Annotated in this window: 104 protein-coding genes and 1 pseudogene (1 of these 105 running past the window's edge); 64 read left to right on the top strand and 41 right to left on the bottom strand. The window is 64.7% G+C overall.

Annotated elements, in window-relative coordinates; all coding sequences use genetic code 11:
* A protein-coding gene (locus LY284_RS25245; protein ID WP_233388598.1) for a class I adenylate-forming enzyme family protein crosses the window boundary here: on the top strand, positions 1–1008 show its 3' portion. Its footprint begins 516 nt before the window's first position; 1008 of the gene's 1524 nt are visible here — the last part of the coding sequence; the start codon falls outside the window, past its left edge; it ends in the stop codon at positions 1006–1008.
* 13 nt (positions 1009–1021) lie between these two features.
* Here LY284_RS25245 and LY284_RS25240 read toward each other — a convergent pair whose 3' ends face one another.
* From LY284_RS25240 to LY284_RS25225, 4 genes are all read right to left on the bottom strand, one after another.
* The gene (locus LY284_RS25240) at positions 1022–1954 is read right to left on the bottom strand and encodes a 3-hydroxyacyl-CoA dehydrogenase NAD-binding domain-containing protein (RefSeq protein ID WP_233388596.1); all 933 of its coding nucleotides are present in this window, start codon (positions 1952–1954) and stop codon (positions 1022–1024) included.
* Positions 1951–2877, bottom strand: coding sequence for a 3-keto-5-aminohexanoate cleavage protein (locus LY284_RS25235; RefSeq protein ID WP_233388594.1), 927 nt, complete (start codon positions 2875–2877; stop codon positions 1951–1953). The genes LY284_RS25240 and LY284_RS25235 overlap by 4 nt, the downstream gene beginning before the upstream one ends.
* A gap of 26 nt (positions 2878–2903) precedes the next feature.
* Entirely contained in the window at positions 2904–4262 is a 1359-nt protein-coding gene (locus LY284_RS25230) for an MFS transporter (protein ID WP_233388592.1), read from the bottom strand.
* Positions 4263–4361: 99 nt separating this feature from the next.
* Complete coding sequence (locus LY284_RS25225; RefSeq protein ID WP_233388590.1) at positions 4362–5066, bottom strand: Crp/Fnr family transcriptional regulator; 705 nt, start codon at positions 5064–5066, stop codon at positions 4362–4364.
* 89 nt (positions 5067–5155) lie between these two features.
* Between LY284_RS25225 and LY284_RS25220 the strand changes: the two genes are divergently transcribed.
* Positions 5156–5569, top strand: a complete 414-nt coding sequence (locus LY284_RS25220) for a thioesterase family protein (RefSeq protein ID WP_233388589.1) — start codon at positions 5156–5158, stop codon at positions 5567–5569.
* Positions 5570–5580: 11 nt separating this feature from the next.
* Positions 5581–6354 (top strand): SDR family oxidoreductase, encoded by a 774-nt coding sequence (locus LY284_RS25215; protein ID WP_233388587.1) that lies wholly within the window; start codon positions 5581–5583, stop codon positions 6352–6354.
* Between the two features lie 6 nt (positions 6355–6360).
* Here LY284_RS25215 and LY284_RS25210 read toward each other — a convergent pair whose 3' ends face one another.
* The 4 genes from LY284_RS25210 to LY284_RS25195 all read right to left on the bottom strand — a co-directional run bounded on the left by LY284_RS25210 (position 6361) and on the right by LY284_RS25195 (position 10023).
* Positions 6361–7524: a benzoate/H(+) symporter BenE family transporter gene (locus LY284_RS25210; protein WP_233388585.1), complete on the bottom strand. Its 1164-nt coding sequence runs from the start codon at positions 7522–7524 to the stop codon at positions 6361–6363.
* Positions 7525–7571: 47 nt separating this feature from the next.
* Positions 7572–7850, bottom strand: coding sequence for a muconolactone Delta-isomerase (catC, locus tag LY284_RS25205; protein WP_014251989.1), 279 nt, complete (start codon positions 7848–7850; stop codon positions 7572–7574).
* Between the two features lie 18 nt (positions 7851–7868).
* Complete coding sequence (locus tag LY284_RS25200; protein WP_233388583.1) at positions 7869–8996, bottom strand: muconate/chloromuconate family cycloisomerase; 1128 nt, start codon at positions 8994–8996, stop codon at positions 7869–7871.
* A gap of 103 nt (positions 8997–9099) precedes the next feature.
* Positions 9100–10023, bottom strand: a complete 924-nt coding sequence (locus LY284_RS25195; RefSeq protein WP_014251991.1) for a LysR family transcriptional regulator — start codon at positions 10021–10023, stop codon at positions 9100–9102.
* Between the two features lie 176 nt (positions 10024–10199).
* Here LY284_RS25195 and catA point away from each other — a divergent pair, with 176 nt between their 5' ends.
* The 8 genes from catA (at position 10200) to LY284_RS25155 (ending at position 18105) form a co-directional block, all read left to right on the top strand.
* Entirely contained in the window at positions 10200–11135 is a 936-nt protein-coding gene (gene catA, locus LY284_RS25190) for a catechol 1,2-dioxygenase (RefSeq protein WP_045459949.1), read from the top strand.
* 103 nt (positions 11136–11238) lie between these two features.
* The gene (locus LY284_RS25185) at positions 11239–12597 is read left to right on the top strand and encodes a Rieske 2Fe-2S domain-containing protein (RefSeq protein ID WP_014251993.1); all 1359 of its coding nucleotides are present in this window, start codon (positions 11239–11241) and stop codon (positions 12595–12597) included.
* Positions 12594–13082, top strand: a complete 489-nt coding sequence (gene benB, locus LY284_RS25180) for a benzoate 1,2-dioxygenase small subunit (RefSeq protein WP_014251994.1) — start codon at positions 12594–12596, stop codon at positions 13080–13082. The genes LY284_RS25185 and benB overlap by 4 nt, the downstream gene beginning before the upstream one ends.
* Before the next feature lie 50 nt (positions 13083–13132).
* Positions 13133–14161, top strand: a complete 1029-nt coding sequence (gene benC, locus LY284_RS25175) for a benzoate 1,2-dioxygenase electron transfer component BenC (protein ID WP_045459953.1) — start codon at positions 13133–13135, stop codon at positions 14159–14161.
* The gene (benD, locus tag LY284_RS25170; RefSeq protein WP_233388581.1) at positions 14158–14934 is read left to right on the top strand and encodes a benzoate diol dehydrogenase BenD; all 777 of its coding nucleotides are present in this window, start codon (positions 14158–14160) and stop codon (positions 14932–14934) included. Before benC ends, benD begins: the two co-directional genes overlap by 4 nt.
* A gap of 20 nt (positions 14935–14954) precedes the next feature.
* Complete coding sequence (locus LY284_RS25165) at positions 14955–15362, top strand: RidA family protein (protein WP_233388579.1); 408 nt, start codon at positions 14955–14957, stop codon at positions 15360–15362.
* Positions 15359–16597, top strand: a complete 1239-nt coding sequence (locus LY284_RS25160; protein ID WP_233388576.1) for a GTPase — start codon at positions 15359–15361, stop codon at positions 16595–16597. Before LY284_RS25165 ends, LY284_RS25160 begins: the two co-directional genes overlap by 4 nt.
* Positions 16594–18105 carry a dynamin family protein gene (locus tag LY284_RS25155; RefSeq protein WP_233388574.1) on the top strand — a complete coding sequence of 504 codons (1512 nt, stop codon included), beginning with the start codon at positions 16594–16596 and terminating at the stop codon, positions 18103–18105. The genes LY284_RS25160 and LY284_RS25155 overlap by 4 nt, the downstream gene beginning before the upstream one ends.
* 6 nt (positions 18106–18111) lie before the next feature.
* Here the strand turns inward: LY284_RS25155 and LY284_RS25150 are convergent, their stop codons facing one another.
* The 5 genes from LY284_RS25150 to mdlC form a co-directional block, all read right to left on the bottom strand.
* Complete coding sequence (locus LY284_RS25150; protein WP_233388572.1) at positions 18112–19575, bottom strand: benzaldehyde dehydrogenase; 1464 nt, start codon at positions 19573–19575, stop codon at positions 18112–18114.
* 22 nt (positions 19576–19597) lie between these two features.
* Positions 19598–20950 (bottom strand): aromatic acid/H+ symport family MFS transporter, encoded by a 1353-nt coding sequence (locus tag LY284_RS25145; protein WP_233388570.1) that lies wholly within the window; start codon positions 20948–20950, stop codon positions 19598–19600.
* A gap of 100 nt (positions 20951–21050) precedes the next feature.
* Positions 21051–22130 carry an enolase C-terminal domain-like protein gene (locus LY284_RS25140; RefSeq protein WP_233388568.1) on the bottom strand — a complete coding sequence of 360 codons (1080 nt, stop codon included), beginning with the start codon at positions 22128–22130 and terminating at the stop codon, positions 21051–21053.
* A 13-nt stretch (positions 22131–22143) separates the two neighbouring features.
* Positions 22144–23316 (bottom strand): alpha-hydroxy-acid oxidizing protein, encoded by a 1173-nt coding sequence (locus LY284_RS25135; RefSeq protein ID WP_233388566.1) that lies wholly within the window; start codon positions 23314–23316, stop codon positions 22144–22146.
* Positions 23317–23322: 6 nt separating this feature from the next.
* On the bottom strand, positions 23323–24900 hold the full coding sequence (mdlC, locus tag LY284_RS25130; protein ID WP_233388564.1) for a benzoylformate decarboxylase: 1578 nt from the start codon (positions 24898–24900) through the stop codon (positions 23323–23325).
* Positions 24901–25005: 105 nt separating this feature from the next.
* Here mdlC and LY284_RS25125 point away from each other — a divergent pair, with 105 nt between their 5' ends.
* Positions 25006–25899, top strand: coding sequence for a LysR family transcriptional regulator (locus LY284_RS25125; protein WP_233388562.1), 894 nt, complete (start codon positions 25006–25008; stop codon positions 25897–25899).
* A 278-nt stretch (positions 25900–26177) separates the two neighbouring features.
* The gene (locus LY284_RS25120; protein ID WP_233388560.1) at positions 26178–27536 is read left to right on the top strand and encodes an MFS transporter; all 1359 of its coding nucleotides are present in this window, start codon (positions 26178–26180) and stop codon (positions 27534–27536) included.
* 1 nt (position 27537) lies between these two features.
* On the opposite strand, the gene LY284_RS25115 is transcribed toward LY284_RS25120, so the two are convergent.
* Positions 27538–27732, bottom strand: a complete 195-nt coding sequence (locus tag LY284_RS25115; protein ID WP_053571105.1) for a hypothetical protein — start codon at positions 27730–27732, stop codon at positions 27538–27540.
* Between the two features lie 174 nt (positions 27733–27906).
* On the opposite strand from LY284_RS25115, the gene LY284_RS25110 reads away from it, so the two are divergent.
* Positions 27907–28212, top strand: coding sequence for a DUF1488 domain-containing protein (locus tag LY284_RS25110; RefSeq protein ID WP_077160655.1), 306 nt, complete (start codon positions 27907–27909; stop codon positions 28210–28212).
* Positions 28213–28225: 13 nt separating this feature from the next.
* Here the strand turns inward: LY284_RS25110 and LY284_RS25105 are convergent, their stop codons facing one another.
* The 3 genes from LY284_RS25105 to LY284_RS25095 all read right to left on the bottom strand — a co-directional run bounded on the left by LY284_RS25105 (position 28226) and on the right by LY284_RS25095 (position 29155).
* Positions 28226–28483, bottom strand: a complete 258-nt coding sequence (locus LY284_RS25105; protein ID WP_045459980.1) for a hypothetical protein — start codon at positions 28481–28483, stop codon at positions 28226–28228.
* An 89-nt stretch (positions 28484–28572) separates the two neighbouring features.
* On the bottom strand, positions 28573–28806 hold the full coding sequence (locus tag LY284_RS25100) for a hypothetical protein (RefSeq protein WP_045459982.1): 234 nt from the start codon (positions 28804–28806) through the stop codon (positions 28573–28575).
* A gap of 178 nt (positions 28807–28984) precedes the next feature.
* Positions 28985–29155, bottom strand: a complete 171-nt coding sequence (locus tag LY284_RS25095) for a hypothetical protein (RefSeq protein WP_156903254.1) — start codon at positions 29153–29155, stop codon at positions 28985–28987.
* Positions 29156–29490: 335 nt separating this feature from the next.
* Between LY284_RS25095 and LY284_RS25090 the strand changes: the two genes are divergently transcribed.
* Both LY284_RS25090 and LY284_RS25085 read left to right on the top strand, forming a co-directional pair.
* Entirely contained in the window at positions 29491–31260 is a 1770-nt protein-coding gene (locus LY284_RS25090; RefSeq protein WP_233388559.1) for a pyrrolo-quinoline quinone, read from the top strand.
* Positions 31261–31333: 73 nt separating this feature from the next.
* Positions 31334–31912, top strand: coding sequence for a DUF1993 family protein (locus LY284_RS25085; RefSeq protein WP_233388557.1), 579 nt, complete (start codon positions 31334–31336; stop codon positions 31910–31912).
* Positions 31913–31916: 4 nt separating this feature from the next.
* Here the strand turns inward: LY284_RS25085 and LY284_RS25080 are convergent, their stop codons facing one another.
* The 4 genes from LY284_RS25080 to LY284_RS25065 form a co-directional block, all read right to left on the bottom strand.
* Positions 31917–33191 (bottom strand): MFS transporter, encoded by a 1275-nt coding sequence (locus tag LY284_RS25080; protein WP_231928025.1) that lies wholly within the window; start codon positions 33189–33191, stop codon positions 31917–31919.
* A gap of 134 nt (positions 33192–33325) precedes the next feature.
* Positions 33326–34258 (bottom strand): 3-keto-5-aminohexanoate cleavage protein, encoded by a 933-nt coding sequence (locus LY284_RS25075; RefSeq protein WP_045459993.1) that lies wholly within the window; start codon positions 34256–34258, stop codon positions 33326–33328.
* A 14-nt stretch (positions 34259–34272) separates the two neighbouring features.
* Complete coding sequence (locus LY284_RS25070) at positions 34273–35064, bottom strand: SDR family oxidoreductase (protein ID WP_045459995.1); 792 nt, start codon at positions 35062–35064, stop codon at positions 34273–34275.
* A gap of 111 nt (positions 35065–35175) precedes the next feature.
* A complete protein-coding gene (locus LY284_RS25065; protein ID WP_045459998.1) occupies positions 35176–35835 on the bottom strand; it encodes a GntR family transcriptional regulator in 660 nt (219 codons plus the stop codon).
* A gap of 225 nt (positions 35836–36060) precedes the next feature.
* Between LY284_RS25065 and LY284_RS25060 the strand changes: the two genes are divergently transcribed.
* From LY284_RS25060 to LY284_RS25045, 4 genes are all read left to right on the top strand, one after another.
* A complete protein-coding gene (locus LY284_RS25060; protein ID WP_233390925.1) occupies positions 36061–36750 on the top strand; it encodes an ABC transporter ATP-binding protein in 690 nt (229 codons plus the stop codon).
* Positions 36747–39290, top strand: a complete 2544-nt coding sequence (locus LY284_RS25055; RefSeq protein ID WP_233388555.1) for an FtsX-like permease family protein — start codon at positions 36747–36749, stop codon at positions 39288–39290. The genes LY284_RS25060 and LY284_RS25055 overlap by 4 nt, the downstream gene beginning before the upstream one ends.
* Positions 39290–40363 carry a carotenoid 1,2-hydratase gene (locus LY284_RS25050; RefSeq protein ID WP_233388552.1) on the top strand — a complete coding sequence of 358 codons (1074 nt, stop codon included), beginning with the start codon at positions 39290–39292 and terminating at the stop codon, positions 40361–40363. Before LY284_RS25055 ends, LY284_RS25050 begins: the two co-directional genes overlap by 1 nt.
* A 301-nt stretch (positions 40364–40664) precedes the next feature.
* Positions 40665–41639: a M23 family metallopeptidase gene (locus LY284_RS25045; RefSeq protein WP_233388550.1), complete on the top strand. Its 975-nt coding sequence runs from the start codon at positions 40665–40667 to the stop codon at positions 41637–41639.
* 22 nt (positions 41640–41661) lie between these two features.
* Here the strand turns inward: LY284_RS25045 and LY284_RS25040 are convergent, their stop codons facing one another.
* Complete coding sequence (locus LY284_RS25040; RefSeq protein ID WP_233388549.1) at positions 41662–42807, bottom strand: GGDEF domain-containing protein; 1146 nt, start codon at positions 42805–42807, stop codon at positions 41662–41664.
* Positions 42808–43131: 324 nt separating this feature from the next.
* Between LY284_RS25040 and LY284_RS25035 the strand changes: the two genes are divergently transcribed.
* The 8 genes from LY284_RS25035 to LY284_RS25000 all read left to right on the top strand — a co-directional run bounded on the left by LY284_RS25035 (position 43132) and on the right by LY284_RS25000 (position 51075).
* Positions 43132–43809: an RNA polymerase factor sigma-70 gene (locus LY284_RS25035; protein WP_233388546.1), complete on the top strand. Its 678-nt coding sequence runs from the start codon at positions 43132–43134 to the stop codon at positions 43807–43809.
* 60 nt (positions 43810–43869) lie between these two features.
* Positions 43870–44115, top strand: coding sequence for an MbtH family NRPS accessory protein (locus LY284_RS25030; protein WP_053571111.1), 246 nt, complete (start codon positions 43870–43872; stop codon positions 44113–44115).
* The gene (locus LY284_RS25025; protein ID WP_233388544.1) at positions 44115–45119 is read left to right on the top strand and encodes a TauD/TfdA family dioxygenase; all 1005 of its coding nucleotides are present in this window, start codon (positions 44115–44117) and stop codon (positions 45117–45119) included. Before LY284_RS25030 ends, LY284_RS25025 begins: the two co-directional genes overlap by 1 nt.
* A complete protein-coding gene (locus LY284_RS25020; protein ID WP_014252023.1) occupies positions 45116–45931 on the top strand; it encodes an ABC transporter ATP-binding protein in 816 nt (271 codons plus the stop codon). The genes LY284_RS25025 and LY284_RS25020 overlap by 4 nt, the downstream gene beginning before the upstream one ends.
* A 94-nt stretch (positions 45932–46025) precedes the next feature.
* A complete protein-coding gene (gene fhuB / locus LY284_RS25015; protein WP_233388542.1) occupies positions 46026–48104 on the top strand; it encodes a Fe(3+)-hydroxamate ABC transporter permease FhuB in 2079 nt (692 codons plus the stop codon).
* Positions 48101–48856 (top strand): siderophore-iron reductase FhuF, encoded by a 756-nt coding sequence (fhuF, locus tag LY284_RS25010; protein WP_233388540.1) that lies wholly within the window; start codon positions 48101–48103, stop codon positions 48854–48856. The genes fhuB and fhuF overlap by 4 nt, the downstream gene beginning before the upstream one ends.
* A complete protein-coding gene (locus LY284_RS25005) occupies positions 48796–49806 on the top strand; it encodes an ABC transporter substrate-binding protein (RefSeq protein ID WP_375294312.1) in 1011 nt (336 codons plus the stop codon). The genes fhuF and LY284_RS25005 overlap by 61 nt, the downstream gene beginning before the upstream one ends.
* Before the next feature lie 60 nt (positions 49807–49866).
* A complete protein-coding gene (locus tag LY284_RS25000; protein WP_233388538.1) occupies positions 49867–51075 on the top strand; it encodes an MFS transporter in 1209 nt (402 codons plus the stop codon).
* 11 nt (positions 51076–51086) lie between these two features.
* Here LY284_RS25000 and LY284_RS24995 read toward each other — a convergent pair whose 3' ends face one another.
* The 3 genes from LY284_RS24995 to LY284_RS24985 all read right to left on the bottom strand — a co-directional run bounded on the left by LY284_RS24995 (position 51087) and on the right by LY284_RS24985 (position 53694).
* On the bottom strand, positions 51087–51395 hold the full coding sequence (locus LY284_RS24995) for a cyclic-phosphate processing receiver domain-containing protein (protein WP_233388536.1): 309 nt from the start codon (positions 51393–51395) through the stop codon (positions 51087–51089).
* Positions 51376–52773, bottom strand: coding sequence for a PD-(D/E)XK nuclease family protein (locus tag LY284_RS24990; RefSeq protein ID WP_233388534.1), 1398 nt, complete (start codon positions 52771–52773; stop codon positions 51376–51378). Before LY284_RS24990 ends, LY284_RS24995 begins: the two co-directional genes overlap by 20 nt.
* A 126-nt stretch (positions 52774–52899) precedes the next feature.
* Positions 52900–53694, bottom strand: a complete 795-nt coding sequence (locus LY284_RS24985; protein WP_233388531.1) for an SDR family oxidoreductase — start codon at positions 53692–53694, stop codon at positions 52900–52902.
* A gap of 120 nt (positions 53695–53814) precedes the next feature.
* Here LY284_RS24985 and LY284_RS24980 point away from each other — a divergent pair, with 120 nt between their 5' ends.
* The 4 genes from LY284_RS24980 (at position 53815) to LY284_RS24965 (ending at position 58470) form a co-directional block, all read left to right on the top strand.
* Complete coding sequence (locus LY284_RS24980; RefSeq protein ID WP_233388529.1) at positions 53815–54798, top strand: GlxA family transcriptional regulator; 984 nt, start codon at positions 53815–53817, stop codon at positions 54796–54798.
* A 286-nt stretch (positions 54799–55084) separates the two neighbouring features.
* Positions 55085–55939 (top strand): ThiF family adenylyltransferase, encoded by an 855-nt coding sequence (locus LY284_RS24975; RefSeq protein ID WP_233388527.1) that lies wholly within the window; start codon positions 55085–55087, stop codon positions 55937–55939.
* A gap of 15 nt (positions 55940–55954) precedes the next feature.
* Positions 55955–57145: an MFS transporter gene (locus tag LY284_RS24970; protein ID WP_233388525.1), complete on the top strand. Its 1191-nt coding sequence runs from the start codon at positions 55955–55957 to the stop codon at positions 57143–57145.
* Positions 57146–57237: 92 nt separating this feature from the next.
* Entirely contained in the window at positions 57238–58470 is a 1233-nt protein-coding gene (locus tag LY284_RS24965) for a Zn-dependent hydrolase (protein ID WP_233388523.1), read from the top strand.
* Here the strand turns inward: LY284_RS24965 and LY284_RS24960 are convergent.
* Genes LY284_RS24960 through LY284_RS24945 form a run of 4 tightly spaced genes read right to left on the bottom strand, consistent with a single transcriptional unit; the run spans position 58459 to position 61626 of the window.
* On the bottom strand, positions 58459–59019 hold the full coding sequence (locus LY284_RS24960) for an alpha/beta hydrolase (RefSeq protein WP_233388521.1): 561 nt from the start codon (positions 59017–59019) through the stop codon (positions 58459–58461). The two genes, LY284_RS24965 and LY284_RS24960, sit on opposite strands and share 12 nt — an antisense overlap.
* A 14-nt stretch (positions 59020–59033) precedes the next feature.
* Positions 59034–59882 carry a TauD/TfdA family dioxygenase gene (locus LY284_RS24955; RefSeq protein WP_053571120.1) on the bottom strand — a complete coding sequence of 283 codons (849 nt, stop codon included), beginning with the start codon at positions 59880–59882 and terminating at the stop codon, positions 59034–59036.
* 9 nt (positions 59883–59891) lie between these two features.
* Positions 59892–60872 carry a quinone oxidoreductase gene (locus tag LY284_RS24950; RefSeq protein WP_045460027.1) on the bottom strand — a complete coding sequence of 327 codons (981 nt, stop codon included), beginning with the start codon at positions 60870–60872 and terminating at the stop codon, positions 59892–59894.
* Positions 60873–60900: 28 nt separating this feature from the next.
* Positions 60901–61626 (bottom strand): universal stress protein, encoded by a 726-nt coding sequence (locus tag LY284_RS24945; protein ID WP_233388519.1) that lies wholly within the window; start codon positions 61624–61626, stop codon positions 60901–60903.
* 136 nt (positions 61627–61762) lie between these two features.
* On the opposite strand from LY284_RS24945, the gene LY284_RS24940 reads away from it, so the two are divergent.
* The 9 genes from LY284_RS24940 (at position 61763) to LY284_RS24900 (ending at position 72348) form a co-directional block, all read left to right on the top strand.
* The gene (locus LY284_RS24940; RefSeq protein ID WP_233388517.1) at positions 61763–64444 is read left to right on the top strand and encodes a LuxR C-terminal-related transcriptional regulator; all 2682 of its coding nucleotides are present in this window, start codon (positions 61763–61765) and stop codon (positions 64442–64444) included.
* A 69-nt stretch (positions 64445–64513) separates the two neighbouring features.
* Entirely contained in the window at positions 64514–66607 is a 2094-nt protein-coding gene (gene glgX, locus LY284_RS24935) for a glycogen debranching protein GlgX (RefSeq protein ID WP_233388515.1), read from the top strand.
* Positions 66608–66699: 92 nt separating this feature from the next.
* Entirely contained in the window at positions 66700–68289 is a 1590-nt protein-coding gene (locus LY284_RS24930; protein WP_233388513.1) for an aspartate:alanine exchanger family transporter, read from the top strand.
* Between the two features lie 37 nt (positions 68290–68326).
* Positions 68327–69322: a 2-hydroxyacid dehydrogenase gene (locus LY284_RS24925; RefSeq protein ID WP_014252040.1), complete on the top strand. Its 996-nt coding sequence runs from the start codon at positions 68327–68329 to the stop codon at positions 69320–69322.
* A 12-nt stretch (positions 69323–69334) separates the two neighbouring features.
* Positions 69335–70006, top strand: a complete 672-nt coding sequence (locus LY284_RS24920) for a VIT1/CCC1 transporter family protein (protein WP_233388511.1) — start codon at positions 69335–69337, stop codon at positions 70004–70006.
* A 296-nt stretch (positions 70007–70302) separates the two neighbouring features.
* Positions 70303–70776: a glycine zipper family protein gene (locus LY284_RS24915; RefSeq protein ID WP_014252042.1), complete on the top strand. Its 474-nt coding sequence runs from the start codon at positions 70303–70305 to the stop codon at positions 70774–70776.
* Between the two features lie 60 nt (positions 70777–70836).
* Entirely contained in the window at positions 70837–71424 is a 588-nt protein-coding gene (locus tag LY284_RS24910; RefSeq protein WP_233388509.1) for a hypothetical protein, read from the top strand.
* Between the two features lie 36 nt (positions 71425–71460).
* Entirely contained in the window at positions 71461–71952 is a 492-nt protein-coding gene (locus LY284_RS24905) for a hypothetical protein (protein ID WP_052485863.1), read from the top strand.
* 12 nt (positions 71953–71964) lie between these two features.
* The gene (locus LY284_RS24900) at positions 71965–72348 is read left to right on the top strand and encodes an RT0821/Lpp0805 family surface protein (protein WP_233388508.1); all 384 of its coding nucleotides are present in this window, start codon (positions 71965–71967) and stop codon (positions 72346–72348) included.
* 23 nt (positions 72349–72371) lie between these two features.
* On the opposite strand, the gene LY284_RS24895 is transcribed toward LY284_RS24900, so the two are convergent.
* Complete coding sequence (locus LY284_RS24895) at positions 72372–73325, bottom strand: hypothetical protein (RefSeq protein WP_233388506.1); 954 nt, start codon at positions 73323–73325, stop codon at positions 72372–72374.
* A gap of 240 nt (positions 73326–73565) precedes the next feature.
* Here LY284_RS24895 and LY284_RS24890 point away from each other — a divergent pair, with 240 nt between their 5' ends.
* The 9 genes and pseudogenes from LY284_RS24890 to LY284_RS24850 all read left to right on the top strand — a co-directional run bounded on the left by LY284_RS24890 (position 73566) and on the right by LY284_RS24850 (position 83143).
* Positions 73566–73778, top strand: a complete 213-nt coding sequence (locus LY284_RS24890; RefSeq protein ID WP_041733277.1) for a DUF2964 family protein — start codon at positions 73566–73568, stop codon at positions 73776–73778.
* 60 nt (positions 73779–73838) lie between these two features.
* On the top strand, positions 73839–74096 hold the full coding sequence (locus tag LY284_RS24885) for an RNA-binding protein (RefSeq protein WP_041733279.1): 258 nt from the start codon (positions 73839–73841) through the stop codon (positions 74094–74096).
* A gap of 100 nt (positions 74097–74196) precedes the next feature.
* Positions 74197–75024 (top strand): polyphosphate kinase 2, encoded by an 828-nt coding sequence (gene ppk2, locus LY284_RS24880; protein WP_233388505.1) that lies wholly within the window; start codon positions 74197–74199, stop codon positions 75022–75024.
* 6 nt (positions 75025–75030) lie between these two features.
* Positions 75031–76725: a SulP family inorganic anion transporter gene (locus tag LY284_RS24875; RefSeq protein ID WP_233388502.1), complete on the top strand. Its 1695-nt coding sequence runs from the start codon at positions 75031–75033 to the stop codon at positions 76723–76725.
* A 119-nt stretch (positions 76726–76844) separates the two neighbouring features.
* Positions 76845–79175 carry a DUF3141 domain-containing protein gene (locus LY284_RS24870; protein WP_233388500.1) on the top strand — a complete coding sequence of 777 codons (2331 nt, stop codon included), beginning with the start codon at positions 76845–76847 and terminating at the stop codon, positions 79173–79175.
* 36 nt (positions 79176–79211) lie between these two features.
* Positions 79212–80153, top strand: a pseudogene (locus tag LY284_RS24865) (phosphate acetyltransferase); the annotation flags it as partial.
* A gap of 4 nt (positions 80154–80157) precedes the next feature.
* Entirely contained in the window at positions 80158–81360 is a 1203-nt protein-coding gene (locus LY284_RS24860; protein ID WP_233388499.1) for an acetate/propionate family kinase, read from the top strand.
* Positions 81357–82139 carry an enoyl-ACP reductase FabI gene (gene fabI / locus LY284_RS24855; RefSeq protein ID WP_077160682.1) on the top strand — a complete coding sequence of 261 codons (783 nt, stop codon included), beginning with the start codon at positions 81357–81359 and terminating at the stop codon, positions 82137–82139. The genes LY284_RS24860 and fabI overlap by 4 nt, the downstream gene beginning before the upstream one ends.
* A gap of 2 nt (positions 82140–82141) precedes the next feature.
* The gene (locus tag LY284_RS24850; RefSeq protein ID WP_233388497.1) at positions 82142–83143 is read left to right on the top strand and encodes a hypothetical protein; all 1002 of its coding nucleotides are present in this window, start codon (positions 82142–82144) and stop codon (positions 83141–83143) included.
* Positions 83144–83146: 3 nt separating this feature from the next.
* Here the strand turns inward: LY284_RS24850 and LY284_RS24845 are convergent, their stop codons facing one another.
* From LY284_RS24845 to LY284_RS24815, 7 genes are all read right to left on the bottom strand, one after another.
* Positions 83147–83725, bottom strand: coding sequence for a membrane integrity-associated transporter subunit PqiC (locus LY284_RS24845; RefSeq protein WP_045460062.1), 579 nt, complete (start codon positions 83723–83725; stop codon positions 83147–83149).
* Positions 83725–85326, bottom strand: coding sequence for an intermembrane transport protein PqiB (locus tag LY284_RS24840; protein WP_045460065.1), 1602 nt, complete (start codon positions 85324–85326; stop codon positions 83725–83727). The genes LY284_RS24845 and LY284_RS24840 overlap by 1 nt, the downstream gene beginning before the upstream one ends.
* Positions 85323–86630, bottom strand: a complete 1308-nt coding sequence (locus LY284_RS24835; RefSeq protein WP_233388495.1) for a paraquat-inducible protein A — start codon at positions 86628–86630, stop codon at positions 85323–85325. The genes LY284_RS24840 and LY284_RS24835 overlap by 4 nt, the downstream gene beginning before the upstream one ends.
* Entirely contained in the window at positions 86627–88090 is a 1464-nt protein-coding gene (locus LY284_RS24830) for an efflux transporter outer membrane subunit (RefSeq protein ID WP_045460071.1), read from the bottom strand. The genes LY284_RS24835 and LY284_RS24830 overlap by 4 nt, the downstream gene beginning before the upstream one ends.
* Position 88091: 1 nt before the next feature.
* Positions 88092–91307: an efflux RND transporter permease subunit gene (locus LY284_RS24825; RefSeq protein WP_233388493.1), complete on the bottom strand. Its 3216-nt coding sequence runs from the start codon at positions 91305–91307 to the stop codon at positions 88092–88094.
* Positions 91308–91351: 44 nt separating this feature from the next.
* Positions 91352–92596, bottom strand: a complete 1245-nt coding sequence (locus LY284_RS24820) for an efflux RND transporter periplasmic adaptor subunit (RefSeq protein ID WP_060854063.1) — start codon at positions 92594–92596, stop codon at positions 91352–91354.
* A gap of 440 nt (positions 92597–93036) precedes the next feature.
* A complete protein-coding gene (locus LY284_RS24815) occupies positions 93037–94443 on the bottom strand; it encodes a PLP-dependent aminotransferase family protein (protein WP_233388491.1) in 1407 nt (468 codons plus the stop codon).
* Between the two features lie 298 nt (positions 94444–94741).
* On the opposite strand from LY284_RS24815, the gene LY284_RS24810 reads away from it, so the two are divergent.
* The 9 genes from LY284_RS24810 (at position 94742) to LY284_RS24770 (ending at position 105896) form a co-directional block, all read left to right on the top strand.
* Positions 94742–96190: an amino acid permease gene (locus tag LY284_RS24810; protein WP_233388489.1), complete on the top strand. Its 1449-nt coding sequence runs from the start codon at positions 94742–94744 to the stop codon at positions 96188–96190.
* Positions 96190–97422, top strand: a complete 1233-nt coding sequence (locus tag LY284_RS24805; protein WP_233388488.1) for an FAD-binding oxidoreductase — start codon at positions 96190–96192, stop codon at positions 97420–97422. Before LY284_RS24810 ends, LY284_RS24805 begins: the two co-directional genes overlap by 1 nt.
* An 11-nt stretch (positions 97423–97433) precedes the next feature.
* On the top strand, positions 97434–98585 hold the full coding sequence (locus tag LY284_RS24800) for a branched-chain amino acid ABC transporter substrate-binding protein (protein ID WP_045462136.1): 1152 nt from the start codon (positions 97434–97436) through the stop codon (positions 98583–98585).
* Positions 98582–99961 carry an ethanolamine ammonia-lyase subunit EutB gene (locus tag LY284_RS24795; RefSeq protein ID WP_233388486.1) on the top strand — a complete coding sequence of 460 codons (1380 nt, stop codon included), beginning with the start codon at positions 98582–98584 and terminating at the stop codon, positions 99959–99961. Before LY284_RS24800 ends, LY284_RS24795 begins: the two co-directional genes overlap by 4 nt.
* Positions 99961–100728, top strand: a complete 768-nt coding sequence (gene eutC, locus LY284_RS24790; protein WP_233388484.1) for an ethanolamine ammonia-lyase subunit EutC — start codon at positions 99961–99963, stop codon at positions 100726–100728. Before LY284_RS24795 ends, eutC begins: the two co-directional genes overlap by 1 nt.
* 251 nt (positions 100729–100979) lie before the next feature.
* The gene (locus LY284_RS24785) at positions 100980–101285 is read left to right on the top strand and encodes a DUF485 domain-containing protein (RefSeq protein ID WP_014252068.1); all 306 of its coding nucleotides are present in this window, start codon (positions 100980–100982) and stop codon (positions 101283–101285) included.
* On the top strand, positions 101282–102943 hold the full coding sequence (locus LY284_RS24780; RefSeq protein ID WP_233388483.1) for a cation acetate symporter: 1662 nt from the start codon (positions 101282–101284) through the stop codon (positions 102941–102943). Before LY284_RS24785 ends, LY284_RS24780 begins: the two co-directional genes overlap by 4 nt.
* A 163-nt stretch (positions 102944–103106) precedes the next feature.
* Positions 103107–104564: an NAD-dependent succinate-semialdehyde dehydrogenase gene (locus tag LY284_RS24775; RefSeq protein WP_233388481.1), complete on the top strand. Its 1458-nt coding sequence runs from the start codon at positions 103107–103109 to the stop codon at positions 104562–104564.
* Between the two features lie 342 nt (positions 104565–104906).
* A complete protein-coding gene (locus LY284_RS24770; RefSeq protein WP_233388480.1) occupies positions 104907–105896 on the top strand; it encodes a hypothetical protein in 990 nt (329 codons plus the stop codon).
* 35 nt (positions 105897–105931) lie between these two features.
* Here the strand turns inward: LY284_RS24770 and LY284_RS24765 are convergent, their stop codons facing one another.
* Positions 105932–106378 carry a universal stress protein gene (locus LY284_RS24765; RefSeq protein ID WP_014252071.1) on the bottom strand — a complete coding sequence of 149 codons (447 nt, stop codon included), beginning with the start codon at positions 106376–106378 and terminating at the stop codon, positions 105932–105934.
* Positions 106379–106458: 80 nt separating this feature from the next.
* The gene (locus LY284_RS24760) at positions 106459–109200 is read right to left on the bottom strand and encodes a glucosidase (protein ID WP_233388478.1); all 2742 of its coding nucleotides are present in this window, start codon (positions 109198–109200) and stop codon (positions 106459–106461) included.
* 143 nt (positions 109201–109343) lie between these two features.
* Between LY284_RS24760 and LY284_RS24755 the strand changes: the two genes are divergently transcribed.
* From LY284_RS24755 to LY284_RS24735, 5 genes are all read left to right on the top strand, one after another.
* The gene (locus LY284_RS24755) at positions 109344–109877 is read left to right on the top strand and encodes a DUF4142 domain-containing protein (RefSeq protein WP_233388476.1); all 534 of its coding nucleotides are present in this window, start codon (positions 109344–109346) and stop codon (positions 109875–109877) included.
* A complete protein-coding gene (locus LY284_RS24750; protein WP_309243213.1) occupies positions 109870–110184 on the top strand; it encodes a cupredoxin family copper-binding protein in 315 nt (104 codons plus the stop codon). The genes LY284_RS24755 and LY284_RS24750 overlap by 8 nt, the downstream gene beginning before the upstream one ends.
* A gap of 7 nt (positions 110185–110191) precedes the next feature.
* Complete coding sequence (locus LY284_RS24745; protein WP_233388474.1) at positions 110192–110881, top strand: RNA polymerase sigma factor; 690 nt, start codon at positions 110192–110194, stop codon at positions 110879–110881.
* Positions 110878–111231, top strand: a complete 354-nt coding sequence (locus LY284_RS24740; RefSeq protein WP_233388473.1) for a hypothetical protein — start codon at positions 110878–110880, stop codon at positions 111229–111231. Before LY284_RS24745 ends, LY284_RS24740 begins: the two co-directional genes overlap by 4 nt.
* Before the next feature lie 136 nt (positions 111232–111367).
* Positions 111368–112228, top strand: coding sequence for an NmrA family NAD(P)-binding protein (locus tag LY284_RS24735; RefSeq protein ID WP_233388471.1), 861 nt, complete (start codon positions 111368–111370; stop codon positions 112226–112228).
* On the opposite strand, the gene LY284_RS24730 is transcribed toward LY284_RS24735, so the two are convergent.
* Both LY284_RS24730 and LY284_RS24725 read right to left on the bottom strand, forming a co-directional pair.
* Positions 112225–112686 carry an MEKHLA domain-containing protein gene (locus LY284_RS24730; RefSeq protein WP_233388469.1) on the bottom strand — a complete coding sequence of 154 codons (462 nt, stop codon included), beginning with the start codon at positions 112684–112686 and terminating at the stop codon, positions 112225–112227. The two genes, LY284_RS24735 and LY284_RS24730, sit on opposite strands and share 4 nt — an antisense overlap.
* A gap of 2 nt (positions 112687–112688) precedes the next feature.
* A partial coding sequence (locus LY284_RS24725) for an IclR family transcriptional regulator (RefSeq protein ID WP_233388467.1) occupies positions 112689–113399 on the bottom strand: 711 nt, incomplete at its 5' end.

Raw genomic sequence — 113399 nt, 5'->3', positions numbered from 1 at the left:
AGCTTCGCCACCTACTCGGCGATGGTCAGCGCGCCGAGCCCGGCGGACCGGCGTCAGCTCGTCAATGGCGCGCTGGCTTATCTCTCGCAGGTGCTCGTCGACAACACGCTGATGGGCGGCGGCACGGTCGTGCTCGAACCGCACTACGACGCCGCCGGAACGCTCGCGGCCATCGAAGCCGAACGCATCACCGATGTCCTGCTCGTCGAGCCGCAGCTCTTCGAGACGATGGATCACGCGGACGTCCGGCATCGCGATCTGTCTTCGCTGCGCTCGATCGCGCATATCGGCGGGTCGGCGCCCGCCATCCTGCGGCGGCGCGCGATTGCCCGGCTCGGCCCGGTGCTCACGCACATGTACGGCGCGAGCGAAGCGGGGCTCGTGAGCGTGCTGTCGCCCGCGGACTATCTGTCCGATCCGGGCCTGCTGGACAGCGCCGGGCGCATCCGGCCCGGCGTCGACGTGCGCCTGCGCCGCGCCGATGGCACGTTCGCGCGCACGGGGCAGCACGGCCTCATCGAAGTGAGGTCGGCGGCGATGGCGCAGGGCTACTATCGCCAGCCGGTCGAATCGGCGCAGAAATTCCGCGACGGCTGGTGCCTCACGGGCGATGTCGGCTTCATCGACGCGAAGCTCAATCTGCATGTGCTCGGGCGCGCGGCGGATGTCGCCGAGATCGATGGCCGCGCCATCGGCCCGGCGCAGATCGAAGCGCCGCTATGCGCCTTGCCCGACGTGCGTTACGCGCGCGCCGTATCGAGCGGCGACGCGACCTGCGGCTATGTGTGGAACGTGGTGGCCGTGCCGTGGCCGGGCAGGCACATCGATATCTACGATTGCCTGCGCGTGCTCGAAACGGCGTGCGGCGCGAGAGTCGCGCAGGCCGTGCGGATGATCGCCGTGCCGCGCGTGCCGCTGACCGAGCAGGGCAAGGTGGACCGCGCGCGGATCGGGCGGATGTTCCGCGATGCGTCGAAGCGGCCTGTCGAGGAGCAATACGCGGCTTGAAGCACGGGCGGCGCTATAGGTCGCGCCGCGCCTTCAGCAGTTCCAGCATGACGCGGTCGCGCTCCGTTTCCATCGACTCCCGCGAGCGGCCGTCGAGCGCCGCGTTCATCCCGTCGACGACTTTGCGCTGAAGCTCGGGCGTCAGTTCGGGGGCGCCGAGATCGTCCCACCAGCTTTGCATCGGCGGGCCGAGATGGTCGAGCGTATGTTGCAGGCCGCCTTCTCCGCCCGACAGATGCAGATTCGCGAACGGTCCAAGCACCGCCCATCGCAGGCCGGGACCGTAGGCGATGGCGTCGTCGATATCCGCGACGCTGGCCGCGCCGATCGACACGAGATGAAACGCCTCGCGCCACAGCGCCGCCTGCAGGCGGTTGGCAATGTGACCTTTCAGCTCCTTGCGCGGATGGATGGGCCGCTTGCCGATCGCGCGGTAGAAGGCCATCGCGCGTTCGAGCGAAACCGCGGAGGTCGCTTCGCCGCCGATCACTTCGACGAGCGGAATCAGATGCGGCGGATTGAACGGATGCCCGAGCACGACGCGCGACGGATGACGGCATGCACGCTGCACGCGGCTCATCAGAAGACCGGACGTGCTCGATGCGATCACGACGTCCTCGGGCAACGCCGCATCCATTCTGCGCAGCAGATCGAGCTTGAGGTCTTCGCGTTCCGGCCCGTTCTCCTGCACGAACTGCGCGCCGGACAGCGCGCTTTCCAGATCTTCGTGAAAGGTCAGATTCGACTGCGACGCGCCGTTCGACAAGCCGATCCGTTCGAGCGCCGGCCAGTGCCGCGCGACGGCTGCCGTGAGCCGTTCACGCGCGCCGGGCGCGGGGTCCGTCGCCGATACCTGAAGCCCGCGCGCCAGAAAATACGCGGCCCAGCTCGCGCCGATCACGCCCGTGCCGACTACCGCGACGCGTTCGATTGTTGGGTCCGTCATTTGCATGTCTCCAGCGACTCGGCGGCGGCTTCGTCGCGCAATGGCGCAAGGCCGATGATCTCGCGTGCTTCGGCGGGCGTGGCTGGCTCGTAGCCCATCTCGCGCACCAGCCGCACGAGCCGTTCGACCAGTTGCACGTTGGTCGCCAGTTGCCCCTGCCGATAGTACAGGTTGTCCTCCAGCCCGACGCGCACGTGTCCGCCCAGCAGGAGCGAGTTCATCGCGGCCGGCAACTGCGCCGCGCCGATCGCGCTGACATTGAACACGGTGTTCGCCGGCAGATGATCGACCATCGTCTGCAAGAGGCGCGGCGTATAGGGCAGCGCGCCCTGAAACGCATTCGCGCCGATGACGATGTTGATGAAATGCGGCGCGTCGTCGAGGCCTTCGTTCAGCGCGCGCTGAACGTCCTGAACGATGTCCGCGAGGCCGAACACTTCCCATTCGGGCTTGATGCCGCGTTCCTTCATCATGCCCGCGATCTGCCGGATGCGCGACGGCGGCGTGGCCACCAGAATTTCCTTGCCTTCGAAGCTCGCGATCACGGTCTGCGCATCGAGCGTGCACATTTCGACGCCTTCGGCCTGCATGCCCTTCAGGCGCTCTTCCCACATGATTTCCCACAGGCCGTTGTCGAGCGCGCGCACCATGTCGCCGTTGATGCCGCCGCCGGTCGAATTGTTCAGGATGATGTCGCACTTGCCACGGATGAGGCTGTTGATCTCGCTGTAGATCGCGGGGTTGCAGGTCGCCTGATCGTCCGGACGGCGCGCATGCACGGCGACGACGCTCGCCCCGGCGTTGTAGCAGCGGTAGGTATCGTCGGCGATTTCGCGCGGCTGCGTCGGCAGGTTCGGGTTCATCTTCTTGGTCGCCATGCCGCCCGTGGGCGCGACCGTCACGATGACTTTGGGTTTGCTCATGATGTGTGTCTCCGAATGAAGTTTTTTCAGGATTGCGCGGCGTCCGTTCCTACCCGCAGGGCACGCTTGGGCAGGCCGATCAGCACCGTCAGGCAGCCGATCAGCACCACCGCGGTCAGCGCGAGCAGGCCGGTCTGAATGCTGCCCGTCGCGCCCTTGATCCAGCCGATCACCGTCGGACTGACGAAGCCGCCGAGAATGCCGAGCGAACTGATGACCGCGATGCCCGCGGCGGCGGCGTCGCGGCCGAGATAAGTCGGCGGAATCGACCAGAAGAGCGAACCGCCGCCGAAGATGAAGAACGAAGCGATGCACAGCAGCGTCATGACCGGACCGACGCCCGCCCCGGCGAAAGAAGTCGATGCCAGCGCGATCGCCCCGATGGCGAGCGTGCCGCCGACATGCCAGCGGCGCTCGCCGAAGCGGTCCGAGCTGCGGCTGATGACGAGCACGCCGAGCGCGCCGAAGAAGTAGGGGACGGCGGTGAACCAGCCGATCGTCGACAAGTTGGCGATGCCGATGCCCTTGATCATCGTCGGCAGCCAGAAGGTCACGGTGTAGACGGCGCACGCCGCGCAGAAGTAGACGAAGGCGAGCACGTAGGTCATCGGATCGGCGAGGGCGGCAAGCAGCTTGCCGTGGCCGCCGTGCGCGGCGTCGTGCTTGTGGTCGGCGGTCATGGCCGCGCGCACCGTCTCTTTTTCCGCCTGACTCAGCCACGCCGCTTCGGCGGGCTTGTTCGGCAGCATGCGGTAGAGCAGGAACCCGAGGAGGACCGTGGGCAAGCCCTCGACGATGAAGAGCCACTGCCAGCCGTGCATGCCGCCGAACCCTTCCATGCCGCTCATGATCATGCCCGACAGTGGACCGCCGAGCACGCCGGTGATCGGCATGCCGAAGAGGAAGAGTCCCGTCACGCGGCCGCGGCGCTGGCTCGGATACCAGTACGTGAGATACAGGATGATGCCGGGGAAGAAGCCGGCCTCGAAGACGCCGAGCATCAGGCGGATCGCATAGAACTGCCACGGCGCCGAGACGAACGCGGTGGCCGCGGACGTCAGGCCCCACAGCACCATGATGCGCAGGAACGTGAGCCGCGCGCCGATCTTTTCGAGCAGCAGATTGCTGGGCACTTCGAACAGCAGATAGGTGACGAAGAAGATGCCCGCGCCGAGGCCGTACACGGCGTCGGAGAACGCGAGATCCTGCTTCATCTGCAGTTGCGCGTAGCCGATGTTGATGCGGTCGAGAAAGGCGAACACATAAGCGATCAGCACGAGCGGCATGACGCGCGCACTGATCTTGCGAAAGACGGCGTCTTCGGCGGAACGGCCGGGCGAACTGTCGATGGCCGGCGCGCCGGTCAGCGAACGAATGCGATTCATTGCGTGTCTCCGTTATCGGGTATGACACGCATTATTTCGGGCACGCATGATCACAACTGTCGATCGGGCGACAGTTAAGGTCAGCGTATACGAGCAGGACTATTGCGCGATGGCCTGCAAGCCCGGCAGATCGAGGATGACAATTTCGCCGTACTCGGTGCGCACGAGGCCGGCCTGCTTGAAGCGGCTCATCGCCTTGTTGCAGGTCTGACGCGACACGGCCGCGAGATTCGCGAGCTCCTCCTGCGAGATGCGCAAATGATTCGCGCCGCCCGGGTTCGACAAAGGATGAATCATGCCCACGAGCGCGCGCGCGACGAGGCTGTCGGTATCGAGCAGGCCGTGCGCGGCGGCGACGGCCATGAACCAGTGCAGGCGCTCGTTGACCTGCAACAGCAGGAATTCGTTGAACGACGGCTGATGCGCGCGCAGCCAGTCGAACGTGGCGGCCGGAATCTGCGCAACGCGGCTGTCGCGAAGAGCGATGAGATCGGACTGGCGCGGCGTGCCGCGGATCAGCGTGCCTTCGCCGAACCAGCTGCCGACCGACTGGCCGCCGAGCGTCACGGTTTGTCCGTCGCGCGCGGTGATCGACCATTTGATGAGGCCTTCGAGCATGCCGAACCAGACGTGTTGCCGCTCGCCATGATGGCCGAGCACCTGGCCCATGGCGACGGCGCGCTCCGACGCGTGCGCGCGCACGCGTGCCTGCGCGGGCGCGTCGAGCCGCACGAACCACGACGACTGCCCGAGCAGTTCGTCGAGGGTGAGCGACGGCGCGGACATGCGCTTGCGGCGGGTCATGGCTTCGGGCTCACGATTGTCGCGCGACCGACAGTGTCGCGACGCCGGGACGGGCACAATGAGGTTATTCGAAGGAGGGTCATGGACTCATGAGCAAGGAAACCATCTACCGTATCGACGTGCAATTCGGCGATTGCGACCCGGCGGGCATCGTGTTCTTTCCAAACTTCTCGCGCTGGATGGACGCCGCCTCGCACGATTATTTCATTCAGTGCGGCCTGCCGCCCTGGCGCGCGATGACGGACCTGCCGAACTGCATCGGCGCGCCGCTCCTGGAAATCCACACGCGCTTTCATACTTCGGCGACGTACGGGGAAACCTTGGAGGTGCATAGCAGCGTCGAAGAATGGCGCGGCAAGGTGTTCATTCAGAACCATCGCATCATGCGCGGCGATACCTTGATCTGCGACGGCCGCGCGACCCGCGCATTGTGCATCAAGCAGGCCGACGGGCGGCTGAAGGCCGTTCCCGTGCCCGAGTTCATCCGCGCCGCGTGCGGTTGATGGAGCGCGCCATGACGACATCCACGGCTCAGCGCGTGCTCGTGACCGCGGGCGCGAGCGGAATCGGCCGCGCGATCGCCGACGCGTTCGTAGCCGCCGGCGCGAAGGTATTCGTTTGCGATATCGATGAAGCCGCGCTCTCGCGATTGCAGGAGCACGCGCCCGGCGTTCTCACATCGGTATGCGATATCGGCGATCGCGCCGCGGCGGCGCGCATGGTCGACGATGCCGCGGCCGCGCTCGGCGGCATCGACGTGCTCATCAACAATGCGGGTATCGCCGGTCCCGCCGCCAGCGTGGAGACGCTGGACCCGGATGCCTGGGAAAGCGTGCTGCGCGTGAATCTCACCGGCACGTTCATCGTGACGCAACATGCGATTCCTCATCTGAAGCAGTCTTCCGCGGGCACGATCGTGGTGATGTCGTCGCTCGCGGGACGGTTCGGCTATCCGAACCGCAGCCCCTATGCCGTGACCAAATGGGGGCTCGTCGGCTTCACGAAAACGCTGTCGCGCGAGCTCGGCGAGTTCGGTATCCGCGTCAACGCCATTCTGCCCGGCGCGGTGGAAGGCCCGCGCATTCAGCAGGTTCTGGAAGGGCGCGCGTCGGTCAGCGGGCGCAGCGTGGACGAAGAGCGCAACGCGGCGCTCGCGAATCAGTCGATCAGACGCTTCGTCGATCCGGCCGATATCGCCGCGCTCGCGGTATTTCTCGCGTCGCGTGCGGGACACTCGATATCCGGCCAGATCATTCCGGTCGATGGCGACTCGCAAAGCGCTTCCTGATGACGCTCATCGTGTGGGCCGCGCGCGGCCCAGCACCAGATGCGCGAGCGTGCCGAGCACGATGCCCCAGAACGCCGAGCCGAGACCGAGAAAGCTCATGTTCGAAGCCGTCGCGATGAACGTGATGAACGACGCTTCGCGATGCGCTTCGTCCTGCACCAGCCCGACGATATTGGCCGCGATCGCACCGAGCAGCGCGAGACCCGCGAGCACCGCGACGAACGCGTTCGGCAGCGCGGCGAACAACATGACGACGGTCCCGGCGAAGCATCCGCCGATGAGATAGAAGAGCCCGTTGGCGATGCCCGCGACATAGCGGCGCCGCGGATCGCGATGCGCGTCGGGCCCCGTGCATAGCGCCGCGGTGATCGCCGCGATGACGATGGTGATGCCGCCCGAGAACGCAACCAGCATCGACGCTGCGCTCGTCGTCACGAGGACGGGGCGCGTCGGCGTCTCGTAGCCCGAGGCGCGCAAGATGGCGAAGCCCGGCAAGAACTGCCCCGTCAGACTGACGATGACGAGCGGCACCGCGAGACTCACGGTGGATTGCCAGCTCCACGTGGGCATCGTGAACACGGGCCGCGTGATGTGCAGGCTGACCGATTCGAAATGCGTCAGCCCGAGCGCCACGGCGAGCACGCCGCCGAACGCGAGAACCAGAATGAGGCAATAGCGCGGCGCAAAGCGGCGGAAAACGATGAAGCTCGCCAGCATGCCCAGCGCGAGCGCCGGCGTGACGGCCACCGATTTGAACACGTTGACGCCGAACTGAAAGAGGATGCCCGCCATCATCGCGCAGGCGATGCCTTTGGGTATGCGCTTGACGATCTGGTCGAAGAAACCGGACACGCCGAGCGCGAAGATGCACGCGCCCGCCACGATATACGCGCCGATCGCCTCGCTCACCGGCATGCCGGGAAAGAGCGTGACGAGCAGCGCCGTGCCGGGCGCGGACCATGCCGTGATGACCGGCTGCTTCAGCCACGCGCTCAGCACGATGCCGGAGAGCGCCGCGCCCATCGAAATGGACCATACCCACGACGCGACCACCTCGTTGCCGACATGCGCCGCATGCGCGGCCTGAAAGAAGATCGCGAGCGGTCCGGCATACGAGATGATGACGGCGAGCAGCCCCGCGCTGACCGCGGAGACAGACCAGTCTCCCATGCCCTCTGCCGATAACACGGCGCGTTTCATGCGTGCCGTATGCCGTTTTAGCGGATCGACGACGGATGATGCGCGAGCGCCGTCACCTTCATTGTCATGTACGGAAAGAGCGGCAGGCCGGACAGAATGGTGTGCAGTTCGTCGTGCGATTCGACATCGAACACGCTGTAGTTCGCGTATTCGCCAACCACGCGATGCAGCTGCTGCCACTTGCCTTCGCGTTGCAGCCCTTGCGAGTAGGCCTTTTCGCGCGCCTTGATTTCCTCGGCCTTTTCGGCGGGCATGTCGTGCGGCAGATGAACGTCCATTCGTACGAGATAAAGCATGTCTGTCTTCTCCTGTGTTTAGCTATTCTTGTCGCGGCGATAAAACGCAAGCTTGTCTTCGTCGATCTGAAGACCGAGGCCCGGACCTTCCGGCAGATGAAGATCGAAGTCGCGATACTGCGGGCGCGCCGTGACGATATCGTCTTTCAGCAAGAGCGGCCCGAACAGTTCCGTGCCCCACGCGAGCTGCGGCAGCGCGCTGAAACCATGCGCCGACGCAATCGATCCGATGCTGCCTTCGAGCATCGTGCCGCCGTACAGCGATACGCCGGCCGCATCGGCGATGGCGGCGGTGCGCATCATGCCGTAGATGCCGCCCGACTTCGCGATCTTGAGCGCGAACACGTCGGCGCAGGCATGGCGCACGAGTTCGAGCGCGTCTTCCGGGCCCGTGACCGCTTCGTCGGCCATGATCGGCACGATAAAGCGCGCGGCGAGCCGTGCGAGCGCGCTGCGCTGTTCGCGCGGCGTCGGCTGCTCGATCAGGTCGATGCCCGCGGCTTGCAGCGCCTCGATGCCGAGCGCCGCATCGGCCTCGTTCCATGCCTGATTCACATCGACGGTGACTTTCGCGCGGTCGCCGAGCGCGGCCTTGATCTTCGATACATGCGCGACGTCATCGCGCACGCTGCGACGGCCGATCTTCAGCTTGAATGTATTGTGGCGGCGTTCGGCGAGCAGCATTTCCGCTTCGTCGATATCGCGCTGCGTGTCGCCGCTCGCGAGTGTCCACAGCACCGGCAGTGTCTTTCGCACCGCGCCGCCGAGCAGTTCGGCGACGGGCACGTTGAGCCGCTTGCCTTGCCCGTCGAGCAGCGCGGTTTCGATCGCGCACTTGGCGAAGCGGTTGCCGCGCGCGACCTTGTTGAGCCGCAGCATCGCCGCGTTGATGTTCGTCGCATCCTGCCCGATGAGCGCGGGCGCCAGATACGTGTCGATGGTCAGCTTGATGCCTTCGGGGCTTTCATCGCCGTAAGACAGGCCGCCGATAGTCGTGGCCTCGCCGATGCCCTCGATGCCGTCGCTCGTGCGCAGGCGGACAATGACGAGAGTTTGTTGCTGCATCGTCGCCATGGCGAGTTGATGCGCGCGGATGGTCGGAAGATCAACCAGAATCGCTTCGACGGAGGTGATTTGGGCGTTCATACCTGAAATGTCGGAATGGGTGGGTTGCTGAAGTATTGCGCGCCCGTTTGCCGCATGTCCAACACCGTTGACGTCTAGTGCGATACCCCGGAGGTATGGCGCGTCATTGCCCTCGATCCGTGCGAGGCGTGTAGGGGATCCGTTCCTCGTCGTACAGACGATAGATGAGTTCGAGCATTTCCTTGATGTCGCGCGATTCGTCGAGCGCGCGCATGCTCATGATGATGGGCGAGACGAGCGTCGGATCGTCGAGTTCCTTGTAGCTCACGTCGTCGCGCTTGAGGCCGTATACGCTGCTCGGCACGACGGAAATGCCTTCGCCCGCCGCGACGAGCCCGAGCGCGATCTGCAATTCGCGCACTTCATAGACCTTGCGAGGCGCGAGCGCGCGATCCTGGAAGGCGGCCAACACCTGATCGGCATAACTCGGACGCGGCGCCTTCGGGAAGATGATCAGCGTCTCGTTGATGAGATCGCGCAGCGAAAGCACCGGCTTCGCCATGGACAGCGGATGTCCGATGGGCAGCGCCACGATCAGCTTTTCTTCGCGAAGAATCACGCGGCGGATGTTCGCATCCTCATGACGAATGCGCCCGAAACCGACGTCGATGCGGCCATCCTTCAGCGCGCGAATCTGATCCATCGTCGACATTTCGTGCAGGCTCAGCTCGACGGTGGCGTTTTCATCGCGGAAACGCCGGATGATCTTCGGCAACATGCCATAGAGCGTCGAGCCGACGAATCCGACCGAAAGACTGCGCTCGATATTGCCGACGCGCCGCGTCATGGATTCGAGTTCGGCGGTCTGCGCGAGCAGTTGCACGGCATGCGAATAAAAGAACTTGCCGGTCTCCGTCAGCTTGAGCGGACGCGAGTTGCGTTCGAAGAGCTGCACGCCGAGCGTCTCTTCGAGCTGCTGTATCTGACGGCTCAGGGGCGGTTGCGCGATATGCAGCCGCTCCGCGGCGCGCGTGAAGTTCCGTTCTTCCGCCACCGCCACGAAGTAGCGCAGGTGTCGCAGCTCCATTCAATACCTCCTGGATATAGCCCAATACTAAATCAGTGTTGGACTGGGCTTCTTTACGTCCATTATCCTGCCTTCACGCTCTGTTTCAACACCTGACTATACCTTCCGAGCATATCACGATCGGTGCTGAAGCAAGGGTTAACCCCACCAGAAAATTGCGAGATTCAGGAGCAGACATGAGCATCAATGTGTTCGATACGAAGGAAGTGCAGGACCTGCTGAAGGCCGCTGCCAACCTCGGAAGTCAGGACGGCAGTGCTCGCACGAAGGAGATCACGCATCGCCTGCTGAGCGACCTGTTCAAGGCGATCGACGACCTCGACATGACGCCCGATGAAATCTGGGCCGGTGTCAATTACTTCAACAAGCTGGGTCAGGATGGCGAAGCCGCGTTGCTCGCCGCGGGCCTCGGGCTGGAAAAGTATCTCGACATTCGCATGGACGCGGAAGATCGCGAAGCCGATATCCACGGCGGCACGCCGCGCACCATCGAAGGCCCGTTGTATGTCGCCGGCGCGCCGGTTCGCGAAGGCGTCTCGAAGATCGACCTCGATCCCGATGAGAACGCCGGCCCGCTCGTTATCCGCGGCACGGTCACGGGCCCGGACGGCAAGCCTGTCGCCAATGCACTGATCGAATGCTGGCATGCGAATTCGAAGGGCTTCTATTCGCACTTCGACCCGACGGGCGCACAGAGCGACTTCAACCTGCGCGGCGCGGTGAAGACGGGCGCGGACGGCAAATACGAATTCCGCACGCTCATGCCGGTGGGTTATGGCTGCCCGCCGCACGGTGCGACGCAGCAATTGCTCAACGCGATCGCGCGTCATGGCAACCGTCCGGCGCACGTGCACTTCTTCGCGACGAGCGAGAAGCATCGCAAGCTGACGACGCAGATCAACATCGAAGGCGATCCGCTGATCTGGGATGACTTCGCCTACGCAACGCGCGAGGAACTGGTGCCGCACGTGGTCGAGAAGACCGGCGGCGAGGCGCTCGGACTGAAGACCGATGCATACAAGGAAATCGAGTTCGATATCCAGATGACGACGCTGGTTCAGGGCAAGGATAACCAGATCGTCTATCGCCCGCGCGTCTCCGCCACGGCGTAAATCACCAGGCGGCGACAGGTCTGTCGCCGCTCGAATCTCCGCAAGAATCTTTCGACACCGATGCCAGCGCTTCACTGACGAAGCACGCATAGGGAGAGCACACATGTCCGCCATTACCGACAAAGCCAGTCAGCTCGACGAACTGCTCCAGACCGCCGTTCAGGACGACAAGGAAAGCGGTGTATTCCGCTGCCGCCGCGATATCTTCACCAATGCCGATCTGTATGAACTGGAGATGAAGCATATCTTCGAGAGCAATTGGGTTTATCTCGCGCACGAAAGCCAGATTCCGAATAACAACGATTACTACACGACGTGGATCGGCCGCCAGCCGGTGGTCGTCACCCGCGACAAGACCGGTCAACTGAACGCGGTCATCAACGCGTGTGCCCACAAGGGCGCGATGCTGTGCCGCCGCAAGCACGGCAACAAGGGCAGCTTCACGTGCCCGTTCCACGGCTGGACCTTCTCCAACACAGGCAAGCTCCTGAAGGTAAAGGACGAGAAGACCACCGAATATCCGGCTCAGTTCAACTCGCACGGCTCGCACGATCTGCGCAAGGTGCCGCGCTTCGAAAGCTATCGCGGTTTCCTGTTCGGCAGCCTCAATGCCGATTCGATGCCGCTCGAAGACTATCTCGGCGAGACGAAAGTCATCATCGATCAGATTGTCGATCAGGCGCCGAACGGGCTCGAAGTGTTGCGCGGCAATTCCTCGTATATCTACGAGGGCAACTGGAAGATGCAGATGGAAAACGGCTGCGACGGCTATCACGTCAGCACCGTCCACTGGAACTATGCCGCGACGATGGGCCGCCGCAAGGTCGAAGGCACCAAGGCCGTCGATGCGAATAGCTGGAGCAAGTCGGTCGCGGGCGTGTACGGCTTCGATTATGGCCACATCCTGCTGTGGACCAAGACCATGAATCCGGAAGTGCGGCCGGTGTATCAGCATCGCGACGAGATCAAGGCGCGTGTCGGCGAAGTGCAGGCGGACTTTATCGTCAATCAGACGCGCAATCTGTGCCTCTATCCGAACGTGTTCCTGATGGATCAGTTCAGCACGCAGATTCGCGTGGTGCGCCCCCTGGGCGTGGACAAGACCGAAGTCAGCATCTTCTGCTTCGCGCCGAAGGGCGAAAGTGCCGAAGACCGCGCGACGCGTATCCGTCAGTACGAAGACTTCTTCAACGTGACGGGCATGGGCACCAGCGACGACCTCGAAGAGTTCCGCGCATGTCAGCAGGGCTATGCCGGCATCACGGCGAAGTGGAACGACCTCTCGCGCGGCGCGCCGCTGTGGATTCACGGCGCCGACGACAACGCGAAGAACATGGGCCTGAAGCCCGTCATCTCGGGCGAGCGCAGCGAAGACGAAGGCCTCTTCGTCGTCCAGCACGAATACTGGGTGAACGTCATGCGCGACGCACTCAACAAGGAACAAGGCGAGGTGGCGGCATGAGCTTCGATTACCACAAGATCTGCGCGACGCTGTATCGCGAAGCGCGCTTCCTCGACGACCGCCAGTGGGACGAGTGGCTCGGCTGCTATGCGGAAGACGTCACGTACTGGATGCCCGCCTGGGACGACGACGATCAGATCACCGACGATCACGAAAGCCAGATCTCGTTGATGTATTACCCGGATCGCGGCGGCCTCGAAGACCGCGTGTTCCGCATCAAGACCGAACGCAGCGGCGCTTCGATGCCCGAGCCGCGCACGAGCCACAACGTCACCAACGTGGAAGTGCTGGCCGAGCGCGATAACGAAGTCGATGTGCGCTACAACTTCAACACGCTCAATCATCGCTACAAGACGACCGACCATTTCTTCGGCACGATTTTCGTGACGCTGCGAAAGGTCGACGACATCCTCGTGATTGCGCACAAGAAGATCGTGCTGAAGAACGATTACATCCGTCAGGTGCTCGACGTCTATCACGTCTGAAGCGCGTCTGAAGCCCCGTGTCGGGAAGAGATTGGAAGGAAGGAGGCATTATGTCCAGCTACAACATTGCACTGAATTTCGAAGACGGCGTGACGCGCTTTGTCGAATGCAAGGCCGGCGAGAAGGTGCTCGACGCCGCCTTTCGCGCCAAGATCAACCTGCCGATGGATTGCTCCGACGGCGTGTGCGGCACCTGCAAGTGCCGCGCGGAAAGCGGCGCGTACGATCTCGGTGACGACTACATCGAAGACGCGCTGAGCGACGACGAGAAGGAAAGCGGTCTCGTCCTCACGTGCCAGATGGTGCCGTCGAGCGATTGCGTGATCGCGGTGCCGGCGTCGTCCACGGCGTGCAAGACGGCGCAAAGCAAGTTCGCCGCGACGGTCACGAAGATCGAGCCGCACAACGATGCCGCTGTCGTACTCGAACTCGACGTCGATGCGGCCACGACCGCGCCGGTCTTCCTGCCGGGCCAGTACGTCAACATCGACGTGCCGGGCAGCGGTCAGCATCGCTCGTATTCGTTCTCGTCGGCGCCGGGCGAAACGAAGATCAGCTTTCTCATCAAGAAGATTCCCGGCGGCGTGATGAGCACGTGGCTCGAATCGGCGCAGGCCGGCCACGCGGTCGAACTGACCGGCCCGCTCGGCAGCTTCTATCTGCGCGCGGTCGAACGGCCCTTGCTGTTCCTCGCGGGCGGCACGGGTCTCGCGCCGTTCCTCTCGATGCTCGAAGTGCTCGCGCGTGCGAACTCGCAACAGAAGGTGCATCTCATCTACGGCGTGACGCGCGATCTCGATCTCGTGCAGGTCGAAGCCATCGAGGCGTACTCGGCGAAGCTGCCGAACTTCACGTTCAGCACGGTCGTCGCCGATGCGGAATCGAGTCATCCGCGCAAGGGCTGGGTGACGCAGCACATGCCCGCCGAGTCGCTGAACGACGGCGATGTGGACGTGTATCTCTGCGGCCCGCCGCCGATGGTCGATGCGGTGCGCAAGCACTTCGACGATAACGGCGTGAAGCCCAACAGCTTCCACTACGAGAAGTTCACGCCCAACGCCGCGCCGGTGACAGCATGAGCGCGCGACGATTCGACGGCAAAGTGATGGTCGTGACGGGCGCGGCGCAGGGAATCGGGCGCGGTGTCGCACTGCGCGCGGCGGCCGAGGGCGCGAAGGTGCTGCTGGTGGACCGCGCGGATTTCGTCGCCGAAGTCGCGGCCGAAGCCCAAGGCGGGCAAACGGCGGGATTCGTCGCCGATCTGGAAACGTATGAAGGCGCGGCGTCGGCGATGGCGTATGCGGTGCGCACGTTCGGCGGCATCGATATTCTCGTCAACGGCGTCGGCGGCGCGATTCGCATGCGGCCGTTCGCGGAGTTCGAGCCCGCGCAGATCGATGCGGAAATCCGCCGTTCGCTCATGCCCACGCTCTACGCGTGCCATGCGGTGCTGCCGCATCTGATCGCGCGCGGTGGCGGGACGATCGTCAATGTATCGTCGAACGCCACGCGCGGCATTCGACGCGTGCCGTATTCGGCGGCGAAGGGCGGCGTCAATGCGATGACGCAGTCATTGGCGATGGAATACGGAGAGCACAACATACGCGTGGTCGCAGCGGCCCCGGGCGGCACCGAAGCGCCGCCGCGACGCGTGCCGCGTAACGCGGCCGGCGACAGCGAGCAGGAAAAACAGTGGATGAACGAAGCGGTGAAGCAGGTCAGGGAATCGACCTTTTTCAAGCGCTACGGCAGCCTCGACGAACAGGTCGCGCCGATTCTCTTCCTCGCATCCGACGAGGCGAGCTATATCACCGGCGCGGTGTTGCCGGTCGCGGGCGGCGATAACGGTTGATCGTGAAGGAGACACAGGACATGAGTGAACGCAAAGCGATCGTTCCCGCGGGAATGGAAGCGGTGTACGAAAAGATTCGCTACGCGCCCGCGATCAGAGTGGGCAGTACGATTTACGCGTCAGGCCAGATCGGTCGCGATGCGGCCATGCAACTGGTGGAAGGCCGCGAAGCGCAGATCGTGCAGGCATTCGAAAACCTCAAGCTGGTGCTGGAAGCAGCGGGCGCATCGTTGAGCGATGTGGTGGATGTCACCACGTTCCACACCGATATGCGCGATCTGCCGTTGTACATGCAGGTGCGCGAGCGCTACCTCAATACGGAGCCGCTGCCGGCATGGACGGCCATCGGCGCGCACATGCTCGGCGGCGCGGCGGGTTATATCGTCGAGATCAAGGCGGTGGCGGTGTTGCCCGGATCGGGGAAGTGAGCGCGTTGGGCGGCATGCACGATGTCGTCGCCGTACTGCCGCATCGCGCGGACGATATGGCGCGGCTCGATATCGTCTCGGAGCGCGGCGAGCCGATCGTGACCGTCATCGGCAAATATAACCACGGCAAGAGCCGCTTGCTGAACGAGTTGATCGGCACGAGCGTCTTTTCGGTTGCCGACAGGCGCGAGACGGTGAAGCTCGCGGGCAGTGTTCATGGCGGCGTGCGCTGGCTCGATGCGCCGGGTCTCGATGCGGACGTGGGCACGGAAGACGATCGCCACGCGCTGCATGCGGCGTGGCTGCACGCGGACATACGCCTTTTCGTGCATGCCGCGAAGGAAGGCGAACTGGACGCGAAGGAACTGGCCTTGCTTGCCGAACTCCATGCCGATGGCGCACGCTCGCGACGGCAGACTCTGTTCGTGCTGTCGCAAGTGGATCAACTCGCGGACGAAGCCGAATTGCAGAAGGTACGCGACGCGATTAGCGCGCAATGTCCTGGCGTCGCGTTGCACGCCGTTTCCTCGACGCGTTATCGAAAGGGCGTGGACGAAGGCAAGACGCTGATGCTGGAACGAAGCGGCATGCCTTCGCTGCGCGCTGAAATCGATACCGCGCTCGCGCGCGTGCCCGAAGCCCGCGCGCATGAAGCGGCGATGCTCTCGGGCGACATGCGCGACGAACTGGCGCGGCTTCTGACGAGCCAGAAACAGTCGCTCGCGGATTCGTGCGAATTGCAGCGGCAGCAGCGCATGGCTTTCGACGAGGGCTTGCATCGCATCATCGATAAGGTGAGCGGCGACATCGAGTCGATGCTGAACGCGCTGGGCGTCGATCATGCTTCAGTGCCGGATGGCGCGCGCGACGCTTACGTGATCACGGCGGGCAAGCTGGAACGCGCGCACATTCAGAATGCCTACTCGCGTGCCTGCATCGAAATCGATAGCTTTCTGGCCGGGCAGGGCGTGATCGGCCTGCCCTCGGAACAGCAAACCGTGGCGCGCGCGCTCAATAACGTGATGGTCGCGGTCATGGGCGTCTCGGTGAAGTTTCGCAAGGATCTGCGCAGGATGTTCGGCACGCAGGTGGGCCGCGAAAATATGCGGCGCGAGTTCACGCACTACTATGAGCTCTCGGCGGACAGACAGGCGCTGGCGGCGCTTATCGAGGAAATCGCGCGTGCGATCGAGGCTTCCGAAAAAGCAGCGCGCGTATTCGACAAAACCTCATGAAGGCGGACGCGAGTCACGAACAGCGCTTTATCGCCGATGTCGATGCGTTCGAGTTCATCGCGCACGACCTCGAACGCATTCTAAATGCGATGGAAGCGTGGCTCGCGCAGCTGAGCGCCGATGTGCATGCCAATCGTCTCGTGTGCCCGGGATTGACGAAGCAGGGCGCGCTCGCGACGCAGGCAGCAGCCATCAACGACGTACTGGAGAAAAGCGTGCTGGCGTGGACGCGGCAATGGCACGGTCTTCAGCCTGCTCAGGCGCTTGCCGATACGTTCGACGACAAAGTCCTGCTATTGGTCTTCGGCAAGTTCAACGCGGGAAAGAGTTCTTTCTGCAATCTCATCGCCGATCGATTCGCCGCTCATGGAAAAGCGGTGGAGTATTTCTATCTCGATGACGGTCATATCGTCGAGACGCCCGAACGCTTCAGGGAAGGCGTGACGGAAACCACCGCGCGCATGCAAGGCGTGAGACTTGCCGGAAAACTCGTGCTCGTCGATACGCCGGGTTTGCATTCGGTCACGCCCGAGAACGCGGAACTGACCCAGCGCTTCACCGATAGCGCCGACGGCGTATTGTGGCTCACGAGTTCGACATCGCCGGGACAGGTGCAAGAGCTCGACGAACTCGGCCGCGAACTGCATCGCAACAAGCCGTTGCTGCCGGTCGTGACGCGCAGCGACGTGTATGAAGAAGACGAGATCGACGGCGAGATCCGCAAATTCCTGCGCAACAAGACGGCGGAGAATTGCGCGGATCAGGAGGCCGATGTCGCGGCGCGCGCGAAAGAAAAGCTCGTTGCGATGGGCGTAAACACAGGGCTTCTGGAAGCGCCCGTGTCCGTCTCCGCTCATCTGGCGCGCGAGCAGCGGCAAACACAGGCCGCAATGGCCGATGCGGGATTCGAGAGACTCTATGCCGCGCTGATCGCCATCATCGAACCGACACTGGCTTACAAGCGGCGCAAGCAGGCCGAAGTCTTCCTGCATCATCTCGAAGAGAACGTGATGGATGCGCTGTGCCGTGATGTCCTGACGTCGATCGAGGCGTTGCGTTCATCGGCGCAAGAGGCTTTAGCGATCATCGAACGGCGGCAAGAGCAGATCGCCAACGCGGTATGGCGTCATGTCGCTCCGGCATTGCCCGCATTGCTCGACGCGTATGCGTCGACGCGTGATATCCAGGCGGTACTCGATAGCTTGTCGCAAAGCATTGTCGCGTCGTTCTCGCGCGAAGTGGCGCGGCAGTTCGGCGACTACATCGTTTCATGCGCGGAAGTCCGGTTCGAAGACGTGAACGGCGATATGGACTATCCGCGTCTTCATGCCGAACTGGTGAAAGCGATTCGCGATCGCATAGTCAGTCTCACGGCCCGCGCCGCCGATCAATGCCGAACGTCGATAAAAGAGCTGACCGAACGTGCGGCGCATCTGCACGCGCTACTGCGCACGAGCGAAACGGACCTCGCCGGTTTGAGCGACCGGCTTCGGTCCGAATTCGACTAAGCCAGGTCAGAACGGATACCGGATCGGATTGTCCGTGAGGCTGACCCATTGAGTCTGCGTGAACTCATGGACGTTCGCCGGTCCGCCGAAGCGCCCGCCGTTGCCGGATGCGCCCATTCCACCGAACGGCACATGAAACTCGTTGTTGACCGTCTGATCGTTGATGTGCACCATGCCGGCGCGAATGCGCGATGACAGCGCCAGCCCGCGCGACATCGAGCGCGTGTGGATCGCCGCAGCCAATCCATATTCCGATGCGTTGACGAGTTCGACGGCTTCCTCGTCGCTCTCGAAGATCGTGATGGGCGCGACCGGCCCGAAGATCTCTTCCTTGAACGCGGCCATGTCTGGCGTGACGCCCGCAAGAACCGTCGGCTCGTAGAAGAGCCGGTCGAAGCGGCCGCCTGCGAGAATCGTCGCGCCTGCATCGGCGCTCGTGCGCACGATAGCGTCGATACGGTCGCGCTGCTTCTCGTTGATCAACGGCCCGAGGTGAACATTCGTTCTGAACGGATTGCCCACCGTGAGACTTCGCGCGCGTTCGGCAAGCCTCGCCGCATAGTGTTGCGCGATGGAGCGGTGCACGAGATGACGCCCCGTCTGCATGCAGATCTGCCCTTGATGCAGGAACGCGCCCCACGCGCCGCTCGACGTCGCCGCTTCGACGTCCGCATCGTCCAGTACGACGATGGCGTTATTGCCGCCGAGTTCCAGCGCGACCTTCTTGAGCATGCGCCCGCATACCTCGCCGATGGCGCGGCCCACGGCCGTCGAGCCCGTGAAAGAGATCATGCCGACCTTTGGATGACGCACGAGCGCGTCGCCCGTTGCCGGGCCGCCGGGCACGACGTGCAGCACGCCCGCGGGCAGGCCCGCTTCTTCGAAGACCTGGGCGAGCAGCAGGCCGCCCGCAACGGCGCTTTGCGGATCGGGCTTCAGGATGACGGCATTGCCGAGCGCAAGCGCGGGCGCCACGGAACGCATGCCGAGCAGAATCGGGAAATTCCACGGTGCGATCACGCCGACCGTGCCGACCGGAACATGCCGGCACAGATTCATGCGGCCGGGAACGGACGAGGGGTACAGCGCGCCGTCGGGTTGCATGGTCATTGCCGCGGCCATGTGCAGTTGTTCGCAGGCCGCATGCCGTTCCCATTCGGCCTTGGCGCGTGTCGAACCGCATTCGCGCACGTTCCAGTCGTCGATTTCCTGCGAGCGTGCTTTCAGAAGCCGTGCCGCTTCGCGCAGGATGGCTGCGCGCTGGTCGAAGGGCATGTTGGCCCAGCTGTCCTGCGCTTCTGCCGCCGACGAAGCCGCGTCGTCGATATCTTCGGGCGATCCAATGCCGATGCTGCCGATACACTCGCCCGTCGCCGGTTCGATGACGGGCGCCGTTCCGCCTTTGGACGCCCGCCAGCCGTTCGAGTAGATGTTCGCATGCCACACATGCGGTTCACTGTTATTGCTCATTCAGATTGCTCCGTTCGAAATATCATTCAGCGCGAGGCGCGAGGGCTGGCACGGAATGCTCCGCGCGTACCCGGCGGTTCGAGATCAGCAGCACGGCAATAGCCGCGACGACACCCGGAATCGCGAAGACGAGGAAGTTGAAGCCGATCGAGAACTGCTGGCTCAGCAAGTAGCCGCCAAGCGCCGGACCTGCGACCGCGCCGAACCGTCCCGCGGCGGCGGCCCAGCCTACGCCGGTCGATCGAATGCCCGCCGGATAGAGCTGCGCGGCGAACGCATGCACGATGCACAGGGTTCCGATGGTCGTCGCACCGGCGGCCATCAACAGGATGTTCAGCACGAGCGGTGATTGCCTGTAACCCAGCAGGCCGATGGAAACGGCCGCCACCGCGAAGAACAGGATCAGCGTGGGTTTGCCGCCGTGCCGGTCCGCCAGCCATCCGCTGAAGAGCCCGCCGATTACCGCGCCGATATTCAGGGTAATCAGGAACGTGAGGCTGGAGCCCAGCGAATAGCCGTTCGCGGCCATCAGCTTGGGCAGCCACGTATTGAGGCCGTACACCATCAGCATGCACATGCCGAATGCGATCCAGAGCAGGACCGTATCGACTGCGCGGCCCTGCGAGAAAAGCTCGGCGGCGCGCATGCGGGGCTGCGCTTGACCCAGGTCGTCGCTCATGCCGGCGAGGCTCGCAGCGGTGCCTTGATAATCGGGTGCATAGCGGCGCAACAGCGGTTCGGCTTCGGCGTGACGCTTTTGCGCGATCAGATAGCTCAGCGATTCCGGCAGCCACTTGAAAAAGACCGGGAAAAACAGCACCGGAATGCCGGCGATCAGAAAATTGGCGCGCCATCCGAAGGCCGGCGTGATCGCCTTGCCCGACAGCGCCGCGATGACGCCACCCACGGAAAAGAAGCTGAGCATGATCGTCACCATGATGTTGCGCTTGCTGCGCGGCGACATTTCCGTCATCAGCGCGACGATGTTCGGAACCATGCCACCCAGACCGACGCCGGTCAGGAAGCGGCATAGCGTGAATTCGGTCGTGTTGGTGCAGAAGGCGTTGCCGAAGGCCGCGACGCCGAACACGACGAGGCACAGCAGAATGATGCGCCGGCGGCCGAACCGGTCGGATGAACTGCCGAGCGTCAATGCGCCGACCATCATGCCGAAAAGCGCGCTGCTGCCGATGAATCCCGCGGTGACGGGCGAAAGCTGCCAGTCGTGCATCAGCTGAGGCAGGATCGATCCGTAAATCACGAGATCGTAGCCATCGAAGAGCATCAGCATGGAGCACCAGAACATGACCATGAGATGACGGGCATTGAGGCGCGTGTCGTACAGCGCATCGCCAGCGGCGGCGTTACGTTCCATCTTCTTGTCTCCAAAGGAATAATCGATTGCGCTCTGACCGGCGCATCGTTAGCATGACGAAATAGTGTCGATGAGAACGGCGCGATGGCCGTTCATGCGGTCAGACCATAAAGCGGCTGACTTCGTCTTCGCGCCAGCGAATACCCGCGCCCGGTTCATCGCCGATCAGCGCGTGGCCGTCTTTGAACCGGAGCACCGGATCGAGAATCGGGCCGGCGAGATCCATGCGTTCGAGGTAATGCGCGGTAGGCGTCACCGCGAGCAGATGCGCACTGAACTCCTGGAAGATATGGCTGGACATCGGCAAACCGTGCTGCTCGGCGAGCGCGCTCGCCTTGAGCCAGCCCGTCACGCCGCCGATCTTCATGACATCCGGCATGCAGAGATCGCAAGCCTGACTGTCGATCGCCTTTTGCATGTCTTCGGGGCCGAACCAGTTCTCGCCGATCTGCACCGGAATGCGCAGCGCCTCGCGTATCGATGCGTGGCCGGCATAGTCATGCTGCAGCGTAGGCTCCTCGATCCACGCGATGCCTTCCGCCTCCAGTGCGCGGCCGCGACGCTTGCCTTCCGCCACGGACAAGCCCTGGTTGTAGTCGACCATCAGTTCGACAGCGTCGCCCGTCGCTTGCCTGATTGCGCGAATCACCGCGATATCGTGTTCCAGCGTCGCATAGCCCGCTTTCGTCTTGATCGCCTTGAAGCCGGCTTCGACGGCGTCGCGCGCCCGCTTCGTGCCGAGCTCCACGTCGTCCATGCCGTGGCTATCGTAGGCGGGAAGGGGGCGTGCCGTGCCGCCGAGCAACGCGACGAGCGGCAGCCGGTGCGCCTTGGCTTTCGCATCCCACACGGCCATGTCGATGCCGGCGGTCGCGATGCGCACGAGGCCCGTATGTCCAAGCAAGCGGAACCGCGCGTTCAGCGTCCGGTCGATGTCGAACGGCGCGAGCGGCAGGCCGTTCACGACGGCGCCGAGTTCATCGATCATGCGTTGAACAGGCTTCAGCGCAAGCGGCGTGTACGTGAACACGTAGGCATGACCTGTCACGTTCGCATCGGTCAGCAAGTCGATGAGCACGAGCGGCGCCGTGGCGATCGTGCCCGACGCGGTCTTGAGCGTGTATTGCAAGGGCACGTTGACTGCGCGCGTGCGCAATCCGGTGATTTTGATGTCGTCCATGTCTCCCACCTTGTTATATCGATTCGGCGATGGCGTTGGAATGCGCCGCGTCGTTTCGGCGCTCGCCGTGCCGGATGAAGTCGTCATTCAATTGCTGCACGGATGCGCACCCGATCTGCGCGAGTGTCGTGTCGATCTCCTTCTTCAGCATGTCGAGCACGGCATCGACGCCGGCTTCGCCATCGGCGGCCAGCCCATAGAGCGTGGCGCGGCCCAGTAGCACGGCGCGCGCGCCCAGCGCGATCGCCTTGACGATGTCCGAGCCACGACGAATGCCGCTATCGATCAACACGGGCGCGCCGGCGTTTCTGGCAGTATCGGACAGAATCGTGAGCGGTGCGATTGCGCTGTCGAGCTGCCGCGCGCCGTGATTGGACAGAATCACGCCATCCGCGCCGAGCGCGATGCAGCGCCGCGCGTCGTCCACGCGGCTGATGCCCTTGATCAGCAGCGTATGCGGCCAGAGATCGCGTAGCCATTTCAGATCGTCCCACGCGAAGCTCGCATCCATCTGACGGCTCATCAGTGCGGCCTGCAATTCGGCGTCTTGCACATCCTGGCTTGCGAAGTTCGCCAGTTGCGGCATGCCGTTCCTGAGAAGATCGAGCGACCAGCGCGGATGCAGCAGGCCATCTACGAAGGTCTTCGCCGAATAGCGCATCGGCAGGCCGAAGCTGTTTCGCAGATCGCGTTCGCGTTTGCCGTTCACGGCGACATCGGTCGTGAGGATCAGCGTCGTATAACCCGCGCTCAGCGCGCGCCTGACCAGCAGTTCCGCCAGCTTGCGATGGACCACGTAGAGCTGAAACCACAGTTCGCCGGTTGCGGCTTTTGCGACCGCTTCGATCGAAGACGTCGACGCGGTCGACAGCGCAAACGGTATGCCGAAGTTGCCTGCCGCGCGCGCGAGCGCCAGATCGCCGTTCGGCCAGAAGATGCCGTTCAGGCCCGTCGGCCCGATGATCATGGGCGCGGCCATCGGCTTTCCGAAGACGCTCGTGTGGAGCGTGCGCGTACTGACGTCCACGAGCCGGCGCGGCTGAAACCGGATGTGCCCGAAGACATCCCGATTGTGACGCAGGCCGGTTTCGTCCTCGGCGCCGCCTTCGAGGTAATCGAACACGATCTTCGGAAGCCGCGCTTTTGCGCGGGCGCGGAAATCCGCGACGTTCACGAGCTTTTTCATGGCCGTTCAGGCTCGCGTTTCCACTTCGATCAGCACGGGCTTGTTCCCATCGAGCGCGCGGCGCAGCGCGGCGGTCAGCGATGCGCCGGAGTCCGCAAGCCGCGCCTCGACGCCATAGCCGCGCGCAAGCGAGCAGAAGTCGATTCCCGGCACGTCGAGACCCGGCACGCCGTCAGCGTGCAGCACGCCGGCAAACCAGCGCAATGCGCCATACGTGCCGTTCTTCATGATGATGAAGATCGCGGGAATGTCGTAGTGCGCCGCTGTCCACAAGGCCTGGATGCCGTAATTCGCGGAGCCGTCGCCGATCACGCCGATCACGCGCCGCTCGGGCTTCGCCAGTTGAATGCCGACCGCGGCGGGTAGCGCGAAGCCGAGTCCGCCGGCGGCCGCGAAGTAATAGCTTCCCTGTTCCGTCATGCGCAGGCGCTGCCACATCAGGTGGGTGGTCGATGTCGATTCGTTCACGTAGATCGCATCGCGCGGCGCCATGTCGTCGAGGATATCGAACACGCGTTCCGGCGCGAGCGGTCCGGCTTCTTCCGGCGCGGGGCCGGGGCGGTGGCGTGGCGCGGGCATCGCGCGGTTAGCGCTCGAAACGGCGCGGCTCAGTGCTTCGAGCGTCGAGGCGATATCGGCGACGAGGGCGTCGCCCATCGGCGCGCGGGTGGCCTCGTTGATATCGCAGGTAATGGCGATGAGACGCGCGCCGGGCGGCAGGAATTCGCCCGGTTCGTACTGGTGATAGCGAAACACCGGCGCGCCGATGACCAGCACGAGATCATGACCTTCCAGCAATCCGCTGATGCTGGCGATGCCCGCGGGCAACAAGCCCTGAAAGCAGGGATGCGTCGTCGGAAAGGCGCAACGCGGCGCGGATGGCGCCATCCACACCGGCATGGCGAGTTTTTCGGCGATAGCGACTGCGAAGTCGTTGGCTGCGCTGGCATCGACGTCGGGGCCGAGGATCATCACGGGGTGCTTCGCCTCTTCGAGTTCGCGCGCAAGCGACTCGATTGCCGAAGCCGATGGCAGTCCCGCGACGTCGACGCGCCGGCCGGCGAGATGATCGACGCCCGAAGCGGCCTGCTGCTTCCAGTCGTCGTAGGGAACCGACAGATAGACCGGACCTTTCGCGCCCGTGCCCGCCGTATGAATCGCGCGGCTGAGCGCGAGCGGCACGTCCTGCGCGCATGCCGGCTCGCAACTCCATTTCACGAGCGGACGCGGCAGCGTTGCGGCGTCGACATTGGCGAGCAGAGCTTCGACGCCGACCATCGCGCGAACCTGCTGGCCCGCGGTGACGACGAGCGGCGTGTGGGAGTTCCATGCGTTCGCCAGCGCGCCCATCGCATTGCCGGTGCCAGCCGCCGAATGCAGGTTCACGAGCGTCGTGCGGCCGCTTGCCTGCGCGAAGCCATCGGCCATGCCGACAACCGCGCCTTCATGCAAGCCGAGGATATAGCGGAAATCGCCCGGGAAATCGTTCAGGAAGGGCAGCTCGTTCGAGCCGGGATTGCCGAAGAACGTGGTCAATCCCTGAGTGCGGAGAATGTCGTAGCAAGCTTGATGGATCGTCTTCATGGCCTGGGTTCCTTTCTGTGCATCCATCGTATGAGCACGGATCGAATAAGACCAATCATCGTTTTTTCGTTCTTATAATAGAGACCGTCTATATGAGTGAAAACCATGAGCACGGATCTCAATCTGATAAGAACGTTCGTCGCGATCTATGAGACGAAGAGCGTCAGTGCCGCGGCCAAACGTCTGAGCATCACGCAGCCTTCGGTGAGTTACTCGCTGACGAGACTGAGAGATCTTCTGCACGATCCGCTCTTCACGCGCACGCGCGACGGCATGGTGCCCACTTTCAACGCCACGCAGCTCTTCAACGCATTCAAGCAGTCGCTGGATAGCATCGAAGCGGCCATCGCCGCGACCCGGAAGTTCGATCCGACGCGCTCGGAACGCTCGTTCCGGCTCGCGCTATCCGATCTGGGCGAACTGCATTTCCTGCCGCATCTCCTACGCGAATTCCAGTCGGTTGCCCCTTCGATCGGACTCGAAGTCGTGCAGATCGACAGTGAATCCATCGCGCAATGGCTGCAAACCGGCTATGTCGATGCCGCCGTCGGCAATCTGCAATTCGTCGGCGGGCAGGTCAGGAAATCGGCGCTTTTCAGCGAAAGTTATTCGTGTCTTCTCAGCGCTTCGCATCCGGCTATCGGGGATAGCCTGAGCCTCGAAGACTATGTCGCCGCCAGTCATGTCGTCGTCGCGCCGTTCACGGGGCATCATCTCGTCGAAGACGTGATGAGCGAGATGGGGCTGAGCCGGAAAATCGTCCTGCGCGTGCCGCATTTCACGAGCCTGTTCTCGGCGATCGCATCGACGGATCTGCTGCTCACGCTGCCAACGCGCATCGCGAGCGCGTTCGCGGAAGAGGGCAGGTTGCGCGTGCTTCCGCTTCCCTTTCCCACGCCGCCTTTCGAAGTCAATTTGTACTGGTATCCGCACGCGGAGGATACCGCCGCGCAGCAATGGCTTTGCGACACGATCAAGCGCACGCTGAGCGACGTCTGATGCGCATGTCCGCCCCCTTTCATTCCCGCAAGGTATAGCCGGCCACCAATTCGGTATTGGACGCTGCATATCGGCTCGAATATTCTGAGCCCGCTAGCAGATCGCACCCTCAACGCAGTTCCGTCAACGCAGAAAAGACATCAGATCAGGCACGCCTCGCCGCATTGCTTATGCGGCGAGCGAAAACACGCGCGTGCAGCGAACGCAGAAAAACCGTCGAATCAGTCCAAAAACAAAATCGCGGCAATTAATCGAGTATTTAAAGTCAAGGAGACATCATGCGTCAGATCGACGTTCAAAAGCTATGCGACGAAGCCAGGTTCAGGAAATTTCATTTGCTGCTTCTATTCTGGTGCGCGCTCATCATTATTTTCGATGGCTATGATCTTGCCGTCGTCGGAATCGCATTGCCGTCGATCATGAGCGACATGGGCGTTCAGGCGACCAGCGCCGGATTCATGGTGAGCTCCGCCTTGCTCGGCATGATGATCGGTGCGGTGTTTCTCGGCACGATCGCCGACAAGATCGGCCGCGTGCCAGCGATCGTGATTTGCCTTCTGCTCTTCAGCATCTTCACCGCGGCGGCGGGCTTCACGAAAGATCCGCTGACCTTCGGCATTGCGCGTTTCCTTGCGGGGCTGGGAATCGGCGGCGTCATGCCGAACGTGGTCGCGCAAATGACCGAGTATTCGCCGCGCAAGATCCGCAGCACGATGGTGACGCTGATGTTCAGCGGCTATTCCGTCGGCGGCATGCTCGCGGCGCTCGTCGGCAAGGCGATGATCGTGCGCTACGGCTGGCAATCCGTCTTTATCGCGGCGGGGCTGCCCGCGCTGCTCGCGCCCGTGATCCTCAAGTACATGCCCGAGTCGCTCGGTTTTCTCGTGCGCAATGGCCGCAGCGAGACGCTGGCGAAGATCCTTCCGCGCATCGAACCGGCCTACGTGCCGCAGCAGGCCGATAGCTTCTCGCTGTCCGAACGGGAACCGGCGCCTGGCTCGACGTCTGGTTCGACCATCGGCAGACTGTTCGCGGAAGGCCGCGGCATGAGCACGGTGATGCTGTGGATCGCGTTCTTCATGTGCCTCTTCATGGTCTACGCGTTGAGCTCGTGGCTGACGAAACTCATGGCAGGCGCGGGACACAGCCTCGGTTCGGCGCTCACGTTCGTGCTGGTGCTCAACTTCGGCGCGATGATCGGCGCGATTGGCGGCGGATGGCTCGCCGACCGCTTCAACATCAAATACGTGCTGATTGCGATGTATGCGCTCGCGGCCATTTCCATCAGCCTGCTCGGCGTGAAGGTTCCGGTGGGCGTGTTGTTCTTCCTCGTCGGGCTCGCCGGTGCGTCGACCATCGGCACGCAGATCGTCACGTATGCTTTCGCGGGACAGTTCTATCCGACGGCGATTCGCTCGACGGGCATCGGCTGGGCATCGGGCGTCGGGCGCAGCGGGGCGATTCTCGCGCCTATCGTGATCGGCTTTCTCGTTGCCAAGGCACTGCCGCTTCAGCAGAACTTCGTCGCTATCGCGATTCCGGGTGTTATCGCGATGCTCGCGGTTTGCCTGATCAACGTGCGCCGGCCGCGACAGGACCACAGGGTCGTGGCCGCCCCGAAAGCTGATTTGGCGTGATTCATTCCTGCCGGGTCTTCGGTTGCCGCGGCGACCGAGGCTCGGCGGGCGCGCCGCGTTGCGTCGGCGCTCTCGTGCAGGCATCCGGCGGCGTGACATAAGGCACGTCGTCGCAACAGCACGCATAGACCGGAAAGCCGTAGGCATTCGTGCGGATGATGGTCGTCGGCCCGTGCAGCGGGCACACCGCTTTCATGGCGTCTCCTGAAACGCTGATCGACGCTTTCCATCGTACACGCCGATGACCGGTTAAGCATGCCGGGCGAGGCCGCATTGATTTGTGTCAATACGGACGAGTGCGCCATCGCGGAGACTGAAGGGATATCTTTCGTCCGTTCAAACCCGTGCAACATCGCTCATGAGGTCCGGCATGAACATCAAGTTCCCGAGTCAGACGCCCATCTATCAAGGCGATGTCCCTTCGCTCACGTTCGCGGCGGTTGCCGACGGCGAGCACGTCGAGTGCACCATTTCCGCCGAGGCGCTGGAAGATCACTTCGGCGCCGCGTCGTGGCGTGAGGAGGATTTGCAGCTTGCGTTCGAAAGCCATCGATCGTCGATCGAAGGCGCGGCCGAGCACTTGCTCAAACGGGTTGGAGGGACATCGGTCATGCTGCGCAGCGGGTTCTTCCGGTTTCGCGAAGCACGCGGCCATGCCGCGTCGGGCACGGCCTGATTCTCAATCCGCGTTATGCAACGCTCGATGCGTTGCAACTCTTTTGCAGCGTCAACTGAAACGGCGGCAAGGGCAATTCGTCGCCGTCGAGAAACGCGGTCGCGCAGCGGACCGCGAAACCGAGCGCGCCGTCCTTGCTCGCGAACGCGCCCAGGTTCCCGAGCGAGGTGGCATGCCCGTCCTCTTCGAGTATCGAAGCGGTCGCGACGAAAGCATTGCCCACACGGGTGGCAGAGGGCTGAAAAGCCGCTCCCCGATGATAAATAATCATAGATTCGACTCGCCGGAAAGGATGGAAGGCGCGAGCGGCGCGCGGCTGCTCGCAATCGAGATGAAGCGTGCTAGCGAATGCGCGCGCCGTCAGCGTGGCGCGGGGTTCTGCCCAGACTGCCGATGATCGATTTCAGCCATGCCATAAGCGAATGCGTAGCGTACGGCGCCGGTCGCACTCGCGAATTCGCCGAGCATGCCGCTTGCGCGGCGCGTGCCGCTCGGATCTCGAACGACGAGCATCGCCGCGTATCGGTCTTCTTCCAATACGGCGGTCGCGCTCAGTAGATGTCCTTTATAGACGACATCATTGGGTTCGGTCATGCGTTCTCTCAGGTTCTCTAATATTTTTTGCAGGCCGCAGCGCGGTAGATAGTGCCGAATTCCGCAACGCTGCCTACATTCCGTAAGAAGAAGCGTAACCGTTCAACTTTTGTTGTCTTACCCGATTTAAGCTTTTTTACTTTTTTTCGGTGCTTGTTTAAGTAAGACGTTTTTTTAGTCAGACTGTATTGCTCCGCAACGCAGTCACGATGCGGGATATGGATCGCGTCGCCAGTATATATAGCGTGCCGCTAAGGCCGAGATCGGGCCGGCTCATTAATTCCGTCAGATAGAGCGACGACAGGGCGACGAGCGGGTGATACATCACTTGCGCGGTCAGGCGTTTCATCGGTCTCACCTTGCTGAATTCCGGGCAAGACCAAAATGAAGCTGCGATGTCGCAAGCGGTCCCGTCCTGCGGTGTAATGTGCCTTTCAGGGCGCTTGACCGTCTTGCCCGCGCGTCGGCGCTGATTGCCCGATCGTCCGCCTTTTTCCGGCGCCGCCGAAACTTACAGGTAAAAGCAACGCGCGCTAGCTTGTAAGCTTCATACGAATACACACTCGCTGCCGACCATTCCGACAAAGCCTAGCTCTCCCCCGACGAATGTTTTCCGATTTAAGCCGTCGCAGACAATAATCGCGTTGCACCGGGCTCGGCCCCTCCAGGAACGGAGATCCGCACATGAAAGGGCATTTGACGATTGGCGTGTTTGCAGTTGCGATTGCAGCGATCATCGGTGGATGCAGCGGAGGCAGTTCCAGCTCCGATACGGCCGCGCAGTCGGGCGCCGCGCCCGCATCGGGGGCGTCGGGGGCTTCGGGCGCTCCGGCCGCGTCGAGTCCGTCGTCGGCATCGAGCCCTTCGTCGGCGTCGTCGGGCGGCGCGGCGAGCGCGCCATCCGGGGCGAGCGCGCCCACGTCGAACACGCCGTCTGCATCGACGCCGGTGGACGTCACCACCTATCACAACGACATCGGCCGCACGGCGCAGCAGCTTGCCGAAACCCGGCTCACCATCGCCAACGTCAATCCGACGACCTTCGGCAAGCTCGGCTTTTATCCCGTCGATGGCGCCGTCGATGCGCAGCCGCTCTATCTTGCGAACGTGCCGATTGCGGGCGCCACGCATAACGTGCTGTATGTCATGACCGAAAACGGGAGCGCGTATGCGTTCGACGCCGACACCGGCGCCGTGCTCTGGCGCGTCTCCGCGATGCTGCCGGGCGAAACGCCGAGCGACGACCATAGCTGCAATCAGACCACGCCGACCATCGGCATCACGTCGACGCCGGTCATCGATCGCGCGCGCGGGCCGAATGGCGCGATCTATCTCGTCGCCATGTCGAAGGACGCGGGCGGCGCGTATCACCAGCGCATCCACGCGCTCGACATCGCGACGGGCGCCCAGCTTTTCGGCGGTCCGACGGAAATCACTGGCTCGTATCCGGGCACCGGTTCGGGTAGCGTCAACGGCGTCGTGCCGTTCACGCCGGGTCAATATATCGAGCGCGCATCGCTGCTGCTTCTGAACGGCGTCGTGTACACGTCATGGAGCTCGCATTGCGACGTGCTGCCGTACACCGGCTGGGTGATGGGTTATAGCGCCGACACGCTGAAGCAGACCAGCATTCTCAACATCACGCCGAACGGCGAGATGGGCGGCATCTGGATGAGCGGCGCGGGTCTCGCATCGGACGGCACGTCGATCTATTTCCTCGACGGCAACGGCACGTTCGATCCGACCACCAACGCGCAGGACATGCCGATTCACAACGACTTCGGCAACGGCTTCCTCAAGGTCACGCCGACGCCGACGCTGCAAGTGACCGATTACTTCCAGCCGTCGGACACGGTCGTGCAGTCGAGCCAGGATCTCGATCTCGGCTCGGGCGGCGTGCTGGTGCTGCCCGACGTCACCGATATCAACGGCAACGTGCGGCATCTCGCGATAGGCGGCGGCAAGACGCGCGCGCTCTATATCGTGGATCGCGACAACATGGGCAAGTTCGATTCGAACGGCGACCACATCTATCAGGAGCTTTTCACGACGATCACCGGCCCGATGTTCAGCGCGCCCGCGTTCTATAACAACACGATCTATGTCGGACCGGCGGGCGATCATCTCAAGGCGCTGCCGGTCGTCAACGCGCGGGTGGCCACGGCCGCGTCGAGCCAGAGCACGAGCCCGGCGGGGAACTGGAGCTTCCCTGGCCTCGCGCCCGTGATCTCCGCGAACGGCAACACGAACGGCATCGTCTGGGGCGTCGAAAACGTGACGCCAGCCGTGCTGCATGCCTACGACGCCAGCAATCTCTTCGAGCTCTACAGCAGCAATTCGGCGGGCTCGCGCGATCAGTTCGGCGCGGGCAACAAGTTCGTCTCGCCGACCATCGCGAATGGCAAGGTGTTCGTCGGCACGAAGACGGGCGTGGCGGTATTCGGGCTGCTGTGACGTCGCGGTGTTCCGCGCGGAAAAGGTCCGGACCGATATAAGATCGCGGATTCTCGACCCGTGGAGCATTGCGATGCAACTGACCCGTCTTCTCGTTCCGACCTTCCTGCAGACGTTGAACAACCTCTCGGCGTGGCTCGACAAAGCCACCGTGCACGAAAGCGCGAAGAACGCGGATTTTCAGGCCGATGCGCTCATGTCGCTGCGCCTCGCGCCGGACATGTATCCGCTCGCGGCTCAAGTGCGTTTCGTGTGTTTTCAGTCGCAGGAGCCGGCGTACCGGCTGCGCGGAATCGAGGTGCCGCAGGCGCTCTTGAACGTGCGCGCGGAAGGGTGGAAGTCGAACGAGCAGCCGGGCTCGCTCGCCGACGCCCGCGCGCGTCTCGCGGATGCGATCGCGTTTCTGAGCGAACTGCCGGACGACGCGCTCGACGCGGGCGCGGACAGGCAGATCGCGCTGACGCTGCCGAACGGAGTGGTTTTCGACATGACCGGCGAGCAATACGCGCGCGACTGGTCGCTGCCGCAGTTCTACTTTCACACCGTGACCGCCTACGGCATTTTGCGCAATCACGGCGTGCCGCTCGGCAAGCCGGATTACGTGTCGCACATGTTCGCGTATCTGCGACCCGGGACGATGCCGCAGAACTGAAGCATCACGCGTTCGACATCACGCGGCGCTTCTCGTCGGCGCGTTCCTCGTTGCCGTGACGCAGGCGCGCGCTGCACACCGCCGCGATCAGGAGCGCCACCGCGAGACACACGAGCCCGTTCATCGCGCGGCCGGTCGTCTGCTCGATGATGCCCATCACCGTCGGGCCGACAAAGCCGCCGAGCAGGCCGCACGAATTGACGAGCCCGAGGCCGCCCGCGAGCGCGCTGCCCGAAAGGCGCGACGACGGAAACGTGAAGATGATCGACTGCACCACGAAGAACATCGACGCGGACAGGCAGACGCCCAGCAGCCCGATCGCGGGCGTCGACCATGCGGCGATCAGCATGCCCGAGGCCATGATGACCAGACCGCCGATCAGCATGCGCCGGCTCTTCGACGAATCGCTCGCGAGACGCGGTAGCGTGGCGGCGCCGATAGCGGCGGCAACCCAAGGCGTCGCGGTGAGCAGCCCGATGGTCAGCGGCGAGAAGTGTCCCGATGCACCGATGATGCCGGGCAGGAAAAAGATCACCGTGTAGATCGTCAGTTGATGGCAGAAGTAGACGAGAATCGCGAGCCACACCTGACGATCGCCGAGGACGCTGCGGAACGCGCCCGCGCCGTGGCCGCTGCCTTGCGAATCGTGCTCGGCGGCGAGGCGGCGTTCCAGCGCGACGGCTTCATCGCGCGAGAGCCACTTCGCACTCGTCGGGCGATCGGGCAGCAGTTTCCAGACGACGAAGGCAAGCAGGATCGCGGGCAGGCCTTCGATCACGAAGAGCCATTGCCAGCCGTGAAAGCCGAGCAGGCCGTCGAGTTCGAGCAGCGCGCCGCCGAGCGGACCGCCGACGATATTCGCCACGCACACGCCGAGCAGGAAGTAACCGGTCGCGCGGGCGCGTTCCTCACGGCCAAACCAGTACGTCAGATACAGCATCACGCCCGGAAAGAGGCCCGCTTCGGCCGCGCCGAGCAGCAGGCGCATCACGTAGAACGAGGTTTCGCCGGTGACGAAGGCCATCGCCACGGAGAGCGCACCCCACGTCACCATGATGCGCGTGATCCAGAAACGCGCGCCGACCTTGTGCATGATCAGGTTGCTCGGAATCTCGAAGGCCGCGTAGGTCAGGAAGAACAGACCCGCGCCGAGTCCGTACGCGGCGGCGGAGATGCCGAGATCGATGCTCATCGAATGCTTCGCGAGCGCGATGTTCGTGCGATCGAGAAAGCTGATCACATAGACGATCACCAGCAAGGGCATCAGCTTGCGCAGCATCAGGCTGTTGAGCGACGCGTGCTGCGCGGCGCTCGTCGTGTCGGGCTTGGACAAGATAAAGTCTCCGTAGGCGTTGTATTTCTAATGGCGTGATGGCGTGAGCGCGCCGCCTGAACGGCGCGCGCATGCGACGATCAGAAGTTCACGTTGTCGCCGCCCTTGAGCGACAACATCTGGCGCGCTTCGGCGGGCGTCGCGACTTCCAGCGACAAGCCTTCGATCACCTGCCGGATCTTGCGCACCTGCGCCGCGCTCGATTCGGCGAGTTCGCCCGGCCCGATCCACAGCGAATCCTCCAGACCCACGCGCACGTTCGACCCTTGCGCGAGGCCAATCGAGCCGAGCGGAATCTGATTGCGGCCCGCGCCGAGAATCGACCAGACGTAGTCGTTGCCGAAGAGGCGGTCGGCCGTGCGCTTCATGTGCGCGAGATCTTCGGGATGCGCGCCGATGCCGCCGAGCAGGCCGAACACGCTCTGCACGAAGAACGGTCCCTTGACGAGTCCGCGATCGACGAAGTGCGCGAGGTTATACAGATGCGAGATGTCGTAGCACTCGAACTCGAAACGCGTGCCGTTCGCCGAGCACGACGTCAGGATGTATTCGATATCCGCGAACGTGTTCTTGAAGACGAGATCGCGGCTCTTTTCCAGATGCTGGCGTTCCCAGTCGTGCTTCAGATCCTTGAAGCGATCGAGCATCGGATAGAGGCCGAAGTTCATCGAGCCCATGTTCAGCGACGCCACTTCCGGCTGGAAGTGATGCGCGGGCTTCAGACGCTCCGCCACCGTCATGTGCGGGCTGCCGCCGGTCGTCAGATTGATGACCGCATCCGTTTGCGACTTGATGCGCGGCAGGAAGCGCTCGAACACGGCGGGTTCCTGCGTCGGGCGTCCGTCTTCGGGATCGCGCGCGTGCAGATGCAAAATCGCCGCGCCTTCCTTCGCCGCTGCGAGCGCGGCCTCGGCGATCTGGTCGGGCGTGACCGGCAGATACGGCGACATCGACGGCGTATGGATCGCGCCCGTCGGGGCGCACGTGATGATGACCTTGCGTTTCGTTGCCATGATGTCCTCTTTCTTCAAAGCGTTTCGACGTTGCCGCAGACGGAGAGCGCCTGCCCCGAGATCGCGCTTCCGGCGGGCGAGCTGAGATACAGCACGCTCGCGGCGACTTCCTCCTGCGTGACCATGCGGCGCAGCGAGATCTTCGCGAGATACTGCTTCTCCATTTCTTCGTAAGGAATCCCAAGTTGCTTGGCGCGCGCGGCGATCACGCCTTCCATGCGCGGACCCTTGACGATGCCCGGCTGCACCGCATTCACGCGGATGTTATCGGGGCCAAGCTCGATCGCGAGACTCTTCGCGAGCCCGACCACGGCCCACTTCGTCGCGGCATAAGGCGTGCGGAATCCATAGCCGAGCCGTCCCGCGACCGACGACATGAACACGATCACGCCGCCATCGGTTGCCTCGCGCAGCATCGGCACGGCTTCGCGCGAGAAGTAATACTGGCTGTTCAGATTCACGTCGATGGTCTGTTCCCATTCGCCGGAATCGATCGCGTCGATGCCGCCCGTCGGTCCCGCGATGCCCGCGTTGTTGATCAGCACGTCGAGCCCGCCGAGTTCGCGCCGCACGTCTTCGAATACGCGCTTCACGTCGTCCTTGTTCGCGACGTCCGCACGCGTGCCCGAGATGGCAGGCGACACCGTCGATGCCGCGTCGATGGCTTTCGCATCGACATCGCACACATGCACGCGTGCGCCCGTCGAGACGAACGCCTTCGCGATGGCCAGGCCGATGCCCGACGCGCCGCCTGTGATCAGCACGCGCAAGCCTGGGCGCGGCGTGAGCAGTTTCATGAAATCCATCGTGCGACTCCTTTGTGGTTATGTTTGCGAAGGACGTGCGCCGTCCTCGCTCAAGCGATTAGTCATACTTATGATTGTGGCTGAAGGCGCGCCGCGCGCGCCTTCTCGTGTTCAGCTTTGCGCGTGACGCCTCGGTTCTGCGCGCTGCGATCGCAGGCGCGTTTCGAGGTCGCGGGCGGCGTCGCGGATATCCTTCGCGATGCCTTCGCGCGCCGCCGCGCCGTCGTGCTTCCACAGCGCATCGATGATCTGCCGGTGCGCCTGCATCGACACGCGCATGTGCGCGACATCGGGCGCGACCATGTTCAGGAACGGACCGATGCGCATCCACATGTTCTGAATCGTCGCGAGCGTCATCTCGCTCGCGCCGTGGCGGTAGATGCTCGTGTGGAACGCGAAGTTGCAGCGCAGATAGGCGCGTGCGTCGTCGGCTTCGACGTGGGCGTCCATTTCGTCGAAGATGCGCTGCACGGCCGCGACGTCGCCGTTCGTCATGCGCGCAGCGGCGCGTTCCGCGACACAGCCTTCCAGCGCGATGCGCACGTCGCGCAGTTCTTCGAGCAGTTCGGGCGTCATCGGCGGGACCATGAGACCGCGCGAGGGGCCGTCCACCAGGGCGCCTTCCGCGCGCAGCCGCGTGAGGGCGGCGCGCACCGGCATGGTCGAAAGCCCGACGGCTTCGGCCACGCCGCGCAGGCTCAACGGCTGACCCGCGGCGAAGCTGCCGCTCATGATCGCTTCGCGCAGTTGCTGATAGACCTTCGTCGCCATCGTCTCGGTGGCGATGACTTCGAGTTGCGGTATGGGTTGCGATGCGGATCGAGGCAAGACAGCATTCCCGTGTGTTGTTTGATCTGTGATCACAGTTTGATTTCCCAGGCGCGTTAAGTCAATCCGCGCTGCCTAAGGGATAACCCTCGCGACGAACGTTCGAAGCGCCGCGGGCTTTTCATGGGCACAATGCTTGCGAATCGATCAGCCTGCCCGCCGATGAACATGCTTCCCGCCGACTCCGACGTTTCTCCCGCCCTCGAATGCCGCCGCCTGACGAAGACTTACAGCGGCGGGCGCATCGTGCTCGACGCGCTCGATTTCGCGCTCGGCGCGGGCGAGTTCGTCGCGATCATGGGCGATTCGGGCGTCGGCAAATCGACGCTGCTCAATCTGATCGCGGGCCTCGACACCGCCGACAGCGGCGAGGTGCTGATCGACGGCGCATCGATCTCCTCGCTCTCCGACGACGCCGCCACGCGTCTTCGCCGCCAGAAGCTCGGCTTCGTCTTTCAGGCGTTTCACGTTTTGCCGCACCTGACGCTGTATCAGAACGTCGCGGTGCCGCTGTTGCTGAACGGCATGCCCGCCGCGCCCGCGCGCGCGATGCTGGCTGCGGTCGGCCTCGACGGGCGTGGCGACGACATGCCGCGCGAGCTTTCCGGCGGCGAGTTGCAGCGCGTCGCGATCGCGCGGGCGCTGGTGCATCGGCCGCGTCTCCTGCTCGCCGACGAACCCACCGGCAATCTCGATCCGCAGACCGCGCATGAGGTGCTGGAATTGCTGCGCGCCGAAACGAAGGCGACGCGCGCCGCGACCGTGATGGTCACGCACTCCGAAGCCGCCGCCGCTTTCGCCGACCGCGTGCTGATTCTCGCCGATGGCGCGCTGCACGCCGCGGCGCTGACCCGATGAGCGCGACTACGCTTGCGCGCCGACCGCTCGATACGCTCACCCGCTGGCTGCTCGGCGCGCAATGGCGCAGCCATCGCGGACGCGCGCTCGTCGCGATGCTGACTATCGCGCTCGGCGTCGGCCTGGGCTACGCGGTGCAGCTCATCAACGGCGCGGCCTTCAACGAGTTTTCCGCCGCCGCGCGCAGTCTCTCGGGGCAAGCGGACTTGCAGGTGCGCGGCGCGCAGCCTTTCATCGATGAAAACGTCTATCCGCGGCTCGCGACGCGCGCGGGCGTCGCGCTCGCGAGTCCGGTGCTCGAAGTCGATGTCGCCGTGCCCGGCAAGACCACGCCGCTCAAGGTGCTCGGCATCGACGTGTTCCGCGCCAAACGCATCGCGCCGGATCTGACCGGCGTGCCGTCGCAGGATGCGCCGCTCGATGCGCTCGATCAGGACGCGATCTTCCTCTCGCCCGCGGCGCTCGCGTGGCTCGGCGCGCGCGATGGCGCATCGGTCGAACTGCAAAGCGGCACGTCGCCGGTACGCTTGCGCGTCGCGGGCGGCATTACGCGCACGCGCCCCGGCCAGCGCATCGCGGTCATGGACATCGCCGCCGCGCAGACGCATTTCCGGATGACGGGCAAGCTCTCGCGCGTCGATCTGCAACTCGCGCGCGGCGTCGATCGCGACGCGTTTCGCGAGACGCTGCAACGCGAACTGGGCGGCAGGCTCGTCGTCACCGGGACGAGCGATGTCGAAAGCCGCACGGATCGGCTCTCGCGCGCGTATCGCATCAATATGAACGTGCTGGCGCTCGTCGCGCTTTTCACCGGCGCGTTTCTGGTGTTTTCGACGCAGGCGGCGGGCGTCGTGCGCCGGCGCGCCCAATTCGCGATGCTGCGCGTGCTCGGCATGACGCGCGCGTCGCTGGTGCGCCAGATCATGCTCGAAGGCGCGCTGCTCGGCGTCGCGGGCGGTGTGCTCGGCATCGCGCTCGGTTTTGCCGTGGCGGCGTTGGCACTGCGCTTTTTCGGCAGCGATCTCGGCGGCGGCTATTTTCCGGGCGTCGAGCCGCGCGTCGCGTTCGAGCCGATCGCGAGCGCGATTTTTCTCGCGCTCGGCATCGGCGTCGCGCTCGCGGGCACGCTCGTTCCCGCGCTCGAAGCGGCGCGCGCCCGCCCCGCACCCGCGCTGAAAGCCGGCAGCGAAGAGGCCGCGCTCACGCCGCTCGGCAAGCCGTGGCCCGCGCTCGCGTGCCTCGCGGCGGGCGCCGCGCTGACGCAGGCGCCGCCCGTTTTCGATGCGCCCATCGCCGGTTACGTGGCTGTCGCGCTTTTGCTCGTCGGCGGTATTGCGCTGATGCCGCGCGTCACGGCCATCGTGTTCCGGCGCGCAATGAAGCCGCGCAGCGCCGTCGCGACCCTCGCGCTCGCGCGGCTCGCGAATGCGCCGGGGCAGGCGTCGATCGCCATGGGCGGCGTGCTGTCGAGTTTCACGCTGATCGTCGCGATGGCGATCATGGTCACGAGCTTTCGCGTGTCGGTGGAAGACTGGCTCGCGCATCTGCTGTCGGCGGATCTCTATGTGCGCATGGCGTCGAGCGGCGACACGGGCGGCCTCGATCCGGAACAGCAGCGGCAGGTTGCGGGCGCGAACGGCGTCGCCCATGCGGCGTTCACGCGCGCATCGAAACTGACGCTCGATGCCGCGAAGCCGCCCGTCGCGCTGATCGCCCGCGAACTCGATGCCGCCGATCCCGGCGCGACGCTGCAAATGACCGGCGACGCGTTGCCGCCTTCGGCGTGGCGCGAAGGCGAGACGCCCGTGTGGGCCTCCGAGGCGATGGCCGACCTGTACGGCTATCGCGTCGGCGGGCGCGTGAGCCTGCCGGTGGGCGGGGCGGGCGAGCGCTTCGTCGTCGCGGGCATCTGGCGCGACTACGTGCGGCAGACGGGCGCGCTGCAGATGCGCATCGGCGATTACCGGCGGCTCACCGGCGACACGGCCGCGACCGATATCGCCATCACGTTGCGGGCGGGATCGAGCGCGGCGCAGGTCATCGGCGCGATCAGGGCGCTGCCCTTCGGCGGCGCGCTCGAATTCTCCGAGCCGGGCGAAATCCGCGCGCGCACGCTGACCATTTTCGACCGCAGCTTTGCCGTGACCTATCTGCTGGAAGCGGTGGCGATCGTGATCGGCCTGTTCGGCGTCGGCGCGACGTTCTCGATGCAGACGCTCGCGCGCTCGCGCGAATTCGGCATGCTGCGGCACGTCGGCGTGACGCGCGCGCAGATTCTCGCGCTGCTCGCGTCCGAAGCCGGATGGCTCACGCTGCTCGGCATCGCGATGGGCTGCGCGCTTGGCTTCGCGATCAGCCTGATTCTGGTGTTCGTCGTCAATCCGCAGTCGTTCCACTGGAGCATGTCGCTGCACATTCCGTGGACGATGATCGCCGTCATCGCGTGCGTGATGCTCGTGTCGTCCTGCGCGACGGCGGTGCTGTCGGGACGGCGCGCCGTGTCCGTGGATGCGGTGCGCGCCGTGCGGGAGGACTGGTGATGCGGGCGTTGCTTCTGATGTTGCTGCTGTCGTCGATGAGCGCATGCGCCGATGAACCCGTTTTCGCGCCGGTCGTGCCTGGGCGCGCCATCGAGTGGCCGCGGGACAGCGGCGCGCACCCGGCGTATCGTACCGAATGGTGGTACGCGACGGGCTGGCTCGATACGCCCGATCATCGGCCGCTCGGTTTTCAGATCACGTTCTTTCGCTCGAATACGGGGAAGAAGGCGGACGCGAGCGCGTTCGATCCGTCGCAACTGATCGTCGCGCACGCGGCGTTGTCGGACCCGGCGCACGGGCGCCTCGTTCACGATCAGAACGTCGCGCGGCAGGGCTTCGGCCTCGCGTACGCGAAGGACGGCAACACGGACGTGAAGCTCGACGCGTGGCGCATGACGCGCGCGGCGGACGGCAGCTATTCGGTGATCGCCGATGCGGCGGGATTCGCGCTTCATCTGACCTTCACGCCGACGCAGCCGCCGATGATGCAGGGCGACGGCGGCTATTCGCGCAAGGGTCCGTTGCCCGAGCAGGCGAGCTACTACTACAGCGAGCCGCAACTGAAGGTGACGGGGAGCGTGACGCCGCCATCGACGAACAAGCGTGTCGATGTGACGGGCCGCGCGTGGCTCGATCACGAATGGTCGAGCACGCTGCTTTCGCCGGACGCCGCCGGCTGGGACTGGCTCGGCGCGAATCTCGACGACGGCTCCGCGTTGATGGCGTTCAAAGTCCGCAGCCGCGACGGCCGCGCGGTCTGGGCGCACGCCGCGCTGCGCGCCCCCGGCGGCGAGACGAAGCAGTTCGGCCCGGGCGAGGTCGAATTCACGCCCGAGCGGCAATGGCGCTCGCCGCGCACGAACACGGTTTATCCGGTGGCGATGAACGTACGCGTCGGCGCAATGCGCTGGCGGCTGAATCCGCTTATCGACGATCAGGAACTCGACTCGCGCGATTCGACCGGCGCGCTGTATTGGGAAGGCGCGGTGACGCTGGAGGGAGAGGGCGGGCGAGGGCGGGGTTATCTCGAACTGACGGGGTATGGGAAGGCGCTGGAGGTCGAGAAGCGGTGAGGTTCCGGACAACGGCTTATGCGGGTTATCCCCTGACAATTCCCGCTAACATCGTACAAAAATATTAAAAGTGACAGCTTAAGTTTCACTTAAGAATCGTCTCATAGTCTCGACCCGACCCCGACAGACCTCGCCGCGCCCGATGCCGATCCGCCTCGATCCTCAGTTTTGCCTGACGATAGGCCCATTTTCGCGGCAAATCGAGTAACGCGCGCTTGTCCGCCGCTCGCGGCCCGAACGCCGCGCCCATTATTCCCGACCGACGCGTCCACCGCGCGCCGCTCGCCCGCGCTTTCCTCCCATGCCGTTTTTTCCCGCAACGGCCTTGCCCGGCAAGGCAGGCAGACTGCTTTTCACTTGCGCGATCGGTTCCGTATGCACCGTCGTGATCTGCAACGCGCTTCATCGTCCGCACGTGCCGTCCCTGGACAGGGACGACGCGCCCGCCGTCTCGCTCCGTCAGCCGGCAGTCCCGGCGCCGGGGCAGTTCGTCGGGCCGCCCACGCCCGTGCGCATCACCGAAAGCGCGACGGTCCATGAGACGTTCTCGGATACCGCGCAAAGTCTCGGCGTCGATACAGACACGATCGCGACGCTCACCGAGGCGTTCGCCGGCAATGTCGATCTGCGGCGCGATCTGCGCCAGGGCGACACGCTGAGCGTCATCTACGACCGGCCACAAAGCGAACCGCTCGCCGTGCGTCTCACCACCGGTTCGTCGTCGCACGATGTGTTCCTTTATCGCGATCCGAACGGCGAAGCGCGCTATTACTCGAAGGACGGCGACAGCACAAAACCCGCGTTCTCCCGCTATCCGCTTGCGTTCACGCGCGTATCGTCGGACTTCTCGCTGCGACGGCTCGATCCGGTCACGCATCGCTGGCAAAGTCACGACGGCGTCGATCTTGCCGCGCCCAGCGGCACGCCCGTGCACGCGACGGCGCAGGGCACCGTGACGTTCGTCGGCAGGCAGACGGGCTACGGCAAGGTGGTCATGCTCGAAAACCCGCCGCCTTACTCGACCGTGTACGCGCATCTGTCGCGTTTCGCGAAGGGCATCCGCAACGGTGACACCGTGAAGCGCGGCCAGGTGATCGGCTATGTCGGCGAGACCGGCTGGGCGACGGGGCCGCATCTGCACTACGAAGTCCGCATCGGCGACATCGCGATGGACCCGCTCACGGTCGAATTGCCCGGCGACGATCGTCTGCACGGCGAGGAACGCCGGCGCTTCGCGAGGGAAGCGGAAAGTCTGAGCGCCGAACTCGCCGGTTGAAGCGGTTGAAGCCTCGCGCGTTTCAGGCGACGAGCCCGACCGCCTCGCGCTCGGCCGCCGAAACCCAGCGGCGCTTGCCCGCGCGTTTCGCTTCGTAGAGCGCGTTGTCCGCATCGCGCAGGACGCCGTCGAGTTCGTCGTGATGATGGCCGAACATCGCAATGCCAATGCTCACGCCGATTTCGAGCGGCGCGGCGCCATCGGGTTGAAACGGCTTCGCGAGTTCGTGCACGATCAGGTCCGCGAGCACGAGCGGATCGGCCTGCGGCGGCGTGACGATCACGAATTCGTCGCCGCCAAGGCGCGCGACCAGCGACCCCTCGCCCGACAGATGCCGCAAGCGCCGCGCGACTAGCGCAAGCAGCGTGTCGCCGACTTCGTGGCCGTGGGCATCGTTGACGGCCTTGAAGCCGTCGAGGTCGAGGTAGAGCAGCGCGGCGTGCGCCGGCGCGCGTGAACGCACGGCCTGAAACAGACCCGCGCGGTTGAGCAGGCCGGTCAGCTCGTCGTGGCGCGCGCGGCGGTCGTTTTCCTGTTCGGCTTTCATCGTCGAGACGAGCATGCCGTTCAGGCGCCACGCGGCGGCGCTCATCGCGAAAAGATAAAAGGGAATCTGCAGCAGCGTGAGCCAGAGCGTCGGCTCGTCCGCCAGTATCGCGCCGAGACAGCACGGCCCGAGCGACAGAAAGATCATCACCGCGACAAGACGCGGCGCGCCGAAATTGCGGAAGCAGATGCCGCCGACCATCGCGGCCGCCGAAAGAAAGGAGAGCGTCGCCGCGACCCAGTCGCCGGACAGCACCGAAACGAGCGCGCCATATCCGACCGTAGCGCCCCACAGCGGCGCGAGCAGCACATAGGCATCCGTCAGCGTGGACTTGCGCTCGCGGGCGCGGCGGCGCGCCACGACCAGCACGAAAAGCCGCGCGAGACACACGGCGATTTCGAGCGCGAGCCAGATGTGGAAGGCCGTCGTCGGATGCCGCCGAGCCAGCACCCATGCGACGGCGACCGTGTTGAGCACGCCGCCCGCGAAGATCGGCAGCGTGCCGAACAGGCTGCCGACCAGGGCGACGCGGATCGCGCGGGGAATATCGGCGCCCGCGTGCAGCAACCACGTCGCCGCACGTCCGCGCGGCAGGGTGAACACCTCAGTTTGATGATCCATGTTGGCTTTGAGCGGCGGCCCGGCGATGGCTGAAACCTTTCGGTAAAAGCCGGGCCTCACTTCGGATAACGGTCGTGCGCATCCGAACTTTAGCCGCGCCCGCTCGAAGCACGTTTGCGGTGCAATCGGCATCGCATACGCGATAAAAAATATTCATCCCGAGGCCGTTTTTGACATTTTGTCCGCTTCCCGGACTCCCGCAGCCCGCCGGGATATCGGCAAAAAAGTCCGCAGTCTTACAACCTGCTAACATGTAGGGCTGATGTTGAGAATGATTCGTGTTTACGCTAGCTTTCCGACTCCAACGAAAGTGGAGCAGGATTTATGGCTTACATGCGTATCCAGCCGGCATCGTCGAAACGATCACCGACCTCGCCGTTGCCTTCGAATCTGTCTCTCGACGCGTACTGGGACGAAGAGCGTCCCATCACGCGCGTCGAACCGCGGCCGCCTTCGCCGCCGACTTTGCTCGATCTCGCCATCGCCAACCGGCAGATGCTCGTGAACATGGCGCGTGGCGTTGTCGGTTGCGCGAGCCGCGCCGAGGACGTGGTGCACGACGTCTTCGTCAATCTCATCGACTTGCCGCAGCAGGACGCGGTGCGTCAGCCGATGGGCTATATCGCCCGCATGGTGCGCAATGCGTCGATCGATGCGTGCCGGCGGCAGAGCCTCGAAAACATCTATCGCGCGGACGAGGAGGACGGCCTCGACGTGCCGTCGCAGGAACTCACGCCCGAAGCGCGTGCGCAGGCGCGCGACACATTGCGCCGCGTCTGCGATGCGCTCGCGCAGTTGCCCGACCGCAGCCGCACGGCGTTCGAGATGGTGCGTCTGCGTGAAGAGACGCTGCAAAGCACGGCGCGCGCGTTAAACGTTTCACAGACGCTCGTCCATTTCATGGTGCGCGACGCGCAGCAGCACTGCGCCGCTTGCCTCGACGCTTGCGAGCGCAACGCCGAATGTCCGGAGTTCGTCGGCGGGCGCGCGCGGCGGCGGTAAAAATGCGGCGCGCCCGCACGTCTAGTCGATATAGGCCATTTCGTTGAGAGAGACATCACCATGACGCAACAGCAGAATCCCGCAGCGGACGATCTCGTCTACACGGTCGTCGTCAACGACGAAGAGCAGTACTCCATCTGGCCGACGTTCCGCGAAGTGCCGCCGGGCTGGCGCGAAGCCGGCAAGCGCGGCGCGAAGGCGGACTGTCTCGCGTTCATCGAAAGCGCATGGACGGACATGCGCCCCGCGAGCCTGCGCCGCCACATGGACGAGATCGCGGCGCAAGCGCGCACGAGTCTGAACTGATGAGCGAGCTCACCGCTACGAAAGCCGCGCCCGAACTCGCCGATCTGCGCATCGAGCCGGGCTTGCCGGTGGTCGTGTCGCCGCGCGCTGACGCCGCAATCACGCTCGACGAGGCCGCGCCGCATCTGCGCGCGATCGTCGCCGAATCGCTCGAACGCGCGGGCGGCGTGCGCTTCACCGGCTTTCACGTCGAATCGATCGAAGCGTTCCAGCGTTTCGCCGCATCGTTCGGCGATCCGCTGATCGGCTACGAGTTCGCCTCGACGCCGCGCAGCCAGGTCGAAGGCGCGGTGTACACCTCGACGGAATATCCGCCGCACCGCTCGATTCCGCTGCACAACGAGCAGTCGTACACGCGCGAATGGCCGATGCGCATCTGGTTCCACTGCGCCCTCGCGGCGCGCTCGGGCGGCGCGACGCCGATCGCCGACAGCCGCGCGGTGTATCGCGCGCTCGATCCGGCGCTCGTCGAACGCTTCGCGAAGCGCGAGCTGCTGTATGTGCGCAACTTCGGCCAGGGGCTCGACCTGCCGTGGCAGAACGCCTTCGGCACGGACGATCCGCGCGAGGTGGAGCGCATCTGCGCGGCGCGCGGCATCGCCTGCGCATGGCGCGACAGCGACGACGGCGAACTGCTGCTGCGCACCGAAGAGCGCTGTCAGGCGGTCGCGCGTCATCCGCGCACGGGCGATCGGGTCTGGTTCAACCAGGCGAATCTGTTTCATCTTTCGACGCTCGACGAGGACATGCAGGAAGCGCTCATCGACGCCGTCGGCCTGGACAACGTGCCGCGCAACGTCTTTTACGGCGACGGCGCGCCGCTCGAAGCCGACGCGCTCGCGGAAATCCGCGCGGTGCTCGATGCTCAGCGCATCGCGTTTCCGTGGCTCAGCGGCGACGTACTGATGCTCGACAACATGCTGACGGCGCACGCGCGCGATCCGTTCGAAGGGCCGCGCAAGGTCGTCGTCGCGATGGCGCAAAGCTACCGCGAGGCGCGATGACCTTGCGCACGGCGCTTCAGGCGCGTTCCTTGACCGTGGGTTATCGCGACGATGTCGTGCTGGAGAACCTCGATATCGACATCGCCGCCGGGCGCGTCACCGCGTTGTGCGGGCCGAACGGCTGCGGCAAGAGCACGCTTTTGCGCGCGCTCGCCGGTTTGCAGCCGGCGCGCGCGGGCCGCATCGACGTGAACGGCCAGCCGCTCGCGTCGATGCGCCGCCGCGCGCTCGCCCGCACGCTCACGATGCTCGCGCAGTTCAACCAGATTCCCGCGGGCCTCACGGTGCGCGAGCTCGTCGCGTACGGGCGTTATGCGCACGGCGGCTGGCTGCGCGGCCTCACGCGCGCGGACCACGCCGCGATCGATGCGGCACTCGCGGCGAGCGGTCTCATCGACGACGCCGCGCGCGATGTCGCGGCGCTCTCGGGTGGCGAGCGCCAGCGCGCGTGGATCGCGATGGCGCTGGCGCAGGAAGCGCCCATCGTGCTGCTCGACGAGCCGACCACGTATCTCGACATCCATCATCAACTCGACATCCTGCACGAGCTGCGGCGGCTGAACCGCGAGCGCGGGCTTACGATCGTCTGGGTGCTGCACGACCTGAATCAGGCCGCGGCGTTCTCCGACGAGATCGTGCTGATGCGCGCGGGGCGCATCGTCGCGCAAGGCACGCCCGAAGCGATGATCGACCCGCGTCATTTGCAGGAGACCTTCGGCGTGCGCATGCTGCGCGTCACGCATCCCCAGACCGGCGCGCCGATGTGCGTGCCCGCTTACGAAGGCGTCGGGCAAACGACGAAAGCCGCATGACCACGCTCGCAACTCGCCGCCGTTTGCATCGCTCGGCTTCCTTCTGGGAGCGCGTTTCCGCGTTGCTCGCCCTGATCGCGGGGCGCGCACGGACATGACGACGCTCGTTTCGCACCATCGCGTGACGGCAAGCAATCGCGTCGGCGCGATCGCGCTCGCGTTGATCGCATCCATCGTCGCGTTGACCGCGCTGCGGCTCGGACCGGACGTGCGCGCGTGGCTCGATGCGCCCCCGGGCAGCGATGCCGCCCAGCTCGCGCACGTCTTTCTCTTCGAACTGAACGCGCCGCGCGTGGCGGCGGCGCTCGTCGCGGGCGGCTGTCTCGCGGTCGCGGGCGCGCTGTTTCAGGCGTTGACGCGCAATCCGCTCGCCGCGCCCGATCTGCTCGGCATCACGGGCGGCGCGCAACTGGGGCTGATGGCCGCGATGATCGCGCCGGAACTCGTCGGGCCGGCTTCCGTGCCGCTGCTGTTCGTGTGCGGACTGGCGGCGGCGGGCTGCGTCGCGGCCGCGGCGGGCGGCTGGCGCGCGACGCCGTTGCGCCTCGTGCTCGCGGGCAGCGTGTGCATGCTGCTGTTTTCCGCCGTCACGACCCTGCTGCTGGCGTTCTTCGAGCAGACGGTCGTCGGCGCGTCGCTGTGGGCGAGCGGCAGCCTGTATCAGCCGGGCGCGTCAGGGCTCATGTCCGCGCTCGCGTGGCTCGCGCTGCCGCTCGCGGCGCTGCCTTTCGTGATGCGCCCGCTTGATCCGCTCGCGCTCGGCGACGATGCCGCCGCCGCCGCGGGCGTGAACGTCGATGCAACGCGTCTGTTCGCGATGACCGTCGCGGTGGGCTTCGCGAGCGTCGCGGTGGCGATCGCGGGGCCGCTGTCGTATGTCGGGCTGATCGCGCCGAATCTGCTGCGGCATCTGCGCGGCGCGAAGGCGTCGAAACTCGCGGCGCTCGTGCCGCTGGCCGCGCTCGCGGGCGGCGCGCTCGTGCTCGCCACCGACAGCGCCGTGCTCGCGCTCGATCTCGATTCGACCTTGTCGACCGGCGTCGCCATCGCCTTCGTCGGCACGCCGCTGATGCTCGCGATGATCCGCAGCGGCGCGGCGTGGTCCGGCGTCCTGCACGGGGGCCAGGCGGCGGAGTCGGCGAAGCGGGGCATGCGCGCGGTGCGCGCGTTGTCGGCGCTGCCGTGGCCGGCGCTCGCCGCGGTGCTGCTGACAATCGGCTGCGCGGTGGTCGTGCTCGGCGCGTCCCTCGGTCCGACGATGCTCGGGCCCGCGCGCTGGATCGATGCGCTCGCGCATCGCGACGACATCGCCCGCATGCTGCTCGAACTGCGCGTGCCGCGTCTCGTGTGCGCGCTTCTGGCGGGCGCAATGCTCGCGGCGAGCGGCGTCTTGATGCAGAGCATCGTGCGCAATCCGCTCGCCGGACCGGAAGTGCTCGGCGTGACGCAGGGCGCGGGACTCGCGACGCTCGCCGCGCTCATGATCTGGCCGCTTGCCGGGCATCTGTCGCTCGCGGCGGCGGCGCTCGTTGGCGGCGGCGCGACACTCGCCGTCACGCTGTCGCTGAACCGGCGGCATCAATATGCGCCGCTCGCCGTGGCTTTGACGGGCATCGTCATCGGCACCTTGTGCACGACGCTCGCGCAGTGGCTCATCACGCAGCAAAGCGTGCAGCCGGCGCGCTTCGTGGTGTGGCTCGTCGGCGGCACGTACGGGCGAAGCTGGGGCGAGGTCGCGACGATCCTGCCGTGGTGCGTGCTCGCGCTGCCGGTCCTGGCGCTGCTTGCGCGTCCGCTCGATCTGCTTGCGCTCGGCGACGAGCAGGCGCGCGCGCTCGGCCTGCCGATCGCTTTCTTGCGCCCGCTCGTGCTGACGGTCGCGACGCTGGCCGCGTGCGCGGCCGTGGCGGCGGTCGGGCCGGTCGGCTTCATCGGCCTGATGGCGCCGCATCTCGCCACGATGCTCGGCGCGCGCACGCACGGCACGCGGCTCTGGCTCGCGGCGTTGCTGGGCGCGCTGGTGCTCGCCGCCGCCGATCTCGCCGCGCGCACCTTGCTCGCGCCGCGCGAGATTCCGGCGGGCGTGCTGACCGCGCTGATCGGCGCGCCGTACATGCTTGCGCTGCTCGTCATGCAAACGCGGCGCGACAGGGCGCGAGGCCGCGCGCGATGAAGCCGCCCGCGCGCAGCTTCGCCGACTTCGCGCCGCCCGCGCTTGCGCCGTATCTGCAAGACGTATGGCTCGGCGCGCCCGACGACGGCGCGGCGCGCATTCCCTTGACATCGCTCGCCGGTCAGCGCGACGCCATGCTCGCCGCGATGACCGCGCTCTATGGCGGCGACGCGCAGCTTCACGCGCGCGCGTTGCTGTCGCAATGGAGCAAGTATTACTTCGGTCTCGCCGCGCCCGCGGGCGTGGCGGCCGCGCGGCTGCTGGGGCGCCCTTTGGATATGTCGCCGGAGCGCACGTTCGTCGTGCTGAAGGAGGGCATGCCGGCCGCGCTGCATGTCGACGCCGGCGCGTTGCAGCCCGTCGATGCCGCGCCCGCACGCCGCTATGCGAGCCTCGTCGCGCATCTGGAGAGCGTCATCGGCACGATTGCGGGCATGGCGAAGATCGCGCCGCGCGTGCTGTGGAGCAACGCGGGCAATCTGCTCGACTATCTGCTCGCGAATTGCCCCTCGATCCTGAGCGATGTGGACCAGGACGCCGAATGGCTGTTCCGTTCCGACGATGCCAATCCGCTGCGCACGCCGATACGCGACGCGACGCCGCGTTCGCCGCTGCTGCCCAACCCGTTCCGCGCGCGCCGCGTGTGCTGCGTGCGCTATGAGATTCCTGGAGAGACGCAACTGTGCGCAAGCTGCCCGCTGCTGTTGACGATGCGCGACGACGAACTCGCGTTGCAGGACGCCATCCGCTGATCGCGCTCGCCGCGTGTTTATGTCTCGCGTTGACGTGCCGGGCGGCGCTTGCCTGCGCGCCGCTCGCCGGCAATCCGACCGTTTCGCAATTCAGCAAGACGATGCCCGCGCATCCGAAGCGCATCGTCGTGCTGGAGTTCATGTTCGCGGAGGACGTGGCCGCGCTCGACCTGACGCCCGTCGGCGTGGTCGATCCGGTGTACTACGACGGCTGGATCGGCTACGACAGCGCGCGTTTCAAGGGCGTGCCGACGGTCGGCACGCGTCAGGAGCCGAGCCTGGAGGCGATTGCATCGACGCGGCCGGATCTGATCATCGGCGTGGGATATCGGCATGCGCCGATTTTCGCGGCGCTCGACCGCATTGCGCCGACCGTGCTGTTTCAGTTCAGCCCCGACGTCGAGAACGGCAGCAGCGACGGCGCGCGCACGCAGCTCGACTGGACCCGCAGCATCTTTCACACGATCGCCTGCATGACCGGGCGCGAGCAGGAGGCGCGCGAGGCCGACGCGAAACTCGATGCGGGCCTCGCTCGCGACGCCGCGCGCCTGAAAGAAGCGGGCCTGTCGGGCACGCGCTTCGCGCTCTTGCAGGATCTCGGCTTGCCGGATCGTTACTGGGCGTACACGGGCAACAGCACGGCGGCGGGCGTGGCGCGCGCGCTCGGCGTGAAGCTCTGGCCGGAAAAGCCGACGCGCGAAGGCACGGTGTATCTGAATTCGGCGGACTTCCTGAAGCGCCCGGACGTGGCGGTGCTGTTCGTGACGACATCCGCTGCGGCGACCTCCGTCGATGCGACGCTCGATTCGCCGGTCTGGCGTTTCGTGCCCGCGAAGAAGGACAAACGCGTGACGCTCGTCGAGCCGAATATCTGGGGATTCGGCGGGCCGATGTCGGCATTGAAGCTGGGCAACGTGATCACGGAGAAGCTGTTGAGCTTGCCGCGGTGAGGCGCGAGTGGCATGTTGGCGCTATTGGAGCCGATTCGACGCGCCCGACGAACCTAGCCGATGACAGCCGACACCGCAGCGACCGATCGCGCACGGATTCCTCGCACTGTCTGGGCGCTCGGTTTCGTCAGTCTCTTCATGGACCTCTCGTCCGAAATGGTGCATGCGCTGCTGCCCATTTACCTCGTCACGACGATGGGCATGAGCGTGACCGCGCTCGGCGCGCTCGAAGGCGCGGCCGAAGCGACGGCGATGATCGTGAAGGTGTTCTCGGGCTCGCTCAGCGACTGGCTCGGCCGTCGCCGGGGCCTGCTGCTGTTCGGCTACGGCCTCGCGGCATTGAGCAAGCCGCTCTTTCCCCTCGCCGATACGGCCGCCGTGGTCGTGGCCGCGCGTCTTATCGACCGCTTCGGTAAAGGCGTTCGCGGCGCGCCGCGCGATGCGCTCGTCGCCGATATCGCGCCGCCTGCCATGCGCGGCGCGTGTTTCGGGCTGCGGCAATCGATGGACACCATCGGCGCATTCGCCGGCCCGTTGCTCGCGATCGCGCTGATGCTCGCGCTGTCCGACCAGATTCGCACGGTGCTCTGGTTCGCGGCGGCACCGGCGTTCATCGCGGTCGCCGCCATTCTCTTTTGCGTTCGCGAACCCGAGCGCGCGAGTGCGCCACGCGCGTTTAGCTCGCCGCTGCACTGGCGCGCGATGCGCGAATTTTCCGGGCGCTACTGGTATGTCGTCGCGATCGGCGCGACCTTCACGCTGGCCCGTTTCAGCGAGGCGTTTCTCGTGCTGCGCGCGCAGCAGGCGGGGCTCGGCCTTGCGTGGATTCCGGCCGTGATGGTGGTGATGAGCCTCGCCTATGCGTTGAGCGCGTATCCGGTGGGCGTGCTGTCCGATCGCTGGAACCGGCGCGGGTTGCTCGCGTGCGGTCTCGTTTTGCTGATCGCGGCCGATCTGCTGCTCGCCGCGGGCACGTCGATGCCCGCGCTGTTCGCGGGCGTCGCCGTGTGGGGACTGCACATGGGCTTCACGCAGGGCATTCTCGCCGCGATGGTCGCGGAATCGGCGCCGCCCGCGCTGCGCGGCACCGCGTATGGCGTGTTCAACCTGGCGAGCGGCGTGTGCATGGTGCTGTCGAGCGCGATCGCGGGCTGGATCTGGGACCGCAGCGGGGCTCCCGCGACGTTTTTCGCGGGGGCGGTTTTCGCGCTGATTCCGCTGGTGATGTGCGGCAGGGCGGTGGTGGGTGGGGCGTCACGTTGTGGCTGAAGCGGTCATGTTCATCCGGGCGATGCCCGGCGCGCCATGAGCGCTTCGACTGCCGCGATGCCGGCGTTCATTCTTTCCGCTGCTGCGGGATTCGCCGAATGCACGACCATGCGCGGAGGCGTGAATCCTCGCAGCGCGACCGCTTCTTCGATCCAGAGGATGACGTCATAGCCGGTTCCGCGCGCATCGTCCCCAAGATCGTGGTCGAGACTCAGATCGCTGACCTCGCCTGTCTCCAGCAGCGCAATGGCGTCCGCCGGCCAGTAGGCTCTCGTCCAGCCGGGCGGCGCTTCCCGCAAGTCATCGAGGTAGACCTTCATTTGCGATCTCCGCCGTGGGCCGGAACGATACGTTGCCGTCCAGCGCGTGCTTTACCAGAGCGTTGACGAGGAGCGCCACGCGGCTGTCTTTGAAATGGGAAAGGTGTTCGATTTCCGTATCGAGCGGGACCATCCATGAGACGAGGCCCCGCATCCACTTGTTGATGCCGCGATGTCGCTCGAACTCGAAAACCTGACCTTCGACCCCAAGTTTGAACTCATCGGGCAATGCGCTTGCACTGAACTCGATGTCCTCCCGCGCACCGCACCGAATCGGCAGCAGGCCGATGTGCAAATTTTTCGCACCGAAAAGGATTACGAGCGCTGCAACGTCACCCGCCGGCCCGGTGGCGATACGCCAGAATCGTCCCTTGTTCTTGATGCTTCGTCTTCCGTCTCTCGGGAAGAACGAGCTTGCATGATCACGTTCGAAATGCAATGGCTGAAGTGCGACGCTATGCTCTGCCGCTATCGGGACTAATCGACCATTCCTGACTTCTTCGTCGAGCAAATCGTCCAGCCCTTCGAACATTTTTGCGAGCCAGTCCGCCTTGATCGCCGGAAGCATTCTGGCGATATCGAATGCAAGGCGCACGCGCGAGCGGCTGTTCAGTTCCGGCGAATCTTCAAGCAGAAAATCTTCGAGACTCATGACGCGACTTTTGTAAGTTCGGGTGATACGTTGAACCACGCCCCGATATTCGGAGAACGCATTGTGGAGATTTCGAATGTTCTCGACCGATGCGAGACACATCGTCGTCCACGGCAGGACATGGGTTAGATAATGCGCATTGACAAAGCGCGCAACGCGCTGACCAGCATCATTAACGACATACGTCGCAAGAGGTGTGGTGCATAGTTCGTATGGTTTCAGGCTCTTAGCGGTTGGGCCACTACGCCCATTGGAAAGATAGACAAAGAGCAGATCGTCCGCGTCCATCTGCCCGTCCAGGTTTCTGATCTGATCGATGTATCGGCGGACCTGGCCAGGCTGATCCACCGCGTGAATCTTGTTTTCGATCAGTACGTGCCGCCTGCCGTCCGTCATGTAGATATCGATGCATTCATGCTCGCGGCGGACTTGTGCCGTAGCCCAGTCGAGCCAGCCGGGGTAGCCGAGCAACGACATGAACGCTTCCCCGAAAGCGCCGCGCCGATAGTGCGGGCCGGACGGGTCCAGCATCGAGCAGAGGAAACGGGAATGCAGATCGACTTCGTCGCTCAGGCGGCGAAACACCGAGCGCAGCAGGCTGTAGTCGTTCTCCCCTTGGTCCTTCTGACTTTCGCGTTTCTTGTCGAACGCGTCGTATTGCTCGAAGAGTGCCGACAGGCTAAGTTTGTTGACAGGCAACAGTGCTTCGGAGTCCGATCCTGACATTTGATTCATCCACCTGTTATCGACCGGGGAGAATTATGCCATTCGGAAGCGGGGCAAACGCAAGCTGTCGCACAACGAATGCGCGTTGCGTTTGCCGGTTATCACATGCCGCTTAATCGACCCGCATCACACCGTATAGCGCGCAGCCGGCCGATCCCTCGACAGTTCCGGACTCATCGCCTGACGTGCGGCTTCATACGCGTCCCACTTCGCGCCGTCGTGCAGCGACGGAATCGTCACGAGCTCGTTCCGGTCGAAGCCGACGAGCGCCGCATCGACCATATCGCCCGCGGACATGACGATCGCGCTGTCGAGGTTCTCGATCGGAAGGCCGCCCGTTTCCCAGAACTCGGTGGCGGTCGCGCCGGGAAGCACGGCCTGAATGCGCACGCCCGTGCCCGCGAGTTCCTTGTGCAGCGACTGGCTGAACGCGAGCACGAACGCCTTGGTGCCGCCATACACGCCGTTGAGCAGTTCCGGCGCAATGCTCACGATCGACGCGATATTGATCACCGCGCCCTTGCCGCGTGCGACGAAGCCCGGCACCGCCGCATAGGTCAGACGCGTGAGCGCTGTCACATTGAGGTCGATCATGCGCGTCATCGCATCGACATTGCTGTCGAGCAACGGCGTGTGCGTGCCGACGCCCGCGTTGTTCACGACCAGCGTGATGCTCGCGTCGCTCTTCAGCTTCGCCTCGACGGCGGCGAGCGCGGCGGGGTCGCCCAGATCGGCATCGATGATCTCGACGCCGCGGCGCGTCTCGTTCGTGATGCGCGCGGCGAGCGCCGCGAGACGATCGCGATTGCGCGCGACGAGAACGAGATCGTAGCCGCGCCGCGCGAGCCGTTCCGCGTACACCGCGCCGATGCCCGATGACGCGCCCGTGATAAGCGCCGTGCCAGGATGTTGTTGCGTCATGATTGTTTCTCCGTCCGTAGATGAATGTTTGATTGCACGAGTGCATTCTGAGCGGATTTGACCGTGTCGCAAATGACGTATATGGTACGGATTCGAGACATCGCGTAAAAAGGACACGACATGCATCGGATCGGCTATTTGTTGAGCGACGGCTTTCAGATCATGGCGATCGCGTCGCAGACGGTTTTCGAAATGGCGAACGAGGCGGCGGGCGAGCCGTTCTATGCCGTCGAGAATTTTTCGATGCATGGCGGCGAGGTGCGTTCATCGCTGGGCTTGCTCGTCGGCACGCGCAAGATCACGCCGCGCACCGCGACGGATACGTGGATCGCCGTCGGTGTGACCACGCCGCTCACGCTTGGCCCCTCGGCCGATGCGCTTGCGTTCCTGCGCCGCGCGAGCACGCGGGCGCGGCGCATCGCGGGCATCTGCACGGGCGGCTTCGTGCTCGCGGAGGCGGGCTTGCTGGCGAACCGGCGCGCGACCACGCATTGGGCCTATGCGCGCGACATGCAGCGGCTTTTTCCCGATGTGCGCGTGGAGGAGGACCGCATCTTCATCGTCGATGGTCCGATCTGGACGTCGGCGGGCATGACGGCCGGTCTCGATCTCGCGCTCGCGATGGTCGAGAAGGATCTCGGCGCGGAGCTCGCGCGTTCGGTCGCGCACAAGCTCGTGATGCATCAGCGCCGCGCGGGCGGCCAGTCGCAGCATTCGGAGATGCTCGATCTCGCGCCGAAGTCGGATCGCATCCAGAATGCGCTGAACTATGCGCGCAGGCATCTGAGCCGTCCCTTGACGGTCGAGGAACTCGCGGGCGAGGCGCATCTGAGTCCGCGCCAGTTCAGCCGCGTGTTCACGCAGGAGACGGGGCAATCGCCGGCGAAGGCCATCGAAGGATTGCGGCTGGAGGCGGCGCGTTTGATGATCGAAAGCAGCCGGCATTCGCTCGAAGCGATCGCGCTCGAAACGGGCTTCAGGGACCGGCGTCACATGCGCGAAGCGTTCATGCGCGGCTTCGGCGTGCCGCCGCAGGAAGTGCGGCGCGAAGCGCGCTCCACCGCGGAAGTCGGTAACGCATTAACTTTCAAATCGCATACTTAGAAGAGCGTTATCGGATAACGCTTGAGTATTTTCCGAAATAAGAGATCGATGCTTCACCAGCCCATTTAATTCGGTTAGATTGAATTCATGCGTTCTGAAACGAGCGCATACCGGAAGTTAAGTTCGCATAACTAACTAAATAGAAAGGAGATACACCATGACGATCGAGAAAATCTCGGCCGCTGGCGTTGCGAGCGTTGGCTAATTGGCCGTCCTTGCTACAGAAGCAAATCGAAAGGCTCATTCATCCGAATGGGCCTTTCTTATGCAAGAGAAGGATAAAGTGATGAGACTCAAACTCAAGTCCACGGTTCTGCCTTTTTACCTCGTTGATCAGGTTGTTCTACAGTTCAACAGCCAGTACTACAAGATTCCTGATCCGACTGGAAAAATATGCGAACTGACCCGGGGGCTCGATGGAACGCGGAGTCTGGATGCGCTGTTGAGCGCCGTTACGACGGGCTGCACGGCAGACGAGGCAACCACGATCAGCCGCATCGCGCACGACTTTGTCGAGCACAGGTTGGTCGAATCCGTCGATCACAATATTCCCGTCTCATTGACTCTGCGCGATCAGCAGCGTTTCTCCAGAAACATAGACTTCTTCGGATCGATGACTCAGGCGACCGAGAACAAGTTCTCCTACCAGGAGAAACTTCGCGACGCGAAGGTGTGTGTACTGGGATGCGGGGGATTGGGCACACATATTCTTTTCGATCTGGCGGCGACAGGCGTTCATCATCTCACGATTGTCGATTTCGATAAGATCGAGTTATCCAATCTGAACCGGCAAATCCTGCTGGATACGCGCCGTTCGGTGTTCTATTCGGTCATTCCTGGCGTGACGGGCTGCGTGCACTGCTGGATGGCTGCCGCACGGAAACATAACCCGCTGTTCGAAACCATCTCGATCGCGAGCAAGCGTGACGACATCACCTATGCGGCTCCGGCTCCGGCTTTCGTTACGCTCGTCGCGGTGACGGCCGGCATGATGATCAGCGAGGCAGTCAAAATCATCACGCAATGTCAGCCGCCTCAACTCACCAACAAGCTCAAGGAATTTACCTTCGACGATCTCTCGACGGCCGTCGCGGAAACGTGGACGAGGCGTCCGGACTGTGAAGTCTGCGCAGTTCACTAAGCACGGGAGACGGGCATGTTCAAGCTGACGGCGTCTTATATCATTTCCTCGGTCTGTTCATGGACCATCGGCTTTCTGGTTCCGCTCTATATCTACAGCGCCACGAAATCCGCGACCTGGACGTCACTCGCCTATATTGCAGCGCTTGCGCCGTATATTCTGGTCACGCCGTTCGCCGGGGTCTGGAGCGATCGATATAGAAAGAAGCATTTTCTGGTGGGAAGCGACGTGCTGAGCATTATCATCGGTTGCTCGATGTTTGCTGCGATCTACACCCTGCCTGCCGGAATCATGGAATACGTGCTGCTTCTCATGGCATTTCTCCTTGCCAGTGCGAGCGCGACGCACCATCCGATGTTCCAAAGCATTGCGCCTGAGCTCATGGCGTCCAACGAGCTCGTCAGATTCAACGGTTTGATCAACGCGATCGATAACATGGTGCGCATTGGCGCACCGTTGATCGTGGCCGCTGCGCTCGCGTGGGTTTCGAAGAGCACGGTTTTAGCGGCCTGCATCTCGGGGTATATCTTTTCTATCTTGTTGTGCGCATTGCTACCCGGCACGCCTGCGCCGCCAAGGAAAAGAACCAGCGTCATGGCCGATCTGAAAGAGGGATTTGCCTGCGTCCTCGAAAACCGCAATCTGATCTCTTTTTCCGTGCTCTTTCTGCTCGTCAACTTCGGGCTTACGATCATCGGCGCCAACCTCGCCTACATTTTCTTATCGCTATTCAAGGTCGCGCCGGCGAACCTCGGTTACTACTATGGCCTGATCGGTGGCGGCGCCGTGCTCGGCTCCTTCTGCGCGCCCTTCCTCGTCAAAAGGCTGCATCCGGCGCTCATGATCGTCGCGAGTTGTTTTCTTGCCGGCGTTTTCGCATTGGGCGCGGGGCTCACGACATTACCGCTTGGCGTATCGATCTTGTGGGGGCTGTCGATGACCTGCCAGTCGTGCGTCATCGTCGGCTTTTTCACGTATCGACAAACCGTTGTTCCTGCCGCCATTCTGGGTCGAACGATCGGCGTGACGCGACTCATTTCCTATCTGGCCATTCCCCCGGCCGGCCTATTGGGCGGATGGTTGATGGAGCGCTATCAAAGTTCGCTCGTCGTGTTTGTTTGCGGCGGTGTTTTCATCGTGCTTGCCTCCGGCGTCAGCGTGGCGATGCGGATGTTTCATCCACAGCGCCGCGCCTCGGAGGCTTGAGCGCAGACAGGCGACCATTGCTTTGCTTCACCTGATGAACGCTCGCAGGTCTGATAACGTACGCGCTTTCCCCGCATAACGAGGACCGACCCGTGCTGAAGATCGACCCTGACCGCTTGCTGAACGACCTCAAACATCTGCGCACGTTCGGCGCCACGGGGCCGGGCGTCGTGCGTCTATCCCTTTCGCCGGTCGATATGGACGCCCGCCGCTGGCTCGCCGGCCGCATGAGCGACGCGGGCCTCGACGCGAGCATCGACGGCGTCGGCACCGTGTTCGGCCGCTCGCGCAATGCGGGCCCGGCGCTCCTGATCGGCTCGCACACCGACACACAGCCCACGGGCGGCTGGCTCGACGGCGCGCTCGGCGTCATCTACGGGCTGGAAATCGCGCGCGCGCTCGCCGAATGCGAAGCAACCCGTGGTTACGCGGTGGACGTCGCATCGTGGATCGACGAAGAAGGCACGTACTCGGGCTTTCTCGGCAGCCGCAGTTTCGTCGGCGACGATGTCGATGAAAGCATCCGCACGGCCCGCAATCGCGAAGGCGTTTCGCTCGCCGATGCGCTCCGGCAAGCCGGTCTCGCCGGCGCGCCGCGCGTGAAGTTCGACGCAACGCGCCACAAGGCGTACATGGAGCCGCACATCGAGCAGGGCGGACGGCTGGAGGCGCGCGGCAAGTCGATCGGCGTGGTGACGACGATCGTCGGCATACGCGAGATGCGGCTGCGTTTCACGGGGCAGCGCAATCACGCGGGCACGACACCGATGTCGATTCGCCGCGACGCGGGCGCGGCGCTCGTCGCGTTCATCGCGCGCATGGACGAAGCATTCCGTCCGCTCGCCGACGCGGATACGGTGTGGACAGTGGGACGCATCGAGCTGGATCCGGGCTCGTTCAGCGTGGTGCCGGGCGCGGCCGACCTGTATCTGCAATTCCGCGACGCCAGCGCGCCACGCCTGCGCGCGATGGAAGCCTTACTCGCCGCGCTGATCCGCGACTTCAACGACGAAGGCAAGGTCGGCGTGGCGATGGCCCACAGCGAGCCGCCCGAAGAACCCGTCGAGATGGACGCCGCGTTGCAGGCGCATCTCGCGCACGCCGCCGAAGCGCTCGCGCCGGGACGGTGGGAACGCATGCCGAGCGGCGCATCGCACGATGCGCAGGTGATCGCGCATCACATGCCGGCGTGCATGCTGTTCGTGCCGAGCATCGGCGGCGTGAGTCACGACTTCATCGAGGATACCGCCGAGGCGCACATCGTGAAGGGTTGCGAAGTGGCGGCGCGGGCGGCGGCGGATATGCTGCGCACATTAAACGCATGACGCGATGTAACGCCCCGCATCGCGCCACTCGCCGAATCCGGATGCCGGGTTCATGTGACCCGCGCAGCCAAGATCGACGAGCCGCGCGCCCCAGTCCTGCGCCATGCCCGCGACGCGTTCGAAGCGCGCCAGCGGATCGTTGCGGCTCGCCGCGACGACGCAGGGAAACGGCAGGCGTTCACGCGGCGTCGGCAGCCAGCCGTGCAGCCGGAGTTCGTCGGGCGTCGGATAGCCTTCGGGCAGCGGCGCATCGAAATCGGGCGGCGTGACGAGCAGCGCGCCCTCGATCTTTCGCCGGGCGGGAAGGGCACGAAGCGCCCAGTGCACGGTGATCATCACGCCCGCGCTATGCGCGACCAGCACGACCGGCCCGTCGATGTGCGCGAGCGCGTCATCGAGCGCCGCCACTCGCGCACCGCAATCGAGCTTGTCGCGCTGAAGCGGCGGCACGGTGCGCACGTTCGCGTGCGCATTCGCGAAGTGCGTCTGCCAGTGGTCCTCCACGTGATCGCGCAGGCCCGGCACCATGAGTATCGTCGATGCGTTCATCGGTCGATCCATCGTCAGAACGGCACGTCGCCGATGATGCCCGCGCGCTCCATTTTCCGGTGACAGGGCGGATAGTCCATCACGGCGTAATGCTGCGTGCTGCGGTTGTCCCAGATCGCGATGCTGTTCTTCGACCAGCGCCAGCGCACCTGATACTCCGGAATGGCGACCTGGCTCAGCAGATAGGCGAGCAACTGGCCCGCGCCGGGATTCGCGTCCTGCCCGAAGCGCACGCGCGCGGGCGTGTGATAGTTGGTGAAGTGCGTCGTGAAGGCGTTCACGAAGAGCACCTTTTCGCCCGTGTCCGGATGAATGCGCACGACCGGATGCTCGGCATCGGGAAACTGCGCCTTGAGCGCGAGACGCTTTTCGATCGGCATGGCCGCGCCGAAGCTCGCCTCGATGCTGTGCCGCGCGCGCAGATCCGCAATCTGCTCTTTCACGTGCGCGGGCAGGTTCTCGTAGGCGAGCACCATGTTCGCCCACATCGTGTCGCCGCCAACCGGCGGGCATTCCACGCAGCGCAGCACGCAGCCGAAAGGCGGCGCGTCGCGCCACGTCGCGTCGGCGTGCCACGCGTTTTCGTAGCGGTCGTTCGGCTGATCGGGCGACTTGTAGATCCGCACGAGACCCGGATGCTCGGGATCGCTGCCCGCGACCGGATGATCTTCCAGTTCGCCAAAGCGCCGCGCGAACGCGACATGCTCCGCGCGCGTGATCTCCTGATCGCGCAGAAAGAGCACGCGATGCCTGAGCAGTGCGGTGCGGATCGCATCGAAGAGGCCGTCGTCGTGAACGGCGTCGGCGAGTCTCACGTTCTTGAGCTCGGCGCCGATGGCGCAAGTGAGTTGCTCGATATGCATGATGTCTCCTCAGACGACGAACACGGACGAACCGGTGGTCTTGCGCGCTTCGAGATCGCGGTGCGCATCCTGCGCGTCGGCGAGCGCGTAGCGCTGATTGATTTCGATGCGGATGCGGCCGCTCGCGACGTGATCGAAGAGTTCGGCGGCGAGCGCGTTCTTCTCGGCCGGATCGGCGATATAGTCGGCGAGCGCCGGGCGCGTGAGATAGAGCGAGCCTTTCATCGCGAGCAATTGCGGATCGAACGGCGGAATCGGGCCCGACGCGGTGCCGACGCAGACCATCAGGCCGCGCCGCGCGAGCGAATCGAGCGAGGCGTTGAAGGTCGTCTTGCCGACGCTGTCGAACACCGCGTTGACGCCCTTGCCGTCGGTGAGTTCGCGCACGCGCGCGGCGACATCCTCGCGGCTGTAGTCGATCACGTGCGCCACGCCATGCTCGCGCGCCACCTGCGCTTTCGCATCGCTCGACACCGTGCCGATCACCGTGACGCCCAGCAGCTTCGCCCATTGCGACACGATCAGGCCGACGCCGCCCGCCGCCGCGTGCAGGAGCAGCGTGTCGCCGCGCTCGAAGCGGCGGATGCGCGTCATCAGATAGGCGGCGGTGAGGCCGCGCATGGTCATGGCGGCGGCGCGCGTGCAGTCGATCGCATCGGGCAACTTGATGAGCGGCGCGGCCGGAATGACGCGCTCCGTGCTGTACGCGCCGAGCGTGTTGATGAAGCCAGTGTAGGTCACGCGGTCGCCTTCCTTCAGATGCGTGACGTTCGCGCCCACTTTCTCGACGACGCCCGCCGCCTCGACGCCCATGCCCGAAGGCAGCGGCACCGGATAGAGGCCGGAGCGGAAATACGTATCCGCGAAATTGAGGCCGACGGCCTCGTGGCGCAGGCGCACTTCGGACGGGCCGGGTTCGCCCACTTCGACTTGCTCCCAGCGCAGGACTTCCGGTCCGCCGGTTTCGTGAAAGCGGATTGCATGTGCCATCGTTTTCGTCTCCTCGTTCAGTCTGTGTTCAGTGTGCGGCGACGGCCAGCGTGTGCCAGTCGTCATCGCGCAGATAGCGGCGCGCCGCGGGCAGCAACGCGCCTTCGATACGTCCCATGCGTTCCCACGCGAACCGCGCGCAGGCATGCAGGCTGTCTTCGATCACCTCGCCGTTTCGCGCCTGTTCCGCGATGCGCGTGAGCAGGGCCGCTTCGCGTTGCGCGAGGCGCGCGAGTTCGTCGAGTTCGGCGTCGAGCGCGGACGTGCGATCGCGCAGGGCCGCCGTCAATGCGGTTTCTTCGTCATGCGCTTGCTGAAGACGCGCGATGGTTCGCGCATCGGGCCGCTTCATGGCGAGCGCGGCGTCGTAAGCGTTCGAGCGCGCGCGATGCGCGGCCAGAAGCGCGCCGATCGCTTTCGCGACCGCGGGGCGCGCGTCGCGCGGGCAGATCAAGACGGCGACGCCCGCCACCGGCGGCACGGCGCTGCCCTGCGCGATGCAGACGAGGTCGTACTCGGCCGGCGCGCGCGCATCGAGCGCCAGCACCGACGCCGGCACGCCCTGCGCCCGCGCCGCGGCTTCGGCGCGGGCCAGCAGCGCGCGGGCGTCGCTGGCGTGGCCGTTGCCGTTGCTGTCGTCGCGCCAGACGAAGGTAATGCGCGCGCCGAGCGATCGCGCGAGCTCGGCGGCATGGCCGATCGCCTCGACGCAGGCGTCGCTGCGCTCGACGGGCACGAGCAGATGTCGGTACATTTCGATCCTTCGGCTTGCGGTAACACGATTGAATGCATCGTAGTGCGCACGCGGCCGTTGCGCCCCTCTCGCGGCGGGAGGGCTTGACGGGCGCGTGTCATCCGAACCATCCTTGGATCCATAACAAGACCGCGCGATGTCAAACGATTCCCCATCCACCGAGCTCGTACTGAAAACGATGGCGCCGCGCGCGCCGTCAGGCCTGCTTGCGCGCGCGCGCCTCAACGCCGCGAGCATGCCGGGCGCGGCCAGCCAGATCGTGCTCGTGCAGGCGGGCGCGGGATACGGCAAGACGTCGCTGCTCGCGCAGTGGCGGCGGGAGTTCCTGGCGCGCGCCGCGGCCGTCGCGTGGCTGCTCGCCGACGAGCGCGACGACGCCGGGCGCTTTTTGCGCGCGCTCGTCCACGCCGTGCGCACCGGTTGCGCGCGCCCCGCGTTCGGTCGCCTGATCGCCGAAAGCCCGAACGCGGCCGCCGGCGCCTTCGATCTCGCGACGGCGTGGCTCGCCGAACTGGCCCAGCTTTCGCTCGATGTCGTGCTGATCGTCGACGACGCGGACCGATTGCCGCCATCGGGCGCGGCGCTGCTCGATTACGTGATGCACAACGCGCCGCAGAATCTGCGCATCGTCGCGGCGGGCCGCCAGGGGCTCGACAAGCCCGCGGCGGAGCTGCTCGCCTACGGGCAGGCGGGGCTCGTTGGCCCGGAGGCGCTGCGCTTTCGCGTCGACGAGACCATCGCGCTCGTCACGCAGCGCTTCGGCGCGCGCGTGGACGCGGATGCGAGCGCGCGCCTCTTCGAAATCACCGACGGCTGGCCGCTCGGCCTGCAACTCGCGCTCACGGCGATGTCGCGCGCACAGGACCCGCGCGCTGCCCTGGACAATCTCGCGGCGGGGCCGCGCGGTTTGCGCGAACCGCTCGTTGCGGCGCTGCTCGCCGAGCTTTCACCGGACGATGAACGCTTTCTCGTGAGCATCAGTGTCGTGGACGTGCTGCATCCCGACCTGTGCGCCGACCTGACCGGCGATGCCGACGCGTCACAGCGTCTACTGCATCTGGCGCGCGACACGCCCGTTTTCGTCACCGCCGAAGAGAGCGACTGGTGCCGGCTGCATCCGCTCGTGCGCGACGTGCTGCAGACCCGTCTCGCCGCGCTCACCGACGCGCAGCGCGCGGATCTGCACCGGCGCGCGGCGCGCTGGCTCGGCGCGCGCGGCATGCTCGAACAGGCGGCGCGCCACGCGCATGCGGCGGGCGAGCGCGAGCACGCTTACGAGCTCGCGGAACAGTCGCTGCACGACGCCGTGAAGCAAGGCCAGCTCGGCACCGTGCTCGACTGGCTCGAACGCCTGCCGGAGCCGGAACTGGAGAAACGCCCGCGCCTCTGCCTCGCGGTCGCGTGGGCGCTCGCGCTCGGCGAACGACACGGCGAGGCCGAGCGGCAGGTCGAGCGCGTGCTGGCATCGTCCGCGGGCGACGATGCGGTGCGTTACGAATGCGCGCTGATCCTGAGCGCGGCGGCCTGGTACGCCGACGATCCCGATGGCTTTCTCGCGCGTTTCGAGCCGTGGGCAGAGCGGCCGCCCGCGAAGGACTCGTGGCTCGCCCAGGCGCACGCGAACCGCCTTGCCGCCCGCGCCATGCTGCTCGGCGAGCCGGCGCAGGCGCGCCGCCTGCAACAAGCGACGCCGCGCGCGCAGATCGGCAAGGGCCACGGCTATCTCGTGCGCTGGGGCGATCACATGGTCGGCCTGACGTGGTTGCGGGAGGGCCAGGTGAAGCTCGCGGAAAGCGTGCTGCTGCCCGCGCTCGCGAGCGCGGAAGAGGATCTCGGCAGGCGTCATCCGCTCACCTGCATGTTCGCGGCGACATGCGCCTCGATCGCTTACGAGGACGATCGCATCGACGAGGCCGGCGCGCTGCTCGCCAATCGCCTCGACGTGCTCGAACGCGCCGCGCTGCCCGAGACCGTCGTGCTCGCGTACCGGACGGCGGCGCGCATCGCGGTCTTGCGCGGCGACGAGCATCGCGCGCTCGATCTGCTCGACATGCTGCACGCGATGGGCGTCGCGCGCGACCTGCCGCGCCTGTGCGTGACGAGCCTCGCCGAGCAGGTGAGCGTGCACGCGGGCCGCTACCGCGCGCAGACCTGCGATGCGCTGGTCGCGCGCATCGATGCCGTCGTCGAGGAACATGCCGCCGCGCGCGGCCCGATCTGGCGCGAATCGGTGCAGATGCTCCAGGCGATGGCGCACGGCAGCGCGGAGATCGCGCGGCAGGACTGGCGCGCCGCGATCGAGCCGTTCGAGCGCGCCGAGCGCATCGCCACGACGATGAAGCTCGGCCGCCAGCGCATCGCGTTGATGGCCTTGCGCGCGCTCGCCCTCGAACGCGCAAGCGGCGAAGGCCACGCGCCCTTCGTCGAAGCCTTGAATCTCGCGCGTACGTATCACCTCGGGCGCGTGCTGATCGACGCGCACCCCGCGCTCGCCGACTGGGCCCGTCGCGTGAGCGAGGAGGGGGAGATGCCGCCCGGCGAGCGGCCGGCGGTGCCGCCGCACGTCGTGCGCCCGCCGCCTTCCGGCGCGGGCGGCCCGCGCGCGCTGCCGAGCGTCATTCTCACGCCGAAGGAGCGTGAGATGCTCGAACTGCTCGCGCGCAGCCTGAGCAACAAGGAAATCGCGCTCGCGGCGGCGTGCGGGGAAGGCACCGTCAAGTGGCATCTGAAGAATCTCTTCGGCAAGCTCGACGCGAGTTCGCGCAAGCATGCGGTGCGCCGCGCCATCGCGCTCGGGCTGCTCGAAGGCGTGCAATGACACGCCGCTTGTAATCCCCGGTTCCTCACATATGCTTGGTGGGTGTGACGCGTCCCGTGAGGAACGATCTTGGAGAGTTCTGAAGCGCGCCTTCGCCGCCATTACGGCACGCAGCCCGGTTCGCGCTTTCCCATCGGCGCGACGGTCGTGCAAGGCGGCGTCAACTTCTGCACGTTCTGCCGCCATGCGACGCGCGTCGAGTTGCTGCTGTATGCATCGGAGGAAAGTGCCGAGCCGTTTCAGATCGTCACGCTGACGCACGATGCGAACCGCACGTACTTCTTCTGGCACGTGTTCGTCGAGGAGCTTCCGCCGCGCTGCTGCTATACGTGGCGCGCGCACGGGCCGCTCTGCGTGCCGCAGATGAGCGACGAAGCCGCGAGCCGCAAGGAACTGCTCGATCCGCATGCGCGCGGCGTGAGCGACCGCTTCTATGAACGCCGGCACGCGGCCGTTGCGGATACGGCCGGTCATGCGTCGCTCAGGGCGATCGTCACGGAGCCGCTCGATTTGCCCGACGAAGGCATCGACGTGCGCACGCTCGACGACGCCATCATCTACGAACTGCACGTCGGCGGCTTCACGCGGCATCCGTCGAGCGGCGTGCGCCATCCCGGCACGTTCGCGGGCCTGATCGAGAAAATCCCGTATCTGAAGGCGCTCGGCGTCACGCATGTCGAACTGCTGCCCGTGATGGCCTTCGACGAGCAGGACATTCCCGCCGCCGCCGTCGCGCGCGGCCTTCGCAACTACTGGGGCTACAGCACGCATAGCTTTTACAGCCCGCATCCGCGCTACTGCGTGGAGCCTGCGCGCGCGCCGCAGGAGATTCGCCAACTGGTCGATGCGCTGCATGCCGCCGGTATCCGCATCCTGCTCGACGTGGTGTTCAATCACACGTCGGAAGCGGGCAAGGACGGGCCGCTGATTCACTTCAAGGCGTTCGCCAACGAGGCCTTCTATCAGATCGATACGAACGATGCGCGGCACTACCGCGACTACACCGGCTGCGGCAATACCGTCAACTGCAATCATCCGCTCGTGTCGGCGTTCATCATGCGCTGTCTCGAATACTGGGTGCGCGAGCTGGGCGTGGACGGCTTTCGCTTCGATCTCGCGAGCGTCTTCGCGCGCGGCGAGCAGGGCGAACTGCTGCGCACGCCGCCCTTGCCGTGGGCGATGGAGGCCTCGCCCGTGCTCGCGCGCGTGCCGCTCATCGCCGAGGCGTGGGATGCGGGCGGCCTGTATCACGTCGGCGCGTTTCCGGGCATGGCGTGGTCCGAATGGAACGGGCGCTATCGCGACGTGATCCGGCGTTTCGTGCGCGGCGATGCGGGCCTCGTCGGCGAAGTGTGCACGTGCATCGCGGGCAGCGCGGATCTCTATCAGGACGACGGCAGGCTGCCCGCGAACAGCATCAACTTCGTGACGTGTCACGACGGTTTCACACTCAACGATCTCGTCAGCTACGACGCGAAGCACAACGAGGCCAACGGCGACGAGAATCGCGACGGCAGCAACGACAATCTGTCGTGGAATTGCGGCGCGGAAGGCGAGACTGGCGACGCCGCGATCATCGGCCTGCGCCATCGGCAGGCGCGCAACTTCATGGCGATCCTGCTGCTGAGCCAGGGCGTGCCGATGCTCCTCGCCGGCGACGAAATCCTGCGCAGCCAGCGCGGCAACAACAACGCGTACTGTCAGGACAACGCGGTGTCGTGGATGGACTGGCGTCTTTCGGCCGATGCCGAGGACATGCTGCGTTTCGTGCGCGAGATGATCGCGCTGCGCAAGCGTCACGCGAGCCTGCGGCGGCGCCGCTTCCTGACGGGGCTCGCCGAAGGCGGACACACGCATCCCGACGTGGCCTGGCACGGCGAGCGCCTTCACGAACCCGCATGGCACGACGGGGGCGCGCGCTTCGTCGCGTTGACGCTCGCGGGGCGCACGCCGGGCGAAGCGATGCTGCACATCGTCTTCAACATGAACGACGACGCCCGCGACGCCGCGCTGCCCGCGCTCGACGGTCAGGCCTGGCGGCGCATCGTCGATACGTCGGCTGAAGCGCCGCGCGATATTGTTCCTGATATCGAAACGGCGGCGGTCGAGCGCGGCGCATGCCGTGTCGAAGGGCGCAGCGTCGTGGTGCTCGAATCGCACTGATCTGTGCGCGCGGCGGTGCTGGACTGCGTGGCGCAAAGCGCTTATTAGTGTTCCTGTACTGCGGGGCAGCTTGTCCTTCCACAGGAGGCGGCATGGAGGCAGTCAGGACGTTTCTCGAGAATCAGTCGCTTTTCGCGCTCTTTCTGACGATCGCGCTGGGGTATCTCATCGGCGAGATCAATATCAAGGGCGTGGCGCTCGGTTCGGGCGCGGTGCTGTTCGTCGGGCTCGCCATCGGCGCGTTCGCGCCCAAGTCCGCGCCGCCCGCGCTCCTGGGCACGCTCGGGCTCTTGCTGTTTCTGTATGGCATCGGCATTCAGTACGGGGCGCAGTTCTTTCGCGGGCTCACGAGCCGCGAGGGCGTGAAGGCGAACGTGGCCGCGTGCATCGGCGTGATCGTCGCGGGTCTCGTGTCGGTGGGCTTCATTCCGCTCGGCATCAAGCTGGCCGACGCGCTCGGCATGTTCGCGGGCAGCGGCACCAGCACGGCGAGCCTTCAGGTCGCGATCGCATCGATGAAAAACAACGATGCCGCCGTGGCCTACAGCGTCGCGTATCCCTTCGGCGTCGCCGGGCCGATCCTGTTTCTGTACATCCTGAACGTCGCGCTCAAGGTGAAGATCCAGAAGCCGGCCGCGAAGGTCGTGGAAACGGCGGAGATCGCGCTGCGCAACGAAAGTCTCTTCGGCCTGACCCTCGCGCAGTTGACGGGCCGCCTGCCCGCGGGCGTGGCGATCGCCGCGGTGCGCCGCGCGCATCACAACCAGTTGCCCACGCCCGATTTCACGCTGCGCAGCGACGACGTGCTGCTCGCCACTTCGACCGAGCGGCGCTTGCTGGACGAAGTGACCGCGCTATGCGGCGAATCGCAGCCAGGGCGCTTTTCGAGTGATCGCGAAGATCTGGACTACATGCGCGTGTTCGCGTCGAATCCGTCGGTCGTCGGCATGGCGCTCGGCGACATACGGTTCCCCGATGGCGTGAACTGCGCGATCGCGCACGTGCGCCGCGGCGACGCCGACATGCTCTCGACGCCCGATCTCATCCTCGAAGCGGGCGACCGCGTCGGCCTGCTCGTCAACCGCGCGCATCGGACAACGATGCGCACGTTCTTCGGCGATTCGATCAAGGGCACGGCGGATCTCAGCTTCATCTGCCTGGGGATAGGCGCGGCGTTGGGCCTGCTCGTCGGCGCGATCCCACTGCCCGTGCCCGGTCTCGGCGCCTTCAGTCTGGGCCTCGCCGCGCTGCTCTTGGTCGCGCTGTGTCTGGGCAAGGCGCGGCGCAACGGGCCGTTCGTGTGGGTGATGCCGCTCTCGGCGAATCTCGTGCTGCGCAATCTCGGCCTCACGATCTTTCTCGCGCAAGTCGGCATTTCATGCGGGCCGAAGTTCGTCGCGACGGTGGGCACCGCCGGTCCGCTCCTGCTGCTCTACGGCGTGATCACGCTGCTGGTGCTGGTGGCCGTCACGGCCGTGTGCTGCCTGTGGATTTTCAAGCTGCCCTTCGATACGTCGGTCGGCGTGATCTGCGGCGCGACCGGCAATCCGGCGATCCTCGCGTTCGCCAACCGCATTGCGCCGACGGATCAGCCGGACATCATGTACGCGATGATTTTTCCTTCGATGACCATCGTCAAGGTGCTTTTCGTGCAGATCGCCATATCGCTTGCAGCGGGGTAGGCTTGGCGCTATCGGACACAATCGTAAGGAGCACATCATGGAAGTGGCGATCTACAGTTCGACGCCCTACGAGCGCCAGTATCTCGACCAGGCGAACAAGTCTGCGCAGCACAAGCTGAAATACCACGACATGTCGCTCGACATGGACACGGTCGGCCTCGCCGCGGGCTATGGCGCCGTATGCATTTTCGTCAATGACAAAGCCGACGCCGAAGTGCTCGAAGCGCTGCACAAAGGCGGTACGCGTCTCGTCGCGCTGCGCTGCACGGGCTTCAATAATGTCGATCTCGATGCGGCGGCGAAGCTCGGTATCAAAGTGGTGCGGGTCGTGAATTACTCGCCGAATTCGGTGGCCGAGCATGCGGTCGCGCTGCTGCTCGCGATCAACCGCAAAGTGCATCGCGCCTACAACCGCACGCGGGATTCCAACTTCTCGCTCGATGGCCTCATCGGTTTCGATCTGTACGGCAAGACGGTCGCGGTGGTGGGCACGGGCAAGATCGGCTGCGTGTTCGCGAAGATCATGCAGGGCTTCGGCTGCCATGTGCTCGGCTACGATCCGTATCCGTCGAAGGAGTTCGAAGCGCTCGGACTGCGCTACGCGCAGCCCGGCGAGATCGGCGGAAAGTCGGACATCATCGCGTTGTTCTGTCCGCTGACGCCGCAGACGCATCACATCATCAACGCCGAGATGCTCAAGCGCGCGAAGCCCGGCGCCTTGCTCATCAATACGAGCCGCGGCGCGCTGATCGATACGGAAGCCGTGATCGAAGCGCTGAAGACGGGCCAACTCGGCGGTCTCGCGATCGATGTCTACGAACAGGAAGCCGATCTCTTTTTCCGCGATCTGTCGAGCGAGATCATCACCGACGATATCTTTCAGCGGCTCGTTTCGTTTCCGAACGTGATCGTGACGGGACATCAGGCATATCTCACGCGCGAGGCGCTGACGACGATCTGCGAGACCACGCTCGAAAGCATCACGGCGTTCGAGCACGGCCAGCCGCTCGAAAACGAAGTCAAGGTCAAATAGCGGTGCGCGGCCATGTCCGCCGACGAACCGCCGCAGGCGCGAGAGCGCGAACGTGTGCTCGATACCGTGGATCGCGTATCGGAGATGTGCTTTGGCCTCTTCATGGCGCTGACGTTCGTCGGCACGGTGTCGGCGGCGACGAGCGGCGAGGATGCCGGCCGCAAGATGCTGTTTACGGCGCTCGGCTGCAATCTCGCGTGGGGCCTCGCCGACGCGGTCATGTATCTCGTGCGCACGATCGCGGACCGCGCGCGCAGGCACGCGCTCGCGCTTGCCGTACAGCGCGAACGCGATGCGGCGGCGGGCGTGCGCGCCTTGCGCGAGCGCGTCTCCGCGGCGCTCGATCCGTTCATTTCCGACGCCGATCTCGAAGCCATCCGCAAGCGCATCGCGGCGAGCGAAGCCCTGCCCGAACGCGCGCGCTTCGTGCGCGCCGATTTTCTCGCGGCGCTCGCTATTTTCATCATCATCGTGCTGTCGACGTTTCCCGTTGCCGCGCCCTTCGTCATCTTCACGCATGTGCCGACGGCCTTGCTGATATCGCGCATGCTCACGCTCGCGATGCTGTTCATCTGCGGCTTCGCACTCGGCGGCTATGCGGGCTGGAGCGGCTGGAAAGCGGGACTTTCGATGATGGCGCTCGGTGTGCTGCTGACCATGGCGATCATCGCTTTAGGCGGTTAATGAAGTGTTTTGAGCATTGGGAAAAGGAAGCGAACAAACACCTAGGCCTCGATTCTTGAAATCGCTAAAGGGTTCGGATATCTTCAAATAGCCATCTGCTTTTCGCCTTCGCTTACTCATTTTCGGATCACCGGTTTCCCGATCGAGGAAAGCCGAAAAGAATCTGTCCGTGAACGACGCCCGCTCACCGAGTTCGATCCCGACGCATCCTGGTCCCGCGTACACGAACCTTGATAAACGACCGGCGAGAGATCTCGTAGAATCCTTAATTCCTCAAACTTTGTTAAGGAGTCGCCATGAATGTAAATAAAGTGCGCGCGTGCTGCGCCATCGTGATCGCGATGATGACGCTCGATGCCGTCGCGCAGAGCAAGCCGATCGCGTATCCGTCGAAAGGTCAAAGCGCGCAGCAGCAGCAAAAGGACGACGGCGCATGCTATAGCTGGGCGAAGAGCAACACGGGCATCGATCCGACGACCGCATCGGCTGCGCCGCCGCCGCAAGGCGGAGCGGCCGTGGGCGGCGGCGAACGCGTGGGTGGCGCGGCGCGCGGCGCGGCGGGCGGCGCGGTGATCGGCGCGATCGCGGGCGATGCGGGCAAGGGCGCGGCCATCGGCGCGGCCACGGGCACGGTGGCGGGCGGCATGCGCGCACGGCAGAACAAGCGCACGCAGGAAGCCAATGCGCAGGCGCAGAGCCAGGGCGCGATGTCCACGTACTACCGCGCGTGGGCGGCGTGCATGCAGGGCCGCGGTTACTCGATTCAGTAGTCGCAGCGTCCGGGCCGTCGCAGGGTCCGTTGCCGGGCAACCGAAACAGGGAGCGCGATCATGAAGCGCGTGAGCCTCGTTGTCTTGTCATGCCTTGCGATCTCCGCGAGCGCATATTCCGCCGGTCCCGAAACCGACGTGAGCGTCGTGCGGGATCAGAGCGGCGCCACCGTGCAGGGCGTGACGAAGGTCACGGCGACGATCGTCGGCATCGATCCGGCGACGCGCACCGTCACGCTCAAAACCGCCGCGGGCAAGGTGATCGAACTCGAAGTGACGAAGGAGGCGCGCAACTTCGAGCAGCTCGCGCTCGGCGATGTCGTGACCGCGCAGTATCGCGAGTCGCTCTCGCTGAGTCTCCTCGACAGGAAGGCGCAGCCGTCGCGTTCGGAAAAGGACACCGCCGAGCGCGCGCCGCCCGGCGCGAAACCGGGCGGCGAACTAGGCCGCGAAGTGACGATCATCGCCGATGTGGTGGCGGTCGATCGTCACACGAAGACAGTCACGCTGCGCGGTCCGCGCGGCCACACGGTGGATCTGCACGTGGAGGACCCCGAGCGCCTGAAACGCGTGAAAAAGGGCGATCAGGTGAAAGCGGTCTACACGGAAGCGCTCGCGATTTCCGTGGAGCCCGCCGCGAAAAAATAGCCGGAAACACCAGCGGAAACGTTGCGGGAGAGACCCATGAGACCACTCCTTGCGTGCGCCATCGTGCTCGCGCTCACCGCGTGCGCGCAGCCCGAGCAGCGCGTGCAGACGGGCATGGACCAGCAGGCGATCATCGCGAAGCTCGGTCCGCCGAAAGAAACCTACGACCTGCCCAACGGCGGCAAGCGTCTCATGTGGCCCACGCAGCCGATGGGATCGACGACCACGGCCGTCGATCTCGATGCGAAGGGCAACGCGATCAGCGTGCGGCAAGTGCTTCAGGAAAACGAGTTCTATCGCGCCGAAGTCAACAAATGGACCCGCAACGACGTGATGGTCGCATTCGGCAGGCCCTTCGAGACGGCGTATTTCAAACGGATGGATCGTGAAGTGTGGTCATACCGGTACATGGAGAACAACATCAATCACATGATCTTCAACTTCTATTTCGATCCGCAAGGCGTGCTCAGGCAAACGCAGAAGCAGCCCGACCCGAAATTCGATCCGAGCCAGCGCAACAAGTTTTGAGGGGAGGCGGACATGCGCGCTCATCCGAACCGCATCGCGTGCGGCTTACTGGCCGCGCTCATGCTGGCATGCACGGTCGCGCATGCGACCAACCTGAACTTCCTCAAGGACACGCCGATCAGCTACATGAAGCCCGCCGACCGCAAGGCGCTCAACCGCGCGGCGCAGGATGTGCTCGACACGAAGAAAGATGGCGAATCGGTCAGATGGAGCAACGAAGGCACGGGCAATTCGGTGCGCATAGCGGGCACCGTGACGCCGCGCGATACCGTGAAGCACGCAGGCAGGACATGCCGCAAGGTCACGCTCACCGCCGTCGCGAAAGGGCAGACGCAGTCCTGGACACCCACGGCATGCAAGCAGGACGGCGGCGACTGGAAAATCGAGAAGCAGTGACGTGAAAAGCGGTGGCCCGGCGGCTAGAAGCTGACCGCGAACCCGAACGACACGCCATGCACGTTGTGGCCGAACACATAGCGCACCATGGCCCGCGTGCGCGTGACGATGACGGGATACCGGCTGCTGTCGAGTTCCAGCCCGACGCCAACGGAAGTCAGGTCGTTGAAGCCGAGCACGCCGGCGCTCTCGCCGAAATAGTGGGAGTACGCGGTTTCCAGCACGTAGCGCACCGGGCGGTCGAGCGCGGCGAGGCCTGTAGGCGCTCGCCAGCGCGCCCACAGGCTGAACTGCTGCGCGGTCGCCGACCCTTGCACGGCCGGCGACGATCCGCCGAAGCTGCGGATATAGATATCGGTGGCGCGCAATTCGAGGTCGATTTCATAGTGCTCGCGATAGTGCTCCAGATCGAGCATGAGCGAGCCGCCGAGGCCGTAAGCATTGAGCGCGCCGTCTTCGAGAAACTGCAGGTTGGCGTCCGCGACGTGATTGAAAACCGTTTGCGCGACGCGCAGATCGCTCGCGACGCGGCCGATCATGCCATTGAGAATCGGTCTGATGCGCAATTCGTCCGTGATCGGAAAGTCCCAGCCGACGCCGATGGTCGTGCTCGCCGTGTTCCATTTCGCGGGCACGGGGCGCTCCTGATTGCCGTCGCTGGCGACGAAGGTCGGATCGTAGCGGCTGTAGGCGAGCGTGCCTTCGAGATAAAGCGGAAACGACCGGCTGAGGGTGAAGCCGCCGCCGAGCTGCGTCTGCCCGAAGCCCGGATTGCCGCTCGTGCCGCTGTTGATGGAAAGCGAGCTGGTGGTGACATCCGGCACCGCGGTGTACGACATGATCGCGAGCACGGCGTTCGCGTAATTCTTCACATTGGTGCCGACGACGGCACGCTCCGGCGCGGCCTGCGCGTACGCCGCGCCGGGCGCCGCCGCGAGCAGGAGCGCGAGCGTCGAGAAGAGAATCGGCTTTCGCATGGGCTGCGTCCGCTTGAACGTTGTACGGCTGGTTGGTCGTTACATCGCGTACGTTGCATTCGGCCGCTGCGCCGCTTCTCGATCGCGCGAACGCAGCCGGGGCCCGATCCCACGGTGACACGCAAAGAATGTAGCTTACGGACGGGCGCGCGCCAAGCCTGTTGCTTCGACTCTGTTCACACGACCGTTCAGGATTTCCTAAACTGAAGTTATCTCGTGCAACATATCCGGGAGACGCCGATGAAATTCAACGAGCCGCGCATGGTGGTTGCCTCGATCGGGGTTTTCATCTGGCTTGCCGGGCTGTACTTCACGATTCACGGTCTGATATACGACGTGAGCCGGGAATTTCACTATGGCATGTGGGCGCTCGGCATCGGCATCGTGATATTCGTCGTTGCATTGAATCCGCTCGCGCAGCGCCGCCCGGACAAGCGCGACCGGTCCACGTGAGCCAGCCATCCGGGCGATGCGGCTACAATAGCGCAGGACTACTCAATGGAGAACTTCGCAATGGGCGACCTCTGGATGGGCAATGTCGACGAGTCCACGACCGACGACGAAATCCGGGACTTCCTCTGCCGCTACGGCTTCCCGCCGTACGACTCGATTCAGCGCGTGACCGGCACCGGCGAGCATCCGGCCGCGGTCGTGAGCTTCGATGCGATCGAGCCGCATGTGCTGCGCACGTTTCAGCCGCGCATTCATAACATGTTCTGGAAAGACCGCACCTTGAATGTGCAGGTCGTGCCCGAGCGCAACGAAACCTGACGGACGGCAAACGTCCGCACCGCGCGCCGCGCGTATCGCCGCGATGGCGGCATCGGCGTGGCCGCGCGGTCCATACCGGATAAATACCGAGGGGAAGCCGATGAAAGAAGACAAGAAAGAAGACAAGAACATTAGCGAGTCGAAAGGCGCGGGCGGGCGTCTCTCCCGCAAGGAGTACGACAAGGAACTGGCGCGCCTGCATGTCGAACTGGTGAAGCTGCAGGAATGGGCGGTGCATACGGGCGCGAAAATTTGCATCGTGTTCGAGGGGCGCGACGGCGCCGGCAAGGGCGGCACGATCAAGGCCATCACCGAGCGCGTGAGTCCGCGCGTGTTTCGCGTCGTGGCGCTGCCCGCTCCGACCGATCGCGAGAAAACGCAGATGTATCTGCAGCGCTATCTGCCGCATCTGCCCGCGGCGGGCGAAATCACCATTTTCGACAGAAGCTGGTACAACCGCGCGGGCGTCGAGCGCGTGATGGGTTTTTGCACCGACGAGCAGGCGCAGGCCTTTCTGAAGAGCGTGCCGCTCGTCGAAGAGGCCATCATCCATTCGGGCGTCATCCTGCTCAAATACTGGCTCGAAGTCGGCGAGGACGAGCAGACGCGGCGGCTCGAAGACCGCATCGACGACGGCCGCAAGATCTGGAAGCTCTCGCCGATGGACCTGCGCTCGTACAGCCGCTGGTACGACTATTCGCGCGCCCGCGACGAGATGTTCGAAGCCACCGACACCGAGCGCGCGCCGTGGTACGTGGTGCGCTCGGACGACAAGCGCCGCGCGCGTCTGAACCTCATCACTCACTTGCTGAAGAGCGTTCCGTACAAGGCCGTGCCGCGTGAAAAGGTGAAGCTGCCCAAGCGGCAGAAGCCGGAGGGCTATCGCGAAAGCACCCGGCCGCTCCGGTACGTGCCCGAGCGCTTCTGAACGCCCATGACGCAACGCGCGCCCATCGTCGCGGAATGGCTGTTTCGCTACGAGAAACAGTGGGCGCGCGCCGATGTCGTCGCCGGGCTGACGGCCGGTGCCGTCGTCATACCGAAGGCGCTCGCCTACGCGACCATCGCCGGCCTGCCGGTGCAGGTCGGGCTCTATACGGCGTGCGTGCCGATGATCGTCTACGCGATCTTCGGATCGTCACGCGCGCTCTCCGTCAGCACGACGACCACGCTCGCGATTCTCGCGGCGAACGCGCTAGGCCATGTCGTCGCGAACGGCGATCCGCAGGCGCTCGCCGCCGCCAATGCGACGCTCACGCTGCTCGTCGGCGCGCTGCTCGTCGCGGCCGCGGTGCTGCGGCTCGGCTTCGTCGCGAACTTCATCTCGGAGCCGGTGCTCGTCGGCTTCAAGGCGGGCGTGGCGATCGTCATCGTCGTCGATCAGTTGCCGAAGCTCTTCGGCCTGCACTATCCGAAAGGTTCGTTTCCGCATAACGTGGGCGCGTTCGTCGCGGGCTTGCCGCATTTGTCGGTGAGCACGCTCGCGCTTGCCGCGCTCACGCTCGCCGCGCTCGTGCTGCTCGAACGCTTCACGCCGCGCGCGCCGGCGCCGTTGCTCGTGGTCGCGGCGGCGATTATCGCGGTGGCGGCATTCGGTCTGCGCGCGCATGGCGTCGAAACGGTCGGCGCGGTGCCCGCGGGTCTGCCGTCATGGACACCGCCCGATCTCTCGCTCGCGCTGAAACTGTGGCCGGATGCGCTGGGCATCGCCTTGATGAGCTTCACCGAAAGCATCGCGGCCGCGCGAGCGTTCTCCCGCAACGACGAGCCCGCGCCCGACGCGAACCGCGAACTGCTCGCGACCGGACTGGCGAACGCGGGCGGCGCGCTCCTTGGCGCGATGGCGGCGGGCGGCGGCACGAGCCAGACGGCTGTCAACCGGCAGGCGGGCGCACGCACGCAACTCGCGGGCCTCGTGACGGCGTCGATCGCGCTCGCCGTCATGCTGCTGTTCGCGCCCCTGATGGCGCTGATGCCGCATGCGACGCTCGCCGCCGTCGTCGTGTTCTATTCGATCGGGCTTTTCAGTCCCGCCGAGTTCCGCGCCATCCTGAAGGTTCGCCGTACCGAATTCGTGTGGGCGCTGACCGCATGCGCGGGCGTCGTGCTGCTGGGCACGCTGGAAGGCATTCTCGTCGCGATTGTCGTGTCGCTCTTCGCGCTTGCGCATCAGGTGTCGAATCCGCCCGTGTATGCCCTTAAACGCATACCGGGCACCAACGTTTTCCGGCGCGATTCGCCGCGCCATCCCGAAGACGAAGCCTTTCCCGGACTGTTGCTGTTGCGTACCGAAGGACGGATATTCTTTGCGAATGCGCAACGTGTCGCCGAAAAAATCCGGCCGCTGGTGCGCGATTCGCACGCAAGCATCGTCGTGCTGGATCTCAGCCGCGTCTTCGATGTCGAATACACCGCGCTCAAGATGCTGACCGAAGCCGACGCGCGCCTCGCCGCGAACGGCACGACCCTCTGGCTCGCGGGCCTGAACCCCGGCGTGCTCGCGGCGGTCAGGCGCGCGCCGCTCGGCCAGGCGCTCGGCGAAGCGCGCATGTTCTACAACCTGGAGCATGTGGTGACGAAATATCAGGAGCTCGTTTCGTCCGGCGCAGGCCCTATTGCGCGTCATTAGGTCGCCTTTTTTGCCACCTTGCTGTCGCACGTTGCGCTTATATTTTAATGATGTTATCCAGATCATCTGTCCAGGGAAGATGGTCATCCCATGCACGTTTTCGTCGCGGAGGTCACGTCATGACGCATGCAGATCGACTGCATCGAAGCAAGGAGATCGCGGACAAAGTGTCCCGCGTGTTTCAGAAGCGCGCGGAAACGGCGCAGCATCAGTTCAGCGAACGCGCGCGCGATGCCGGCCTGCGCCTGTTCGGCAACGGCGGCGCGGATCAAGCCGGCGATGCGGGCGGGGTGAGTCCCTTCAACGGCTACGCGTACGCCGTCGACGTCATGCAGCGCACCGTGCTCTTCTGGGACACGCTGCGTCAGCGCGGCAACAACTTCATCGAACAGACCAAGCGCGGCCTCGAACCCGTGCTGCATTTCGCCTATGACACGCTGATGGACGCCCGCACGTTCGAGCGGCCCGTGAACTATGCGCTGCTGCGCATCGTGCCGCCCGAAGGCGTCGTCGTCGATCCGCTCAAGCGGCCGTATCTGATCATCGATCCGCGTGCGGGGCACGGTCCGGGCATCGGCGGCTTCAAGGACGATTCGCAAGTGGGCGTCGCATTGCGCGCGGGTCATCCGGTGTACTTCGTCACGTTCTTCCGCGACCCGCAGCCGGGCCAAACCTTGCTCGATGTCTGCGCGGCCGAGCAGCGCTTCGTCAAGCACGTGCGCGAGCTGCATCCCGAGAGCCCGAAACCCGCCATCGTCGGCAATTGCCAGGGCGGCTGGGCCGCGATGATGATCGCGAGCTCGCAGCCCGACGATACCGGTCCGATCGTCATCAACGGCGCGCCGATGTCGTACTGGAGCGGCGCATGGAGCGAAGGCGAGGGCGACAACCCGATGCGCTATTCGGGCGGCATGCTGGGCGGCACGTGGCTCGCGTCGTTGACGGCCGACCTCGGCAACGGCAAGTTCGACGGCGCGTATCTCGTCGAGAACTTCGAGAACCTGAATCCGGCGAATAGCCTGTGGGACAAGTACTACCATCTGTTCGACAAGATCGACACCGAGCCGCCGCGCTTTCTCGACTTCGAACGCTGGTGGGGCGGCTATTACCTGATGAACCGCGAAGAGATCGAATGGATCACGCGCAATCTTTTCGTCGGCAATCAGTTGTGGTCGGGCGAAACGCGCGGCCTTTCGGGCACGTCGTTCGACCTGCGCGCGATCAAGACGCCGATCATTCTGTTCGCCTCGATGGGCGACAACATCACGCCGCCGCAACAGGCGTTCAACTGGGTCGCGGACATCTACGGCAGCACCGACGAGATCAAGTCGCGCGGACAGGTGATCGTCGGGCTGATGCACAAGAACATCGGGCATCTGGGCATTTTCGTGAGCGGCAAGGTCGCGAAGAAGGAGCATACGCAGATCGCGTCGGTGCTGGAGGCGATCGAATCGTTTCCGCCGGGGCTCTATGGCATGGAGATCGCCGAGCGCAAAGGCGCGGACGGCAAAACGGAGTACGACGTGAGCTTTCACGAGCGCCGTCTCGAAGACCTCACCGCGCGCTTCAACCGCTTCGAGCGCGTCGACGAATTGCCGTTTCAGGCGGTGAAACAGGTATCGGATTTCAATCAGCGCGCGTATGAACTCTTCGCGCAGCCCTTCGTGCAGTCGATGGCCAACGACACCACCGCGGCGATGCTGCGCGCATTCCATCCGTTGCGCGCGCAACGCTGGATGTTCTCCGACCTGAACCCGTGGCTCGCGTGGCTCGGCCCCGCCGCCGATGCGGTGAAGGCCGCGCGCAAACCTGCGTCCGTGCCCGCGACCGAACGCGACGTGCTGCGAAAAGCCGAGCATTGCGGCTCCGACATGATCAGCGCGAGCCTCGACTTCTACCGCGCCATGCGCGATGCGGCGACCGAGGCGATGTTCTTCTCCGTGTACGGCAACATGTTCTCGGCGCATCAGTCGCAGGAGCAGGAGGCGCACGAGCACAAGACCGATCCGCGCGAACTGCCTTTCGTGCAGGATGCGCTGGCGTCGATCGCGCACGGCGGCTATGCCGAAGCGATCGCGCGCGTCGCATGCCTGCTCGTCGATCACGACGAACCGCTGCCGCTCGCGCGCATGGTGCTGCGCCAGGAACTCATGGCCGACTACGCCGACTATCTGCCGGAGAAGCCGCGCGACGAATGGCGGCGCATTCGCGGCGAGCAGGAGATCATCGTGCGCTACGAGCCGGAACAGGCGCTTTCGACCTTGCCCGATCTTCTCAACGACAACGAGGACCGCAAGAAGCTCCTCACCTTCATGGACAAGCTGCGCGACGATAGCCGCCTGCAAGGGTACGAGCCCACGGCGACGCAACACGACACGCTTGCGCGCATTCGCGCGGCGCTGCCCCTCAAGCCTGCGCGCGCGCCCCGGCGTTCCGCACCCGCGCACTGATGCGCCGGCGGCGCATCTCACGTTCTCCCGGGAGGCGATATGAATCAGAAGGAAGAGAAGTACGAACGGCTCATCGAGATTTGCCGCGCGCTGCCGCCGCTCGCGACAGCGGTTGCGCATCCCTGCGACCGCACTTCGCTCGAAAGCGCGGTCAAGGCGCATGAGCTGGGCCTGATCGCGCCGCTGCTCGTCGGGCCGCGCGAGCGTATCCGCGAAGTGGCGGAGGAATGCGGGCTGAACATCACGGGCCTGCCGATCGTGGACGCGCCGCACAGTCACGCCGCCGCCGACAAGGCCGTGGAACTCGTGCGCGAGGCGAAGGCCGAGGCGATCATGAAGGGCAGCCTGCACACCGACGAAGTGATGGCCGCGGTCGTGAAGCGCGAGGGCGGTCTGCGCACGCAGCGGCGCGTGTCGCACTGCTTCATCATGGATGTGCCGGGGCACGAGAACGTGCTGATCATCAGCGACGCCGCGATCAACATTGCGCCGACGCTTGCCGACAAGGTCGATATCCTGCAAAACGCGATCGATCTCGGACACGCGTTGCGCTTCCCGGAGGTGCGCGTCGCGATTCTCTCGGCGATGGAGACGGTCAACCCGAAAGTGCCCTCGACACTCGAAGCCGCCGCGCTGTGCAAGATGGTCGACCGGCATCAGATCACGGGCGCGCTCGTCGATGGGCCGCTTGCGCTCGACAACGCGATCGATCTCGAAGCGGCGCAGACGAAGAAAATCGACTCGCCCGTCGCGGGCCGTGCCAACGTGCTGATCGTGCCGGATCTCGAAGCGGGCAACATGCTCGCAAAGAGCCTGTCGTTTCTCGCGGGCGCGCATTCGGCCGGCATCGTGCTGGGCGCGCGCGTGCCGATCATTCTCACGAGCCGCGCCGATACGCTGCGCTCGCGCCTGGCGTCGTGCGCCGTGGCGGCGCTCGTGGCGTCCAAGCGTCGCGAAGAAGCACAAGTGACGGGGTGACGACATGGCCGACGTCATCATGGTTCTCAACGCGGGCTCGTCGAGCATCAAGTTCAGCGCGTTCGACGTCGACGGCGAAGATCTCGAACTCGTCACGCGCGGGCAGGTGGAAGGGCTCTTCAGCTCGCCGCATTTCGTTGCGTTCGACGCGAAGGGCGAAAAGACCGGCGAGCATCAATGGGGCGACGGCGAAACGCTCCAGCACGCCGATGCCATCGCGTATCTCGGCACTTTTCTGCGCGGGCACGGCGCGGGGCATCGTCTGATCGGCGTCGGGCATCGCGTCGTGCATGGCGGCGCGCGTTTCACGAAGCCGGTGCTGGCGACCCCCGAGGTGCTCGACGAACTCGACAAGCTCACGCCGCTCGCGCCGCTGCATCAGCCGCATAATCTCAAACCGATACGCATCATCGCCGAGCGCAATCCGGGCCTGCCGCAAGTCGCCTGCTTCGATACGGCGTTCCACGCGACACAAGCGCCCATCGCGCAGGCGTTCGCGCTGCCCGAATCGATCACGAAAAACGGCGTGCGGCGGTATGGCTTTCATGGCCTCTCGTACGAATACATCGCGAGTGCGCTGCCGGCGATCGCGCCCGACGCCGCGCGCGGGCGCACCGTCGTGGCGCATCTGGGCAACGGCGCGAGCCTGTGCGCGATGCACGCAGGGAAGAGCGTGGCGAGCACGATGGGCTTCACCGCCGTCGACGGCCTCATGATGGGCACGCGCTGCGGCAATCTCGATCCCGGCGTGATCCTCTACATGCTCGACGAGCTCGGCATGAACGCTCGCGAGATCGAAGACCTGCTGTATCGCGGCTCGGGATTGCTCGGCGTCTCGGGCGTGTCGGGCGACATGCGCGCGCTGCTCGCAAGCGACGACGAACGCGCGCGCTTCGCCATCGATCTGTACGTGTATCGCATCGGCCGCGAGCTTGGCTCGATGAGCGCCGCGCTGCAAGGGCTCGATGCGGTCGTGTTCACGGCGGGCATCGGCGAGCATTCGAAGGAGATTCGCCGGCGCGTGTGCGAGCAGGCGGCGTGGTGGGGCATCGAACTCGATGCAGCGGCGAACGAAAGCGGCGGCCCGCGCATCAGCAAGGCGTCGGGCAAGGTGAGCGCGTGGGTGATTCCGACCAACGAGGAATTGATGATCGCGCGTCATGCATTCGCGCTGATCGACGACAAACGCGAGGGAGCATCCACATGATGGAGCATGTTCCGCATGCCGTGCTGAAGGGCGCGAAGGCGCTCGTCACCGGCATCGCCAACGAGCATTCGATCGCTTACGGCTGCGCGAAGGCGTTTCGCGAACTGGGCGCGGATCTCGCCATCACCTATGCCGACGACAAGGCGCGGCCTTATGTCGAGCCGGTTGCGCGAGCGCTAGACGCGCGCATCTTCATGCCGCTCGATGCGTCGCGGCAGGATCAGCTCGACGCGGTGTTCGAGCGCATCGGCAGCGAGTGGGGCGAGCTCGATATCCTCGTGCATTCGATCGCGTGGGCGCCGAAGGACGATCTGCAGGGCGGGCTTTTGAACTGCTCGGCGGACGGCTTCGCGAAAGCGATGGACATCTCCTGTCATTCGTTCGTGCGTATGGCGCGGCTCGCGGCGCCGCTCATGAAAGACGGCGGCACGATGTTCACGATGAGCTATCACGGCGCGAACAAGGTGGTCCCCAACTACAACGTCATGGGCCCGGTGAAGGCCGCGCTCGAGGCGTGCGCGCGCTATCTCGCCTACGAGCTGGGCCCGCAGGGCATCCGCGTGCACGCGATCTCGCCGGGGCCGCTCAAGACGCGCGCCGCATCGGGGCTCAAGGATTTCGATCTGCTGCTGACGGAAGCCGCGCAGCGCGCGCCGCTCGGCGAGCTCGTCGACATCATGGACGTGGGGTTCACCTGCGCCTTTCTGGCGACGCCTTACGCGCGCCGTCTGTCGGGCGAAACGCTGTACGTGGATGGCGGCGTGCACATCATGGGATGAGCATGTTCAACTGGCTCTTCAAACGCGACGATAGCGCCACGCGCGACGACGTGCGGCAGGCGCTCGCGCGCATCGTGACGGTGGCGCCTCAGGTGCGCCTCGCGAGCCGCTACGAGGCGCGGCTTGCGCCTGCCGTCGGCAAGACGATCGATCACGTGCGCGAACTCGTCGCCGCGCTGCCCGCGCCGCGCGATGCGACGCCCGGCGCATGGTCGGACGATCCGTACTTGCGCGCGAAATTCGCGACGCCCGACGACATCGCGCGCGTGATCGGCGAGTCGCGCGACGTGTGCGACTGGTTCGGCGATCACATCGCCGCGGACCACGCGTTCGCGATTCTGGGCGCGACGCTCGTCGAGCGGCAGGTGCTCGTCGCGGCGCTCGAAGGCGGCACGATGCGCTCGGATGTCGCGCGCACGGCGATCGGCTTCGACGACAAGCGCATGCGCTTCTGCCACGAATCCGACGACGCACTCAGGGGCGATCTCGTGCAGCGGATCGTCGAGCAGTTCGCGCTCGAAGCGATGTCGCGCGTCGCGCAGACGGAAGCGCGCCGCGATGCGTTGCAGGAACATCGCGCGCTGCTCGCGGCGCGCATGCAGATGCTCGGCCGGCGCGGCGCGGGCATGAGCAGCCTGATCGCTTCAGCGGATCTCGCCGGCGACGCCACGCGGCTGCAGCGCGATGTCGAAGAGAACGAGGCCGCGCTCGCCGCGCTGGGCTCGCCCGCCGATTCCATCGAAACACAGCTTCGGACCATTCTCGACGTGCTCGACGAGCCGGCCAGGATGATTTCCGTCACCGAGCGCACGCTGTGCCTGAATCACATGAATCTGCTGATGGACACGCGCTGCGATGAGCCGCACGCCGATATCGCGATTCATCTGGCGCGTCTTCCGACGCAGCCGCCGCAGACGCGGGCTGTGGAGATCGTGCGTATCGCGCGGCGGGATGTGCCGGCTGGAGGCAATCGGTTCGAGGAGGCGGCGCGGCTCGTTATCTAGCGCCTATTGCATCCCACCCCTTCCAATCGCCGCCGCAATATCCCGGCTCACTCCCGCCAACGCCCGGCTATGCGCAGCGACGAGCGCATCGTAATCAGGCCCGCTAACCGGCTCGCGCACTTTCGACCGCCCGCTCATGGCATTCTCGTCGCCGAATCTCCGCACCGTCCATTGCGCGTCGATCGAAACGGCATCGCCGGGAACGGACTCGAACTGCTGGATATCCACACGCACGCGCAACGCGTCCGGATCGGCAATCGCGCGCGAGGCCGGCGCGACGCGATCCGAGGCGAGCAGCACCGCGAGGTCTGCCGCGATGGCATCCGCGATGCTGCTCTTGAGCGGCTCGCCCCAGCGCGCGAACTCGTTGAGCGAAACTTCGTTGTTCGTATTGCGTGTGACGATCTGCGGACGATCGACGAGATCGGGCACCGTCACCGGCCCGACGATCACGGGCCGCGTGGGCGCGCGCGCGGTGGCCGCGGTGAGCGTGGGGTCGGCGCTCAAACGGTAGAAGCTCGCGCGCGGCGAACTGCATGCGGCGAGCAGCGCGAAAAGAAAGAGAACGAGAGCGGGCCGCATCACTTCTTGTCCTCCGGCTTGCCACGCAGCAACGCTTCCGGATGCTGCTGCAGATAATCCGCGAGACTGCGGAACGAAACAGCAGTGCGCGTCAGTTCGCGGATCGCTTCGGCCGTGTCCTGCTGAAGACCCGAATCCGGCATCAGCGTGGAATGCGCGGCATCGAGCGCGGCGCGCGCGGCGGCGAGCGTCGTCGCGGCTTGCGGCACGACCTGCGTGTTGAGACCCTGCATCAGCGCGGTCGTGCTGTTGAGCGTCTGCCGCGCGCTCGCGGTGAGTTCCTCGATCGGCAGCTTGTCGATGCGCGTCATGATGCGGTTCACCGAATCCTGCAGCGAGTCGAGGCCGCTCGGCGTCGTCGGCATTTCGGGCGGCACGCTGTTCCAGTCCATGCTCGCCTTTTTCGCGTTCGGGAAGAAATCGAGCGACACGTACAACTGGCCCGTCAGCAGGCTGCCCGTGCGCAATTGCGCGCGCAATCCGCGCGACACGAGGAAATCCGCGAGCGCTCTCGGATCGCTCGCCACGCGCCCGCCTTTCGGCTCGTTCGCGAAGCGCGACGTGAAGCGCTCCGGGTAAAGCTTCACTTCGACCGGAATGCTGATTTGCTTCGTCGCCTGATCGAAGCGCGTATAAATCGCCGACACTTCGCCGATCTGAATGCCGCGGAACTCGACAGGCGCGCCCACCGCAAGCCCGCGCACCGAGCCCTGAAAACTGAACATATACGTTTCGACGATGCGCTCCTGCACGCGCAGCGCGTCGGCGCGCGTGGAGAACAGTTTGAACGTCGTATCGGGCGGCGCTTCGGCCCAGCTCAGCGAGACCGCGGGCGTCTCGAACGCAAGCCCGCCGATCAGGATCGACACGAGCGATTGCGTATTGACCTTGAGCCCGTCGGTGCCAAGCGTCACGTCGACGCCGCCGGCCTGCCAGAAGCGCGAATCGGCGTTCACATAGCGGTCGTAAGGCGCGTTGATGAAAACGTGCAGCGTCACGCCGGCGCCGTCCTTGTCGAGCTCGAACGACGTGACCTGGCCCACTTGCAGGCGGCGGAAATACACCGGCGCGCCGACATCGACGGAACCGAGATCCACCGCCTTCAGGACGAAGCGCCGTCCGGGCACGTCGCTCGCGAAAACCGGCGGCGTTTCGAGGCCGGTGTAATCGCGCCGCGTCTCCTTCGTGTGGCCGATGTCCATGCCGATATACGCGCCCGACAGCAAGGTGCCGATGCCCGACACCGAGCCGCCCGCCACGCGCGGACGCACGACCCAGAAGCGGGTGTCGTCGACGAGCATGTTGGTCGCGTCGCGCGTCAGCTCGGCGGTGGCGATCACGCGCTTGTAATCCTTCGAGAGCGCGACCGTCTTCACGAGACCGATATCGACGTCCTTGAACTTGATCTTCGTCTTGCCCGCTTCGAGCCCTTCGCCGGACTTGAAGCTGATCGTGACGGTCGGACCTTCCGCGAGCACGGCCTGCACCGCGAGCCAGACGCCGACCGCCACCGCGACGGCCGGCACGACCCAGACCCACGGTATGCGCCAGCGCTTTTTCGGCACGACTTCGGCGTCGGGCGTTTCGTCGGGCGTGCTCATCGCGATCCTTCGGCAGAGGGCGGCGAGGTGCTTCTATCCGTGTCCCAGATGAGGCGCGGATCGAAGGACATGGCCGCGAACATCGTCAGCACGACGACGGCGCCGAACGCGATCGACGCCGGCCCGGCTTCGATCGTCGCCATCGCGCTGAACTGCACGAGCGCGACGAGCACGGCGATCACGTAGATATCGAGCATCGACCAGCGGCCCACCAGCTCGACGACGCGATAGATGCGCGCGCGCTGCACGTTCTGCTGCGTCATGCGCAGATTCGCGGTCGCGGCGAGATAGCCGATCGCGAGAATCTTGAGCATCGGCACGGCGATGCTCGCGATGAACACGATGATCGCAAGCGGCCACGAGCCCGACTGCCACAGGTACGCGACGCCGCTCATGATCGTGTCCTTCTGCGCGCCGAAGAGTGAACTCGTGTTCATCACCGGTAGGAGGTTCGCGGGGACGTACAGAATCGCGGCCGCGATCAGATACGCCCACGTGCGCGACAGGCTCGCGGGCTTGCGCAGATGCAGACGCGCGCCGCAGCGCGGGCAGCACAAATGCGCATGCCGCTGCACGCCGCGCGTACTCAGGCCGCAGTCGTGACACACGCAGATGCCGCTCGCCGCCGCCGTGCGCCCGGCGAGCGGTGTGTCGGCGGGCATGCCGGGCGGCGCTTTCTCGATGCGCATCCACATCGCGCGCTCGTCGAAGGCGGAGGCCGCCGCCACGAGCAGCAGCATCAGCGCGGCGAGCGACCACAGCGCCGGTCCCGTCACGACCGCGGCGATATGCGCGAGCTTCACGAGCGCGACGAGCAGGCCGAGCATCAGCACTTCGGTCATGCCCCAGTTGCGCGCGATGCGCAGGACACGGAACACGGCGTCGGCGCGCCACGGCCTGCGGTTCAGGTGCAGCGGCAGCAGCAGCCACACCATGCCGAGCGACTGGAGCGCGGGCATCAGAATCGTCGTGATGAAGATGAGGCCCGCGAGCGGCCACATGCCGTCGCGATAGAGCACGCGCACCGCGCCGATGAGCGTGGTTTCGACAAGATCGCCGTTGACCGCGAGACCGACGATCGGAAACGCGTTCGAGATGACCCACAGCGCGCAGGCCGCGAGCGCATAGGCGAGGGCGCGGTCGAAGCCGCGGCCCCGGCGCCGGTAGAGCACGGCGCGGCAGCGGCAGCAGCGCAGCATGCCGCCGGGCGGGACGTCGCTTTCGCGCTGCATCAGATCGCACTCGTGACACGCGATCAGCGCGCGCGCGGGGCGGTCGCCGGATGCGGATGTCGGCGCGTTCATTGGACCGCCTGCGGGCTCGATTGCGTGGCCTTCGCGGCGTCGCTGGTTTGCGTCGTCATCTTGTCGGCGGCCACGACCCAGCCGCCGCCCATGACCTTGTAGAGCGTGACGAACGACGCGAGCGCGGCGGCCTGCGTCTGGGTCTGCGAAAGCTGCGCGTTGAAGAGGCTGCGCTCGGCGTCGAGCACTTCGATATAGCTCGTATAGCCGCCCTCGTAGCGCGCCCGCGCCATGCGCGAATACGTGCTGAGCGCGACGACCTGGCGGCCCTGCGTTTCGAGCTGCTCGTGCAGCTTGCGCGATGCGATGAGCGCGTCGTCGACTTCCTGGAACGCAACCTGGATCGCTTTCTGATACGTGAGCAGCGCCTGCTGCTGCTGCGCCTCGGCCGACTGCACCTGGCCCGAGATATTGCCCGCCGTGAAGATCGGCTGCGTGACCTGGCCCGCGAACGACCACACGCGCGCGGGCCCCGTGAAGAGCGACGAGAACGCGGTGCTCGCGGTGCCGAAGAGGCCGGTCAGCGAAATCTGCGGGAAGTAGAGCGCCCGCGCCGCGCCGATCAGCGCGTTCGCCGCGACCAGATCCTGTTCGGCTTGCAACAGATCGGGACGGCGCTCCAGCAGATCGGAAGGCAGGCCCGCCGGAACCACGGGTGTCGCGAGTTCGCCGAGCGGGCGGCCGCGCACGATCGGACCCGGGTTCGCGCCGAGCAGGATCGAGAGCGCGTCTTCCTGCTGCGCGATCTGCGTTTCGAGCTGCGGAATCGTCGCGAGCGAGGCTTCGTACTCGGACTGGCTCTGTGCCAGTTCCATCTGCGAGACTTCGCCGCCTTCGAAACGCAGCGTGAACACATGCACGGATTCGGCGCGGCTCTGGGTCGTCGCCTTCGCAATATCGAGCTGCTTGTCGAGGCTCAGCAGATTCAGATACGACGTCGCCACCGACGCCACCAGCGAGAGGATCGTCGCGCGCCGTCCTTCCTCGCTCGACAGCAAGTTCGCGCGCGCAGCCTCGGTGAGACGCCGGTTGCGGCCGAAGACATCGATTTCCCACGCCGCCGAGACGGACAGCTCGACGCTGTTGTAGACCGGCCCGAATCCGTTCGACAGGGCGAGCGGCGTGCGCTGACGCGCCGCCTGCGCGCCCGCGGAAATCTGCGGGAAGAGCGCGGAACGCGTCGTCGCGAACTGGCCCATGAACTGATCGACGCGCGCCGCCGCGATCTTCACGTCCTTGTTGTTCGCGAGCGCGGTGGCGATCAGGTCGTCGAGCACGGGGTCCTGATACTGCTTCCACCATTCGGTGTTGGCGGTATCGGCGGCTTCGGCCGCGGCGAAGCGATACGTCGCCGGCGTCTCGACCGGCTGGCGCGTGTAGTTCGGGCCGAGCAGGCAGCCGCCGAGCGACAGCGCGGCGGCCATGCCCGCGAAAGAGTGGATGAGCCGGGCGCGCCGCATGTCAGTGTCCTTTGTCCGGAGCGGACGGCGTGGCGTTCGGGCCGCTTCCCGATGCCTTCGGCTCTGGCGTCGCATCGGCGGCGGGCGTCTCGCCGCCTTTTTTCTTCGAGCGCGAGGACATCGTTTCGAGGCCCCAGAAGAACATCGGGATGAAGAACACGGCGATCGCCGTCGCGCCGAGCATCCCGCCGATCACGCCCGTGCCGATGGAATGCCGGCTGTTCGCCGATGCGCCCGTCGCGATCGCGAGCGGTACGCAGCCGAGAATGAAGGCGAGCGAGGTCATCACGATCGGGCGCAGGCGTTCTTCGGCGGCGGTCATCGTCGCATCGAAAACGGATTTGCCCTGTTCGCGGTTCAGCACGGCGAACTCGAAGATGAGAATCGCGTTTTTCGCGGCGAGCGCGACCAGCATCGTGAGACCGATCTGGAAGTACACGTCGTTGTTGAGGCCGCGCAGGAGAATCGCGAGCAGCGCGCCGAAGAGCGCGAACGGCACCGCCATCAGCACGCCGAACGGCAGGCTCCACTTTTCGTATTGCGCGGCGAGGATCAGGAACACCATCACGAGGCCGAAGACGAACACGAGCCCGGACGTGCCGCCCGATTTCTTCGCCTCGTACGCCTCGCCGCTCCATCCGATGCCGTAATCGGATGGCAGGCCCGTCGCGATGTCTTCGAGTGCCTGGATCACCTGGCCCGACGCATAGCCCGGCGCGGCATTCGCCGTGATCTTCACCGCCGGGAAATTGTTGAAGCGCGTGATGAGATCGGGCCCGGTGACGTAGCGCGTGCTGACTACCGACTTGAGCGGAACCATCTGGCCGCTCGTGCTCTTCACGAAAATCTGCGTGAGGTCGTCGGGTTTCAGGCGGTATTGCGGCTCCGCCTGCAGGATGACCTGCCACAGCCGGCTCGACCGGTTGAACTGCGACACGTAGAGCGAGCCGAACATCGTCTGCATGGCGCTGTAGACGTCCTCCACGGGCACGCCGAGCGTCTCGGCCTTGTCGCGATCGACGTTCGCGAGCAGTTGCTGCGACGACGCGTTGAACGTGGACGTGACGCCGGTCAGTTCCGGCCGCGCTTTCGCTTTGGCGACGAAATCGTCGACGATCCCCGCGAACTGGGCGGTGGTCGCATCGCCTTTGCTCTGAATCCACATTTCGGTGCCGCCGGTCGTGCCGAGACCCGGTATCGACGGCGGATTCAGCGGTATGACGATGCCCTGCCTGATCTCGGACAAATTCTTGTACGCGTCGATGAGCACCGCGCGCGCGTTCTGCGTGCGGATATTCGCGGACTTGTAGCGTTCATCGAAACTCTTGAAGCCGACGAAGAACGTCGACGAATTGTTCTTGTTCTGGCTGTCGAGAATGCTGAAGCCATCGATGGTCGTGATGCTGCCGACCGCCGGCTGCTTCATGAAGTACTCGGTGACGCGCTCGGACACCGCGCCCGTGCGATCGAGCGAGGCCGCGTCCGGCATGATCACCGCGCCGAGCAGATAGCCCTGATCCTCGGGCGGCAGGAAGGCGGTGGGAATGTCCTTCATCATCACGACGGCGAGCGCGATCATGCCCACGAACAGCAGCAGCGCGATCACGAAGCGCTTGATGATGAGCCGCACCATGCGCGTGTAGCCGTGCGTCATGCGCTCGAACTGGTTGTCGAACCAGCGGAAAAAGCCCTTTTTCTCGTGATGCCCCGGTTTCAGCAAGAGCGCCGCGAGCGCCGGCGACAGCGTGAGCGCGACGATGCCCGATATCACCACCGATATCGCGATGGTAATGGCGAACTGCTTGTACATCTGCCCCGTGATGCCGCCGAGGAACGCGACCGGCACGAACACCGCGCACAGCACGAGCACGATCGCGACGACCGGCCCGGCCACTTCGTCCATCGCTTTCTTGGCGGCGGTCTTCGGATCGAGCTTGAAGACCGTCATGTTGCGCTCGACGTTTTCGATCACCACGATCGCATCGTCCACGACAATGCCGATCGCGAGCACCATGCCGAACAAGGTCAGCATGTTGATGGAGAAGCCGAGCGCTTCCATGCCCATGAACGTGCCGACGATCGACACCGGCACCGCGATCACTGGGATCAGCGTCGCGCGCAGGCTTTGCAGGAACACGAACACGACGATCACCACCAGCACGACCGCTTCGAAGAACGTGTGCACCACGTCGGAGATGGACGCGCGCGTGAACTCCGTCGTGTCCATCGCGATTTCGTAATCGATGCCTTGCGGGAAGGTCTTTTTCATCTCGGCGAGCGACGCGCGCACCTGCTTGGACACGTCGAGCGCGTTCGCGCCGGGCTGCTGATAGACGGCGAGCACCGTCGCGGATTTGCCCTGGAAGCGGCTGCGGATCGAATAGTCTTTCTGGCCCAGCTCCGCGCGGCCCACGTCCTTCAGCCGCACGATCGCGGCGCCGCCCGATTCCGCGCGAATGATGATGTTCTCGAACTCCGACGGCTCCGTGAGGCGGCCCGTCGTCGTCACCGCGAACGACTGCTCGACGGCCGCGCCCGTCGGCGATTGTCCGAGCCGCCCGACGGCGAACTGCTGGTTCTGGTTGGCCACGGCGCGCTGCACGTCGGAAGCCGTGATGCCGAGCTGCGCCATGCGGTCGGGCTTGAGCCAGATGCGCATGGCGTAATCGGGCGTGCCGAAGATCGCGGCCTGATTCGCGCCGGGAATGCGCTTGAGCGCGTCGAGAACATACACGTTCGCGTAGTTCGCGATGTAGGTCGCGTCGTAGCGCTCGTCGGGCGAATAGATGGCGATCACCATCATGAACGCCTGCGATTTCTTCTGCACCTGCACGCCCTGCGCCGTGACCGACTGCGGCAGTTGCGGCATCGCGAGGTTCACGCGGTTCTGCACGTCCACCTGCGCGAGTTCCGGATTCGTGCCGATCTCGAAGTACGCGTTGATCGTGAGATTGCCCGTCGAGGAGCTCGACGAGTTCATGTAGATCATGTTGTCCGCGCCGTTGACCTGCTGCTCGATCGGCGCGGCCACGTTGTTCGCGACGACATCCGCGCTCGCGCCCGGATAGGTCGCGGAGATGGTGATCTGCGGCGGCGTGATGTCGGGGTATTGCGCGGTGGGCAGCGCAAGCATCGCGAGCGCGCCGCCCAGCGTGATGATGATCGAAATGACCGAAGCGAAAATCGGACGGTCGATGCAGAAATGTGAAATGTTCATAGGCCTCTTCCGCGCGACGTGGTTCCGATATTGGTCAGATCAGGTCACTTTTCGGTCCCGCCGCTTGCGTTCTTCGTCTCGCCGAGCGATGCCTCCTTGGCGCCCGAGGCGGGAGCATCGACCACACGGATGTTCGAATCCGCGCTGACGCGTATCGCGCCATCGACGACCACGCGCTCGCCCGCCTTCAGCCCGTTCGTGATGAACCAGTCGTCGCCGTGCCATTCGCCCACTTCGATGACGCGCTGATGCGGCTTCGACTGCTGATCGAGCACCCAGACGAAATGACTCTTCGCGCCCTGCAGCACGGCGCGCTGCGGCAGCAGGATCGCGTTCGGCCGGATCGCGCCCGCGACCCGCGCTTTCACGAACTGGCCGGGGCGCAGCGAGCCCTTCGGATTCGCGAACACCGCGCGCACGAGGAAAGTGCCCGTCTCGGTGCTGAATGCCGGATTCGTGAAGTCGATGCGGCCCGTCTGCGGGTAGACGGAGCCATCGGCCTGAATCACGGTCACATCGAACTGGTTGTCGGGCGGAAAGCGCAACTGGCCTTTTTGAATCTGCTCGCGATAGCCGAGCAGTTCGTTCTCCGAGATGCTGAAGTTCACCCACATCGGGTCGAGCTGATAGACGTAGGTGAGCAGGCCCGATTGCGTCGGCGTCACGTAACTGCCTTCCTGCACGCGCGCAAAACTCGACAGCCCTTTCAGCGGCGAACGGATCGTCGTGTAGCTGAGATTCAGTTCGGCGGTCTGCACTTCGCCCTTCGCGGCGATGACGGCGGCCTCGGCGCTCTTTTCGTTGCCGACGGCGTCATCGAGATCCTTCTTGCTCAACGCGTTCATCGCGGCGAGCGGCTTGACGCGCGCGAGGTTCTGCTGCGTGACGAGAAGCCGCGCCTGCTGCTGCGCAAGCGAGCCTTTCGCGGTTTGCAGCGCGGCCTCGAACGGACGCTTGTCCATGATGAACATCACCTGGCCGGCCGAGACGAGCGAGCCTTCGGTGTACATGCGCTTTTCCAGAAAGCCGTCCACGCGCGCGCGGATTTCCACTTCGCGCGAGCTTTGTGTCTGCGCGGTGAATTCGAAATCGACGGGCGTCGATTGCGCGGCGACGGTAACGACGGTGACTTCGACGGGTGGTTTCGCCGCTTCGGGCGGCGGCTTCTTGCACGCCGCGAGCGAGAGCGACGCGATCGCGGCGGCAACGATGAAACGCATTGCACGCATCGAGCGCGACGGATGAGCGAACCGGCAGCAGTCCAGCATCTGTTCCGACACGAACGCCATAGGCGCCTCCCTCTTGGGGTGGCCGATCGTTGATGAGCGAGCGCGCGTGCAGTGCGCCTCGCCACGACATGCTCGCGCGGGACAGGACTTTAAGACGTCAACGAGCGCGAGCCTGATGCTTGTGATGTGCCGTAGCTGCCTCCGGTTTTGACCGTCGATTTTTAACGAGAGAGCTGCTCATGCTTCGCCGTCGCGTAAGCGTGACGTGCGTGACGTCTGTATCGAGTCTACTAATAGCCGAACTCGGCTGAAAACGCCATAGCGTTTATTGCCATTTCTGTTCGACGCCCGCGTGGGGATTTTTTCGGCGCCGGGGGCAGGGGGTGACGTCGGCGCGCGCCGGGGCGGCGCGCCGATTCATGAAACGATGAAGGGGAATATGGATGGTTTGCGGATGCGTCGCGACCGGCCGGGCGCCGTCCGACGATCAGTCGTGCGCATCATAAATGCCCGAACAATGCCCGCGGCCGGTCCTTCAGCGTGCTCGCCAGCATCCGCAATCCGCTGACGAGTTGATCGCGGCTCTCCGCGCACGCGAGGTTGATGCGCACGCCGTGCTCGATTTCCGATCTGTCCACGGCAAACGCCGACGACGGCATCACCACCACGCCGCGCGCCTTCGCGTTGGCCGCGAAATCGTCCGCGCGCCACGGCGGCGGCAGCTTCAGCCACACGAACATGCAGGCGGGATCGGCCTGCAGCAACTCCTGCGGCAACAGCTCGCGCGCGAGATCGTGCCGCGCGCGAATCTCGGCAAGCTGCGCATTCATGATGTGCTGCGCGGTGCCATCTTCCATCCAGACGGTCGCGATCAGCATCGATATCGGCGCGGGCATCCACGCCGTCGTGCGCACGGCCTCCGCACACAGCGCGGCATTGTCCTGCGGGCTCGACAGATAGCCGAGCCGCAAACCCGGCGCGAGGATCTTCGATGTCGCTGAAATATGAAACGTCAGTTCGGGGCACAGGCTCGCGATCGTCGGCAGACGCTGCGCGACGAGCGGACCGTAGACGTCGTCCTCGATGATCGCCACGCCGTGCCGCCGCGCAACCGCGACGAGCGCCATGCGCCGCTCGAGGCTCATGGTCGTGACGGTGGGATTCTGCAGGTTCGGCACCGTGAAGATCGCCTTCACCGGCACGCGCTTGCAGACGCGCTCGATCTCCTCGACGAGCAAGCCGTCGCGATCGCTCGGAATGCCCACGATCTCGAACTGGAACACCGGCGCCAGCGCCTTCAGGCCGTAATACGTGAGCTGATCCGCGAGGATCACGCCGTCGGTGCCGATCAGGCTGTTGAGCACCGCATACAGCCCATGCTGCGCGCCGCTCGTGACGACGACCTGCTCGGCGGTCGGCGCGAAGCCCGGCGCGCTCATCCAGCGCGCACCGGCCGCGCGCGCCCACGACGGCCCCTGCGGCGGCTGATATTCCTGCAATTGCGCAAAGCGCGGATCGCGCGGCAGCTCGGCCATGGTGCGCGCGAGGCACTTGAGATATTCGCCGGTCGCGGGCCGGTTCACGGTCAGATCGATGACCGTGCTGCCCGCGCTCGCCGCCGGCGTCTCGACGCTCGGCATGGCGCCGCCGGTCACGAGCGAGCCGCGCCGCTTGCTGCCGATCACGAGGCCGCGCAACTGCAATTCCTTGTACGCGCGCGACACCGTCGACACGTTGATGCCCAGTTCGCTCGCCAGTTGCCGCTGCGGCGGCAGACGGCTGCCGGGCGGATAAATGCCGCTGCGAATCTCCTTTTCGATGGAGCTGGACACCTCGATATACGTCGATCGCTTCGCCGCGCCGTCGGTCTCGCCGTTGGCCAGCGTCTGATCCTTGCCGGAAGCCATGAAACTCTGTCTCCATACAAAGCGTGCTTTGTCCGCGATTTGTGCGGAAGTCTGCCGATTCTAACCCAGAGTCGGGCGCGTGCAACGCTCCTGCGCGTGTCGGCAGCGTTCATTCAGGCTCTGCAAGACCCGCTCCAGCCTCCCGTTAGGGAAAGTCCCGGCACCACACAATCACGCTTTTAATTGCACACAAAAAAATCTTGTGTGATTCTAGTATCAGAGTTTGTCTGGTGTGTGCCCGGTTTTTGTATCGGCGCTTCTCCGATTCATTCGATCTTTGTCCGCGGGAGATTTCTTGATGTCCTTGCCTCAATCCACTCAATCGACGCTATCCGGCAGCCCGCCGAAACTCGGCTCGGCGCTGCGCCAGCGTCACGTCACGATGATCGCGCTCGGCGGCATCATCGGCGCGGGTCTGTTCGTCGGCAGCAGCGCAACGCTCGCGACGGTCGGTCCGGCCGCGTGCGTGTCGTATCTCGTCGCCGGAATCGTCGTGCTGATGGTCATGCGCATGCTCGGCGAAATGGCGCTCGCGGTGCCGGGCGTCGGCTCGTTCACCGAATATGCGCGCATCGGGCTCGGCAACTGGGCCGGCTTCACGAGCGGCTGGCTCTACTGGTATTTCTGGGTGATCGTCGTCGCGGTGGAGGCGGTCGCGGGCGCCGCCATCCTGCAACGCTGGATACCCGCGCCGGTCTGGGTCATCGGCCTCGTGCTGCTCTCCGTGATGACCGCGATCAACCTGCTTTCGGTCAAGTCGTACGGCGAGTTCGAATTCTGGTTCGCGTCGATCAAGGTCGCGGCGATCATCGTGTTCATCGCCATCGGCGCGGGCTATCTGCTCGGCTTCGGCCACACGCACGGCGCGCTCGCGCATCTCACCGGCAATCGCGGCTTTCTGCCGTTCGGCGCGATGTCCGTGTTCGCCGCCGTGCCCGCGGTGATCTTCGCGGTGGGCGGCGCGGAAATCGCGACGATCGCCGCCGCCGAATCCGACGACCCCGCGAAGAGCGTCGCCGCGATGACGCGCTCGGTGATCCTGCGCGTCATCACGTTCTATGTCGGCTCGCTGTTCCTGATCGCGTGCATCGTGCCGTGGGGCAGCATCGTGACGGGCCACTCGCCGTTTGTCGCCGCGCTGGAGACGATGCGCATTCCCTACGCCGCCGACATCATGAATGCGATCGTGCTCGTCGCCGTGCTGTCCGCGCTGAATTCGGGGCTGTATGTGTCGTCGCGCATTCTGTTCCGTCTCGCCGAACGCGGCGATGCGCCGAAGTCGCTGCTCAAACTCACGCCGCACAAGGTGCCGCGTCTTGCGGTGCTGCTCTCGAGCGTGGTGGGTTATGTGGCGATCATCGCCGCGATCGTGTCGCCGCAGGGCGTGTTCCTGTTCCTCGTGAACGCATCCGGCGCGGTGATGCTGTTCGTCTATCTGGCGACGGCGCTCGCGCAGATTCGCATCCGCCGGCGCATCGAAAAGCAGGCGCCCGAGCGCCTCACGCTGAAGATGTGGCTCTTCCCGTGGCTGTCGTATGCGGTCGTCATCGCGATCGTGGGCGTGCTCGCGGCGATGGGCGCGGACGCCGAACTGCGCGGCCAGCTGATGGCGAGTCTCGCGAGCCTCGCGGTGGCGTCGGCGGCGTATGTCGTCGCGGCGAAGCGTCATCATCGGCACGAGGAAAGCGCGGCGGCGACGGGCTTTCTGTCGAGCGACGACGGTCTTGCATGGAAGGGGCGTGACTGATGTCGAACGTGGCGATCATCGGCGCGGGGTTCATCGGCATGGCGAGCGCGGCCTGGCTCATGCGCGACGGTCACGCCGTCACGCTGCTCGATCCGTCGGGCGTGGCGCAGGGCGCGTCGTTCGGCAATGCGGGCACGTTCGCGCCTTACGGCTGCGTGCCGGTGAACAATCCGTCCGTATTCCGCGATATCCCGCGCTTTCTGCTTTCGAACGACAGCCCGTTCAGATTGCGCTGGCGCTATCTGCCGCAACTCGCGCCGTGGCTCGCGCGCTTTCTGTTGAGCTCGCGGCGCGCGAATTACGAAGCGAGCGCGAAGGCGCTGGCCGCGCTGTTGTCGCGTGCGCAGGAAGGCTATGCGCCGCTGCTTTCCGATGACGGTTTGCAGCGCTTCATCCGGCCGCGCGAATGCCTGTATCTCTATTCGAGCGCGGCGTCGTTCGATGCGGCGCGCGATTCGCTCGCGTTGCGCGAACGGCTCGGCGTGGGCTTCGATGTGCTCGATAGCGGCGCGATCCGCGAACTGGAGCCACAGCTTGCGCCGATCTTCGAGCGCGGCGTGCTGTTTCGCGATAGCTGGCATTTCAGCGATCCGGCCGCGTTTCTTCAGGCTTTATACGAGCGTCTCGTCGCGCAAGGTGCACGTCTCGAACGCGTGAAAGTGGATGCGATCGAGCCCAATGCGCAAGGCGTGTCGTTGCGCATGAATGGCGAGGCGCGCCGCTTCGATCATGTCGTCGTCGCGACGGGCGCGCGTTCACGCACGTTCGCGCATCAATGCGGCGACGACGTGCCGCTCGATACCGAACGCGGCTATCACGTGCGCTATGCCTCGGCATCGGGTTTGATATCGCGGCCATGCGGCTGGGCGGAACGCGGCTTCTACATGACGCCGATGAGCGACGGCATTCGCGTCGCGGGCACCGTCGAGCTCGCCGGCTTTACCGAAGCGCGCAATCGCGCGCTGCTCGATCTCGTCACGGTGTCGTCGAAGCGCGCGTTGCCCGCGCTCGGCACGCCGGATCGCGAATGGCTCGGCTTTCGCCCCACGCTGCCCGATGGCGTGCCGGTGATCGGCGCGGCGAAGACGAGCGAGCGCGTGATCTACGCGTTCGGGCATCAGCATCTGGGTTTGACGCTCGCGGGCGTGAGCGGGCGCATCGTGGCCGATCTGGTCGCACGGCGCGCACCGCCGGTCGATCTCGCGAGTTATCGCGCGTCGCGTTTTCACTGAGGAGCATGAACATGAACCGTCGCATCTTTCTTTCAGGCATCGCCGCGAGCATGCTTGCCGCGTACGTGCCGATGTCGTGGGCCGCGGAACCCGAAACCGTCAAGATCGCGTTCGTCGGACCCCTGACGGGACCGGTCGCGCGCGTCGGCAAGGACTTGCAGTACGGCGCGCAACTCGCGATCGATGAAGAGAACGCGAAGCATCCGACCGTCGGCGGCAAGCCCGTCAAGTTCGAGCTGGAGGTCTACGACGATCAGGCCGATCCGCGCACGGCGATCCAGGTCGCGCAAAAGGCCGTGGACAGCGGCGTCGTCGGCGTGATCGGGCATTACAACTCGGGATGCAGCATTCCGGCGTCCGCCGTGTATCACCAGGCGAATGTCGCGATGATCACGCCCGGCTCGACCAATCCGCAACTCACGAAGCAGGGCTTCAAGAACGTGTTCCGCACGATGGGCCACGACGGTGTGGGCGGCGTGGTCGCGGGGCGCTTCGTGGTCGAGCAGATGAAGCCCAAGCGCATCGGCATCATCGACGATCGCACGGCCTTCGGGCAAGGCCTTGCCGATGCGTTCGAAAAGGGCGTGAAGGAAGCGAACGGCAAGGTCGTCGCGCGCGAATACACGAACGACAAGGCGGTCGATTTCCGCGCGATCCTCACGACGATGAAGAGCCAGAACGTCGATCTGCTCTTCTTCGGCGGGCTCGATGAACAGGGCGCCATGCTCGTCAAGCAGATGCGTTCGCTCGGCATGACGACGCAGCTTTTCGGCGCGGGCGCGTTGAAGAGCAATGCGTTCCTGACAATCGCGGGCACCTCGGGCAATGGCACGCAGGATCTCGAACCTGGCCCCGCGCTCGACAAGTTGCCTTCCGCGCAAGCCTTCGGCAAGCGCTACAAGGCGCGATTCAATCAGGATGTCGAACTGTATGCGCCGTTCGCCTACGATGCCACGCTCGCGATGATCAAGGCGATCCACGACGCGAACTCGCTCGATCGCGGCAAGATCGTGGAGGCGCTCGCGAAGGTGGACGTGACGGGCGTGACGGGCAGGATATCCTTCGATCCGTACGGCGATCTGATCAAGCCGCCTTATACGCTCTTTCAGGTCGAGCAGGGACAATGGAAGAGCCTGAAAACGGTGGGCGGAAGCGGCGTATGAGTTACAGGGAAAGCGCCGGCGTTCGCACGTACCGCTTCGACACTCTGAAGACGCTGCTGGCGAAAGCCAGTCCGAAGCGTTCGGGCGACGAACTCGCGGGCGTCGCCGCCGCAACGGAGGAAGAGCGCGCGGTGGCGAAGAGGGCGCTGGCCGCCGTGCCGCTGCGCGCGTTTCTCGATGAAGCGTTGATTCCGTATGAAGACGATGAAGTCACGCGCCTTATCATCGACGAACATTCGCGGGACGCATTCGCCGCCGTGTCGCATCTCACGGTCGGCGAGTTCCGCGAATGGCTGCTCGCGGATTCGACCGATACCGCCGCGCTCGTCGCGGTATCGGAAGGATTGACGCCTGAGATGGCCGCGGCCGTGTCCAAGCTGATGCGCAATCAGGATCTCATCCTCGCCGCGAAGAAGCGGCCGGTGGTCACGCGCTTTCGGAACACAGTCGGCTTGCCGGGACATCTGTCGGTGCGCCTGCAACCGAACCATCCCACGGACGATGTGCAGGGCATTGCCGCATCGATGATCGACGGCCTCATGTACGGTTGCGGCGACGCGATGATCGGCATCAATCCCGCATCGGACTCGCCGCAGGCCATCGGCAAGCTGCTCGCGATGATGGACGCATTCCGCGAACGCTACGACGTGCCGACGCAAACCTGCGTGCTCACGCACGTGACGAACACGCTCGCGGCGATCGAGCAGGGCGCGCCCGTCGATCTCGTGTTTCAGTCGATCGCGGGCACGGAGCGCGCGAATGCGTCGTTCGGCATATCGCTCGCGCTGCTGCAGGAAGCGTATGACGCGGGCTTGTCGCTCGGGCGCGGGACCATCGGCCATAACCTGATGTACTTCGAAACGGGGCAGGGCAGCGCGTTGTCGGCGAATGCGCATCATGGCGTCGATCAGCAGACTTGCGAGGCGCGCGCGTATGCGGTGGCGCGCAAGTTCGATCCGTTTCTCGTGAACACGGTGGTGGGTTTCATCGGCCCGGAATATCTCTACGATGGCAAGCAGATCATTCGCGCCGGGCTCGAAGATCATTTCTGCGCGAAGCTGCTTGGCGTGCCGATGGGTTGCGACGTCTGCTATACGAATCACGCCGAAGCGGATCAGGACGACATGGACAACCTGCTGACCCTGCTCGGCGCGGCGAACGTGAACTTCATCATGGGCGTGCCCGGCGCCGACGATGTGATGCTGAACTATCAGAGCACGTCGTTTCATGACGCGCTGTATGTGCGCGACGTGCTGGGGCTCAAGCGCGCACCGGAGTTCGAAGCATGGTTGCGCGCGATTCAGATCACGAATGAGCAAGGCATGCTTCGTGAACAGACGCAATGGCCCGCGCTCACCGACTGGATGAGGGCGTGATGAGCGTGAATCCGAATCGATGGGAAGCGCTGCGCCGCTTCACGGATGCGCGTATCGCACTGGGGCGCGCGGGCAGCAGCGTGCCGACCGGACCGTTGCTCGCGTTCACGCTCGCGCATGCGCAGGCGCGCGACGCGGTGCATCGTCCGCTCGATGCCGATGCGTTGCAGGGCGCACTGCGATCGAAGGGATATGCAAGCGTCGCGGTGCATAGCGCCGCGCCCGCGCGCGATGCATATCTGCGACGTCCCGATCTCGGGCGCAGGTTGAGCGAGGACAGCGTGACGCGCCTCGAAGCGCATGCGAAGAACGCGGACCTCGTGTTCGTCATCGCCGACGGGCTGTCGTCCAGTGCGGCGGCAACGCATGCGATACCGCTCATCGAAAGGACGATCGCGCGGCTCGACGGATGGCGCATCGGTCCCGTCGTCGTGGCGACGCAGGCGCGCGTCGCGCTCGGCGATGGCATCGGCGCGATATTGAAGGCGCGTATCGTCGCGATGCTGATCGGCGAAAGACCGGGACTGAGCTCGCCCGCGAGTCTCGGCGTCTATGTCACGTACGATCCCGTGCCAGGCCGCAGCGACGCCGAGCGCAACTGCATATCGAACGTGCGGCCTGAAGGACTGGCTTACGATGCCGCGGCGTTCAAGCTCGCCTGGCTGCTGAACGAAGCGCGCACGCGAAAGCTGACGGGCGTCAGCCTCAAGGACGACAGCACGGTTGCGCTGTCGCAGCGAACGGTCGATCGTCTATCGGGTGAATAGTCTGCCTCGATGCTTGGCGTAAACCCCGCCCCAATAAACTGGCGCACGTAAGAAAAGGGTAAGCGGACGCTTTTACCTTAGTCTCCAGCGCATCGAAAGCAAAACTCGCCTCGAAACGCATGCGCGAGAGCATCGCGTGATCTCCCCGCTTGGGGGATTCCTTACTTCTTATGGTTCGCCGAACGTTCGCGCATCGGGCGGGAACGCGCGCCTTCGCACGCAGAGAAAAGACCTTCATGCAGGAGACGGAAATGGATCTCAGGATCGTGGAAAAAATCAAGTCGAGCGCCACGTATGGCGAACTGGTGCGAAAACGCTCGAAGCTCGGCTGGACGCTGACGGCGCTCGTATTGATCGTGTACTACGGCTACGTGCTGCTGATCGCGTTCGACAAGGATCTGCTCGCCTCGAAAATCGGTTCGGGCGTGATGACCTGGGGCATGCCGATCGGCCTGTTCGTGATCGTCTTCACGGTCGTCATCACCGGGCTTTACGTGCGGCATGCCAACAGCACGTACGACGAACTCACCGACAAGATCAAGCGGGAGGCCGCATGAAGGCGCAACGTCATCTCGCGGCGGGCGCGCTTTTCGCGACGTCCGCCAGTGCTTTTGCAGCGGGCGGCGATCTCGGTCAGGCCGTCAAACAGGCGACCAACTGGACGGCGATCTGCATGTTCATCGCATTCGTCATCGCCACGTTGTTCATCACCAAATGGGCGGCGAAGAAAACGCGCTCGGCGGCGGACTTCTACACGGCGGGCGGCGGCATCACCGGCTTTCAGAACGGGCTCGCGATTGCGGGCGATTTCATGTCGGCGGCGTCGTTTCTCGGCATCTCGGCGGCGGTCTACAGCAATGGCTATGACGGCCTGATCTATTCGATCGGCTTTCTCGTCGGCTGGCCGATCATCACGTTCCTGATGGCGGAGCGCCTGCGCAATCTCGGCCGCTTCACCTTCGCCGATGTCGCCGCGTACCGCTTCAAGCAGACGCCGATCCGCGCCTTCGCGGCCTCGGGCACGCTCGTCGTGGTGGCGTTCTATCTGATCGCGCAGATGGTCGGCGCGGGGCAGCTCATCAAGCTGCTGTTCGGCCTCGAATACTGGATCGCGGTGGTGATCGTCGGCGCGCTGATGATGGTGTACGTGCTCTTCGGCGGCATGACGGCGACGACGTGGGTGCAGATCATCAAGGCGTGCCTGTTGCTCGCCGGCGCGTCGTTCATGGCCTTCATGGTGATGTGGCAGTTCAACTTCAGCCCCGAGGCGCTGTTCGCGAAGGCCGTGGACGTGCACGAGAAGAAAGAATCGATCATGGGTCCGGGCAACTTCATCAAGGACCCGATCTCGGCGATCTCCTTCGGCATCGCGCTGATGTTCGGCACGGCGGGCCTGCCGCACATCCTCATGCGCTTTTTCACCGTGCCCAACGCGAAGGAAGCGCGCAAGTCGGTGTTCTGGGCGACGACGTGGATCGGCTACTTCTACATCCTCACGTTCATCATCGGCTTCGGCGCGATCGTGCTGGTGAGCACGAACCCGGTCTTCAAGGATGCGGGCGGCAAGCTGCTCGGCGGCACCAACATGGCGGCGGTGCATCTTGCGAGCGCGGTCGGCGGCAACGTGTTCCTCGGCTTCATCTCGGCGGTCGCGTTCGCCACGATTCTCGCGGTCGTCGCGGGTCTGACGCTCGCGGGTGCGTCGGCGGTGTCGCACGATCTGTATGCCACCGTGTTCAAGAAGGGCAAGGCATCGAGCAAGAGCGAACTGAAAGTCTCGCGCGTGACGACGATCGTGCTCGGCATCGTCGCGGTCGTGCTCGGCATCGTGTTCGAGAAGCAGAACATCGCGTTCATGGTGTCGCTCGCGTTCGCGGTGGCGGCGTCGGCCAACTTCCCGGTGCTCTTCATGTCCGTGTTGTGGCGCGGCTGTACGACGCGCGGCGCGGCGGTCGGCGGTTTCCTCGGCCTGCTTTCCGCAGTCGTGATGACGGTGCTGTCGAAGGCCGTGTGGGTGGACGTGTTCCACTACGCGAGTGCGCCGTTCCCGTATGCCTCGCCCGCGCTCTTCTCGATGGCGATCGGCTTCATCGGCATCTGGCTCTTCTCGGTGACGGACCGATCGGCGCGCGCGCGTATCGATCAGGCCGGCTTCGAGGCGCAGACGGTGCGCTCCGAAACGGGCATCGGCGCGGTGGAGGGCGCGAGCCATTGATGTGACGGCGGCGGCGCGCCCCATGCGCCGCCGGAATCATCGCCGATACGACATGCCGCAGCACTGATACGACAGCGCAGCCCTGCGTTATCGAATGGCCCGGAAAATGCGTTAAGCTCGATGCAAACGGAATGCACGGAGCATCAAACGCACGGAGCGAGCCATGAAACTGCAGTGCCCGAGTCTTTTCGAGCAATCGGCGTATATCGGCGGCGCGTGGGTGGATAACACGTCGCTGCCGCGCGTGCCCGTCACGAATCCTTCGACGGGCGAGACGCTCGGCACCGTGCCGCAAGTGACGCCGGAGCAGGTGAGCGAAGCGATCGAATGCGCAAACGCGGCCTTGCAGGACTGGCGAAGCTGGAGCAGCCGCGAGCGCGCATCCGTCCTGCGGGAGTGGGGGCGGCTCGTCGAACTTCATCGCGATGATCTCGCCATCATTCTTTGCTGCGAACAAGGCAAGCCGCTTCACGAAGCGCGCTCCGAAATCACGCAGGCCGCGAATTATCTCGACTGGTTCGCCGAAGAAGCGCGGCGCATCTATGGCGACAACATTCCCGCGCCGCGGCGCAATCAGCGTATTCGCGTGCTGCATCAGCCCATCGGCGTGTGCGGCGCGATCACGTCATGGACCTTTCCTTCGTCGATGGTCGCGCGGCGCGTCGGCGCGGCGCTCGCGGCGGGTTGCACGGTCATTCATCATCCCGATCCGCAGACGCCTTTTTCGGCGCTCGCGCTGTGTGTGCTCGGCGAAAACGCCGGTTTGCCGCGCGGCGTGCTCTCCGTGCTGACGGGCGCGGGCGAGCCGGTCAGAAGCACGCTGCTCGCGAGTCCCGACGTGCGGAAGGTGTCGTTCACCGGCTCCATCGACGAAGGCAAGCGGCTCATGACCTTGTGCGCGCCCACGGTCAAGAAGATGTCGCTCGAACTGGGCGCGAACTGTCCTTTCATCGTGTTCGGCGACGCGGATATCGATCTCGCCGTCAAAGGCGCGCTCGATGCGCGTTTTCGTCACTCCGGCCAGGCCGCGATGTGTGCGAACCGCTTCTTCGTGCATGAGGACGTCTATGAAAATTTCGTCGCGAAACTGGTCTCGCGCGTCGCGTTGCTCAAGGTGAGCGACGGACTGGACGAGGGCGCGCAGATCGGGCCGCTCATCAGCGAGGCGGCGGTGACGAACATGGAAAACCTCGTCGATGAAGCGGTGAAACTCGGCGCGACGGTCGCGGCGGGCGGCGCGCGCGTCGCGCCCGGCTCGCATTTTTTCAGACCGACGGTGCTGACGGACGTCGATCCGTCGATGAGCGTGTGCGGCGACGAAGTGCTCGGCCCGATCGCGAGCGTGCTCCGGTTCCGGGACGAGGACGACGTCATCACGCTCGCGAACGACACGCGCACGGGGCTTGCGGCTTACTTCTATACGGCAGATATCAGCCGCGCGTTCCGGGTGATGGAGGCGCTGGAATGCGGCGTCGTCGGCGTGAACGACAGCCTCGTGTTCAACGAGGTCGCGCCGTTCGGCGGGATCAAGGAATCGGGGATGGGCAGGGAAGGCGCGTCGTCCGGCGTCGAGGAGTATCTGGAGGCGAAGTATGTTTGTTTTGGGAATCTGGAGGGGTAGCGTTACCCGGTCTGTTCGCGGCAACGCGATGACCGGCGAGCGCTCTATAATCCTCGCGCCGCGCCTCAAACGGCTGGACCCAGCAATCGCGCGCTCGAGAAACCCAAAAGAATGTCAAGACAGGCCACAACTCCGCTTCTGATTTCGCCCGACTTCAATACTGCAGTACGCCTGGAACCCGAGGGTCGCCGAGGCGCGACGGAATTCAGTGAAGCCGATATTCAGGCTTACGTTCATGCACACCCCGCCTGCCTTCCGATCGCGGAGATCGACGCGATTTTCAGCGGACCGGTGGCAGTTTGCCGCGAGTTGTACACGTCCGCGGGGCCGATCGACGTCTTCATGGTTACGCCTTCGGGTTTGCCCGTGCTGGTCGAATGCAAACTATGGCGCAATCCTGAAGCCCGGCGCGAAGTCGTCGGCCAGATTCTCGACTATGCGAAGGAACTCAGCCGCTGGTCGTCGTCCGATTTGCAGCGAGCGGTCAAACAAAATCTGAAGCGTGACGGAAATCCACTGCTCGACATCGTGCATGCCGCCGATCCGAATATCGACGAGATCGAATTCAACGACGCACTGACGAAAAATCTTCGCCGCGGGCGCTTTCTTCTGCTCATCGTCGGGGATGGCATTCGCGAGGGCGTCGAGGCGCTTGCCGAATATCTGCAGGCGCACGCCGGACTGCATTTCTCGCTGGGCCTCGTGGAGATGCCCGTGTATCGCATGCCCGATGGCGGACGCCTGATCGTGCCGCGTGTGCTGGCGCGCACCACGCTGATTACCCGGACCGTGGTGACGTTACCCGAAGGCCATGCGCTGGATGAAGGCCACGACGCCGAAGGCGGGGAAGAAGCCGACCGCGATCGGATGGGGTTATCGGACGAACAGCAAAGCTTCTGGAAAGCGTTTCTCGACATCCTCGAACTCGACGATCCCGAGCAGCAGATACCGAAACCGGCCCGGCAAGGGCATATCGGCTTCACGCTGCCCGCGCCCGGCGGAAGTGCGTGGATCACGGCCTATCGCGACATACATCGTCAGATGGTCGGCGTGTTTCTTTCATCTCGTCAAGGCACGGTCGGAGAGCGTGCGGTGCAAACGATCGCGGATGACTGGGAGATCGTGAAGGGCGAATTGGGCGGAACGGCGGAATTGATCGACCGCGACAATCAGCAAAGCATCAGGGACCGACGTGTCTTTGGATCGTTGAAGCAGCCTGAAGTACGCGAGAAAGCCTTCGCCTGGCTCGCGGAACGGACGAATACTTTCGTGAATGTATTGCGTCCGCGCGTGCGATCGGCGGTTGCCGATGAAAAGGCATCAACTGAGTGAACACACAAGGCGCATGCTGATTTCGGCGTGTCGCTTCACTCCGGCGGCCGCACCACCAGAATCGGCAAATGACTATGCGTCAGCACCTTTTGCGTCTCGCTGCCGAGCAAGAGCCCGCGAATCCCGCCATGCCCGTGTGACGCCATCACGATGAGATCGCAGTGCCGCGCTTTCGCGGCCTTGAGAATCGCTTCGTAAGGATGCGCGCCGGTGGGCGCTTCGGTATCGCAATCCACGCCGGCCTCGGTGGCGATCGCACGCACGCTCTCCAGATATTGCCCGGCGCGCTCCCGGTCGACCGACTCGAAGTCATCCTGCGGCGCGCCCACCATCTCGGCGCTATAAACGGTCATATGAAACGGCCGCACCATATAAAGCGCGGTGATGCGCGCGCCGTTTTCCTTCGCCAGCGCAACCGCCATGCGCGCGGCCGCTTCGGATAGCGCGGAGCCATCCGTCGGAACGAGCAGATGCCTGAACATGATGACGTCCTCCGGTTCTCTGGGGCGTTCATGGTTCAGTATAGGCGAGGCGTCGAGCGACCGAAACGGAATCGAAAGCTTCAGCGCCCCATCGCCGCGACGGCGTCTTCATGCAGGCGCACGGCCATCACGGGCGCTTCCGGTCCGACGTGCGACAGCTTCATCAATCTCGGCTGCAACAGCAGCGCAACAAGCCCGCTCCAGCCCGTCTGATGCGAGGCGCCGACGCCGCGTCCGTTGTCGCCATGAAAGTACTCGTGAAAGAGAATCAGATCCCGCGAGCGCGGATCGGCCTGCAATTGCGGATACGCCGCCATCACGGGGCGCTTGCCCTCGGCGTCTTTCATGAAGAGCATGCTGATGCGTCTGGACAGGTCATCGGCGATCTCGCTCAGCGAAAGCGTCTTGCCTGAACCCGTCGGATACTCGACGCGGAAATCGTCGCCGTAATAGCGATGAAACTCGTACAGCGATTCGATCAGCAAGTAATTCACGGGCATCCATATCGGCCCGCGCCAGTTCGAATTGCCGCCGAACACGCGCGAATCGGATTCCGCCGGCAGATAGCGGATGCAGACGTTCAGACCATCGTGATCGAAGACATAGGGCGTGCCGCAATGCACGCGGGACAGCGCGCGCACGCCGTAGTCGGAGAGGAATTCGCACTGATCGAGCGTGCGGCGCAAGAGCGCCTTCATGCGATGCCCGCGCAGCAGCGACAGCAGCGTGGTATTGCCCTTGCCGGGCTCGGTCCAGCGCGACACCAGCTTCGCGAGATTCGGCCGGTGATCCAGAAACCACGCGAGCCGTTCGCGCAGTCCAGGCAGATCGCCATAGACGCGCTCTTCCAGCACATGCACGGCGAAAAGCGGAATCAGCCCGACGATGGAGCGAATGCGCAGGGGCACGCGCGAGCCGTTCGGCAGATGCAGCGAGTCGTAAAAGAACTCGTCGCGGCCGTCCCATAGACCCGTGTTGCAGCCTTCGCCGCAACTCACCGCTTCGGCGATATACAGAAAGTGCTCGAAGAACTTCACCGCGATCTCGACATACGATTCGTTCGTCATCGCCAGTTCGAGGCCGATCTGCATGAGGTCGAGCGCATACGACGCCATCCACGCGGTGCCGTCGGCCTGATCGATGCGGCCGCCGGTGGGCAGCGGCTGCGAGCGGTCGAAGATGCCGATGTTGTCGAGCCCGAGAAAGCCGCCCTGAAAGATGTTGCGGTCGTCGGCGTCCTTGCGGTTGACCCACCACGCGAAGTTGAGCAGCAGCTTGTGGAACATTACTTCGAGAAACGCGTGATCGCCGATGCCCGTCATCTCGCGATCGAGCTCGTACACGCGCCATGTCGCCCACGCATGCACCGGCGGATTGGCGTCGCCGAACGCCCATTCGTAGGCCGGCAACTGCCCGTTCGGATGCATGTAGCGCTCTTTGACGAGCAGCATCAACTGCTTCTTCGCGAAGTCGGGATCGATGGTCGCGAAGGCCACCGCATGAAACGCGAGATCCCACGAGGCGTACCACGGGTATTCCCACTTGTCCGGCATCGAGACGATGTCGCCGTTGCACATGTGCCGCCAGTCCGCGTTGCGCCCGTGGCGGCGGCCCTTCGGCGGCTTGGGCTGGCCCGGATCGCCGTCGTGCCAGCGCGTGACGTCGAACTGGTAATACTGCTTGGTCCATAACATGCCGGCGAGCGCCTGACGCTGCACGAGGCGCGCATCGTCATCGACGATATCGTGTTGCAGTGTCGAATAGAACTCGTCGGCTTCCGCCTCGCGGCGCGCGAAAAGCTGTTCGAGGTCGAGCGGCGGATCGTTCGAAACGGACGCGGGACGCCAGCGCAAATAGACGGCCGCGCGTTCATGCGGCGCGAGTTGCAGATGCACGCGCGCCGCGCTGCGCGTGCCGCGATCGCGGCGAATAGCCTGCTCGTCGCCTTCCACGAGAAAGTCGTTGAAACCGTCCTTGAACGGCCCCGCGCCTTCCATGCCGAAGATGCGACGAACGTTCGTTTCGTTCTCGCAGAAGAGCCATTCGATCGGCGCTTGCGCCGTGGCCGTGACGAACATCGTGCCCGAAGACGGATTGTGCGCGACCACGCGCGCGCCTTCCTGCGCATCGTGTTCGAGCGTCAACGAAGGCTTGCCCCATTTGCTCGACCACGACCACCGGTTGCGGGCCCAGAACTGCGGCAGCAGATCGAGCGTCGCGCTTTCGTTCGCGCGATTCTCGACGGTGACGCGCATCACGATATCGTCGGGCGTGTGCTTCGCGTATTCTACGCAGACATCGAAGTAGCGATCCGCATCGAACACGCCCGTGTCGAGAATTTCGTACTCGGGCAAGGCGGGGCCGCGCCGCCGGTTTTCGTCGATGAGTTGCTGGTACGGATACGCATCGTGCGGGTACTTGTACAGCATCTTCATGTACGAATGCGTGGGCGTGCCGTCGAGGTAGAAGTACAGTTCCTTCACGTCCTCGCCGTGATTGCCTTGCTCGTTCGTCAGCCCGAAAAGCCGTTCCTTGATGATCGGATCGCGCCCGTTCCAGAGCGCGAGAGAGACGCACCAGTCGAGCGGATCGTTGCCGTAGCCCGCGATGCCGTCCTCGCCCCAGCGGTACATGCGGCTGCGCGCATGGTCGTGCGGAAAGTAATCCCAGGCGGTGCCGTATTCGCTGTAATCCTCGCGCACGGTGCCCCATTGCCGTTCGCTCAGATACGGCCCCCAGCGGCGCCAGCGGTCGAGATCGGCGCCGTGCAGGCGGGCGCCTTCTTTCGTTTGCAGCAGATGGATTGCGCGTAGCGGTGGCATGCGACCTCCGGTCCGGGATGACCATCCAATACGTTCGATGCGCGAATTCCCGATGATAAGCGCCATTGCACCGATTCGGGAACGCGGATTTTCGTCGTGACATCCAAGCCGGTATCCACAACGGCGTGCCGGGAGACATCACGATGAAACCTGTTCATATCGCATGCGCGGCGGCGCTCGCGCTCGCGAGCCTCGCGTCTCACGCTCAGAGCGCGGGGCCTACCGATCCGCAGATCGCGGCCATCGTCGTCACGGCAAATCAGGTCGATATCGACGCGGGCAAGCTCGCCGAATCGAAAACGAAATCGAAGGACGTCAAGGCATTCGCCCAGCAAATGGTCGCCGATCATAGCGGCGTCAACAAGGCCGCGACCGATCTCGTGAAGAAGCTCGCCGTGACGCCGGAAGACAACCCGACGAGCCAGAGCCTCAAGCAAGGCGGCGACGCGAATCTCTCGAAGCTGAAGACGCTGTCGGGCAGTAGCTTCGACAAGTCGTATATCGATCACGAGGTCGCCTATCATGAAAGTGTGCTCGATGCGCTCGACAAGACGCTGATTCCGAGCGCGAAAAACGAAGAACTGAAAGCGCTATTGGTGAAGGTGCGGCCCGCGTTCGTTGCGCATCTCGAACATGCGCGGCATGTGCAGGCGGAACTGGGAAAGAGCGGTGCGTAACGCGCGCTGGCTCCTTGCCTTCGCGGCCATGCTCGCGTTGTCGTCCGAAGCGGCGGGCGCGACCTTCGTCGTGGTGATCGAGCAGATGCGCTTCGAGCCGCCGGCTTTGACGATTGCGCGCGGCGATCGCGTCGTCTGGGTGAACAAGGATCTGTTTCCCCATACCGCGACCGCCGACAAGAAGGCGTTCGATTCGCGCGGCATCGCGCCGGATGCCTCATGGAGCTATGTCGCGCATGACGCGGGACGTTATGCGTATTCGTGCACGCTGCATCCGACGATGCACGCGGTCCTGAACGTTCGATGAGCCGGCGATGAGCGAACTCGCAACCGACCTGACCGATGACGACATGAGCCTCGCACGCCGCATCGCTGAGGGCGATCGCAGTGCGTTCGAACTCATGATGCGGCGGCACAACCGGCGTCTTTATCGCCTCGCGCGCGCGACCTTGCGCAACCACGCCGAAGCCGAAGACGCGTTGCAGGACGCCTATCTGCACGCGTACAGATCGATGAGCCAGTTTCGCGGCGATGCGCGGCTGTCCACGTGGCTGTCGCGGCTCGTGCTCAACGAATGCTTCGCGCGCCTGCGGCGCAGCGCGCGGCGTCAGAACGTGATTCCGATCGTGGACGCGCCCGACTATGCCGAACATGCCGATGCAATGACCGCGCACGCCGATGCACCCGATGAAGCGCTCGCGCGCGCTCAGGTTCGCGCGCTGCTCGAACGCAAGCTCGATGAACTGCCCGAACTCTTTCGCATGGTGTTCGTGTTGCGCTCGATCGAAGAGATGAGCGTGGAGGAGACCGCGCAGTGTTTGCGCATTCCCGAGGCCACGGTGCGCAGCCGCCACTTTCGCGCGCGCAGCCTGTTGCGCGAATCGCTTGCGCAGGCATTCGATCTCGCCGAGCGCGATGTATTCGAATTCGGCGGCGCGCGGTGTGACCGTATCGTCGCGGGCGTAATGTCGAAACTATCCGGCGACGCCGCGAGGACGCCATGAATGGCTTAAGGCAAGTTTGCGCGATGACGGGCGTGGTCGTGCTGGCGAGCGTGTCGGCTGTTGGCGCAAGGACGATCACGGTCGTATCCGGCACGTATGGCGGGAATTGCGGCGCGCCCGGCGGCAACGCGGCGCGCGATCTGATGCACCAATGCAACGGCCTCGACACATGCGAGTACAGGCCGGACCGGGCGCGCATCGGCGACACCGCGCGCGTTTGCAGGAAAGACCTGCAGGCCGACTGGCGCTGCACCGACAGCGAATTCCACACCGCGATGCTCAGCCCCGAAGCCGGCGCGAACAGCACGCTGGTGCTGAGCTGCATCGAACAGAACGGGCCGGGGCATTGAGCCGTCTTGGCACCATCGCGACGCCATCGATGACATCGCGTCATCAATCACATAACCGGGAAGCCATTTTTACGCGTCGGTTCGCGCTCTACCATGCAATCCGTCGAAGTCAAACGAATTGCACAAGGAGTCGGACATGTACGTCATCACTGGAATCACCGGACAGGTCGGCGGCGCGCTCGCAGACGCGCTCTTGCAGCAAGGCAGGCCCGTGCGCGCGGTCGTGCGCGACGAGAAGAAAGGCGCGGCGTGGGCGGCGCGCGGATGCGACATGGCGCTCGCCGACATGACCGATGCCGATGCGCTCGCGAGCGCGTTCGAAGGCGCACAGGGCGTGTTCATTTTGCCGCCGCCGGAATTCGATCCGGCGCCCGGTTTTCCCGAAGCGCGCGCCGTGATCGATGCGATCGTCGCGGCCGTGAAGCGCGCAAAGCCGCGCAAGATCGTGTGCCTCTCGACCATCGGCGCGCAGGCTGCGCACAGCAATCTTCTGACGCAGCGCATGCTGCTGGAAGACGCGCTGCGCGAGCAGTCGATTCCCGTCACGTTTCTTCGGCCTGGCTGGTTCATGGAGAACTGCGCATGGGACGTCGAATCCGCGCGCAACGAAGGCATCGTCCGGTCGTTTTTGCAGCCGCTCGATCGCGCGATTCCGATGATCGCCACCGACGATATCGGCAGGCTCGCGGCCAAGCTCTTGCAGGAAGAATGGACGGGCGCGCGCGTCGTCGAACTGGAAGGGCCGCGGCGCACGAGCCCCGACGATATCGCCGCCGCATTCTCGCAAGTGCTCGGCCGGCCGGTGCGCGCGCAGGCCGTGCCGCGCGAATCGTGGGAGGCGTTGTTCGTGAGCCAGGGCATGCGGCATCCGATGCCGCGCATCCGCATGCTCGACGGCTTCAACGAAGGCTGGATCGATTTCGAAGGCAGCCGGGAAACGATCGTCAAGGGCGCGACGCCGCTCGTCGATGTGATCCGCAGGCTGGTCGCGCGCTAGCCGCCGGCGATATCGCTGACGTGCGGAATCATCGCCGCCTGTCCGCGATACACGCCGTCGCGGTCGAACAATTGCCAGACGGTCGCGCGCTCGATCCAGAAGCGCTCGCCCGTCTTTTTCACGCGTAGGCCGCGATAGCCGGTCACGTAGCCTTCGCGCGTGACCTGTTCGAGGAAGGCCTGACGCTCGCTGCGTTCGGGCGCTTCGGCGGAAAGGCGCGAAGGCAATGCGGTCAGTTCGTTCCACGTATAACCGAAGAGCCGTTGCACACGCAGATTGCCGTAGACGAACACGGGATCGGGCTGCGTGTCGTGCGCGAGAACGCCGAAAGGCGCGTCTTCGTAAAGCCAGCGGGCGGCTTCGGCGGGCGTCATGGCGTCGGGCGTGAGCGGCGCTTTCAGCAGGCGTGCATAGCTTTCGCTGAGAAGCGCGAAGAAGTCGGTATCGGTCGGCTGCATGTTTACTGGGCGTAGAAACTTTCGCAAAAGCGGACACTCGCGCCGAGCCTGCGCGACAGGTCGGCGGCCGCGCGAAGCTGCGGGGCGTCCAGTTCGCCAGACGCGTGAGCCGCGCTCAGACGCGACGCGGGCCCCGAGAGCACGAGCGCGGCCATGAACTTGTCCCCGGCGCCGAAGATCGGCGTCGCGAACGCTGCAATGTGGACGTCGCGCATGCCCGCGGTGAAGAGCGGCAATTTGGGCGGCTTGTCGTAGAGTTGCTCGCCGAGACCCCACACGCGAATGACATGGCTGACCGCGGTATCGTCGAGCGGAAGCGTGGTGCCAGCAAGCCGCGTCTCCCGCAAGCCTTCGGACGGTTCCGCCCGGAAGAGGCACAGGCGCTGTCCGTTGTCGAGGACGTAGTAGGACGCGCTTTCCCGCGTGGCGGCGGCAAGCTCGTACAGTACCGGCTCGACCACGGCGGATAGCTGGAAGGACTGCTCGAAGAGCTTCCCGAGGTAAAGCACACGATGCCCGAGCGAGTAGTTGCCGGCCTGGGAACGCACGACGTAGCCCATGCGCTCAAGCGAATTCATGAGCCGGTACACCGTCGTTTTGTGCATGCCGGATGCATGAGACAAGGCCGCGAGGGACTGTGACTCCGCACCGGGTTTGAAACAGTCCAGAAGCGAAAGCGCCTTCTCCACGGCGGCCACGCCGTCGTTGCTCAT

Source organism: Caballeronia sp. PC1 (genome assembly GCF_021353155.1).
In the GTDB taxonomy this organism is placed as follows: domain Bacteria; phylum Pseudomonadota; class Gammaproteobacteria; order Burkholderiales; family Burkholderiaceae; genus Caballeronia; species Caballeronia cordobensis.
The sequence above is the reverse complement of the archived record's forward strand: the minus strand, read 5'-3'. Positions and strand labels throughout refer to the sequence as shown.

What these genes read in the sequence shown, in the direction of transcription:
- LY284_RS25000 (WP_233388538.1), top strand. Translation starts at nt 49,867, where the DNA reads ATGACAGCCGACACCGCAGCGACCGATCGCGCACGGATTCCTCGCACT.
- LY284_RS24950 (WP_045460027.1), bottom strand. Translation starts at nt 60,872, where the DNA reads ATGGCACATGCAATCCGCTTTCACGAAACCGGCGGACCGGAAGTCCTG.
- LY284_RS24825 (WP_233388493.1), bottom strand. Translation starts at nt 91,307, where the DNA reads ATGAACATTTCACATTTCTGCATCGACCGTCCGATTTTCGCTTCGGTC.
- LY284_RS24745 (WP_233388474.1), top strand. Translation starts at nt 110,192, where the DNA reads ATGAGCGAACTCGCAACCGACCTGACCGATGACGACATGAGCCTCGCA.
- LY284_RS25165 (WP_233388579.1), top strand. Translation starts at nt 14,955, where the DNA reads ATGAGTGAACGCAAAGCGATCGTTCCCGCGGGAATGGAAGCGGTGTAC.
- LY284_RS24810 (WP_233388489.1), top strand. Translation starts at nt 94,742, where the DNA reads ATGTCCTTGCCTCAATCCACTCAATCGACGCTATCCGGCAGCCCGCCG.
- catA (WP_045459949.1), top strand. Translation starts at nt 10,200, where the DNA reads ATGAGCATCAATGTGTTCGATACGAAGGAAGTGCAGGACCTGCTGAAG.
- LY284_RS25240 (WP_233388596.1), bottom strand. Translation starts at nt 1,954, where the DNA reads ATGACGGACCCAACAATCGAACGCGTCGCGGTAGTCGGCACGGGCGTG.
- LY284_RS24795 (WP_233388486.1), top strand. Translation starts at nt 98,582, where the DNA reads ATGAGTTACAGGGAAAGCGCCGGCGTTCGCACGTACCGCTTCGACACT.
- benC (WP_045459953.1), top strand. Translation starts at nt 13,133, where the DNA reads ATGTCCAGCTACAACATTGCACTGAATTTCGAAGACGGCGTGACGCGC.
- ppk2 (WP_233388505.1), top strand. Translation starts at nt 74,197, where the DNA reads ATGAAAGAAGACAAGAAAGAAGACAAGAACATTAGCGAGTCGAAAGGC.
- LY284_RS25030 (WP_053571111.1), top strand. Translation starts at nt 43,870, where the DNA reads ATGACGCAACAGCAGAATCCCGCAGCGGACGATCTCGTCTACACGGTC.
- LY284_RS24735 (WP_233388471.1), top strand. Translation starts at nt 111,368, where the DNA reads ATGTACGTCATCACTGGAATCACCGGACAGGTCGGCGGCGCGCTCGCA.
- LY284_RS24760 (WP_233388478.1), bottom strand. Translation starts at nt 109,200, where the DNA reads ATGCCACCGCTACGCGCAATCCATCTGCTGCAAACGAAAGAAGGCGCC.
- mdlC (WP_233388564.1), bottom strand. Translation starts at nt 24,900, where the DNA reads ATGAAGACGATCCATCAAGCTTGCTACGACATTCTCCGCACTCAGGGA.
- LY284_RS24905 (WP_052485863.1), top strand. Translation starts at nt 71,461, where the DNA reads ATGAGACCACTCCTTGCGTGCGCCATCGTGCTCGCGCTCACCGCGTGC.
- LY284_RS24970 (WP_233388525.1), top strand. Translation starts at nt 55,955, where the DNA reads ATGTTCAAGCTGACGGCGTCTTATATCATTTCCTCGGTCTGTTCATGG.
- benB (WP_014251994.1), top strand. Translation starts at nt 12,594, where the DNA reads ATGAGCTTCGATTACCACAAGATCTGCGCGACGCTGTATCGCGAAGCG.
- LY284_RS25115 (WP_053571105.1), bottom strand. Translation starts at nt 27,732, where the DNA reads ATGAAAGCGGTGTGCCCGCTGCACGGGCCGACGACCATCATCCGCACG.
- LY284_RS25080 (WP_231928025.1), bottom strand. Translation starts at nt 33,191, where the DNA reads ATGCTGCGCAAGCTGATGCCCTTGCTGGTGATCGTCTATGTGATCAGC.
- LY284_RS25215 (WP_233388587.1), top strand. Translation starts at nt 5,581, where the DNA reads ATGACGACATCCACGGCTCAGCGCGTGCTCGTGACCGCGGGCGCGAGC.
- LY284_RS25135 (WP_233388566.1), bottom strand. Translation starts at nt 23,316, where the DNA reads ATGAAAAAGCTCGTGAACGTCGCGGATTTCCGCGCCCGCGCAAAAGCG.
- LY284_RS25090 (WP_233388559.1), top strand. Translation starts at nt 29,491, where the DNA reads ATGAAAGGGCATTTGACGATTGGCGTGTTTGCAGTTGCGATTGCAGCG.
- LY284_RS24900 (WP_233388508.1), top strand. Translation starts at nt 71,965, where the DNA reads ATGCGCGCTCATCCGAACCGCATCGCGTGCGGCTTACTGGCCGCGCTC.
- catC (WP_014251989.1), bottom strand. Translation starts at nt 7,850, where the DNA reads ATGCTTTATCTCGTACGAATGGACGTTCATCTGCCGCACGACATGCCC.
- LY284_RS24960 (WP_233388521.1), bottom strand. Translation starts at nt 59,019, where the DNA reads ATGAACGCATCGACGATACTCATGGTGCCGGGCCTGCGCGATCACGTG.
- LY284_RS24895 (WP_233388506.1), bottom strand. Translation starts at nt 73,325, where the DNA reads ATGCGAAAGCCGATTCTCTTCTCGACGCTCGCGCTCCTGCTCGCGGCG.
- LY284_RS24915 (WP_014252042.1), top strand. Translation starts at nt 70,303, where the DNA reads ATGAATGTAAATAAAGTGCGCGCGTGCTGCGCCATCGTGATCGCGATG.
- LY284_RS25125 (WP_233388562.1), top strand. Translation starts at nt 25,006, where the DNA reads ATGAGCACGGATCTCAATCTGATAAGAACGTTCGTCGCGATCTATGAG.
- LY284_RS25025 (WP_233388544.1), top strand. Translation starts at nt 44,115, where the DNA reads ATGAGCGAGCTCACCGCTACGAAAGCCGCGCCCGAACTCGCCGATCTG.
- LY284_RS24780 (WP_233388483.1), top strand. Translation starts at nt 101,282, where the DNA reads ATGAAGGCGCAACGTCATCTCGCGGCGGGCGCGCTTTTCGCGACGTCC.
- LY284_RS25235 (WP_233388594.1), bottom strand. Translation starts at nt 2,877, where the DNA reads ATGAGCAAACCCAAAGTCATCGTGACGGTCGCGCCCACGGGCGGCATG.
- LY284_RS24890 (WP_041733277.1), top strand. Translation starts at nt 73,566, where the DNA reads ATGAAATTCAACGAGCCGCGCATGGTGGTTGCCTCGATCGGGGTTTTC.
- LY284_RS24945 (WP_233388519.1), bottom strand. Translation starts at nt 61,626, where the DNA reads ATGTACCGACATCTGCTCGTGCCCGTCGAGCGCAGCGACGCCTGCGTC.
- fhuF (WP_233388540.1), top strand. Translation starts at nt 48,101, where the DNA reads ATGAAGCCGCCCGCGCGCAGCTTCGCCGACTTCGCGCCGCCCGCGCTT.
- LY284_RS25100 (WP_045459982.1), bottom strand. Translation starts at nt 28,806, where the DNA reads ATGACCGAACCCAATGATGTCGTCTATAAAGGACATCTACTGAGCGCG.
- LY284_RS24975 (WP_233388527.1), top strand. Translation starts at nt 55,085, where the DNA reads ATGAGACTCAAACTCAAGTCCACGGTTCTGCCTTTTTACCTCGTTGAT.
- LY284_RS25200 (WP_233388583.1), bottom strand. Translation starts at nt 8,996, where the DNA reads ATGAACGCCCAAATCACCTCCGTCGAAGCGATTCTGGTTGATCTTCCG.
- LY284_RS24875 (WP_233388502.1), top strand. Translation starts at nt 75,031, where the DNA reads ATGACGCAACGCGCGCCCATCGTCGCGGAATGGCTGTTTCGCTACGAG.
- LY284_RS24805 (WP_233388488.1), top strand. Translation starts at nt 96,190, where the DNA reads ATGTCGAACGTGGCGATCATCGGCGCGGGGTTCATCGGCATGGCGAGC.
- LY284_RS25040 (WP_233388549.1), bottom strand. Translation starts at nt 42,807, where the DNA reads ATGGATCATCAAACTGAGGTGTTCACCCTGCCGCGCGGACGTGCGGCG.
- fhuB (WP_233388542.1), top strand. Translation starts at nt 46,026, where the DNA reads ATGACGACGCTCGTTTCGCACCATCGCGTGACGGCAAGCAATCGCGTC.
- LY284_RS24985 (WP_233388531.1), bottom strand. Translation starts at nt 53,694, where the DNA reads ATGACGCAACAACATCCTGGCACGGCGCTTATCACGGGCGCGTCATCG.
- LY284_RS24980 (WP_233388529.1), top strand. Translation starts at nt 53,815, where the DNA reads ATGCATCGGATCGGCTATTTGTTGAGCGACGGCTTTCAGATCATGGCG.
- LY284_RS25050 (WP_233388552.1), top strand. Translation starts at nt 39,290, where the DNA reads ATGCGGGCGTTGCTTCTGATGTTGCTGCTGTCGTCGATGAGCGCATGC.
- LY284_RS25105 (WP_045459980.1), bottom strand. Translation starts at nt 28,483, where the DNA reads ATGATTATTTATCATCGGGGAGCGGCTTTTCAGCCCTCTGCCACCCGT.
- LY284_RS24920 (WP_233388511.1), top strand. Translation starts at nt 69,335, where the DNA reads ATGTCCGCCGACGAACCGCCGCAGGCGCGAGAGCGCGAACGTGTGCTC.
- LY284_RS24765 (WP_014252071.1), bottom strand. Translation starts at nt 106,378, where the DNA reads ATGTTCAGGCATCTGCTCGTTCCGACGGATGGCTCCGCGCTATCCGAA.
- LY284_RS24990 (WP_233388534.1), bottom strand. Translation starts at nt 52,773, where the DNA reads ATGTCAGGATCGGACTCCGAAGCACTGTTGCCTGTCAACAAACTTAGC.
- LY284_RS25060 (WP_233390925.1), top strand. Translation starts at nt 36,061, where the DNA reads ATGCTTCCCGCCGACTCCGACGTTTCTCCCGCCCTCGAATGCCGCCGC.
- LY284_RS24940 (WP_233388517.1), top strand. Translation starts at nt 61,763, where the DNA reads ATGTCAAACGATTCCCCATCCACCGAGCTCGTACTGAAAACGATGGCG.
- LY284_RS25150 (WP_233388572.1), bottom strand. Translation starts at nt 19,575, where the DNA reads ATGAGCAATAACAGTGAACCGCATGTGTGGCATGCGAACATCTACTCG.
- LY284_RS25145 (WP_233388570.1), bottom strand. Translation starts at nt 20,950, where the DNA reads ATGGAACGTAACGCCGCCGCTGGCGATGCGCTGTACGACACGCGCCTC.
- LY284_RS25035 (WP_233388546.1), top strand. Translation starts at nt 43,132, where the DNA reads ATGGCTTACATGCGTATCCAGCCGGCATCGTCGAAACGATCACCGACC.
- fabI (WP_077160682.1), top strand. Translation starts at nt 81,357, where the DNA reads ATGATGGAGCATGTTCCGCATGCCGTGCTGAAGGGCGCGAAGGCGCTC.
- LY284_RS25075 (WP_045459993.1), bottom strand. Translation starts at nt 34,258, where the DNA reads ATGGCAACGAAACGCAAGGTCATCATCACGTGCGCCCCGACGGGCGCG.
- LY284_RS25045 (WP_233388550.1), top strand. Translation starts at nt 40,665, where the DNA reads ATGCCGTTTTTTCCCGCAACGGCCTTGCCCGGCAAGGCAGGCAGACTG.
- LY284_RS24775 (WP_233388481.1), top strand. Translation starts at nt 103,107, where the DNA reads ATGAAACTGCAGTGCCCGAGTCTTTTCGAGCAATCGGCGTATATCGGC.
- LY284_RS24955 (WP_053571120.1), bottom strand. Translation starts at nt 59,882, where the DNA reads ATGCATATCGAGCAACTCACTTGCGCCATCGGCGCCGAGCTCAAGAAC.
- benD (WP_233388581.1), top strand. Translation starts at nt 14,158, where the DNA reads ATGAGCGCGCGACGATTCGACGGCAAAGTGATGGTCGTGACGGGCGCG.
- eutC (WP_233388484.1), top strand. Translation starts at nt 99,961, where the DNA reads ATGAGCGTGAATCCGAATCGATGGGAAGCGCTGCGCCGCTTCACGGAT.
- LY284_RS24930 (WP_233388513.1), top strand. Translation starts at nt 66,700, where the DNA reads ATGGAGGCAGTCAGGACGTTTCTCGAGAATCAGTCGCTTTTCGCGCTC.
- LY284_RS25155 (WP_233388574.1), top strand. Translation starts at nt 16,594, where the DNA reads ATGAAGGCGGACGCGAGTCACGAACAGCGCTTTATCGCCGATGTCGAT.
- LY284_RS24740 (WP_233388473.1), top strand. Translation starts at nt 110,878, where the DNA reads ATGAATGGCTTAAGGCAAGTTTGCGCGATGACGGGCGTGGTCGTGCTG.
- LY284_RS25110 (WP_077160655.1), top strand. Translation starts at nt 27,907, where the DNA reads ATGAACATCAAGTTCCCGAGTCAGACGCCCATCTATCAAGGCGATGTC.
- LY284_RS25085 (WP_233388557.1), top strand. Translation starts at nt 31,334, where the DNA reads ATGCAACTGACCCGTCTTCTCGTTCCGACCTTCCTGCAGACGTTGAAC.
- LY284_RS25120 (WP_233388560.1), top strand. Translation starts at nt 26,178, where the DNA reads ATGCGTCAGATCGACGTTCAAAAGCTATGCGACGAAGCCAGGTTCAGG.
- LY284_RS24785 (WP_014252068.1), top strand. Translation starts at nt 100,980, where the DNA reads ATGGATCTCAGGATCGTGGAAAAAATCAAGTCGAGCGCCACGTATGGC.
- LY284_RS24820 (WP_060854063.1), bottom strand. Translation starts at nt 92,596, where the DNA reads ATGGCGTTCGTGTCGGAACAGATGCTGGACTGCTGCCGGTTCGCTCAT.
- LY284_RS24830 (WP_045460071.1), bottom strand. Translation starts at nt 88,090, where the DNA reads ATGCGGCGCGCCCGGCTCATCCACTCTTTCGCGGGCATGGCCGCCGCG.
- LY284_RS25020 (WP_014252023.1), top strand. Translation starts at nt 45,116, where the DNA reads ATGACCTTGCGCACGGCGCTTCAGGCGCGTTCCTTGACCGTGGGTTAT.
- LY284_RS24925 (WP_014252040.1), top strand. Translation starts at nt 68,327, where the DNA reads ATGGAAGTGGCGATCTACAGTTCGACGCCCTACGAGCGCCAGTATCTC.
- LY284_RS24815 (WP_233388491.1), bottom strand. Translation starts at nt 94,443, where the DNA reads ATGGCTTCCGGCAAGGATCAGACGCTGGCCAACGGCGAGACCGACGGC.
- LY284_RS25210 (WP_233388585.1), bottom strand. Translation starts at nt 7,524, where the DNA reads ATGGGAGACTGGTCTGTCTCCGCGGTCAGCGCGGGGCTGCTCGCCGTC.
- LY284_RS24850 (WP_233388497.1), top strand. Translation starts at nt 82,142, where the DNA reads ATGTTCAACTGGCTCTTCAAACGCGACGATAGCGCCACGCGCGACGAC.
- LY284_RS25055 (WP_233388555.1), top strand. Translation starts at nt 36,747, where the DNA reads ATGAGCGCGACTACGCTTGCGCGCCGACCGCTCGATACGCTCACCCGC.
- LY284_RS24885 (WP_041733279.1), top strand. Translation starts at nt 73,839, where the DNA reads ATGGGCGACCTCTGGATGGGCAATGTCGACGAGTCCACGACCGACGAC.
- LY284_RS24755 (WP_233388476.1), top strand. Translation starts at nt 109,344, where the DNA reads ATGAAACCTGTTCATATCGCATGCGCGGCGGCGCTCGCGCTCGCGAGC.
- LY284_RS24845 (WP_045460062.1), bottom strand. Translation starts at nt 83,725, where the DNA reads ATGCGGCCCGCTCTCGTTCTCTTTCTTTTCGCGCTGCTCGCCGCATGC.
- LY284_RS25065 (WP_045459998.1), bottom strand. Translation starts at nt 35,835, where the DNA reads ATGGCGACGAAGGTCTATCAGCAACTGCGCGAAGCGATCATGAGCGGC.
- LY284_RS25195 (WP_014251991.1), bottom strand. Translation starts at nt 10,023, where the DNA reads ATGGAGCTGCGACACCTGCGCTACTTCGTGGCGGTGGCGGAAGAACGG.
- LY284_RS24995 (WP_233388536.1), bottom strand. Translation starts at nt 51,395, where the DNA reads ATGAAGGTCTACCTCGATGACTTGCGGGAAGCGCCGCCCGGCTGGACG.
- LY284_RS25140 (WP_233388568.1), bottom strand. Translation starts at nt 22,130, where the DNA reads ATGGACGACATCAAAATCACCGGATTGCGCACGCGCGCAGTCAACGTG.
- LY284_RS24860 (WP_233388499.1), top strand. Translation starts at nt 80,158, where the DNA reads ATGGCCGACGTCATCATGGTTCTCAACGCGGGCTCGTCGAGCATCAAG.
- LY284_RS25225 (WP_233388590.1), bottom strand. Translation starts at nt 5,066, where the DNA reads ATGACCCGCCGCAAGCGCATGTCCGCGCCGTCGCTCACCCTCGACGAA.
- LY284_RS25220 (WP_233388589.1), top strand. Translation starts at nt 5,156, where the DNA reads ATGAGCAAGGAAACCATCTACCGTATCGACGTGCAATTCGGCGATTGC.
- LY284_RS24910 (WP_233388509.1), top strand. Translation starts at nt 70,837, where the DNA reads ATGAAGCGCGTGAGCCTCGTTGTCTTGTCATGCCTTGCGATCTCCGCG.
- LY284_RS25230 (WP_233388592.1), bottom strand. Translation starts at nt 4,262, where the DNA reads ATGAATCGCATTCGTTCGCTGACCGGCGCGCCGGCCATCGACAGTTCG.
- LY284_RS25095 (WP_156903254.1), bottom strand. Translation starts at nt 29,155, where the DNA reads ATGAAACGCCTGACCGCGCAAGTGATGTATCACCCGCTCGTCGCCCTG.
- LY284_RS24770 (WP_233388480.1), top strand. Translation starts at nt 104,907, where the DNA reads ATGGTTACGCCTTCGGGTTTGCCCGTGCTGGTCGAATGCAAACTATGG.
- LY284_RS24800 (WP_045462136.1), top strand. Translation starts at nt 97,434, where the DNA reads ATGAACCGTCGCATCTTTCTTTCAGGCATCGCCGCGAGCATGCTTGCC.
- LY284_RS24840 (WP_045460065.1), bottom strand. Translation starts at nt 85,326, where the DNA reads ATGAGCACGCCCGACGAAACGCCCGACGCCGAAGTCGTGCCGAAAAAG.
- LY284_RS25070 (WP_045459995.1), bottom strand. Translation starts at nt 35,064, where the DNA reads ATGGATTTCATGAAACTGCTCACGCCGCGCCCAGGCTTGCGCGTGCTG.
- LY284_RS24870 (WP_233388500.1), top strand. Translation starts at nt 76,845, where the DNA reads ATGACGCATGCAGATCGACTGCATCGAAGCAAGGAGATCGCGGACAAA.
- LY284_RS24835 (WP_233388495.1), bottom strand. Translation starts at nt 86,630, where the DNA reads ATGAACGCGCCGACATCCGCATCCGGCGACCGCCCCGCGCGCGCGCTG.
- LY284_RS25185 (WP_014251993.1), top strand. Translation starts at nt 11,239, where the DNA reads ATGTCCGCCATTACCGACAAAGCCAGTCAGCTCGACGAACTGCTCCAG.
- LY284_RS24730 (WP_233388469.1), bottom strand. Translation starts at nt 112,686, where the DNA reads ATGCAGCCGACCGATACCGACTTCTTCGCGCTTCTCAGCGAAAGCTAT.